The 115,343-nt window shown below is 58.4% G+C and carries 105 protein-coding genes, 2 tRNA genes and 2 pseudogenes (1 of these 109 running past the window's edge); 42 read left to right on the forward strand and 67 right to left on the reverse strand.

The genetic code is table 11. The annotated features are described in order from the left end of the window. Nucleotides 1–589 (reverse strand): annotated as a pseudogene (locus AR306_RS13715) (hypothetical protein); the annotation flags it as partial. A gap of 211 nt (nt 590–800) precedes the next feature. On the opposite strand from AR306_RS13715, the gene AR306_RS05255 reads away from it, so the two are divergent. The 3 genes from AR306_RS05255 to AR306_RS05265 all read left to right on the forward strand — a co-directional run bounded on the left by AR306_RS05255 (nt 801) and on the right by AR306_RS05265 (nt 4,265). Beyond that, a complete protein-coding gene (locus AR306_RS05255) occupies nt 801–1,253 on the forward strand; it encodes a hypothetical protein (protein WP_101496520.1) in 453 nt (150 codons plus the stop codon). A 498-nt stretch (nt 1,254–1,751) separates the two neighbouring features. Next, the gene (locus AR306_RS05260; RefSeq protein WP_101496521.1) at nt 1,752–3,179 is read left to right on the forward strand and encodes an MBL fold metallo-hydrolase RNA specificity domain-containing protein; all 1,428 of its coding nucleotides are present in this window, start codon (nt 1,752–1,754) and stop codon (nt 3,177–3,179) included. 9 nt (nt 3,180–3,188) lie between these two features. Continuing rightward, complete coding sequence (locus AR306_RS05265) at nt 3,189–4,265, forward strand: LOG family protein (RefSeq protein ID WP_101496522.1); 1,077 nt, start codon at nt 3,189–3,191, stop codon at nt 4,263–4,265. 112 nt (nt 4,266–4,377) lie between these two features. On the opposite strand, the gene AR306_RS05270 is transcribed toward AR306_RS05265, so the two are convergent. From AR306_RS05270 to tusA, 11 genes are all read right to left on the reverse strand, one after another. Then, entirely contained in the window at nt 4,378–6,756 is a 2,379-nt protein-coding gene (locus tag AR306_RS05270) for an efflux RND transporter permease subunit (protein ID WP_407071181.1), read from the reverse strand. 24 nt (nt 6,757–6,780) lie between these two features. Next, nucleotides 6,781–7,803, reverse strand: a complete 1,023-nt coding sequence (locus AR306_RS05275) for a WD40/YVTN/BNR-like repeat-containing protein (RefSeq protein WP_240622489.1) — start codon at nt 7,801–7,803, stop codon at nt 6,781–6,783. 323 nt (nt 7,804–8,126) lie between these two features. Continuing rightward, entirely contained in the window at nt 8,127–10,748 is a 2,622-nt protein-coding gene (gene pepN, locus AR306_RS05280) for an aminopeptidase N (RefSeq protein WP_101496523.1), read from the reverse strand. Between the two features lie 27 nt (nt 10,749–10,775). Next, nucleotides 10,776–11,249: a hypothetical protein gene (locus tag AR306_RS05285; protein WP_101496524.1), complete on the reverse strand. Its 474-nt coding sequence runs from the start codon at nt 11,247–11,249 to the stop codon at nt 10,776–10,778. Nucleotides 11,250–11,701: 452 nt separating this feature from the next. Further along, nucleotides 11,702–12,262: a hypothetical protein gene (locus tag AR306_RS05290; protein ID WP_133539566.1), complete on the reverse strand. Its 561-nt coding sequence runs from the start codon at nt 12,260–12,262 to the stop codon at nt 11,702–11,704. Between the two features lie 288 nt (nt 12,263–12,550). After that, on the reverse strand, nt 12,551–13,381 hold the full coding sequence (locus tag AR306_RS05295; protein ID WP_101496526.1) for a DUF2797 domain-containing protein: 831 nt from the start codon (nt 13,379–13,381) through the stop codon (nt 12,551–12,553). Then, nucleotides 13,381–13,656: a YeaC family protein gene (locus AR306_RS05300; RefSeq protein ID WP_101496527.1), complete on the reverse strand. Its 276-nt coding sequence runs from the start codon at nt 13,654–13,656 to the stop codon at nt 13,381–13,383. Before AR306_RS05300 ends, AR306_RS05295 begins: the two co-directional genes overlap by 1 nt. A 142-nt stretch (nt 13,657–13,798) precedes the next feature. Beyond that, a complete protein-coding gene (locus tag AR306_RS05305; protein WP_101496528.1) occupies nt 13,799–14,674 on the reverse strand; it encodes a rhomboid family intramembrane serine protease in 876 nt (291 codons plus the stop codon). Beyond that, complete coding sequence (locus tag AR306_RS05310) at nt 14,671–15,636, reverse strand: metallophosphoesterase (protein WP_101496529.1); 966 nt, start codon at nt 15,634–15,636, stop codon at nt 14,671–14,673. The genes AR306_RS05305 and AR306_RS05310 overlap by 4 nt, the downstream gene beginning before the upstream one ends. Beyond that, nucleotides 15,636–16,526, reverse strand: coding sequence for an NAD(+) kinase (locus tag AR306_RS05315; RefSeq protein ID WP_101496530.1), 891 nt, complete (start codon nt 16,524–16,526; stop codon nt 15,636–15,638). Before AR306_RS05315 ends, AR306_RS05310 begins: the two co-directional genes overlap by 1 nt. A 4-nt stretch (nt 16,527–16,530) precedes the next feature. Next, the gene (tusA, locus tag AR306_RS05320) at nt 16,531–16,767 is read right to left on the reverse strand and encodes a sulfurtransferase TusA (protein WP_101496531.1); all 237 of its coding nucleotides are present in this window, start codon (nt 16,765–16,767) and stop codon (nt 16,531–16,533) included. Nucleotides 16,768–16,960: 193 nt separating this feature from the next. Here tusA and AR306_RS05325 point away from each other — a divergent pair, with 193 nt between their 5' ends. Beyond that, complete coding sequence (locus tag AR306_RS05325) at nt 16,961–17,653, forward strand: crotonase/enoyl-CoA hydratase family protein (RefSeq protein ID WP_101496532.1); 693 nt, start codon at nt 16,961–16,963, stop codon at nt 17,651–17,653. A gap of 84 nt (nt 17,654–17,737) precedes the next feature. Here the strand turns inward: AR306_RS05325 and AR306_RS05330 are convergent, their stop codons facing one another. Further along, nucleotides 17,738–18,502, reverse strand: coding sequence for a spermidine synthase (locus tag AR306_RS05330; protein ID WP_101496629.1), 765 nt, complete (start codon nt 18,500–18,502; stop codon nt 17,738–17,740). A gap of 158 nt (nt 18,503–18,660) precedes the next feature. On the opposite strand from AR306_RS05330, the gene AR306_RS05335 reads away from it, so the two are divergent. Continuing rightward, nucleotides 18,661–18,750 (forward strand) — tRNA-Ser (locus AR306_RS05335). Between the two features lie 144 nt (nt 18,751–18,894). Here the strand turns inward: AR306_RS05335 and AR306_RS05340 are convergent. The 5 genes from AR306_RS05340 to recC all read right to left on the reverse strand — a co-directional run bounded on the left by AR306_RS05340 (nt 18,895) and on the right by recC (nt 29,344). Continuing rightward, nucleotides 18,895–19,476, reverse strand: coding sequence for a hypothetical protein (locus tag AR306_RS05340; RefSeq protein WP_101496533.1), 582 nt, complete (start codon nt 19,474–19,476; stop codon nt 18,895–18,897). Between the two features lie 133 nt (nt 19,477–19,609). Continuing rightward, a complete protein-coding gene (locus AR306_RS05345) occupies nt 19,610–20,743 on the reverse strand; it encodes a cation diffusion facilitator family transporter (protein ID WP_101496534.1) in 1,134 nt (377 codons plus the stop codon). A gap of 68 nt (nt 20,744–20,811) precedes the next feature. After that, nucleotides 20,812–22,083 (reverse strand): aromatic amino acid transporter, encoded by a 1,272-nt coding sequence (locus tag AR306_RS05350; protein ID WP_101496630.1) that lies wholly within the window; start codon nt 22,081–22,083, stop codon nt 20,812–20,814. Nucleotides 22,084–22,220: 137 nt separating this feature from the next. Next, entirely contained in the window at nt 22,221–25,826 is a 3,606-nt protein-coding gene (gene recB, locus AR306_RS05355; RefSeq protein ID WP_101496535.1) for an exodeoxyribonuclease V subunit beta, read from the reverse strand. After that, nucleotides 25,823–29,344: an exodeoxyribonuclease V subunit gamma gene (gene recC / locus AR306_RS05360; protein ID WP_101496536.1), complete on the reverse strand. Its 3,522-nt coding sequence runs from the start codon at nt 29,342–29,344 to the stop codon at nt 25,823–25,825. Before recC ends, recB begins: the two co-directional genes overlap by 4 nt. Before the next feature lie 404 nt (nt 29,345–29,748). On the opposite strand from recC, the gene AR306_RS05365 reads away from it, so the two are divergent. The 3 genes from AR306_RS05365 to AR306_RS05375 all read left to right on the forward strand — a co-directional run bounded on the left by AR306_RS05365 (nt 29,749) and on the right by AR306_RS05375 (nt 34,072). Beyond that, on the forward strand, nt 29,749–31,041 hold the full coding sequence (locus AR306_RS05365) for an OprD family porin (protein WP_101496537.1): 1,293 nt from the start codon (nt 29,749–29,751) through the stop codon (nt 31,039–31,041). Between the two features lie 249 nt (nt 31,042–31,290). Next, on the forward strand, nt 31,291–32,580 hold the full coding sequence (locus AR306_RS05370) for an OprD family porin (RefSeq protein ID WP_101496538.1): 1,290 nt from the start codon (nt 31,291–31,293) through the stop codon (nt 32,578–32,580). A 160-nt stretch (nt 32,581–32,740) separates the two neighbouring features. After that, nucleotides 32,741–34,072: a deoxyguanosinetriphosphate triphosphohydrolase gene (locus AR306_RS05375; protein WP_101496539.1), complete on the forward strand. Its 1,332-nt coding sequence runs from the start codon at nt 32,741–32,743 to the stop codon at nt 34,070–34,072. 100 nt (nt 34,073–34,172) lie between these two features. Here AR306_RS05375 and AR306_RS05380 read toward each other — a convergent pair whose 3' ends face one another. The 3 genes from AR306_RS05380 to nfuA all read right to left on the reverse strand — a co-directional run bounded on the left by AR306_RS05380 (nt 34,173) and on the right by nfuA (nt 35,517). Continuing rightward, nucleotides 34,173–34,511 (reverse strand): lipopolysaccharide assembly protein LapA domain-containing protein, encoded by a 339-nt coding sequence (locus AR306_RS05380; RefSeq protein ID WP_101496540.1) that lies wholly within the window; start codon nt 34,509–34,511, stop codon nt 34,173–34,175. A gap of 37 nt (nt 34,512–34,548) precedes the next feature. After that, nucleotides 34,549–34,833, reverse strand: a complete 285-nt coding sequence (locus AR306_RS05385) for an integration host factor subunit beta (protein ID WP_101496541.1) — start codon at nt 34,831–34,833, stop codon at nt 34,549–34,551. Nucleotides 34,834–34,932: 99 nt separating this feature from the next. Beyond that, nucleotides 34,933–35,517: a Fe-S biogenesis protein NfuA gene (gene nfuA, locus AR306_RS05390; RefSeq protein ID WP_101496542.1), complete on the reverse strand. Its 585-nt coding sequence runs from the start codon at nt 35,515–35,517 to the stop codon at nt 34,933–34,935. Between the two features lie 218 nt (nt 35,518–35,735). Between nfuA and AR306_RS05395 the strand changes: the two are divergent. Then, nucleotides 35,736–36,245 (forward strand): annotated as a pseudogene (locus AR306_RS05395) (Mpo1 family 2-hydroxy fatty acid dioxygenase). Here the strand turns inward: AR306_RS05395 and AR306_RS05400 are convergent. The 3 genes from AR306_RS05400 to aroC form a co-directional block, all read right to left on the reverse strand. Beyond that, on the reverse strand, nt 36,239–36,790 hold the full coding sequence (locus AR306_RS05400; RefSeq protein ID WP_101496543.1) for an acireductone dioxygenase: 552 nt from the start codon (nt 36,788–36,790) through the stop codon (nt 36,239–36,241). The pseudogene AR306_RS05395 and the gene AR306_RS05400 sit on opposite strands and share 7 nt — an antisense overlap. After that, entirely contained in the window at nt 36,765–37,937 is a 1,173-nt protein-coding gene (locus tag AR306_RS05405) for an MFS transporter (protein WP_101496544.1), read from the reverse strand. The genes AR306_RS05400 and AR306_RS05405 overlap by 26 nt, the downstream gene beginning before the upstream one ends. Nucleotides 37,938–38,039: 102 nt before the next feature. Further along, entirely contained in the window at nt 38,040–39,131 is a 1,092-nt protein-coding gene (aroC, locus tag AR306_RS05410; protein ID WP_101496545.1) for a chorismate synthase, read from the reverse strand. Between the two features lie 195 nt (nt 39,132–39,326). Here aroC and purB point away from each other — a divergent pair, with 195 nt between their 5' ends. From purB to AR306_RS05440, 6 genes are all read left to right on the forward strand, one after another. Further along, the gene (gene purB / locus AR306_RS05415; protein ID WP_101496546.1) at nt 39,327–40,697 is read left to right on the forward strand and encodes an adenylosuccinate lyase; all 1,371 of its coding nucleotides are present in this window, start codon (nt 39,327–39,329) and stop codon (nt 40,695–40,697) included. 234 nt (nt 40,698–40,931) lie between these two features. Beyond that, a complete protein-coding gene (locus AR306_RS05420; RefSeq protein ID WP_101496631.1) occupies nt 40,932–42,098 on the forward strand; it encodes a ribosomal protein uL16 3-hydroxylase in 1,167 nt (388 codons plus the stop codon). Then, nucleotides 42,091–42,516 (forward strand): GNAT family N-acetyltransferase, encoded by a 426-nt coding sequence (locus tag AR306_RS05425; protein ID WP_101496547.1) that lies wholly within the window; start codon nt 42,091–42,093, stop codon nt 42,514–42,516. Before AR306_RS05420 ends, AR306_RS05425 begins: the two co-directional genes overlap by 8 nt. 2 nt (nt 42,517–42,518) lie before the next feature. Then, entirely contained in the window at nt 42,519–43,121 is a 603-nt protein-coding gene (locus AR306_RS05430) for a DUF7931 domain-containing protein (RefSeq protein ID WP_101496548.1), read from the forward strand. Continuing rightward, nucleotides 43,118–43,930: a hypothetical protein gene (locus AR306_RS05435; RefSeq protein ID WP_101496549.1), complete on the forward strand. Its 813-nt coding sequence runs from the start codon at nt 43,118–43,120 to the stop codon at nt 43,928–43,930. The genes AR306_RS05430 and AR306_RS05435 overlap by 4 nt, the downstream gene beginning before the upstream one ends. A 412-nt stretch (nt 43,931–44,342) precedes the next feature. Then, nucleotides 44,343–45,944, forward strand: coding sequence for an isocitrate lyase (locus AR306_RS05440; RefSeq protein WP_101496550.1), 1,602 nt, complete (start codon nt 44,343–44,345; stop codon nt 45,942–45,944). Nucleotides 45,945–46,809: 865 nt separating this feature from the next. Here AR306_RS05440 and AR306_RS05445 read toward each other — a convergent pair. From AR306_RS05445 to AR306_RS05475, 7 genes are all read right to left on the reverse strand, one after another. Beyond that, nucleotides 46,810–47,901 carry a tetratricopeptide repeat protein gene (locus AR306_RS05445; protein ID WP_101496551.1) on the reverse strand — a complete coding sequence of 364 codons (1,092 nt, stop codon included), beginning with the start codon at nt 47,899–47,901 and terminating at the stop codon, nt 46,810–46,812. A 3-nt stretch (nt 47,902–47,904) separates the two neighbouring features. Next, nucleotides 47,905–48,600 (reverse strand): energy transducer TonB, encoded by a 696-nt coding sequence (locus tag AR306_RS05450; RefSeq protein WP_101496552.1) that lies wholly within the window; start codon nt 48,598–48,600, stop codon nt 47,905–47,907. Next, a complete protein-coding gene (locus tag AR306_RS05455; RefSeq protein ID WP_101496553.1) occupies nt 48,600–49,013 on the reverse strand; it encodes an ExbD/TolR family protein in 414 nt (137 codons plus the stop codon). Before AR306_RS05455 ends, AR306_RS05450 begins: the two co-directional genes overlap by 1 nt. 14 nt (nt 49,014–49,027) lie before the next feature. Beyond that, nucleotides 49,028–49,516: a MotA/TolQ/ExbB proton channel family protein gene (locus tag AR306_RS05460; protein ID WP_407071182.1), complete on the reverse strand. Its 489-nt coding sequence runs from the start codon at nt 49,514–49,516 to the stop codon at nt 49,028–49,030. Between the two features lie 55 nt (nt 49,517–49,571). Next, nucleotides 49,572–50,897, reverse strand: coding sequence for a MotA/TolQ/ExbB proton channel family protein (locus tag AR306_RS05465; RefSeq protein ID WP_101496555.1), 1,326 nt, complete (start codon nt 50,895–50,897; stop codon nt 49,572–49,574). A gap of 17 nt (nt 50,898–50,914) precedes the next feature. Further along, on the reverse strand, nt 50,915–51,685 hold the full coding sequence (locus AR306_RS05470; RefSeq protein ID WP_101496556.1) for a DUF3450 domain-containing protein: 771 nt from the start codon (nt 51,683–51,685) through the stop codon (nt 50,915–50,917). 114 nt (nt 51,686–51,799) lie between these two features. Further along, entirely contained in the window at nt 51,800–52,054 is a 255-nt protein-coding gene (locus AR306_RS05475) for a DUF1289 domain-containing protein (RefSeq protein WP_101496557.1), read from the reverse strand. A 335-nt stretch (nt 52,055–52,389) separates the two neighbouring features. Between AR306_RS05475 and nrdA the strand changes: the two genes are divergently transcribed. From nrdA to yfaE, 3 genes are read left to right on the forward strand one after another with little or no spacing between them, the layout of a single operon-like run. Continuing rightward, nucleotides 52,390–54,666, forward strand: coding sequence for a class 1a ribonucleoside-diphosphate reductase subunit alpha (gene nrdA, locus AR306_RS05480; RefSeq protein WP_101496558.1), 2,277 nt, complete (start codon nt 52,390–52,392; stop codon nt 54,664–54,666). 11 nt (nt 54,667–54,677) lie between these two features. Next, nucleotides 54,678–55,811, forward strand: coding sequence for a class Ia ribonucleoside-diphosphate reductase subunit beta (nrdB, locus tag AR306_RS05485; protein WP_101496559.1), 1,134 nt, complete (start codon nt 54,678–54,680; stop codon nt 55,809–55,811). A gap of 17 nt (nt 55,812–55,828) precedes the next feature. Beyond that, on the forward strand, nt 55,829–56,086 hold the full coding sequence (gene yfaE, locus AR306_RS05490; protein WP_101496632.1) for a class I ribonucleotide reductase maintenance protein YfaE: 258 nt from the start codon (nt 55,829–55,831) through the stop codon (nt 56,084–56,086). 688 nt (nt 56,087–56,774) lie between these two features. On the opposite strand, the gene AR306_RS05500 is transcribed toward yfaE, so the two are convergent. The 8 genes from AR306_RS05500 to AR306_RS05540 form a co-directional block, all read right to left on the reverse strand. Then, nucleotides 56,775–57,305, reverse strand: coding sequence for a hypothetical protein (locus AR306_RS05500; RefSeq protein ID WP_101496561.1), 531 nt, complete (start codon nt 57,303–57,305; stop codon nt 56,775–56,777). Nucleotides 57,306–57,387: 82 nt separating this feature from the next. After that, nucleotides 57,388–57,768 (reverse strand): hypothetical protein, encoded by a 381-nt coding sequence (locus AR306_RS05505; protein WP_101496562.1) that lies wholly within the window; start codon nt 57,766–57,768, stop codon nt 57,388–57,390. Between the two features lie 98 nt (nt 57,769–57,866). Continuing rightward, nucleotides 57,867–58,910, reverse strand: a complete 1,044-nt coding sequence (locus tag AR306_RS05510) for an LPO_1073/Vpar_1526 family protein (RefSeq protein WP_101496563.1) — start codon at nt 58,908–58,910, stop codon at nt 57,867–57,869. Between the two features lie 290 nt (nt 58,911–59,200). Beyond that, entirely contained in the window at nt 59,201–59,869 is a 669-nt protein-coding gene (locus AR306_RS05520; RefSeq protein ID WP_101496564.1) for a hypothetical protein, read from the reverse strand. Between the two features lie 108 nt (nt 59,870–59,977). Further along, nucleotides 59,978–60,460 (reverse strand): hypothetical protein, encoded by a 483-nt coding sequence (locus AR306_RS05525; protein ID WP_101496565.1) that lies wholly within the window; start codon nt 60,458–60,460, stop codon nt 59,978–59,980. Nucleotides 60,461–60,589: 129 nt separating this feature from the next. Continuing rightward, nucleotides 60,590–62,917: a P-loop ATPase, Sll1717 family gene (locus AR306_RS05530; RefSeq protein WP_101496566.1), complete on the reverse strand. Its 2,328-nt coding sequence runs from the start codon at nt 62,915–62,917 to the stop codon at nt 60,590–60,592. Between the two features lie 430 nt (nt 62,918–63,347). Further along, nucleotides 63,348–63,722 (reverse strand): hypothetical protein, encoded by a 375-nt coding sequence (locus AR306_RS05535; RefSeq protein ID WP_101496567.1) that lies wholly within the window; start codon nt 63,720–63,722, stop codon nt 63,348–63,350. Between the two features lie 443 nt (nt 63,723–64,165). Continuing rightward, complete coding sequence (locus AR306_RS05540) at nt 64,166–66,004, reverse strand: putative nucleotidyltransferase substrate binding domain-containing protein (protein ID WP_101496568.1); 1,839 nt, start codon at nt 66,002–66,004, stop codon at nt 64,166–64,168. 239 nt (nt 66,005–66,243) lie between these two features. Here AR306_RS05540 and gabD point away from each other — a divergent pair, with 239 nt between their 5' ends. The 5 genes from gabD (at nt 66,244) to AR306_RS05565 (ending at nt 69,565) form a co-directional block, all read left to right on the forward strand. Further along, nucleotides 66,244–67,695, forward strand: coding sequence for an NADP-dependent succinate-semialdehyde dehydrogenase (gene gabD / locus AR306_RS05545; protein WP_407071183.1), 1,452 nt, complete (start codon nt 66,244–66,246; stop codon nt 67,693–67,695). Between the two features lie 133 nt (nt 67,696–67,828). Continuing rightward, the gene (greB, locus tag AR306_RS05550) at nt 67,829–68,311 is read left to right on the forward strand and encodes a transcription elongation factor GreB (RefSeq protein ID WP_101496570.1); all 483 of its coding nucleotides are present in this window, start codon (nt 67,829–67,831) and stop codon (nt 68,309–68,311) included. 210 nt (nt 68,312–68,521) lie between these two features. Beyond that, the gene (locus AR306_RS05555; protein WP_240622490.1) at nt 68,522–68,806 is read left to right on the forward strand and encodes a hexameric tyrosine-coordinated heme protein; all 285 of its coding nucleotides are present in this window, start codon (nt 68,522–68,524) and stop codon (nt 68,804–68,806) included. A 115-nt stretch (nt 68,807–68,921) separates the two neighbouring features. Further along, nucleotides 68,922–69,221, forward strand: coding sequence for a monooxygenase (locus tag AR306_RS05560; RefSeq protein ID WP_101496571.1), 300 nt, complete (start codon nt 68,922–68,924; stop codon nt 69,219–69,221). Continuing rightward, complete coding sequence (locus AR306_RS05565; protein ID WP_101496572.1) at nt 69,218–69,565, forward strand: YajD family HNH nuclease; 348 nt, start codon at nt 69,218–69,220, stop codon at nt 69,563–69,565. Before AR306_RS05560 ends, AR306_RS05565 begins: the two co-directional genes overlap by 4 nt. A gap of 64 nt (nt 69,566–69,629) precedes the next feature. Here AR306_RS05565 and AR306_RS05570 read toward each other — a convergent pair whose 3' ends face one another. From AR306_RS05570 to AR306_RS05635, 14 genes are all read right to left on the reverse strand, one after another. Continuing rightward, complete coding sequence (locus AR306_RS05570) at nt 69,630–70,091, reverse strand: multidrug transporter (RefSeq protein WP_101496573.1); 462 nt, start codon at nt 70,089–70,091, stop codon at nt 69,630–69,632. A 2-nt stretch (nt 70,092–70,093) separates the two neighbouring features. Then, nucleotides 70,094–70,873 (reverse strand): peroxide stress protein YaaA, encoded by a 780-nt coding sequence (yaaA, locus tag AR306_RS05575; RefSeq protein WP_101496574.1) that lies wholly within the window; start codon nt 70,871–70,873, stop codon nt 70,094–70,096. A 102-nt stretch (nt 70,874–70,975) separates the two neighbouring features. Next, nucleotides 70,976–71,746: a sulfite exporter TauE/SafE family protein gene (locus AR306_RS05580; protein ID WP_101496575.1), complete on the reverse strand. Its 771-nt coding sequence runs from the start codon at nt 71,744–71,746 to the stop codon at nt 70,976–70,978. A 137-nt stretch (nt 71,747–71,883) separates the two neighbouring features. Further along, the gene (gltX, locus tag AR306_RS05585; protein ID WP_101496576.1) at nt 71,884–73,365 is read right to left on the reverse strand and encodes a glutamate--tRNA ligase; all 1,482 of its coding nucleotides are present in this window, start codon (nt 73,363–73,365) and stop codon (nt 71,884–71,886) included. A gap of 755 nt (nt 73,366–74,120) precedes the next feature. Then, nucleotides 74,121–75,047 (reverse strand): tRNA glutamyl-Q(34) synthetase GluQRS, encoded by a 927-nt coding sequence (gluQRS, locus tag AR306_RS05590; RefSeq protein WP_101496577.1) that lies wholly within the window; start codon nt 75,045–75,047, stop codon nt 74,121–74,123. Nucleotides 75,048–75,075: 28 nt separating this feature from the next. Further along, nucleotides 75,076–76,842 (reverse strand): SLC13 family permease, encoded by a 1,767-nt coding sequence (locus AR306_RS05595; RefSeq protein ID WP_101496578.1) that lies wholly within the window; start codon nt 76,840–76,842, stop codon nt 75,076–75,078. A gap of 97 nt (nt 76,843–76,939) precedes the next feature. Then, entirely contained in the window at nt 76,940–77,317 is a 378-nt protein-coding gene (locus AR306_RS05600) for a DUF4168 domain-containing protein (protein ID WP_166627830.1), read from the reverse strand. 169 nt (nt 77,318–77,486) lie between these two features. Beyond that, nucleotides 77,487–77,879 carry an ectoine synthase gene (locus AR306_RS05605; RefSeq protein ID WP_101496580.1) on the reverse strand — a complete coding sequence of 131 codons (393 nt, stop codon included), beginning with the start codon at nt 77,877–77,879 and terminating at the stop codon, nt 77,487–77,489. A gap of 112 nt (nt 77,880–77,991) precedes the next feature. Continuing rightward, entirely contained in the window at nt 77,992–79,272 is a 1,281-nt protein-coding gene (gene ectB, locus AR306_RS05610; protein ID WP_101496581.1) for a diaminobutyrate--2-oxoglutarate transaminase, read from the reverse strand. A 78-nt stretch (nt 79,273–79,350) separates the two neighbouring features. Next, complete coding sequence (ectA, locus tag AR306_RS05615) at nt 79,351–79,854, reverse strand: diaminobutyrate acetyltransferase (RefSeq protein ID WP_101496582.1); 504 nt, start codon at nt 79,852–79,854, stop codon at nt 79,351–79,353. 271 nt (nt 79,855–80,125) lie between these two features. Beyond that, the gene (yedF, locus tag AR306_RS05620; protein WP_206167967.1) at nt 80,126–80,365 is read right to left on the reverse strand and encodes a sulfurtransferase-like selenium metabolism protein YedF; all 240 of its coding nucleotides are present in this window, start codon (nt 80,363–80,365) and stop codon (nt 80,126–80,128) included. Nucleotides 80,366–80,468: 103 nt separating this feature from the next. Then, nucleotides 80,469–81,662, reverse strand: coding sequence for a selenium metabolism membrane protein YedE/FdhT (gene yedE, locus AR306_RS05625; protein WP_101496583.1), 1,194 nt, complete (start codon nt 81,660–81,662; stop codon nt 80,469–80,471). 217 nt (nt 81,663–81,879) lie between these two features. Further along, nucleotides 81,880–82,770 carry a dihydrodipicolinate synthase family protein gene (locus AR306_RS05630; RefSeq protein WP_101496636.1) on the reverse strand — a complete coding sequence of 297 codons (891 nt, stop codon included), beginning with the start codon at nt 82,768–82,770 and terminating at the stop codon, nt 81,880–81,882. A gap of 46 nt (nt 82,771–82,816) precedes the next feature. Further along, nucleotides 82,817–83,680 carry a DMT family transporter gene (locus tag AR306_RS05635; protein WP_101496584.1) on the reverse strand — a complete coding sequence of 288 codons (864 nt, stop codon included), beginning with the start codon at nt 83,678–83,680 and terminating at the stop codon, nt 82,817–82,819. A 112-nt stretch (nt 83,681–83,792) separates the two neighbouring features. On the opposite strand from AR306_RS05635, the gene AR306_RS05640 reads away from it, so the two are divergent. Together AR306_RS05640 and AR306_RS05645 are read left to right on the forward strand one after the other, a co-directional pair. Next, entirely contained in the window at nt 83,793–84,620 is an 828-nt protein-coding gene (locus tag AR306_RS05640) for a DODA-type extradiol aromatic ring-opening family dioxygenase (protein ID WP_101496585.1), read from the forward strand. An 88-nt stretch (nt 84,621–84,708) separates the two neighbouring features. Further along, the gene (locus AR306_RS05645; protein WP_101496586.1) at nt 84,709–85,053 is read left to right on the forward strand and encodes a 4a-hydroxytetrahydrobiopterin dehydratase; all 345 of its coding nucleotides are present in this window, start codon (nt 84,709–84,711) and stop codon (nt 85,051–85,053) included. Nucleotides 85,054–85,232: 179 nt separating this feature from the next. On the opposite strand, the gene dsdA is transcribed toward AR306_RS05645, so the two are convergent. Further along, nucleotides 85,233–86,588 carry a D-serine ammonia-lyase gene (dsdA, locus tag AR306_RS05650; protein ID WP_101496587.1) on the reverse strand — a complete coding sequence of 452 codons (1,356 nt, stop codon included), beginning with the start codon at nt 86,586–86,588 and terminating at the stop codon, nt 85,233–85,235. 282 nt (nt 86,589–86,870) lie between these two features. On the opposite strand from dsdA, the gene AR306_RS05655 reads away from it, so the two are divergent. Then, the gene (locus AR306_RS05655) at nt 86,871–87,077 is read left to right on the forward strand and encodes a TA system antitoxin ParD family protein (protein WP_101496588.1); all 207 of its coding nucleotides are present in this window, start codon (nt 86,871–86,873) and stop codon (nt 87,075–87,077) included. 2 nt (nt 87,078–87,079) lie between these two features. Further along, nucleotides 87,080–87,358 (forward strand): type II toxin-antitoxin system RelE/ParE family toxin, encoded by a 279-nt coding sequence (locus AR306_RS05660; protein WP_101496589.1) that lies wholly within the window; start codon nt 87,080–87,082, stop codon nt 87,356–87,358. A 62-nt stretch (nt 87,359–87,420) separates the two neighbouring features. On the opposite strand, the gene AR306_RS05665 is transcribed toward AR306_RS05660, so the two are convergent. The 4 genes from AR306_RS05665 to AR306_RS05680 are packed head-to-tail and all read right to left on the reverse strand — an operon-like array spanning nt 87,421 to nt 90,808. Continuing rightward, entirely contained in the window at nt 87,421–88,185 is a 765-nt protein-coding gene (locus AR306_RS05665; protein WP_240622495.1) for an ABC transporter ATP-binding protein, read from the reverse strand. A 47-nt stretch (nt 88,186–88,232) separates the two neighbouring features. Then, the gene (locus AR306_RS05670) at nt 88,233–89,231 is read right to left on the reverse strand and encodes a FecCD family ABC transporter permease (RefSeq protein WP_101496591.1); all 999 of its coding nucleotides are present in this window, start codon (nt 89,229–89,231) and stop codon (nt 88,233–88,235) included. Between the two features lie 10 nt (nt 89,232–89,241). Further along, nucleotides 89,242–90,252: a FecCD family ABC transporter permease gene (locus AR306_RS05675; protein WP_240622491.1), complete on the reverse strand. Its 1,011-nt coding sequence runs from the start codon at nt 90,250–90,252 to the stop codon at nt 89,242–89,244. Then, nucleotides 90,236–90,808, reverse strand: a complete 573-nt coding sequence (locus tag AR306_RS05680; RefSeq protein WP_101496593.1) for an ABC transporter substrate-binding protein — start codon at nt 90,806–90,808, stop codon at nt 90,236–90,238. Before AR306_RS05680 ends, AR306_RS05675 begins: the two co-directional genes overlap by 17 nt. Nucleotides 90,809–91,226: 418 nt before the next feature. Here AR306_RS05680 and AR306_RS05685 point away from each other — a divergent pair, with 418 nt between their 5' ends. The 7 genes from AR306_RS05685 to AR306_RS05720 all read left to right on the forward strand — a co-directional run bounded on the left by AR306_RS05685 (nt 91,227) and on the right by AR306_RS05720 (nt 98,012). Further along, entirely contained in the window at nt 91,227–91,766 is a 540-nt protein-coding gene (locus tag AR306_RS05685; protein WP_101496594.1) for a YaeQ family protein, read from the forward strand. Nucleotides 91,767–91,895: 129 nt separating this feature from the next. Beyond that, nucleotides 91,896–93,233: a substrate-binding domain-containing protein gene (locus AR306_RS05690; protein WP_101496595.1), complete on the forward strand. Its 1,338-nt coding sequence runs from the start codon at nt 91,896–91,898 to the stop codon at nt 93,231–93,233. 445 nt (nt 93,234–93,678) lie between these two features. Beyond that, nucleotides 93,679–95,139, forward strand: coding sequence for a methylenetetrahydrofolate reductase C-terminal domain-containing protein (locus AR306_RS05695; RefSeq protein ID WP_206167968.1), 1,461 nt, complete (start codon nt 93,679–93,681; stop codon nt 95,137–95,139). Nucleotides 95,140–95,421: 282 nt separating this feature from the next. Continuing rightward, the gene (locus AR306_RS05705; protein ID WP_101496596.1) at nt 95,422–95,916 is read left to right on the forward strand and encodes an arsenate reductase ArsC; all 495 of its coding nucleotides are present in this window, start codon (nt 95,422–95,424) and stop codon (nt 95,914–95,916) included. Nucleotides 95,917–95,937: 21 nt separating this feature from the next. Beyond that, nucleotides 95,938–96,519: a sigma-70 family RNA polymerase sigma factor gene (locus AR306_RS05710; protein ID WP_240622492.1), complete on the forward strand. Its 582-nt coding sequence runs from the start codon at nt 95,938–95,940 to the stop codon at nt 96,517–96,519. 81 nt (nt 96,520–96,600) lie between these two features. Further along, nucleotides 96,601–97,737 (forward strand): permease, encoded by a 1,137-nt coding sequence (locus AR306_RS05715; protein WP_101496597.1) that lies wholly within the window; start codon nt 96,601–96,603, stop codon nt 97,735–97,737. Nucleotides 97,738–97,778: 41 nt separating this feature from the next. After that, nucleotides 97,779–98,012: a thioredoxin family protein gene (locus tag AR306_RS05720; RefSeq protein WP_101496598.1), complete on the forward strand. Its 234-nt coding sequence runs from the start codon at nt 97,779–97,781 to the stop codon at nt 98,010–98,012. 284 nt (nt 98,013–98,296) lie between these two features. On the opposite strand, the gene AR306_RS05725 is transcribed toward AR306_RS05720, so the two are convergent. From AR306_RS05725 to AR306_RS05735, 3 genes are all read right to left on the reverse strand, one after another. Further along, nucleotides 98,297–98,373: transfer RNA gene (locus tag AR306_RS05725), tRNA-Arg, on the reverse strand. 185 nt (nt 98,374–98,558) lie between these two features. Continuing rightward, a complete protein-coding gene (locus AR306_RS05730; protein WP_101496599.1) occupies nt 98,559–99,146 on the reverse strand; it encodes a c-type cytochrome in 588 nt (195 codons plus the stop codon). Nucleotides 99,147–99,215: 69 nt separating this feature from the next. After that, on the reverse strand, nt 99,216–99,869 hold the full coding sequence (locus AR306_RS05735) for a hypothetical protein (RefSeq protein ID WP_101496600.1): 654 nt from the start codon (nt 99,867–99,869) through the stop codon (nt 99,216–99,218). Between the two features lie 96 nt (nt 99,870–99,965). Between AR306_RS05735 and AR306_RS05740 the strand changes: the two genes are divergently transcribed. Continuing rightward, entirely contained in the window at nt 99,966–100,751 is a 786-nt protein-coding gene (locus AR306_RS05740; RefSeq protein WP_101496601.1) for a TSUP family transporter, read from the forward strand. On the opposite strand, the gene nudC is transcribed toward AR306_RS05740, so the two are convergent. From nudC to AR306_RS05770, 6 genes are all read right to left on the reverse strand, one after another. Further along, nucleotides 100,719–101,561, reverse strand: a complete 843-nt coding sequence (gene nudC, locus AR306_RS05745) for an NAD(+) diphosphatase (protein ID WP_101496602.1) — start codon at nt 101,559–101,561, stop codon at nt 100,719–100,721. The genes AR306_RS05740 and nudC overlap by 33 nt on opposite strands. Further along, nucleotides 101,545–103,245, reverse strand: a complete 1,701-nt coding sequence (locus AR306_RS05750) for a ferrous iron transporter B (RefSeq protein ID WP_101496603.1) — start codon at nt 103,243–103,245, stop codon at nt 101,545–101,547. The genes nudC and AR306_RS05750 overlap by 17 nt, the downstream gene beginning before the upstream one ends. 309 nt (nt 103,246–103,554) lie before the next feature. Further along, nucleotides 103,555–104,367, reverse strand: a complete 813-nt coding sequence (locus tag AR306_RS05755) for a crotonase/enoyl-CoA hydratase family protein (RefSeq protein ID WP_101496604.1) — start codon at nt 104,365–104,367, stop codon at nt 103,555–103,557. Between the two features lie 61 nt (nt 104,368–104,428). Further along, entirely contained in the window at nt 104,429–105,094 is a 666-nt protein-coding gene (dnaQ, locus tag AR306_RS05760; RefSeq protein ID WP_240622496.1) for a DNA polymerase III subunit epsilon, read from the reverse strand. Between the two features lie 32 nt (nt 105,095–105,126). After that, nucleotides 105,127–105,567: a ribonuclease HI gene (gene rnhA, locus AR306_RS05765; RefSeq protein ID WP_101496606.1), complete on the reverse strand. Its 441-nt coding sequence runs from the start codon at nt 105,565–105,567 to the stop codon at nt 105,127–105,129. Further along, nucleotides 105,560–106,303, reverse strand: a complete 744-nt coding sequence (locus tag AR306_RS05770) for a methyltransferase domain-containing protein (RefSeq protein WP_166627829.1) — start codon at nt 106,301–106,303, stop codon at nt 105,560–105,562. Before AR306_RS05770 ends, rnhA begins: the two co-directional genes overlap by 8 nt. An 87-nt stretch (nt 106,304–106,390) precedes the next feature. Here AR306_RS05770 and gloB point away from each other — a divergent pair, with 87 nt between their 5' ends. From gloB to AR306_RS05805, 7 genes are all read left to right on the forward strand, one after another. Beyond that, on the forward strand, nt 106,391–107,167 hold the full coding sequence (gloB, locus tag AR306_RS05775; RefSeq protein ID WP_101496608.1) for a hydroxyacylglutathione hydrolase: 777 nt from the start codon (nt 106,391–106,393) through the stop codon (nt 107,165–107,167). A 315-nt stretch (nt 107,168–107,482) separates the two neighbouring features. After that, the gene (locus AR306_RS05780) at nt 107,483–108,895 is read left to right on the forward strand and encodes a LysM peptidoglycan-binding domain-containing protein (protein ID WP_407071184.1); all 1,413 of its coding nucleotides are present in this window, start codon (nt 107,483–107,485) and stop codon (nt 108,893–108,895) included. A 177-nt stretch (nt 108,896–109,072) separates the two neighbouring features. Next, on the forward strand, nt 109,073–110,929 hold the full coding sequence (locus AR306_RS05785; protein ID WP_101496610.1) for an extracellular solute-binding protein: 1,857 nt from the start codon (nt 109,073–109,075) through the stop codon (nt 110,927–110,929). Next, nucleotides 110,929–112,740 carry an extracellular solute-binding protein gene (locus AR306_RS05790; RefSeq protein WP_101496611.1) on the forward strand — a complete coding sequence of 604 codons (1,812 nt, stop codon included), beginning with the start codon at nt 110,929–110,931 and terminating at the stop codon, nt 112,738–112,740. The genes AR306_RS05785 and AR306_RS05790 overlap by 1 nt, the downstream gene beginning before the upstream one ends. Beyond that, on the forward strand, nt 112,741–113,823 hold the full coding sequence (locus tag AR306_RS05795) for a microcin C ABC transporter permease YejB (RefSeq protein ID WP_101496612.1): 1,083 nt from the start codon (nt 112,741–112,743) through the stop codon (nt 113,821–113,823). Nucleotides 113,824–113,827: 4 nt separating this feature from the next. After that, nucleotides 113,828–114,847: an ABC transporter permease gene (locus AR306_RS05800; RefSeq protein ID WP_101496613.1), complete on the forward strand. Its 1,020-nt coding sequence runs from the start codon at nt 113,828–113,830 to the stop codon at nt 114,845–114,847. Further along, nucleotides 114,825–115,343: the beginning of an ABC transporter ATP-binding protein gene (locus AR306_RS05805; RefSeq protein WP_101496614.1), read on the forward strand. Its footprint extends 1,107 nt past the window's final position; only the first 519 of its 1,626 coding nucleotides appear in the window; its start codon is at nt 114,825–114,827; its stop codon lies beyond the right edge, outside the window. The genes AR306_RS05800 and AR306_RS05805 overlap by 23 nt, the downstream gene beginning before the upstream one ends.

Raw genomic sequence — 115,343 nt, forward strand, 5'->3', positions numbered from 1 at the left:
GCTCGTTGCCCGTACCGGACAGGTTTTTATGCCCCAGCAATGTCAAGTTTTCGACGTTGTCGCCCAGGGTGTAGCTGACGTTGCTTTCAACCGTATCAATCCCTTCATCGGCGTGTTCGATCACCACATCGTCAACTGAATCAACCACGTAGGTATCGTCGCCCTTGCCGCCCTGCATGATGTCGTTGTTGCTACCGCCATCCAGCCAGTCGTCGCCGTCACCGCCTAGTATCAGGTCATTGCCACCCATACCTTGCAGAACGCCACCACTGTCATCACTGATGAAGACATAATTGCCCTTGCCGCCTTCGCCCTGTAAACGAATACCGGAATACCCGAAATCAGCAAGTGCAGCCAGCACCAACGCTTCGTTGGGGCCACCCTGGGCATCATTTAGCCATTGATTGAGTTGACCCAAGCCTTCCCAGCCCAATGCAGAAAGTTCAATACCACGCACGCGCTGCAAATCCAGCAGGTCACGAACCGCTTCAGCCGGAGCGTTTTCATAGCCTGCCTGGAACAGGGCATCAACCTGTGAGAAACCAAAACCAACGCCCTCATCGCTCAGGGTCAGCTCAATTGCTTCCATATAAGGCTTAAGGCGGGTCTGCAACAGCAGTTCTTAGACTTGGGCAGCCTGCAATATCAGCCGGTGCGGTACCTGATAAACGTTTGCCATCTGACAGAAAATTCTTTGCATTCAGAAGGTTTTTTGTATAAAACGACTCAAACGAAACCTGTTTGCATAATACCAGCCCGCACATGGTGTGCAGGCATCAGCCATCAACAAGGAAGTTGCCATGAAGCCCCTGTCCCTATTCTGTCCACTTGTTTTCAGCTTGCTCCTGGCGCCTGCCCTGATCTGCGCAGAACCGGCCGGCAAGCAGCGCGTTTTCAATGACGACAATTACCAGCCACGCGGCGCACATAACAGCTTGCCGCCGCCAGCGGAGAGCCTTTATTGCCGTACGTCAACTGCCGGAAAGCAGACTGCCAGCAAGGCATTCAAGGTCAACTGGAGCTGGAGCAGCCATGCCTTCAGCAACCAGCGCAAGACCAGAAAACCAGCCAGCAAAGGCGTATTTCATTACCGGCTGGTGAACAACCGAATCGACACCAGCAGCGTCTGCAACAACTATCCAACCGGTTCTTTGCTGTATCGCGATTGTCGCAAGGCTGCCAAAAAACACTTCAACGAACAATGCTCCAGCCGCTTTGCTGCCGCCTGCGTGGCGGCCGGCATGACGCCCTGAAGGGTGTGGTTTTTTTTACGATTGCTGATGATAAATCGGTGATGGCTGATATGGGTTGTAGTTACGCAAAGACGCCGTGAATACATCCATGTAGGCTCCCTGCCGCCATCCCTGGCGGCAGAGGCTTTGCTCCACTACAACCCATATCAGCAGCAGGCATTGTGCAAGCCGCAATCTTTTGGGGTGGGTGGAGAAAAGCGAAAGCAGCTAGACATTGTGCAGATCGCAGGGTGGAAAGAAGCGACAGCAGCCCGGCGCAGCCGGGCCTTTCCTCCTCTCCAACACCTCGGTGTATCGACGGGGCGGGCATGGCCGTAGCAAAGCATCAGCACCAGTGTCGAAGCTTTGCTTCGGCGCTGATAGCGTCAGCTTTGCGAAGTGCCATGCCCGCCCCGCAACACCACTGGCAAAAAACAACTACATCCCATTGCGTTATGATAGCCTGCAAATAATTTCTTCAACCCATTCACAGGGATACCCCTGTTTAGCGAGGCAGCCATGGCATTACTGAGTTTTCTCGGCGCGGCCCGTCAGGTAACCGGCTCCTGTTACCTGCTTGAAACCCACGACAAGCAGCTGATCCTGCTGGAGTGCGGCATGCAGCAGGGTGGCCACCACAACGATAATAATGATGACGACAACGGTAATGGCAACCGCAGCCCCTTTGCCTTCAACCCGGAGCACCTGTCGGCAGTGATCATCTCCCACGCCCACATCGACCACAGTGGCCTGCTGCCACGCCTGGTGGCCGAAGGTTACCGTGGCCCGGTGTACGCCACCGAAGCGACCAGCGACCTGTTGGAAGTCATGCTGATGGATGCCGCCCACATCCAGGAAAAGGATACCGAATGGGAAAACCGCTGGCGTGCCCGGCGCGGCAAGCGGGCCATCGCACCGATTTACGTCAGCAATGATGCCGAGCGTGTGCTCAAACAGCGCCGCCCGGTGGCCTACGGCGAGTGTGTGCAGATCGTGCCCGGCGTCGAGCTGAAGTACCATGACGCTGGCCACATCATAGGTTCGGCGATTGTCGAACTGACCTTCAAGGAGCCCAGCAACAGCACCCGCAAGCTGGTGTTCTCCGGCGATCTGGGCAGCACCTGCTCGCCCCTGATGCGGGCACCCACGATTCTGAAAGAGGCCGATGTACTGCTGATGGAATCGACTTATGGTGATCGCGATCACCGTTGCAACGAAGACACCCTTGACCAGCTGGCTGCCATCTTGCAGCAGGCCCACGAGGATGGCGGCAACGTGATGATTCCCGCGTTCTCGGTCGGGCGTACCCAGGACATCCTGTTTCACCTCGGCCGCTTCTACCAGGAGGGCCGCTTGCCACAGCAGGTGGTGTTTCTCGACAGCCCGATGGCCATCCGCGCCAACCAGATCTACTTCAACCACCATGAACAGTTCGATGCCGAAAACCTGGCCATGCTGCGCGAGCGCAACATTTCCCGGCTGGAAGACTGGCTACCAATCGTGCGCCTGACGCCCAGCCCGGACGAATCGATGGCGATCAACCGCATCAAGAGTGGCGCCATCATCATTGCCGGCAGCGGCATGTGCAACGGCGGGCGTATCGTGCATCACTTCAAGCACAACCTGTGGCGCTCCGACTGCCATCTGGTGTTCACCGGCTTCCAGGCCCGTGGCACCACCGGACGGGCCATCGTCGATGGCGCAGAGTCGGTCAAGGTGTTGCGTGAACAAATCGTGGTACGGGCCAAGGTGCATACCCTGGGTGGCTTTTCCGCCCACGCCGGCCAGTCACAGCTGGTTGACTGGGCCAGCCGGTTTGAAACAAACCCTGAGCTTTATCTGGTCCACGGAGAGCTGGAAAAAATGGAAATTCTGCAGGACATTCTGCAGAAAAAACTGGGCCGCACGGTACAGATCCCGGAGCACGGCGATCGTATCGCCATTTAAGGAGTAAAAATGTCAAACCATACCGACGAATACCTGGAGCGCCAGTACCTGGTTAGCTCCTTTGATGTAGCCGAGCGCATTGATGCACTGCTGGAAGCGGCGGTGCCGCCGAATAGTCCAAACGCGGCATTGTACCGGGAAATGATGCTGACTGTGGCACGCATGGCCGAAGCCGACCGCAGCCGCTGGGACGCCAAGATCATGATGCAGACCTTGCGCGAGCTGGAGGCATCCTTCGACCTGCTCGAACGTTTCAAGCGCCGCCGCAAAGTGACCGTGTTCGGCTCGGCCCGCACCCCGGCCGACAACCCGCTGTACCTGCAAGCCAAGGAACTGGGAGAGATTCTGGCCCGCCATAACCTGATGGTGATTACCGGTGCCGGTGGCGGCATCATGGCTGCTGCCCACGAAGGGGCCGGCCCCGATAGCAGCCTGGGCCTGAACATCGTGCTGCCCTTCGAACAGGGTGCCAACGCCACCATGCAGGCACGCAACAGCCACCTGTTGACCTTCCACTTCTTCTTCCTGCGCAAGCTGTTCTTCGTCAAGGAAGCCGATGCCCTGGTACTTTGCCCCGGCGGCTTCGGCACCCTGGACGAGGCCTGGGAAGTACTGACCCTGGTTCAAACCGGCAAGAGCCCGCTGGTACCCATTGTGCTGCTGGATGTGGAAGGAGGCACCTACTGGGACCAGTGCCTGGAGTTCATGCGTGAGGAGATGGTCGACAAGGGCTACATCCTGCCGGAAGACATGGACCTGATGCGGCTGGTGCGCTCGCCGCAGGAGGCCGGCCAGGAAATCGCCCGCTTCTATGCCAACTATCACTCGACCCGCTGGTATGGCGGCAACTTTGTTATCCGCACCAATCACCGTCTCACTGCCAGTGCCCTGCAGCACCTGAACGACAACTTCCGCGGCATCTGCCTTGCCGGCGGTTTCAGTCAGGTACAGTATTGCCCGGAAACCCACAAGGAACCGGAATTCTGCAATCTGCAGCGGCTCGAGTTTGCCTTCAATGCCCGTGATCTGGGCCGTTTGCGTCAGCTGGTGGACTTCATCAATCTTGAGGAAAACTGGGAAAAATAAGTCCGGCTGCAATATGAAAAAGCCTCTGTCATGATGACAGAGGCTTTTTTGTCAGTGTCTGAAACAGGCCTTGCAGCAGAGCCGCCACCCGGTGGTGACGGCTCTGCTGCAGTCAGTCAGTGGCCTGTTGCTGGCTGTTTGCGGCGTACAACTTTTCCGGCTTGATCAGGAAATGCGCCAGCGCCGGCAGCAGCCAGATCGCGCCAAACATGTTCCACAAGAACATGAAGGTCAGCATCAGGCCCATGTCGGCCTGGAACTTGATGGCGGAGAAAATCCAGGTCGCCACGCCAATCGCCAGGCAGATACCGGTAAAGAAAACCGCCTTGCCCGTTGATTTCAGCGTCTCGTAGTAGGCCTGTTGCAACGGCATGCCCATGCGCAGGAAAGCTTCCAGACGGCTGTAGATATAGATGCCGTAGTCGACCCCCACACCCACACCCAGCGCGATGACCGGCAGGGTGGCCACCTTGACGCCAATGCCGAGGAAGGCCATCAGCGCATTGCCCAGCACCGAGGTCAGTACCAGCGGCAGGATCACGCAGGCAGTGGCCGCTACAGAGCGGAAGGTCAGCAGGCACATGAACATCACGGCGGCATAGACCGCGATCAGCATCTTGGTTTCAGACAGGGCGATGACTTCGTTGGTCGCCGCTTCGATACCCGCGTTACCGGATGCCAGCAGGAACTGGTAATCATCGGTGTTGCGCTCGGCGGCAAAGTCTTCGACGGCCGCAATGGCGGTGCTCAGGGTTTGTGCCTTGTGGTCCTCAAGGAACACCAGCACCGGTGCCAGCGAACAGTCGGAGTTGTACAGCGAGTCGGCACGGGCAATCGAGTTGTTGAGGATATCGGCATTGCGCGACAGTGCTTCCCACTTCAGGTTGCCCTCGTTCATGCCCTTGATCACCTGCTTGGACACCGTGACCATGGAGATCACCGACTGCACGCCAGGCGTGTTTTCCATTTTCCAGGTCAGGTCGTCCATGGCTTCCATCACCGGATAGCGTGAACAGGACTCACTGGCGGTCTTGACCATCACCACCAGTACATCCGAGCTGGTCGAGTAGTTGTGGATGATGAAGTCGTTGTCCAGATTGTAGCGTGAGTCCGGACGCAGTTCCGGCGCTCCCTGGTCCAGGTCGCCGATCTGCAGGTTTTGTCCGTACCAGAGGCCAAAGCCGGCTGCGGCAAGAGCCAGCACCACGGACACCGGTGCCACTCTGGCGCTGGCAAAGGCGGAAAACCTGCGGGCCAGCCTGCTTTCCCGTGTTTCGCTGCCACGGCTGTATTCTAGCGCCTTTTTACCCAGCCCCAGATAGGAAACCACCACCGGCAGGAAAATCAGGTTGGTCAGGATGATCACCGCCACACCCACCGAGGCACCAATGGCCAGCTCGCGGATCACACCGATGTCGATCAGCATCAGGGTGATGAAACCCACAGCATCCGACGACAAGGCGACCATGCCCGGCACAAACAGCTGACGGAACGCCATGCGTGCGGCACTGAGCGGGTTGACCGAAGTGCTGGAGGAAATCGCGATACCGTTGACCACCTGCACGCCATGGGAAATACCGATGGCAAACACCAGGAAAGGAACCAGCATGGAATACGGGTCGATACCGAACCCCAGCAAGTTGAGCAGCCCCAGCTGCCAGCCCACGGCAATCAGCGTGGTGAACAGCACTGCAAGGGTGCTGCGAATGCAACGGGTGAAACGCAGCAACAAAACAAAAGTGATGCCCAGTGCGACGATGAAGAACATCGCCACGTCGATCAGGCCATCGATCAGGTCACCCACTTTCTTGGCAAAACCGATGATGTGAATTTTCACATTGGGGTTTTGCTGTTCGTATTTGTCGCGGATGTGTTCTTCCAGCTGGTGGGAAAACTGGCGGTAGTCCAGCTGCAACAGGCGGCTGTTGTCCTCCGGATCGGGAAACACTTCCAGTAGCGGAATCTCGACGATGCTGGACTTGAAGTTGTTGGCCACCAGCCGGCCGACCTGCCCCGATTTGAGGATGTTGCTGCGCAGTTCTTCCAGGCTCTCAGCCGAACCGTCGTAGGTTTGCGGAATCACCTCACCGCCATCAAAGCCCTCTTCGGTGACTTCGGTCCAGCGCACGTTGGGGCTCCACAGCGAGCGCACACCCGAGCGGTCAACCCCCGGAATATAAAAAGCCTCATCGCTGATCTGATGCAGGGTGGCCATGTATTCGGCATTGAAAATATCACCGTCCACCGCTTCTACCGAAATACGCACGCTGTTGCCAAGGTTGGCCAGATCGTCACGGAATTCGAGCATCTTCTCGATATAGGGATGCTTGAGCGGGATCATCTTCTCGAAACTGGTGGCCGGACGCACCTGCGCCGCCTGCCAGAACAGGAACAGACTGACCAGCAGAGTGAGCAGGATCACCGCCGGCCGATTGTTGAACACCAGGCGCTCCATGACGGCTGCCGGGTTGCTTTTGGACTTGGAAATCATGCGTATCTCATCCTTTTATCGTTCTTATGGAGTCGCCATGGAGCCTTCAATATGCACTCCGCCCTGCCCGACCAGTATCAGCCGGCCATCGGGCCGCATGGCAACACCGGCATAGGAAAAGCGGTCCTCACGCAGGCTGACAGAAAAACTCTGACCGTTATCGTTGCTGACCAGAACCGCTCCGCCATGGCCTACAACCAGCAGGCGGCCATCGTCAAGCAGCGCGCCATCGGCCAGGCCGAACTGCAGGGTGCCGCCCTGCGGAGTTTGCAGGCTGATGTCCTGCCAGCTGTCACCAAAGTCGTCCGAGCGATACAGGTGTCCGCGCAATCCGTAAACCACCAGCGTGTCCGCCTGTTGCGTCGGCAACACGCCAAACAGGGAACCCTCATAGGGGCTGGCAACTTCTTCCCAGGTCTGCCCCTCATCGGCCGAGCGCAGCATCAGGCCCATTTCCCCGACCACAAACAACCCGGCATCCTTGATACGGGTAATGGCATTCAGGTGGTAGCCGTCCTCGTTGTTCAGTTCGCCGCCAATATCTTCCCAGCTGGCGCCAGCATCATCGGTGCGCAGCATGGTGCCATAGGCACCTACGGCAAAACCGTGCCGTTCATCGGCAAACCAGACGTCCAGCAGGGGTGCTTCCAGCCCGGTATCACGGTATTGCTCGCTCCAGCTCTCGCCACCATCAGCACTGTGCAGAATCAGGGCATCATGCCCCACTGCCCAGCCGTTCTTTTCGTCGGCAAAGAACACCGCAGTGAGCATTTGACGGGTTGGCACCCGGCCCTGTTGCCAACTGTCTCCGGCATCATCCGAGTACAGGATATGGCCACGTTCGCCTACGGCAACAAGCCGTTTGCCAGCCTGTGTAATGCCCAGCAAAAGGGTTTCACTGGCTCGTGCCGACTGGATGGAATGGGCGCTGGCAGACTCTGTGGCCGCAACAGCTGCGAGCGGCGCCACCAAAAGCGGCAACGCCATGGACAGTGCCAGCACACTGCGTTTGCAGATGGAACGGGCTGACATCACGGATTCATGCATGGGGAACGCTCCCTCATTGTAATTTTTGTGCAAGTGCAAGGTATGTAACGGGAAAATCGTTGCATCACCATAGTGGGAAAAAGTGTCTTAAACAAGTGTTTGATACGCGATTTTAGTTGCCTTTCTGGTCATGCCGTGACCAGCTGGTACCAATCAATTTGCCAGGCAAGGCTGTTTCAGCCAAACCCGCATGACAGCTGGGCTTTAGGCGTCTGAAACACTTTTTTACAGGTATATTTGCAGGAAAATGAGCCTCTTCGACTTTTGTAGTGGTTGCCTGCCCGAAACAGCAGCAGGCACCACCGCTTTGCATCACCGGCATATCAGCCGAGTGATTTTTCCAGCACTTCGAACAGGTCCCTGGAGATCTTCGGCAACTGCTGCAGTTTTTCCAGCTCGGCGCGCATCTGCTGCTGTTGTCGGGGCTGGTAGCGCTGCCAGCGCGTCAGCGGGTTGACCATGCGCGCCGATATTTGCGGATTGAGACCATCCAGCACGGCCACCTGTTCGGCCAGCAGTGCATAACCACTGCCGTCAGCAGCATGGAACTGCGGCAGGTTGTGCTGGCTGAAAGCACCGAGCACCGCCCTCACCTTGTTCGGATTCTTGATGCTGAAGGCTGGATGCTGCATCAGCTGGCGGATTTGTGCTGTATCGCTAAACAGTGGACTGGATGCCTGCACGCTGAACCACTGGTCCATAACCAGCGGATCGACGGCGAACTCCTGCTCGAAGGCGGCCAATGCCTGCTCTGCCTGTTCACGGACGGGATTGTTGACCAGATTAGCCAGCGCGGCCATGCGCTCGGTCATGTTGTCGGCCTGCTCGAACTGTGCAATGCAGGCAGCGAGGATGTCATCCTGCTCCAGCAGCATCAGATAGCTGAGAGTCATGTTCTGCAGGCGGCGACGGCCAATCTGCCCGGCTTCGGGGCGGTAATCAGTGGCGCGTGCTTGCTCGCGTAGTTGCTGGTAGATTTCCCGCAGTGGTTGTTCCAGCTGTTGGGCAAGACTCAGACGCAGTGCCTCGCGTACCACATGGCTGTTGGCAACATCAGCTTCTGTTTGCAGCTCAAGCAGATAGGCCAGACTGGGCAGGCTGATGATTTCGGCCTTGAGTGCTTCATCCAGCTGTGTATCAGCTAACACTTTGCTCAAAGCCTGCGCCAGTTGTGGGTCAAACGCTGGAGTCTGGCCGTTTTGCTGTTGTGTCAATGCTTCGCTGAACACCTGGATGGCCAGCTGCTGGCCGGCTTCCCAGCGGTTGAAGCCGTCGCTGTCGTGGGCCAGCAAAAATGCCAGCTGTTCGCGGCTGTAGGCGTATTCCAGCCTGACCGGCGCGGAGAAGCCGCGCAGCAGGGATGGCAGTGGCTGGCTGGCAATACCGGTAAAGATAAACTCCTGGCTGGCTTCGGTGAGTTCCAGCACTTGTGTGCCACGGACTTCCTCACCCGTTACCGCATCCAGCAGCCCCGTGGCCAGCGGAATGACCATCGGTTCCTTGACCGGCTGGCCTGGAGTCGGCGGGCAATTCTGCCGTACTTGCAGGCGATATTCCTGTTTTTCGGCATCGTAGCTGTCGCTGACCTGCAGCACGGGCGTGCCGGCCTGGCTGTACCAAAGCTTGAACCGGGTCAGGTCGCGGCCACTGACGCTTTCCATAGCCGCAACAAAGTCGTCACAGGTCACAGCCTGGCCGTCATGGCGCTCGAAGTACAGGTCCGAACCCTTGCGGAACAGCTCCGCGCCCAGCAAGGTGTGCAGCATACGCACCACTTCCGCGCCTTTTTCGTAGATGGTCAGGGTGTAGAAGTTGGAAATTTCCATGTATTCGGCTGGGCGCACCGGATGCGCCAGCGGGCCTGCATCCTCGGCAAACTGGTGGGTACGCAGGTAGGCAACATCCTCGATGCGTTTGACGGTGCGCGAGTTCATGTCGGCAGAAAACTCGGCATCACGGAATACGGTAAAGCCTTCTTTCAGCGAAAGCTGGAACCAGTCGCGGCAAGTGACGCGGTTGCCGGACCAGTTGTGGAAATACTCGTGGGCGACAATGCTTTCAATGCGCTGGAAGGCGGCATCGGTGGAATTTTCCGGCTTGGCCAGCACGCAACTGGAGTTGAAGATATTCAGCCCCTTGTTCTCCATCGCGCCCATATTGAAATCATCGACGGCGACAATCATGAAGATATCCAGATCGTACTCGCGGCCATAGACTTCCTCATCCCAGCGCATGGACTTTTTCAGGCTGTCCATGCCGTGCTGACACTTGTCGGCATTCTGTGGTTCGACAAACATGCGCAAAGTAACTTCGCGCCCGCTCATGGTGGTAAAGCTGTCCTCGACACACCAGAGATCCCCAGCCACCAACGCAAACAGGTAAGCCGGCTTTTTGTGCGGATCTTCCCAGCTCGCCCAGTGGCGCTCGCCCTCCTCGCCTTCGTCAATCTTGTTGCCGTTGGACAGCAGCACCGGATACTGCTGCTTGTCGGCGCTGAGCGTGGTGGTAAAGCTGCTCATCACATCCGGACGGTCGAGGTAATAGGTAATCTTGCGGAAGCCCTCCGCCTCGCACTGGGTACAAAACATGCCGCCGGAGCGGTACAGCCCTTCCAGCTCGGTATTATTCTGCGGCTCGATACGTACCGTGGTATCCAGCGTAAAGCTGTTTTTCTCGGGTTGCAGACGCAAGCTTTCCTCATCCACTTGATACTCGCCCGCGCCCAGCACACGGTCATCCAGCGCAATGTGCTTCAGTTCCAGCTTGACCCCATCCAGCACCAGCGGCGGCAAGCTGTCGTCCAGCTGCGGATTGCGCTCCAGCACCAGATGGGCATGCACCAGCGCATGGTCGTCATACAGCTCGAAATGCAAGTGGGTTTCGTGAATCAAATAATCCGGCGCGCGGTAATCGGCCAGACGGATGGTTTTTGGGGTATGGGTCATTTTCTTTTAACTCTAAATAATGCTGTATTAGTGGTGAAAAAAAGAGGATTTGGTTACTTTTTCTGCCGGCACTAGGCTTTCAAGAGCATCAGCCAATGCGTCCATATCTTTATAACCTTCAAACCTAAGCGTTTCTCCAGCGGCTGTTTTCAGGATGATTGACACCAAACTGCCAGACTTGCTTTGTAAACGCAGACCTTCAATCTGCGTCAAATCGACATTAACAACAATGTCTTTATAACGAACGGTAATTTGCCGATTTTCCTGCTCCAGCACAAGAACGGGGTAAGTGGCTGCACCATGCTTGATTTTTCGATAGCTGGAAAGAAATATGGGAGTAAAAATTATTATTCCAAGAATGGGATAAAACAGTTCAGTGGCGGCTTTAACATTCACTGCCTTTAATAACAAAAAAACGCAAACAAATAGTAAAAAAACCACTAAATATATAAGTTTTCGTCGATCTTTGCTTACTTGTTGCTCAGAAACAAAAAACTGCATCCTTAACCTGTTCCTTTTATTCTTAGGAAGCCCTGAATTAAGCTACAACGCGCCACTCTGCGCGAGCTTAGGGAGTCGTAGAGTCCATAGATGCCGTGACTACGCACAGCATGACATGCCTAATCGACGGCTTGCTTGTCGAACTAATCAATTCATTCAGCACGCTCTTTACTATCAACCAACCCGTTACTTTAAAACGAACTATGGATCCTGCGATTTTGCTGCGCAAAACGCAGGATGACAGGGTCGAACCAACAAACCAACTGCAACCGAAACACCGCGACAGCAGCCCGGCAAAGCCGGGCCACTCTCTCCCAAACGCCAAGATGTTGCCGCAGGCCGGTCGGGGCCGGAGCAAAGCATCAGCAACAGGATCGAAACGTGTTTCGAGACTGGCAGCGTAGCTTTGCGCAGCGTCCCGACCGGCCTGCCAACACCAAAGGCAAACAACCTTACTGATGTAAAAAAGCCGTCCTGCTTACCCTGTCCGCCGGCACCAGCCGCTCCAGCGTAGCAATCAGTACATCCATGTTCTCAAAACCAACCAGCTTGAAAATTTGGCCGCTATCTGCCTTGAGAATAATGGATTTAACCCGCCCAAACCGGGTTTGAAAGCGCAGGTTTTTGACCTGCAACAAATCCACCTGCACGACAACGCTATTGTAACTAACCGCTGCCTGATGCTTTTCCTCATCCAGCATCAGCGAAGGATAAGCAGCCGCGCCCTGCTGGATGTGGCGGAACGTGACAAAAATGGTCAGGGCAAGAATCACCAGCCCGGCAATGGGCAGCATCAGATCGGACGCAGCCTCAACCCGTACTGCCTTGAACAGCAAGGCCACACAGCAAAGCCCTAGCACCAGGATCAAGCCCGTCGCCCAGCGCCGGTCTTTGCGGACTTTTTGTGCAGAAACATGAAATTGCATTTTTGCTCCTTTTCGCGTTTGAAGCAGCTTGGTTATGCGAATAAATTCGCACGGGTGCACAGCAAAACATTGAACAGGCGGATACATAGGCCGTGGGTCCGAACTTATTCGGACAACCCAGTGCACATTGACTGGCGTGCGAATAAATTCGCACTTACGGGTGCTGGTTCAACTCTACTGAGCTCCCGGACACAGCGACAGCAGCCCGGCACAGCCGGGCCACCCGCCCTCCACCGACCCGGTGTTTACGCGGGCAGGGTGGGACCGGAGCAAGCCTCAGCAACAGGGACGAAGCGTGCTTCGGCACTGGCAGCGTCAGCTTGCGGAGCGTCCCGCCCTGCCTGCCCACACCGAAACACACCCCACATCCAAAACTCAAAGCCTCCGCAAGACCAACTGATACCCGGTGTACTTGCGGATATTGATCACCCCGGTATCAAAAATCAGATACTGCCCCTTGATACCCAGCAACGTGCCTTCAGCCAGCGGCTCCTTGTCCAGGTTGAAGCTCTTGACCTTTTTCGGATACTCCAGCACCGGATAACGGATGTCCGTCACTTCGGCATCTTCCAGCGGCTGGATGGCCTGCAAACCGAAACGCTGATGCAGGGCATCCAGCCCGGCAGCACACAGCTTCAGCAAACGGTCGCGCTGCGCCGGCAGATCAACCGGCTCGGGATCGCCCTTGAGCATGGCCTGCCAACTGGTGCGGTCAGAAACATTGGCACGCAACGCATCCTCGACAAAGCCCGATTGCTGGCGGGTTTTCACCCGAAAAATCGGCAGCGCCTGCGAGGCTCCCTGGTCCAGCCAGCGGGTCGGCAGCTGGGTACCACGGGTGATGCCGACCTTGACCGAGCTGGAGTTGGCCAGATAGACGAAGTGGTCAACCATGCAGTTGGCCTCGCCCCACTCCGGCTCGCGGCAGGTGCCGGCGTCAAAGTGGCATTTTTCCGGGCTCATGATGCAGCTGTCGCACTGCGCCAGCTTGCCAAAGCACGGCCAGCAATAGCCCTGGGCAAAACTCTTGTTGGTCTTGCGCTGGCAGTGGATGCAGTTGATTCCGCCGAGATACTCCAGCTGCAGTGATTGTCCCAGCAGCTCGTTGAGTGGCAACTCCTCTTCGCCCAGCCGCATTCCGTAACGGGCCGGTTCCTGCAGCTCGATGCGCATCTTGACCGCCGCGCCACGGGCCAGCTCGCTCATCAATGCAGCGTCCCGGCAGCCGGAGCAAACAGGCTGGGGTCAATGTTCAGCTCCTTGTTTTTCTGGGAGGCGCATTTGTCTTCCCCCAGATAGCCGGTGCGCTGTTCTTCGGGCAGGTTCTTCTGTTCCCAGGCGATGATCGCCATCATGGTCAGTTCCTTCTGCTCACGGGTCAGCTTGTTGCCGTCCGGCCATTTGCCCAGCTCCAGCGCCTGCCTCAGGCTGGCGTAGGTTTCCGGGTTGATGTCGTCAATCATCTTGATAAAATCTGTCATCATTCGATCCTAATACTTTGAATCAATTATCATGCGCTCGGAAACCTCAAGTGATTTACGAGCTATTTCATTGCGTATCCATACGTTTTTGCCTGATGCCTGCCTGCATGGTTTGGTCGGCCGGCAGGCCATCAAAAAACCGTCAAGCCCGCGCACGAGCGAGCAAACCGGCCAGCAGGCCGGCGGCACAGCCAACCAGCAGGCCGCTGACATGCGCGGCGTTGGCTATCTGCCCAAAGCCCAGCGCGCTGACAATGCCCAGCAGGCACACCACCAGCCAGACCAGCATCATGCCGACCACGCCTCTGGGCAGCGCATAGGCCGCCACCGGACAGAGCCGCTGGTAAATCCAGCAGAAGCCGAGCAAGGCATAGAGCACACCGGACAAGCCGCCAAAAAAGGCCGGACCGGAAAAAAAGAACTGGCTGACATTCGAGATCACGCCTGCCAACAGGGTCAGGCCAAGCAGAAACAGGCTGCCCTGGTGCTGCTCGATGCGCCGTCCCAGCTCCCAGAACCACATGCAGTTCATGGCCAGATGTAGCCAGCCGAAGTGTATCAGTACCGGCGTCACCAGTCGCCACCACTGCCCGCTGGCCAGGGTCTGGTCGAGCGGCACGAACCAGGCCCGGTCGCCCTCGATCAATACCGCGTTGAAAGTCAGCTTGGCGACGTTTTCGACCACATCACCCACGCCGGTCCAGACGGCCACCAGCAAGGTCAGCAGCAACACCAGTGCGGTCAGCGGATAACGGCGCAGCTGTTGTTTCCAGCTCATGCCCCTGCCTGCTGCTGCATCAGCTGGCGCAGCAGCAAATTCGAGATTGTCGGCCGGCATCTGCAGCCAGGCTTCGTACAGCTGGCGCACATGCTCGGCGGTGACGGTATCCGCCACCCAGAGCTGTTGCTGTCCCGCCGCTTCGCTGATGCGGTGGCCGATATGCCGTGCCTGCAACAGGTGCCGGAAGCCGGACAGGTCCTGCTCCAGCGGTGCTTGCAATGCCAGCTGCCAGCTCATGCGTTGTTCTCCACCCAGACGAATTTTTCCGGCAACAGCCGGGTTTCATCATCCAGCCGGTAGGCGACCAGCCGGCCACCGTTGACCGCACTGTAGTCCAGGCAGGCCAGGTTGGGGCTGATCAGTGCCGGCTCGCCATCACGCCAGTAATGACCAACAAACAGCATCGGGTCACTGGCCTGGTGTTGTACCAGCTGCTGATAAAAACCTTTTGGCAGGCGCTGGCTGGCGATGTTCTCCGGCATCGGGTCGGGCTGAAAGGCCAGCTCGGCGTAGGTGCGTGGCGCCTGTTCTTCCTGCCAGAACCGGGCCCGGTAGGTGCTGCGGGTCAGACCGTCCTGGCCGGCCATTTTCTGGCCGCCGGGCAGCATGAGGTTGATGCCGCGCAGCAACCGGTTGCACACCCGGTGCTCGAAGCTGCCGTGCTCGGCCGAAGCCTGGATGAAGGCCTGGTCCACTTCGCCACCGCCAAAGCGCTGGCGCACGCCCTCGATCAGCTCTTTGTCCCAGCAGGCGTGCACCACGCGAAAACTGGTGCCATCAAGAAACAGCGGTCGCCGGGCGAACCAGCCAAGATAGTCCTGCCATTCGTGTGGATGCTCGGCGAAGGCGCGCGCGGTAGCTTGCCAGATGCCGGCATGACGCGGACTATGCTCACGAACAAATGGCTGTCGGCTGCCGACCGGCGCGGCGGTATGCCAGGCCAGTGCATAGTATTCGTGGTTGCCCATGATGCAGTGGGCATACCCGCCCTCGACCATCAGGCGCACGATCTCCAGGCTCTCCCGGATCTGCGGTCCACGGTCGATGATGTCCCCCAGGAAAATCGCCATCCGTTGCCGGTGCTGCCAGACACCACCGGTTTTGCGATAGCCGAGCTGTTCCAGCAGGCGTTCCAGCGCACTGGCGCAACCATGGACGTCGCCAATGATGTCGTAGCCGCGCTGCGGATCAATAAGCATCAGGGGCTTCTCTGGTCAAGGCGGCTTTCCCAGCCGAGCTTGTCGCGGCAGACTGCATAGAAGTTGTGCTCCAGCGGGTGCAGCAAATGCAGGCGCTGGGGCTTGCGACGAATGTGAATGACATCGCCCGGCGCACAGTTGGCATGGTTTTGTCCGTCACAGGACACCAGCGGGTAGATGCTCATGTCATGGGAAATGACGATTTTCAGCTCGCTGTCGGCACCCACCACAATTGGCCGGCTCGACAGCGTATGCGGATACATGGGAACTATCACGATGGCATCGATTTTCGGATGCATGATCGGCCCGCCCGCCGACAGGGCATAGGCGGTGGAACCGGTCGGTGTGGCGATGATCAGTCCGTCGGCCTTCAGGCTGTAAACGAACTGACCGTCGATATACAGCTCGAAGGCGATCATCCGTGTCGATTTGCCCGGATGCAACACCACGTCGTTGAGTGCGTCGCCGCCGCCCACCAGGCTGTCCTCGCGCATGACCTCGGTTTCCAGCAGGAAGCGTTCTTCCACCTCGTAGTCGCCGGCCAGAACGGCACCGACCTGCTCTTCCATGTGTTCGGGGGTGATATCGGTCAGAAACCCCAGGTTGCCGCGGTTGATGCCCAGCACCGGAATGTTGTGACTGACCAGTGCCCGCGCGGCACCCAGCATGCTGCCGTCGCCGCCAACCACGATCACCAGGTCGCAGACCTCGCCCAGCTGTTTGCGCGAGCTGACCTGTACGCTGTGACCAGGCAGCATTTCGGCAATGTCCTCGTCAAGAATGACATTCAGTTCCTGCTGCTGCAGCCAGGTTTTCAGGCGACGAATGGTATCCAGTGCCTTGACGCTGCCAAGACGACCGACCACACCAATGTTATAGAACGTGCTCAAGCTGTCAGTCCTTCTTCCGTATCCAGTAGCTGTATTGGCCTTCTGTTTCCTCTGTTTGCAGCAGGCTATGCCCAAGGAAGGTGCAAAACCTGGGGATGTCTCGACAGGTCGAGGGGTCGCTGGCCAGTACCTGCAATACCTGGCCGCCCTGCAAGTGGCGCACGGCCTGGTGCAGCATCATCACCGGTTCCGGACAAAAAAGTCCGCGCGCGTCGAGAATTTCATCTGCCATCGGGTTCATGCTGTCTCTGTGTTCCGCTGTTGGTCAATTAGGGTTCGCCCGGGCATTGTGCTTTGGCACGGGCCCTGTACCCGGCAAAGCGCTGGAGCGGCCGCTACGGCGTGACCGCAAGGTCAGTAATTTCGCTTTACCCGGTACTGCTGGCTGGCTACTGTATTTGTTCTTAATCAAAAAAAACAAGGAACAAATGCGCATGAACACCCAGGTCAGCTATCAACTGGACAATGGCATTGCCATCGTGCAAATCAATAATGGCAAGGTCAACGCCCTGTCCCCCGAGGTCATACAGCAACTCGGCTCCGCACTGGACCGGGCCGAGGCCGACAAGGCGGTGGTCATCCTGACCGGCCAGCCAGGCATCCTGTCCGGCGGCTATGACCTGAAAGTGATGATGTCCGGCCCGCAAAATGCGCTGGACCTGGTTGCCCAGGGCTCAGCATTAACGCGGCGTATGTTAGCACATCCCTATCCGGTGATTGTCGCCTGCTCCGGGCATGCCGTTGCCAAGGGCGCGTTCCTGATGCTGGCTGCCGACTACCGCATCGCCATCGACGGCGAGTTCAAGATCGGCCTCAACGAAGTGCAGATCGGCATGACCATGCATGATGCCGGCATCATTCTCGCCCGCGACCGCCTGACGCCCGCCGCTTTCCAGCGTTCCGTGATCAATGCCGAAATGTTCTCTCCGGAAGAAGCCCGCGTGGCCGGCTTTGTTGACCGGGTGGTGCCTGCCGAACAGCTGCTTGAAAGCGCCATGGCAATCGCGGAACAGTTCAAGCAACTGAACATGCCGGCCCATGCCAAGACCAAGCTCAAGGTGCGTGCCGGCCTGCTCGCCGCGCTGGATGCCGCCATCGAGCATGATCGGGTACACGGCCTGGGCTGAGCCGGGCACCGTTTCAAGGCATGAAAAGCCCGCATACGCCCGGCACATGCGGGTTTTTTCTTGACCGGTCGCACATCCTGGCATCTACCGGCTGGCCAGCCGGATATTGTTTACCAGCGACAACAGGTCATGCCCCTGCCGCTTGCCAACCGCAGCTGCTCGCGTGCGCAATTGCTCAACCGGCAGATTCTGCTCCGTGCTGGCCGGTATCAACAGAATCACGTTGCCCTCGGTAACCGGCACTTCCCAGTAATGTCCGGCAAACAGGCCTTGCAACAATGGAGTGGCCAGCGGTTTACTATCCAGCAAGGCCCACTGATTGATGACCAGCCAGCCGCCGGGCGACAGCCTGGCCTGGCAACCGGCCAGAAAGTCCCATGCCATGTGGGCCCGTGAAGGTCCCTGCTCGTTGTACAGGTCAAGAAAGACCAGGTCGGCCTGCTCCGCGCTTTCCAGCAGTTCGAGTGCATCCCCCACGCGCAGGGTGAGGCGTTCATCATCCTTGAAGCCCATGTATTGTTGTGCCAGCCGTACCACCTCCGGGCGCAGCTCAATCACTTCCGCGTCAAACAGCCCCGGCAGCGCATCCAGACAGCTGCGTACCAGCGCCCCGGCTCCCAGCCCCATGAACAACGCCGTTTCCGGTGCATCATGACACAGCGCTCCGAGCAGCATGGCCCTGGAATATTCATATTGCAGGCGCAGCGGAAAGCGCATGCACACCGCACTCTGTTCCGAGTCTTCGCCAAACACCAGATAACGCATGGAGCCTTTTTGCTCGACCAGAATGCGCCCGTGGGCATCTTCCGCTTCGGCAATGCTCTTTTTTCTTGACCAGAAAAACTGCAATTTATTGTTTCCCCAAACCCCAAACTGGCCGATCAATATGACACAAAACCCGCTGGCACTTTTGCACCTGCGACAAAACCCGTTTGCGGGCTTGCATTTGAAAAACGTCTCCAGTATAGTGCGCCACCTGAACGGGAACAAAGCCCGCTCAGATTTGCGGTGAAGTGTCCGAGTGGCTGAAGGAGCTCGCCTGGAAAGCGGGTATACGGGAGACCGTATCGAGAGTTCGAATCTCTCCTTCACCGCCATATTTTACTTTAAATCCCTGATTATTCAGGGATTTTTTTTGCCTGTTTTTCGTGATATCGAAGAAGTGTCGAACAAGGGGGCAGGTCTGCCTGGCCGTTCAAAATGGATCTGCCCCTTGTATCAGGCCGCCCCTTTCCTCCGGGTTAGCCCGGATGCCAGAACTGTGGCGGATACTGACACTTCAGCACTCCACGCAGCCAACGGTTATCCAACTTCAGCTGCTTGCCGCGCTGCAACTCGCGGCCCGTTGCTGCCAGCACGGCACAGTCCCTGCCACCGCCATCACACAGCTGGACACTGAGCCGTTCGAAGCGGATCCGGGCCGCCCGCTGCTGATAGCTTTTATCACTGCGTTCCAGCACGATATCCATGCTTTCGCCCTGCAACAGCTCGACCGCCACCGGGTTGGCCGCACGCCATTTGTTCTTGCGCAGGTTGATCTGTATCCCATCCAGGGTGCATTGCAAGACATCACCGGGCACCGCCTGGCGCAAACGCTGTTCGCGCTCGCTACGCTCCTTTTGCTCCTGTTCATGCTGGCGCTGCAGGCGGGCTTCGTAACGCACCCGGGCAGCTTCGTCCTGGCGTGCCTGCTCCATGCGCGCTTCGTGCTGCTGCTCCGGTGTCATGCGCAGCCACTGGTCTTCCGGTATGCCCAGCGGATACAGGGTGCAACCCGACAACACTAGAAATGCCAGCACAAGCGGGCGGCAGATTTCCTTCACTGTGCAACACCTCCCTGTTTCCGTTTCAGCATCATCGGCAGCAGCTGCGCCAGGACACAAAGCCGTCCAGCCATGTTATGTTGATTGGCGCGGGCCCGCGCAGCCATGCCCCGTGCGCACCGGGTTGCCAACATCAGACCGGGCTATACAGGTTTATGTCGCCTGTATACCCTAGCGCTTCAGCTTTTTCGATCAGTCTCCCCCCCAGATCATGCGGCTGGTCCCGGCTGCAGAACACCTCGACATGCACCTGCCCGTCAAGATAGTGCAACACAACCTTTTCCATATCCACGTACTTCAGTTCCTCTGCCCATACCCGGCGCAAATCCTGCATCACCTGCGCCCGCATCGGCAGCCGGTTGCTCGGATCTTCGTTCTCGTCATCCTCGGGGTCGATGTGAATCGCCACATCCACGATATTCTTGTTCGACTCCAGCAAAATATGGCGCACATGCTCGGAGATGCGATGGCCTTCCGACACACTGAGGAATTCGTCCACCTGGATGTGCACATCAACAATCGAGCTTCCGCCCATGCGCCTGGTACGCAACATGTGCACACCGTTGACGCCTTCGATATTGTTGATCAGCTCCTTGATGGCTTTGAGCTGCTTGGGTTCAAGCCCGGTATCGATCAGTTCGCGCACCGACATCCAGGCCTGGTCCCAGCCGATCTTGGCAATCATGAACGCCACCACGACAGAAGCAAAGGCATCCAGATAGGCCACGCCCATCAGGCTGCCCGCCACGCCCAGCAACACCACCACCGAAGAAATGGCATCCGAGCGATGATGCCAGGCATTGGCCTTGAGCAGTCCGGAACGATGTTTGCGCGCAGCCACCATGGTGTACTGGTACAGCCCCTCATTGGCAACAATCGAAATGAATGCAACCAGCAGGACAATGGCTGACGGATGCATCAGGGTATCCGGATTGATCAGGCGCTCGGTCGCATCCCAGACAATGCCGCCGGCAGTAAGGATCAGCACCACCCCCAGCCCCACGGTAAACATGGTCTCAATGCGTGCATGACCATAGGGGTGTTGCTCGTCCGCCGGCTGGGTGCTGTACTTGGCCGCGACCCAGACCATCAGGTCGGTGCTCAGGTCGGCAAGCGAGTGAATTCCGTCGGCAATCAGCGCATGGGACTGTCCGACCACCCCAAAAAAGACCTTGCCTGCGGTCAGTACCAGATTGACCAGCGCGCCGACAATGCTGGTATTGCGCATCGCGCGCTGGCGCTCAACAGCCCGTTGACGTGAATTCATGTTTCACCCTCTCCTTATCCTTTGCTGTCTATCATAATCCAGTTTGCGCATCCGGCACATGCGGCCGCTCAGCCCTGATAAACCGGCAACCTTCCGGCCAACAGCAGCAACTGGGTGGCAAACACCAGAACCGCAAACAGGATGACAAAGCCGATCATCCACTGCCCGCCCGGGACCACGCGGGCCCGTGCGGGGTTGCGGCGACGGCTGGCGCGCAGCAACAGTGCCGGTACCAGCACCGCCCAGATCGCCGCCATCAGCCCGACATAGCCCATGACGCGGACAAAGCCGGTCGGCATGACAAGATACGCCAGCAACGGTGGCGCAAAGGTCAGCAATGCGGTCTTGATACGTCCGGCCAGGCTATCCGGCCAGCCGCACAGGTCACGCAGATAATCAAACAGCCCCAGCGTCACGCCCAGAAAAGAACTGGCAATCGCCATGTAGGCAAATGCGGCCAGAAAACCGCCGGCGTGCAGCGTCCCGACATGGGCCGACAACGCCTGCAGCAGAACGGCAACATCACCGTCAGCCGCGATCACCGGCGCAAACTCGCTGCGCGGCAGGTTGCCCTGTACCGCAACCTGCCATATTACATACAGCACCAGCGCCAGCAGCGAACCCTGCACGATGCTGCGCGCGACCCGCCGTCCGTCCTGCTGGTAATGGCTGACCAGGCTGGGCACATTGCCATGAAAACCGAACGAAGCCAGGCAGACCGGCAAGGCAAACAGGGCGAACTGCCAGTAAATGCTTGCCTGCCCGTCTCCCCTGTTCAGCAGGATAGCCAGTTCGCACTGTTCCAGCAGGCTGCCAGTAGCGAGAAAGAAACTGCCAAGCATGCCGCCAATCAGCAAGGTGGACAGATAACCGACCCAACGGGTCGAGCTGGCCACACAAAACGCCAGCGCGCACAGAAACAGGATGGCCGCCAGTGTGCGTGAAGGCACCGGCCCGGCCCAGCCGGCCCAGTCGGCCAGCACCTGCATGCCCTCTCGCGTCAGCCCGCCACCGACATAGATATAGGCATAGGTCAGCGAATACAGGACAAACACGATGGACAGGCCGCTGACCAGGTTCCAGCCGCGCCCCAGCAGCTGGCTCACCATGCTGTGGAAGCTGGCACCGGGCGCAAAGCCCAGATTGACCTCAAGCAGCATCAGCCCCGACATGCACATGCAAAACCAGACATAAAGCAGCACCAGCACCGAACCGGCAAACCAGATGCCCGACGTCGCGGTGGGGTTGGCCAGCATGCCGGCCCCGATGGCGGTACCGGCAATGATCATGCTGCCGGCCAGGGTGCCGGCCGCTTTGGAAAGCCCTTGTTGTTGCGTCATGAATACAGCCTGAAAAGCGGAAAAATGGCCGGGCAGCGCCCGAAACGGCACAGGATACCCCAGCGGGGCCACAACATCAGAACAAATGCCGGATTTGTCCATCCTCGTGCCGGCTGCCGAACCGCACAACCCGCCCCTTATCCTGCGGTAGCAACACTGCCGGCCGGACAAAACAGGTCATCAAGCCGCTCAATCAGCTCCAGTGGCGGCTTGACAAAGTGCAGCCCCTGCTCGCGCCCTTCCACGCCGCGCAGAAACAGATAGGCCACCCCGCCAACATCCCTCTCGTAGCTGTAGCCCGGCAGACGGCTGCGCAGCAAACGATGCAGCGCCAGGCTGTACAGGGCGTATTGCAAGTCATAACGGTGCTTGAGCACGCAGGCATCCATGGCCGCTGCGGTATAGGCCGCCGCCGTGTTGCCCAGCCAGTTGGACTTGTAATCCGCCAGGTAATAACGGCCATCCTGCACAAACAGCAAGTCGATGAAGCCCTTGAACATGCCGTTGACCTGCGTTGGCAACAACGCCGGCCGCGGCAGGCCCGGCAAGACATGCTCCTGCACCAGCTCATCCAGCTGCCGGCTGGACACATGATGACTGGCAAACCAGAACTCCATCTCATTTTGCCAGCCGTCCAGCGCACCCAGGCAGAACGCTTCCCGGCCCTCGACCCGGAAGCCGGTTGCCAGAAAAGTCTCCAGCCAGCCGACCAGCATCTCCGCATCCCCCGGATAGCCGCGCTGGCGGCACAGGTTCTCCACCATGCGGCTGCGCAAGGCTGCCGACTCCAGACAATCGGTCTGCATGGCTTTTTCCAGCAAGACATGCAAAAAGGTGCCTGGCCGTGCGCCCCGCGCAAAGGCATGAATGCCCTCCAGCGCAGCGGACGCCTGATCCGGCGCAGGATCGTCCCGCTCGTCATCCTGCAGGACCTGCGCGGTTTGCGACTCGGGCGCCCGCACATGTACGCCCCGCGCATCCAGCGCACTGTAAGAGGCGATCCACCAGGGCTCATGCCGCAACGACGGGGCCGGGCGACACTGCGGCACAAAGCCGTCCGCCGGAGCCTGCCAGCTGTCGTCCGATGGCAGCGGTGCCGCCATGCCGGCAATCTGGCCGTCCACCAGCTGTGCAATGCCGCCATCCAGATCGCCACCCAGCACATGGCCGATCGCACTGGCGGCAAAAGCCTGATTCAGGTTGGCCACACCGAGCCAGCACGCATGCCGGGAACGGGTCAGCGCGACGTAGAGCAGGCGCAGATCCTCGGCCAGCCGTTCACGCTCCAGCGCTTCCTGCAGGCCGGGCTCGTCCGGTGTCTGGCACATGCGTCGCTCCCCGCCGACACTGACCAGATCGCCCTTTTGCGCTTTGGCTTCGCGGTAGCTGCAAATGAACGGCAAAAACACCAGCGGATATTCCAGCCCCTTCGACTTGTGAATGGTCACCACCCGCACCAGTGCCGCATCACTTTCCAGACGCAATACCTGCTCCTCGGCCACACCGGAAGGATCGGCATGGGCCTGCTGCAGGAACTCCAGCAGCGCCGCCTGGCCGTCCAGCTCGCGAGCGGCCTGCTGCAACACCTCGGACAGGTGCAGCAGGTTGGTCAGCGCACGCTCGCCCTGCAGCGCCTGATGCAGCCGTTGTGGCAGGTTGTAGTCGTGCAGCAGCTGGCGCAGCATCGGCAGCACACCCTGTTGCTGCCACAGCTGCTGGTAATGCTTGAAGCGCAGCACACTCTGCTCCCACAACAGCTCGTCCTGCTGCAGGGCATCCAGCTCGGCCAGGCTCAGGCCCAGGGTGCTACTGGCCAGTGCAGCCTTGAGCGCGCGCTCGTCTTCCGGCTGCAAACAGGCCGCCAGCCAGAACTGTACATCCTGCGCTTCCCGGCTGGCATATACCGAATCCTTGTCGGACAGATAGACCGAGCGCACTTGCCGCTGCAGCAGCGCCTCGCGCACTGCCCGCGCCTCGTTGCGGTCACGCACCAGCACGGCAATGTCGCCGGGTGCCAGCCGCTGCAGACTGCCGTCTGCAGCATAGCCGGCACCCGGATCATTGAGCAGGCGCACGATCTCGCTGGCACACACCTGAGCCATTTGTTGCCGGTAATCCTCTTTGCTCCAGCCTTTGTCATCATCCCGGTCAGCCATGCGCCAGAAGGTCAATGCCGGCAGCGGCTGACCAGCCGCCTGCCACGCCTCCTTGCGGCCATTGGCCCGCACCGGCACAAACGGCAGCGGATTGTCACCATCAGCCTGGCGGAACAGGAAGGCACCGCTGCCACTGTTGTCCTCGGCCTGCAGAAACACCCGGTTGACCGCATCAACCATGCCCTGGCTCGAACGGAAGTTGGTGTCCAGACTGTAGTGCCGGCCGCTGGTATGCGCCCGCGCTTTCAGATAGGTATGAATGTCGGCACCACGAAAGCTGTAAATCGCCTGTTTGGGGTCGCCGATCAGGAACAGGCCGGTATGTGCGTCGTTTTCTTCCAGCCGGTACACCCGGTCGAAAATATCGTATTGCACCGGGTCTGTGTCCTGGAACTCGTCAATCAGCGCCACCGGAAACTGCTGCCGGATGATTGCCGCCAGTGCCGCGCCCCTGGGCGAGTGCAAGGCAGCCTGCAGGTTCAGCAGCATGTCGTTGAAGCCGATCTCGGCCCGTTGCTGCTTCTCCTCGGCGAAACGCTGGCGCACCCAGCGGGCGGCATGCCAGAGCGCCCGGTCCGGCACCAGTGAAGCCAGAGCGGCCAGCCGTGCCGGCAGGGTCTGCATGTCATCCAGCGCCGGATGCTGCGGCGGCAGGTGTGGCGCTTTCCAGCACTCGCTCCAGCCGTCCGGCGTCAGGCGGTTGATCGCCGGGTCGCTGAGGCCGATATCCAGTTCGCCGGGGTTCTGGCACCAGTTGCGCAGTTTTTGCAGCCATTCCTGCACCCGGCCGGCCTGCAGCTTGCGCCCATCGACCTGTTTGGCGGTGATCGCCGCCATTGCCAGCTGCTCCAGCTCATCTACCCAGCCCAGCCAGGGTTGCTTGATGGCGGCAAGCTGTGCGGCCATCTCCTCCCCTCCCTGCTGCAACAGCAGCTGCAGGCTGCCATCACCCGCTGCCGGCAGCTCCACTTCGGTGGCCTGCACCGGGCGCGCCAGCTGTTGCCACAAGAGCTGTGGCGTCCCCCAGTGCTTGCGCACCCACTCCACCTGCGGCGCGGCCAGCGGATAGCACTGCTGACGCCAGTAATCCCTGACCACCTGCAGATACAACCGGCCCTGGCTGCCCTGCACTTCCTGGTCAAACAGGCTGCCACTGGCAAAGGCATGCTCGCGCAACATGCGCTGGCACCAGGCGTGGATGGTCTGAATCGCCGCTTCATCCATCCACTGCGCGGCATTGTCCAGCCGGTAGGCACAGGCCGGCCATTGCTCCGCCGGATAATCCGCCTGCAACCGGGCCAAAAAGGCATCCGGCTGTTGCTGGCCGCGAAACACCCGTGCCGCCTCCACCAGACGCGCCCGGATACGGTCACGCAGCTCGCGCGTGGCCGCTTCGGTAAAGGTCACCACCAGGATTTCCGGTGGCATCAGGAAACGGTGAAACGCATGCTCACCGCCATGCTGCAGCACCAGTCGCACATAGAGCGCAGCGATGGTATAGGTCTTGCCGGTACCGGCACTGGCTTCAATCAGCCGGCTGCCGGACAGGGGAAACTCGGGCGGCGACAAGGGCTGTGGCGCACTCATGCCAGATACTCCTCTTGTGGATAGGCAATAAATTCGGGCTCCAGCTGCACCAGCCAGCTATACAATTGTTGCGCCAGGCTGACAAACTCGCCACCGGCATGCAGGGCGGCAAAATCGGCAAACTGGCGCTGCAGGACCGCTTCGCGATCACGCTCGCCAACCGACTGGAAGCCGCCCTCATAGGCCGCTTGCGCCGCCTGCAGGCACTGTTCCGGGCTTTTGCCGGCAGCATCCTGCACCAGCCAGGCCATGGCGCTGGCAAAGGCCACCGGCAACGGCCGGCACATGCCCTCGTGATAAACCGCCAGCCAGCTGTCCAGCTGCCGGCATGCCTGTTCCCGCGTCATCGGCTTCAGCCGTGACTGGCCGTCCTCGCCATAAATGTCCGTGGTGACACTCAGGCCGGCCGCGTGCAGCAGCACATGATCGAACGCGGGTCGCAACAGGCGGCTCCAGCGCCACTGCTTTTTGCTGTCACGCAGCGCACCGGTGACCAGCACCGGTACTGCCGCCTGCCCCGTATCGCCCGCCAGCCGGAATACCCCGCCCAGCCAGCTTTGCAGCCTCAATGAAGGCCCGCCGGCCTCCAGCAACAGTGGCGTTTCGTCTGCCACCAGTGTCTGCAGGCGCTGACGGTACTGTTCAAGCTGCACGGTCAGCGGCTCGACCAGTTGCTCGACCAGCTGCCGGCCAAAATCCAGCATGGGCAGCTCGCCACTGCGCTGCATGCGCGCCGCTTCTTCCTGCATGCCGGCCAGCAGCGTCCCCCCCGTACCGGCCGCCTGTAACAGCCGGCTTTTCACCGCATAGCTGTCCAGCGCGTCCAGCGCAAAGGGCTCATCGTCCTGCATTTCTTCCGCTTCGTGACGCAAATAGACTTTGAAGCGCTGGGCAAAAAACTGCTGCACCGGCCGCCGCACAAAACGGAACAGGGCATCGCCCGACAGCGGCTCGTCCTGCTGCAGCGCCGGCAAGGGGCCGTTCTCAGCCGTTGCCGTCAGTGGCTCATGCAGCACCTGCCATTCGGCCGCATGGGTGAACAGCCGTGCATCCTGTCCGGAGAAATACGCCGCACTGAACGGTTGCAGCCCATGCTCCGTGGTCAGGGCCTCGTCCAGCGGGGAGCCGTCGACACTTTGCCAGCCCTGCGCCAGATGGTCACGCAACTGCGCCACCAGCACCGACGGCGTGCACTCGCTGTTGTCCTGCACGTTGCGCCCGACCCAGCTGATGTACAGCATCTGGCGGGCGGCCAGCAGTGCTTCGAGCATCAGGTAACGGTCGTCCTCGCGTCGCGAACGGTCGCCCGGGCGGTAACTGCCGGCCATCAGGTCAAAGTCCAGTGGCGGCTGGATGCGCGGATAGTCGCCATCATTCATGCCCAGCAAACACAACATGCGAAACGGAATACTGCGCATCGGCATCAGCGTGCAGAAATTGATCGCCCCGGCCAGAAAACGCTGGCTGTCACGCCCGTTATCGAGTTCGCCAAGCCAGGCTTCACGCACCACATCCAGCGGTAGAGTGCCAGTGGCTTCGTGCCCGTCACCCTCGCCGGTACCAAAACGGGCATCACGGCAGGCCTGCAGCCAGCTGTCCAGTGCATTCTGCAACTGGTCAACCAGCAACTGTTCGTCCTGCGTGTCCGGCGCGAAAAAATCATCCAGCAAACGATACAGCACCCGGCCCCATTGTTCCGGCAGACGGGGCGTACGCAACTCGTGCTCCACTCGGCACAGCGCCTGGAACAGCAGATACAGAGGCCCCAGCGCTGCCGCTTCCAGCCCGGCGACCTCGCCATAAGGCTCGATTCCCTCCAGCGTGCCGGCCGGGCCCATGGCATAACCGGCCAGCATGCGCTGCAGACCAAATAGCCAGGTGTTCTGTTGCAGCCCGTGCGGCAGACCGAAAGATGCACGCTGAGCGGCATCCAGCCCCCAGCGCACGCCGGCGCCATCCAGCCAGCGCTGCAGCAAGGGCAGATCATCCGCCCGCACGCCAAAACGGCTGCGCACCGCCGGCACATCCAGCAAGGTCAGCACATGGCTGCGCGTGACACGCAGTTGCGGCAGCTGCAACAGCAATTCCAGCGCAATCAGCAGCGGTTCCTGCCCGCGCTGGCCCTGATCGGATACGGCAAACGGCAAATGACGTGGCTGCCCCGGCCGGAACTGGCCAAACACCGCCTGGATATGGGGGGCATAACGGTCAATGTCCGGCACCATGACTATCACGTCCCTGGGCTGCAGATCGGGATACCGGGCAAAACGGTCCAGCAGCTGGTCATGCAGCACTTCCACTTCGCGCTGCGGGCTGTGTGCACTATGAAAACGGATCGACTCGTCCTGCTCCACATCGACTGGCGGCCACAGCTCGCGGGTTTCCCGTAGCGGGCGCAAGTTGAGAATGTCACTGTGCAACCGGGTCAGCAGGCTGTCCGGCCGTTCTTCGTGAAACAGGTCAACCTGCTGGCGGTGCTCGGCAAAATGGGCAGCATAGCTATCGCGGTTGTCATGCTCTTGCAGCAGGGCAATATAATCCCGCCCCTGCTTGCCCCAGGCCGCCAGCAGCGGATGCGCATGCTGATGCAGCTCTTCGGCAGCCAGTTCCGCCGGCATGCCGCTGCGCCGCTGGTGACGGGCCAGGCTGCCGCGCAGCAGGTCCCGGTCGGCCACGATATCGCCCCAGTAATACTGGCAAGGGTTATGCACACACAGGATCACCTGGCTGAAACGCGCCATGGCTGCCAGTGCCTCCAGCGTTTGCGCCGGCAACGAGGAAATACCGAATACGATCACCCGTCGCGGCAGCCCCGCCGGCCGTTCGTCGCAGCTTTTCAGCGCCTGCACAAAGCGCGGATGCACACTGGCCCGGCTGCCGTTGAGCGCCTCATGGCCGATATCCTGCAACAGGCTGCGCCACAATTGAGCCTGCCAGGCCAGTGTCTGCAGACGGATCTGCTCATCCGTAGCGACGGTGCCGGGCGTCAGCTGCAGCAGCCCGTCCCGCCCGTCTATCCGGTCAATGCCGGCGGCCCAGTCCGTGAGCCAGTCGGCCCGGTATACCTGGTACTGGTCAAAGATGTCGGCAATGCGCTGGCACAACTGGTACAGCTTGCGCTGGCCGGTATCCTGCGCCAGAAAACGCCGTAGCGGCACAAAGTGCGGCTCGGCAAGCAAGGCCGGCAGCAACCGCATCAACCGCCAGACCAGGTTGGCCTTGTCCAGTGGCGAATTGTCGGCAACCCCCTCATCGGTCAGCACACTGCGGTAGCAGTGCCAGAGAAAACGCGCCGGCAAACTGACGCCAATCGACGCGGCAATGCCCAGCCCGTTCTCCCCGGCCAGCGCATGCTTGAGCCACTGCGCCATGCCATTGCTTTGAACCAGGATGACTTCCTGCTCCAGCGGCTGCAGCGGATGCTCCTTCATCCAGTACACCAGCACATCGCGCAATTGTTCCATCTGGTTGGCGTGAATCACCATGAAACCCGGAGTCAGGCAAGCCTGTTCCTGCATATATAAATGTCCCTGAAAAAATATTTAAACAACATCATGCCAAGTTGATTTTTTTGCCTCGGGCGCGGCCGCAACAGCAAATCGTTCAGCATGTAAAAATGATACCCGCCCGCTACATCGGCAAACACGGACGGACCGCCACAAGCGGCTGCACACGGCACCTGCAAAACCGGAGGGGCCGGGGATTCTGCAACTTATTCAGCATCCATTAAGCTGGCGGAATTGATTAAAGGCAACTATTACATAATAATTTGTTCCGGCTGGCAAAAGCGGCGCTTACCAGCTTGACCTTTTACCGTGAATCGACCAATGTCTAAATGACTCGTGCCGCGTGTGCGTGTTCTAGTACAACCGCTTGATTTCAGCAACAACTTAACTGTGTTTCCCCCCGGAGATAATAACTAATGAAACTGAAAGCAATCGCTCAAACCGTGAGCCTCAGCGCACTGGGTCTGGCTCTGGCCGTTCCAGCGCAGGCTGCCTTCATCGAAGACAGCAAAGCCAGCCTGGAGCTGCGCAACTTTTACATGAATCGTGATTTCCGTCATGACACTGCAACCCAAAGCAAAGCTGAAGAGTGGGCGCAAGGCTTCCTGTTCCGCTTTGAATCCGGCTACACCGAAGGCACCGTGGGTGTAGGTGTTGATGCCATGGGCTTTGCTGGCTTCAAACTGGACAGCGGCAAAGGTACTTCTAATACCGCCTTGCTGCCACGTCATGACGATGGCCGCGCACCAAGCAGCTATGGCGAACTAGGCGCCACCTTCAAGGCCAAGCTGTCCAACAGCACGCTGAAAGCAGGCACTCTGATGCCGAAGCTGCCAACCGTATCTGCTGGCGACTCCCGCCTGCTGCCACAAACCTTCACCGGCGTGCACGTCAACAGCCAAGAAATCAACAATCTGACCGTTGATCTGGGTCGCCTGAACCGTGTCAACCAGCGCAACTCCACCGATCGTCAGCATATCTATGCGACAATCGGGCAAGGCACTGCTGTTGACAAAAATGCAGGAAAAGCTGGAAAGGCTGTTAATCTGAGCAAAAACGCAACCAGCAAGTTCGACTTTGGTAGCATTAGCTACAATTGGGGTGATACTGGCCTGAAAACCGCTTATCACTACGGCAACCTAAACAATGTCTACAAACAGCACATTCTGAACGGTGTCTACACTCTGCCGATCACTGACGGCCAGTCTCTGACCGCCGATGTACGTTACGCCAAAACTAACGATGACGGCAAAAGCAACATTGATAACAAAGCAATTTCTGGCCTGCTAAGCTACAAACTTGGCCATAGCAATTTTGCTCTGGGTTATCAGAAAATGTCCGGCGATACTGGCTATGCCTACATTGCTGAAACTGACCCGTTCCTGGCTAACTACGTTCAGATTCGTGACTTTGCCGCCACCGATGAGAAGTCCTGGCAGGCTCGCTTCATCCACGACTTTGCAAGTGTAGGCGTACCAGGTTTGACTCTGATGACTCGCTACATACGTGGTACCAACATCTACATGGGCGCTAACAAATCACGCGGAAGCGAATGGGAGCGTGATACCGATATCGGCTACGTCTTCCAAGACGGCACCCTGAAAGGTCTGGGTATCAAGTGGCGCAACGCTACTCTTCGTTCTGACGTTGCTCCCAGAAAAATCGACGAAAACCGTCTGATCGTTAGCTACACCATTCCCCTGATGTAATCCCTACATCTCTGGAACCACAAACCCGCCTTCTGGCGGGTTTGTGCATTTTGGCCTATATATTTTTATATACAGCGACATATTTCCTGCCAGCAGCCAGTGCTGACATCTTTTTTACTGCAGACAAATCCTTCGCACCCTACAGCCTGGCGGCAGTATCCGCGGGAACTCCGGTGGTTTGCCACACGCCAACCTATACTATAGTATGCCCATCATTAGTAAGGCTTATGACCCCAAGGAGACTGCCGAATGAAGACCACCCCACTGGCCAAAGCCATTGCCTGCGCAAGCCTGACCAGCCTGTTTGCGGCCGTTCCATCCATGGCGTCTGCCGCTTTTCTTGAAGACAGCAAAGCCAGCCTGGAATTTCGCAACTTCTACATGAATCAGGACACCCGTCATAACGACGGTGCGGGCAAGCTCGGCGGCAACAAGACCAAACAGGAATGGGGCCAGGGCATCATCCTGCGCTACCAGTCCGGCTACACCGAAGGCACCGTTGGTGTTGGTGTTGATGTATTCGGCGCCCTGGCCTTGCGCCTCGATGGCGGCCATAACCGTAGTCCGGACATGTTTCCCCAGCGAAAAAATGGCACCCACTCTGACCGTGAATTCACCAAGCTGGCAGCCACGGCCAAATTCAAGGCCTCGGAAACCGAACTGAAAATCGGCGGCCTGATGCCGCGCTTCCCGGCCATCCAGGCCAACCTGGAAGGTCGCCTGCTACCACAAACCTTTACCGGCGGCCTGCTGACCAGCAAGGAAATTGCCGGATTGACCCTCAACCTGATGCATCTGGACAAGGTCAACAACCGCGCATCCACCAATCATGAACGCATGGGTCTGGACCAGCGTGGAGGGCAAAGCAAAGGTATCACCATCAAGGGCAAAACCACCTCTAACGCCTTTGACATGGCCCACCTGAACTACCAGTTCACCGACAGCCTGTCCGCCGGTTACTCTTTCTCCCGTCTGGATAACCTGTACAAGCAGCATCTGATCAACGGCGTACACAACTGGAACCTGGGCGACAAGCGCTCGTTGCGTACCGACCTGCGTGCTGCCCGCTCCAGGGACGATGGTCGTACCAACATAGACAACAAGGCTTTCTCCGGCATGGTTACCTATAGCTTCGGTTTCAACAAGCTGGGCCTGGGCTACCAGAAAATGACCGGTGATACCGGTTACGCCTTTGTTGCCGGCACCGACCCGTTCCTGGCCAACTATGTTGCCAACCGCGACTTTGCCGCCAAGGACGAAAAGTCCTGGCAGATCCGTCATGACTACAACTTTGCCGGCCTGGGCATTCCCGGCCTGACCATGTTCAACCGCTATGTCAAGGGTACCGGTGCCGATCTGGGTGCCAACAAATCCGAAGGCCGCGAGTGGGAGCGTGACCTGGACGTGACCTATGCATTCCAGGAAGGCGCACTGAAAAACTTCAGCGTACGCTGGAGAAACTCCACCATCCGCTCCAACGTGACCAAGAGCACGGATGAAAACCGCCTGATCCTGACCTACACCCTGCCGCTGATTTGATTCGCGGCCTGCAATAACAGACAAACCCGCTCCGGCGGGTTTGTCTATTTTGGCCCCCTGCTGCTGCCCCGTGAAAGCATAATCGCTCATGTCTGGTAGTCACGGGCCGGTTTCGCGCTAGAATGCCTTCTTACCTGCACCTCACACCACAGGAAGCATCATGGACTGGAACCAGCTACTCACCCGCGAACGCCTGGGCAAAATCGCCACCAGCCCGGACGAGATCGGCCGCAGCCCCTTTCACAAGGATCATGACCGGGTGATTTTCTCCGGTGCCTTTCGCCGGCTGGGTCGCAAGACCCAGGTACACCCGGTATCCAGCAACGACCTGATCCATACCCGCCTGACCCACTCACTGGAAGTCAGCTGTGTTGGCCGTTCGCTGGGCATGATCGTGGCCGAGATGCTGCGTGACGAGCTGCCGGCCTGGAGCGAAACCAGCGACCTGGGCATGATCGTGCAGTCGGCCTGTCTGGCCCACGACATCGGCAACCCGCCCTTTGGCCATTCCGGCGAGGACGCCATCTGCCACTGGTTCCGCCAGGCCCGCGACAAGGGCTGGCTGGACGGCATGGATGAAGCGCAGCAAGCGGATTTTCTCAATTTCGAAGGCAACGCCCAGGGCTTTCGGGTGCTGACCCAGCTGGAATACCACCAGTTTGACGGCGGCATGCGCCTGACTCACGCCACGCTCGGTGCTTTCCTCAAGTACCCCTGGACAGCCCAATACGCCAGCCAGGGCCTGTTCAAGCTGAACAAGTTCGGCTGTTACCAGAACGAACTGCACCTGCTGGAAAGCATCACCGAAAAACTCGGCCTGCCACAGCTTGACCGCCAGCGCTGGGCGCGTCATCCGCTGGTGTATCTGGTCGAGGCTGCTGATGACATCTGTTACGGGCTGATCGACCTGGAAGACGGCGTGGAAATGGATCTGCTGGATTACAGTGAAGTTGAACAGCTGCTGCTTGACCTGGTCGGCGATGACTTGCCCGAAACCTATCGCCAGCTCGGGCCAAATGACTCGCGCCGGCGCAAGCTGGCCATTCTGCGCGGCAAGGCAATCGAGCACCTGACCTTTGCCGCCGCCCATGCCTTTGTCGAGCAACAGGAGCTGCTGCTGGCCGGCAGCCTGCCCGGAGACCTGGTGCACCACATGCGCGACCCGGCCCGCTCCTGCATTCTCAAGGCCAAACAGCTGGCGCGGGAGAAAATCTTTCAAGACAAGCGCAAGACCCTGCACGAGATCGGCGCCTATACCACGCTGGAAATCCTGCTCAATGCCTTCTGCGGCGCGGTACTGGAGTTCCACAGTGGCCAGCCGCTGTCATTCAAGAACCAGCGCATTTTCGATCTGCTCGGCAACAGCGCACCACAAAAAGGCTGGACGCTGTATCAGTCATTTTTGCGGGTGATCGACTACATTGGCGGCATGACGGACAACTACGCCACCCAGATGGCCAGGGAAATGACCGGTCGCTCCAGCCCGACCTGAGCCGCCTGAACGCAAAAGCGGATTGATCTGCAGCCTAGCCTGTTCAGGCCGTGACGACACATCAATCCGCTTCTGCTTGAAGACTGTACCCTGCCGGCAATCAGGCGGCGCTGTCGGCCACCACCACTCCGGTGGTTTTTTCCTTTTCAGCCTGTACTGCTTGCGCCTGTTCCAGCTGCTCCTGCAGCTGCATCAGCTTTTTCGCCTGTTTTGCCGTTTTGCGCTTGTAGTGGCCCAGCGGCAGCCAGAAGGTCAGGCCGGCAAAGAAGGCGCCGGCAACAAAGCCGGCGAGAATGGTAAAGGCCAGTGGCAAGGCCGGGCTGCTGTAGCCGAGAAAGCCCAGCTCGACCTGTTGCTTGTTCTCCAGGGTGAACAATAACACCACCACCGCCAGCAACAGGCAGACCAAGGCTATAAAGGCACGTCTGACTTTTCGCATTACAATCCCCTTGATTCAGAACTGACTGAGAAACCGGCTAACTTTCACCATTGACCCTGTCACGCAATTCCTTGCCGGGCTTGAAGTGCGGTACGTACTTGGCCTCCAGCTCGACCGGCTCGCCGGTTTTAGGGTTGCGACCCATGCGTGGCGCACGGTAATTCAGGGTAAAGCTGCCAAACCCCCTGACCTCGATCCGGCCTCCTTCGGCCAGGGTCTCGGTCATCTGCTCCAGCAGGGTTTTCACCGCCAGCTCGATATCACGCACCGGCAGCTGATCATAGCGGCTGGCGATGCGTTCGACGAGTTCTGATTTTGTCATTAAATGCCCCTTGTCTCCGGGTGATCAGATATGGACCCGCAAATCCTTGCACAGTTTGCGCTCAAGGTAAACACTTATTTATAAAAGGAAAAGCCCGATTTATTGGTAATAGGCGTTATCCCGGAAACTGTGGTCGGTGACATCACGTACGCCTTTTATTTCGGGAATCCGCTCGCACAGGGTGCGCTCGATTCCTTCCTTCAGCGTCAGGTCGGCCTGGCCGCAGCCCTGACAGCCACCACCAAAGCGCAAAATGGCAATGCCGTTATCGATATCCACCAGGCTGACCTGACCACCATGACTGGCCAGACCGGGGTTGATTTCGGTCTGGATGTAGTAGTTGACCTTGTCTTCCAGCGGGCTGTCCTCGTTGACCATCGGCAGCTTGGCGTTGGGTGCCTTGATGGTCAGCTGGCCACCCATGCGGTCGGTCGAGAAATCAACCACGGCCTCAGCCAAAAAGGGAATGCTCGGCCGATCGATCCAGGCCGTGAACTCGGCATAACCGATGACTTCGTCCTCGGGGTTCTGATCATCGGGCTTGCAGTAGGCCAGGCAGGTTTCCGCGTAAGGAGTGCCGGGCTGGGTGATAAAAATACGCACGCCAATGCCGGGGGTGTTCTGTTTGCTCAGCAAGTCGGCCAGGTATGTTTGTGCTGCTTCGGTAATGGTGATAACGCTCATGATTGCTCCTCGCAAGAATGCGGGCAGTGTACGCAACTTTACGGAAAAAATAAAGACCAAGCCCACAGCTCGGGTATTACAAATAAAAGGGGCCAGGTCCATTTAATTGCCCAGCCAAATCGCCCTGAGCCTTTAGCTCCTTGGTCTAGCTTGCATGACCGCCGGGTCGCTGTTTGAATCCGGCAACCAATCCCGGAGAGTTCACAAGGACAACAATAATGAAAACCCTGGAACAACAACTGGCCGGCTACGCTGCCTATCACCGTGACCGGCGCAACATCCTCACGCACTTCGTCGGCATTCCCATGATCGTGCTGGCGGTGGCCATCCTGCTGTCACGTCCGGGCATGCAGAGCGGCGGCCTGTGACTGTCTCCTGCCCTGCTGACGGGCATGATCGCGGCGGTATATTACCTGTTGCTGGATCTGCGTTACGGAGTGCTTATGGCTGTCACCCTGGCTGTAACCCTGTGGCTCGCTGCACAGGCCGCCCAGTTATCGACATCCGGCTGGCTGGGCTGGGGTCTGGCGTTGTTTGTCATCGGCTGGGTGATCCAGTTCATCGGCCATCATTACGAGGGGCGCAAGCCGGCGTTTCTCGATGACATCATGGGGCTGGCCATCGGCCCGCTGTTTGTCGCCGCCGAGCTGGGCTTTCTGCTCGGCTGGCGCAAGGATCTGGCGGACCGGATCGACCGCCACTTCAAGGTTGAAACTCTTCCTCAGTAATCATCAAAGGCCGGATACTGGCTGGCGGGATCATCACCGGTTTTCCCGTCAGCCATGTCGTTTTCATCAGCCCGCAGGCGGATCGCCGTGATGCGCGGACGCTCGCCGGCATCAAACCAGTGGCGGATACCGGCCGGCAACGCCAGCAGGTCGCCCTTTTCGCACATCAACGCGTATACCTGTTCATCCACCCGCAGATGGAACAGACCGCGCCCGGCCACCAGCAGCCAGGCCTGCGCTTCCCCGGTGCGCTCGGCAAGCAGGGCGGCGCGCTGCGCATCCCGCACTTTCTGTGGCTGGCTTTCGTCCTGCCGGAACACATCAGCCAGCACGTAGCCGTGCAGCTCGCGCAACCGCCCGATTTCACCCTGGCAGGCAGTCAGCACCTGGTCAACGGGTGTCTCCGCAGTCACCGACGGGGCCGGCTCACGACGTTCGAAAGCGACGCCGATGGCGGCCAGCTCACGGGCAATATCCTCGTGATGGTTCAGCAGCTTCGTCGGCTGCCGGGTGTTGCTGCTATGAAATACACACAGATGACTCATGCTGTTCCCTTCTCAGACCAAAAAACAGGATAACGCCGGCCAGTGCTGCCGCCGCACTGGCCACGGTAAAGGTGGTGGCCGGCCCCGCCGGCTGCCACAGGTAACCGGCATAGAGGGCACCCACCGCCGCGCCGACACCGGACAGGGAGACATACAGCGCCTGTCCCATGCCCTGCCGGCCGACCGGAAACTGCTGCTGCACAAACTGCATGGCACCGGTATGGAAGCTGCCAAAGGTAGCCGCATGCAGCAGCTGGATCAAGAGCAGCCAGATGATCTGGTCGGCCAGATGGCCCAGCATCAGCCAGCGTAGCGCCGCCAGGGCAAAGCTGGCCAGCAGCACCTGGCGCACGCTGAAGCGCAGCAGGATACGCGGCATCAGCAAAAACAGCACGATTTCCGCCAACACGCCCAGCGACCACAGCCAGCCGGTGACCGTACGGCTATAGCCCAGCTCGCCCAGGTAGATCGACAAAAAGCTGTAGTAAGGACCGTGAGATACCTGCATGAGCATCACGCCCAGATAAAAAATCCAGACCGGCCGGCGTTGCAGGATGGTCCTGATGCCGTCTCCTGCGGCATGGGTGCGCCGGCTGTACTCTCCTGCTGTTGCCGGCACCAGCATGCTGCTGGCCAATATGCCGAGCATGATCAGGCACACCAGCAGCGGGTAGCCGCCCAGCCCGTAAAGGTCGAAGCTCCAGCCCATCAGCACCACGGTGACGATGAAGCCGACCGAGCCCCAGACGCGAATCTTGCTGTAGCGCTCCGGCTGGTGCCTGAGATGGGTGAAGGTCAGCACCTCGAACTGCGGCAGGATGGCATGCCAGAAAAATGCGTGCAGCAGCATGACCAGCACCAGCCAGCCATAGTCCTGACGAATGAAGATCAGCGCGAAACCGGCCAGCGTCAGCAGCGCGCCCCAGCGCACGATCAGCAGCCGCCGGCCGGTACGGTCGCCCAGCCAGCCCCACAGATTGGGTGCCAGGCAGCGCATCAGCATCGGCAGCGCCAGCAATTCGCCGATCCGGGCCGGTGAAAAGCCCAGGTATTCCAGATACAGCGGCATGAAGGGTGCCACCGCACCCAGCAAAGCAAAGTAGAAGAAATAGAAATTGGATAGTCGCCAGTACGGCATGGTGCTCAATGTCCGATTAAAGCGATTAAAGGGGTCAGGTACATTTAGTCCGCGGATTAAATGTACCTGACCCCTCTAATTGATACCGATTTTGTTCGAATAAATTCGAACCTACAACTGCGGCAGCACCGGCGTGGACACCTGCACATCGGCATTCTGCGCACGGTGACGCAAGCAGTGATCCATCAGCACCAGCGCCATCATCGCCTCGGCAATCGGCGTGGCGCGGATGCCGACACAGGGGTCATGACGGCCCTTGGTGATCATCTCGACCGGTTCGCCATCCACGGTGATGGTGCGGCCCGGTACGGTGATGCTGGAGGTGGGTTTGAGGGCAATATGCGCGACAATCGGCTGGCCGGAGGAAATGCCGCCGAGGATACCGCCGGCATGGTTGCTCAAAAAACCTTCCGGGGTCATCTCGTCACGGTGCTCGGTACCGCGCTGGGTCACGCTGGCAAAGCCGTCGCCGATCTCAACACCCTTGACCGCGTTGATGCTCATCAGCGCATGGGCCAGCTCGGCATCCAGGCGATCAAAGACCGGCTCACCCAGCCCGGGCATCACCCCTTCGGCGACCACGGTGATTTTCGCTCCGACCGAGTCCTGATCACGGCGCAGCTGGTCCATATAGGCTTCCAGCTCGGGTACCTTGCCTGCGCAAGGGCTGAAGAAGGCGTTATTGTGTACTTCGTCCCAGCTTTCGAAGGGAATCCCGATCGGGCCCAGCTGGCTCATGTAACCGCGCACCTGGATACCCTGCGTGGCCAGCCACTTCTTGGCAATGGCACCGGCCGCGACACGCATGGCGGTTTCCCGCGCCGAACTGCGGCCGCCACCACGATAGTCGCGCAGGCCGTATTTATGGTGATAGCCATAGTCGGCATGGGCCGGACGGAACAGGTCCTTGATCGCGGAATAGTCCTTGGAGCGCTGATCGGTGTTGCGAATCAGCAGGCCGATCGGGCAGCCGGTGGTGATACCTTCGAACACGCCGGACAGGATTTCCACCTCGTCCGCTTCCTGGCGCTGGGTGGTGTGGCGGCTGGTGCCGGGTTTGCGCCGGTCCAGATCCTGCTGCAGGTCTTCAGCAGCCAAAGGCAGGCCGGGCGGGCAACCGTCAACAATCGCCATCAGCCCCGGGCCATGGCTTTCGCCTGCAGTGGTCACGGTAAAAAGTTTGCCAAAGGTATTGCCCGACATTGCCCTGCTCCGCTTACGACTGTAAAAGCGCAGAGTATAACGGCAAAGGACCGCACGGGTAAGCGGCTCAACCCGCAGGCGGGGATTAAATCATCCCGACGGGAGCAAGCGCTGTCCACTCAGGCCATTATCCGCGCTTTCTTTCGTGTATAATCTGCCGCATTTATTTTTGGTCACTGTCATAAGAGAGCATCCATGCAACTTTCCGCCCTTACTGCTGTTTCCCCTGTCGATGGCCGCTACGGCAGCCGTACCGTTTCCCTGCGCAATATTTTCAGCGAATACGGCCTGATCCGTAACCGCGTGCATGTCGAAGTGCGCTGGCTGCAGCGCCTGGCACAACACGAGCAGATCGGCGAGGTTGCACCCTTCTCGGCCGAAGCCAATGCCCTGCTCAACGAGCTGGCCGAAGACTTCAAAATCGAACATGCCGAGCGCGTCAAGGAGTTCGAACGCACCACCAACCACGACGTGAAAGCAGTGGAATATCTGCTCAAGGAACAGGCGCAAAAGCTGCCCGAGCTGGCCAAGGTCAGCGAATTCATCCACTTTGCCTGTACCTCCGAAGATATCAACAACCTGTCCCATGCCCTGATGCTGCGCGAAGGCCGCGACAGCGTGCTGCTGCCACTGATGCGCCAGATTGCCGACAGCATCCGCAAGCTGGCGGTTGATCTGGCCGAAGTGCCGATGCTGTCCCGCACCCACGGCCAGCCCGCCTCCCCCACCACGCTGGGCAAGGAAATGGCCAACGTGGTCTACCGTCTGGAGCGCCAGATCAGGCAGGTAGAAAGCGTTGAACTGCTGGGCAAGATCAACGGTGCGGTCGGCAACTACAACGCCCACCTGTCCGCCTATCCGGACGTGGACTGGGAAGCCAACGCCCGCGCCTTTATCGAGGGCGATCTGGGCCTGACCTTCAACCCCTACACCACCCAGATCGAGCCGCACGACTACATTGCCGAGCTGTTTGATGCCATTGCCCGCTTCAACACCATCCTGCTCGACTTCGACCGCGATGTGTGGGGCTACATTTCCCTGGGCTACTTCAAGCAGAAGACCGTGGCCGGCGAGATCGGCTCATCCACCATGCCGCACAAGGTCAACCCGATTGATTTTGAAAACTCCGAAGGCAACCTGGGCATTGCCAACGCCATTTTCCAGCATCTGGCCAGCAAACTGCCGATCTCCCGCTGGCAGCGTGACCTGACCGACTCCACCGTACTGCGCAACCTGGGCGTGGGTTTTGCCCACAGTGTGATTGCCTACGAAGCCAGCCTGAAAGGCATCGGCAAGCTGGAAGTTAACATAGCGCCACTGGCCGCCGATCTGGACAACTGCTGGGAAGTGCTGGCCGAACCGGTGCAGACCGTAATGCGCCGCTACGGCATCGAGAACCCCTATGAAAAGCTCAAGGACCTGACCCGCGGCAAGGGTATCAGCGCTGCCGCCCTGCAAGAGTTCATCGATACCCTCGACATGCCGGAAGCGGCCAAGGCCGAGCTGCGCCAGCTGACGCCGGCCAACTATATTGGTAATGCCGTGGAGCAAGCCAAACGCGTTTGATGTTTTTGCCTTGCGGTGGGGGATTGTGGTCCGGCTTTGCCGGACTGCTGCCGTCCTGCTTCTCCGTAGGTTCGAATTTATTCGAACAAAAACGCCACCGTCTTGCGTAAAACGTGCGAATAAATTCGCACCTACAGGATACTTGCTGTGTGAATGAATTCGCACCTACAGCTGTGCGAATTCATTCGCAGGATGCTTCCTGCCATCCCCACCCATTTCAAAAACCGGTCCAATATGAACATCCCGATTCTCGGTAACATCAGTGTAGAAGAATTTCTGCGCGATTACTGGCAGAAAAAGCCCCTGCTGATCCGCCAGGCGATTCCGGACTTTGTCAGCCCCGTTGACGGTGACGAGCTGGCCGGGCTATCGCTGGAGAGCGAAGTCGAGTCCCGCATCATTCTCGAGCACGGCGACGAGCCCTGGGAGCTGCATCATGGTCCGTTCACCGAGCAGACCTATGCCGAGCTGCCGGAAAGCCACTGGACCCTGCTGGTGCAGGCGGTCGACCAGTTCGTGCCGGAAGTGGCCGACTACCTGAAAGACTTCGAGTTTCTGCCGCGCTGGCGCATTGATGACCTGATGATCAGCTATGCAACACCCGGCGGCGGTGTCGGTCCGCATTTCGACAACTATGATGTGTTCCTGCTGCAGGCCGAGGGCCGCCGTGAATGGAAGGTCGGCCAGCTGTGCGACAGCAACAGCCCGCTGCTGCCCCACCCCGACCTGCGCATTCTCGACGGCTTCGATACCAGCGACAGCTGGGTACTGGAACCCGGCGACATGCTCTACCTGCCGCCACGGCTGGCCCACTGGGGTACCGCGCTGGATAACTGCATGACCTGGTCGATCGGCTTTCGTGCGCCGTCTACCGCTGAAGTGATCACCCACTACACCGATTTTGTCGCCCGCTTTCTGACCAGCGAAGACCGCTATGGCGATGCCGGCATGACGCCGCTGCAGGACCCGAACGAGATCCGCCGCGAGGACATCGAGCGCGTACGCCAGCTGCTGCGCGAACAGCTGGACGACGACAACCTGCTGTTGAGCTGGTTCGGCCAGCACATGACCGAGCCGCGCTATCCCGAGTTTCTGCAAGGTCATGAACTGGGCGAATCCACGCTGGTCGAATTCCTCCAGGACGGCGGTGCCCTCGTGCGCAGTCCGGCAGCCCGACTGGCCTGGAGCCAGCTGGAGCTGGACGGCGAGCCGGCCATTCTGCTGTTTTCCTGTGGTAGCAGTCGGCCATTCCCTGAACATTTAGTCGGATTTATCCAGTACCTTTGTAGCCAGGACCTTCTGACTATGGATAATCTACAACCCTGGCTGGATCGTGACGAAGCCGTCACCCTCCTGTGTGAACTGGTCAAACAAGGCAGTCTGGAGTGTATGGATGAGTAACATCGAAGTGCGTATTGCCGACTGGCACAAAGACAATGCTGATCTGCGCCGCATCCGTGAACGGGTCTTCATCGACGAGCAGGGGGTCACTCCCGAGCAGGAATGGGACAGCCAGGATGCCGGTGCCATCCATTTCCTCGCCGAAGAAGACGACTTTGCCATGGGTACCGCCCGCCTGCTGCCGGACGGCTGCATTGGCCGGGTATCGGTACTCAAGGAGTGGCGCGGCCTCAACGTGGGCGAGGCGCTGATGCAGGCGGCAATTGCCGAGGCGGAGCGCCGTGGCCTGCAACAGCAAACCCTGACCGCCCAGGTACATGCCGCCCGTTTTTATGAGCGTCTGGGCTTCAGGGCGGTCAGCGACGAGTTCATCGAAGCCGGCATCCCCCACATCGATATGCTCAGAACCAGCGAATAACCATGAAACGGCCGGATCGAGAGGTCAACCCGCACGATGACGCCGATACGGCCATCGAGTTTGTCTCGCCCGGCAAATACAGCATCAACAACCCGCAGGCCAGGACTCGCGGCGCAGAGGGGCCACCAGCCACTACCCGGATGCTGCACAGTCAGGACGAAATCCGCCAGCATAGCCAGCAGTTGCTGCAACAGGCCCGTCATGTGGTGCGCATCTACTCGCCCGACCTGGAACCCTGGCTCTACAGCAACGACCCGATGGTTGAACAATGCAAGGATTTCCTGCTGCGCCAGGAATCCGGCCGCTTGCTCATCCTGCTGCATGACAGCCGCCGCCTGCTGGCTGAAAGCCACAGGCTGCTACCGCTGATCGAGCGTCTGAGCAGCCGCGCACAGATACGCCTGATCCATCCCGAGCACGAAGTGCATCCCGATCGATGGCTGTCGGCTGACGAACACAGCCTGCTGTTACGTAAAACTTCCGCTCCTTTTCAGGGTCAGTTGTTTTGTGGCCAGCCCGCCAGGGTCCGCCCCCACATCGAACAGTTCGAAGCCATGTGGGCCGTATCACGTACCGATATCAACCTGCGCCGGATGACGTTATGACCACCCTGCTCCGTTTTTTCCTGTGTGCACTACTGCTGACCAGCCCGCTGGTACATGCCGACATGCGCGTTATCCAGCTGCAACACCGCATGGACAGTGAAATGATCCAGCTGCTGCAACCCATGCTCAACCCATGGGAAGGGATTGCCGGCAACGGCCAGCAGCTGATCCTGCGTGCCGAAAGTGAGCGCCTGGACGAGTTGGAGCAGCTGATTGCCAGTCTCGATACGCCGCTGCGGCGCGTACTGATCACTCTCGACGACAGTGGCGGACACATCAGCAGCGAGCGCGGCATCGATATCAGTGCCCGCGCCAGTGGCCGACACGGAGAGGTGGTAATCGGTGATGACGGTAACCGGGGCAACCGTGTCGATATCCGCCATTACAGCACCACCGGCAACAACAGTGGCCTGCGCAGCATACAGACCCTGGAAGGCAGCGCCGCCTTCATCCAGACCGGCCAGCAGATACCGCAGCAGCAATGGAGCCGCGACCAGTACGGCCGGCCGCTAATGCAGACCGTGCAACGCCAGCTGACCCAGGGCTTCTATGTCACGCCCAGCATTCAGGGCAACCGTGTCACCCTCGAACTGAGCACGCAAAATGACCGCCTTTCCCGCCAGGACTCACGCATTGTCGAACAAAACAGCCTGTCCACCCGCATCGGCGGCCAGCTGGGCGAGTGGATCGAGATCGGCGGCCTCAGTCAGAGCAGCCAGCATGACAGCTCCGGCATTCTGTCCGGCAGTAAATCATACTCTACTGAAAACAATAGCTTGCGCATCAAAGTACAGCTGCTGGATGAATAAGCCTCCCCGCGCCGGGGTCTTTTTTGTAGTGCCATAAAAAAAACACTACAAATAAATTTGACGAACGCTCCACGAAGGCGCATCATACGACCCGCTCCCGCTAGCCAGAGGTGTCGAACCTCCGGGTTTTTCAGGCGAACGTCCCCGAAAACCCGTGCTGCAGGCATCCACAAGATGATTTGCACGAGGTTACGACTGGAACGTTGTTGTCCTGAGGGACGGGGAAGCGCCTGCATACGTCCGGCTTTACAAAGCCATCGACCGGTTGTCCTACAGACGGCCGCCCGCCTCCGCAACAACTTTTCCGTCGTCACTTTTCTGCCATAGCGGCGCGAGCATACCCATTTACATCCAGTGATAGCAGGTTGTGTGGGCCACGGCCCGACGCACCATACTCTATGAAGGATTGACCATGTCATATCAGAACGAAATCAAGGCCATTGCTGCCGTAGTTAACAATGCCGGCAGCAGCTGGAGCGCAATCAACCCTGAGTTTGCCGCGCGCATGCGCTACCAGAACCGCTTCAAGACCGGTCTGGATATCGCCAAGTACACCGCAGACATCATGCGCAAGGACATGGCCGAGTACGACGCTGATCCATCCAAGTACACCCAGTCCCTGGGTTGCTGGCACGGTTTCATCGGCCAGCAGAAGCTGATCGCCATCAAAAAGCACCTGAAGACCACCAACAAGCGCTACCTGTACCTGTCCGGCTGGATGGTTGCCGCCCTGCGCTCCGAGTTCGGTCCTCTGCCCGACCAGTCCATGCACGAGAAGAACTCCGTTGCCGCCCTGATCGAAGAGCTGTACACCTTCCTGCGCCAGGCCGACACCCGCGAACTGGACCTGCTGTTCACCGCTCTGGACAAGGCCCGCAAGGCCGGCGACAAGGCTGAAGAAGCCAAGCTGCTGGACCAGATCGAAAACTTCGAAACCCACGTTGTGCCCATCATTGCCGACATCGACGCCGGTTTCGGTAACGAAGAGGCCACCTACCTGATGGCCAAGCAGATGATCGAAGCCGGTGCCTGTGCCCTGCAGATCGAGAACCAGGTTTCCGACGAGAAGCAGTGTGGCCACCAGGACGGTAAAGTGACCGTTCCTCACGCCGACTTCATCGCCAAGCTGAACGCCCTGCGTTACGCTTTCCTGGAGCTGGGTGTTGACAACGGCATCATCGTTGCCCGTACCGACTCCCTGGGTGCCGGCCTGACCAAGCAGATCGCCGTAACCAACGAGCCGGGCGACCTGGGCGACCAGTACAACAGCTTCCTGGCTGGTGAGTACATCAACAGCGCCGACGACATTGCCAACGGTGACGTGGTCATCAAGGCCAACGGCAAACTGCTCAAGCCTGCCCGTCTGGCCAGCGGCCTGTTCCAGTTCCGCGAAGGCACCGGTATCGACCGCGTTGTCCTGGACTGCGTAACTTCCCTGAAAAACGGTGCCGACCTGCTGTGGATCGAAACCGAGAAGCCACACGTTGGCCAGATCAAGGAAATGGTTGACGCCATCCGCAAGGAAGTTCCAGACGCCAAGCTGGTGTACAACAACAGCCCAAGCTTCAACTGGACCCTGAACTTCCGTCAGCAAGTGTTCGACGACTGGGCAGCAGCCGGCAAGGACGTATCCAAATACAACCGCGACCGCCTGATGAGCGCCGACTACGACGACACCGAGCTGTGTGACGAAGCCGACGCACGCATCCAGAGCTTCCAGAAGGATGCCTCTCGCGAAGCCGGTATCTTCCACCACCTGATCACTCTGCCGACCTACCACACTGCCGCACTGTCTACCGACAACCTGGCAAAAGGCTACTTCGGCGAGCAAGGCATGCTGGCTTACGTTGCTGGCGTGCAGCGCAAAGAGATCCGCGAAGGTATCGCTTGCGTACGTCACCAGAACATGGCCGGTTCCGACATCGGTGATACTCACAAAGAGTACTTCTCCGGTGACGCTGCCCTGAAGGCCAGCGGTGAGGACAACACCATGAACCAGTTCGACAACGTCTAAGTTGTTGACGGTTCCTGAGTGACCCGAAAAACCCCGGCTCCGGCCGGGGTTTTTTATTGTCTGTCGAAAGCCGGGCCACCAAGCCCTGCATGCCGGATCAAGGCGGCGATGCTGAATTAACCCGAACACCTGTAGGTGCGAATTTATTCGCACAAAAGATTCTCGGTCACACGTCATGCAAGAAAGCCTTGCACAGACTCTTTGCGTGAGGGGTCTCGCCCCGGACAGGTGTTGATGTTTTTCTCAGGGGCAAGCCCCTTCGTACAGGAGCTGCCATAGTGGTGGGCCCGGCTGAAGCTACAAATACACGTACGGACGTGATTGTGGTCACATATTGTGCGAATAAATTCGCCCCTACAACACACGAATTTATTCAGGCAACCCGACCAAGCCGGGCATGCGAATCAATCGCTGGTTGAATTCCGGGTCAGCGTTTTTGTAGTGCGAAGTGCTCGCCCACGTGTGCGAATAAATTCGCACCTACAACCCACGAATTTATTCAGACAACCCGACCAAGCCGGGCATGCGAATCAATCGCTGGTTGAATTCCGGGTCAGCGTTTTTGTAGTGCGAAGTGCTCGCCCACGTGTGCGAATAAATTCGCACCTACAACACACGAATTTATTCAGACAACCCGACCAAGCCGGGCATGCCAATCAATCGCTGGTTGAATTCCGGGTTAGCGTTTTTGTAGTGCGAAGTGCTCGCCCACGTGTGCGAATAAATTCGCACCTACGATAAGCCCTCATTTATTCGGACTGGTGCGTTTTGTAGGTCCGAATTTATTCGGACAAGCGTGTTTTGTAGGTCCGAATTTATTCGGACAAACCCGGCAAGGACAGACAGCCAGAATAGCAAGCCGTGATCACAGTTTTGCCGTGAGACCCTCGCGGGCCATGCGCTCGGCTTCCTTGCTGCTTTCCAGCCAGTCACGCCACGACTGCACACGCTTGCGCGAGGCCCCGGCACGCTGGGCCGAATCCAGCGCTTGCCCGGACAGTGTCCAGTCCTGCTGCTGCATGGCCAGCTGAGCCAGGATCAGCCAGTGTTCCGCTTTGCCACCACGCTCGGCCAGCTGACGGAACAGCTCGATGGCCTTGTTGCGCTCACGTGCCTGCCAGTACAGCCGGGCCAGGGTTTCCTGCTGCTGCACATCGTTCTTCAGCTTGCCGCTGGCCACCAGCTGCTGCAGCAGCCGCGCGCCCTGCCATGGCTGATCGGCGGCTATTGCAAAGGACAGCATCTGCTGCAAGTCCTGCGCGTTCATGTCAAGGCCCTTGCTGTAGGCAGTACGCAGGGTGGCAAAGGCCACCGCATTGTTGCCTGCCAGCCGCTGCAGAATGGCCAGCCGCTTCCACTGCTCCAGATTGTCCGGATCCATGGCCAGCAAACGGCGCTGCCATTCTGCCGACTTTCCATAATTCTTGCTGCCATGGTGTAGGCTGACCATCAGTTCGGTCCACTGCCGGTTTACCGATGACTTGCCCGCAAGGTATTTTTCCGCCAGAGGCAATGCACGGTCGTAGCGTTTTTGCTGATACCAGGCCTGAATACCCAACTGAAGCACTTCATCGGTCTGGGGTTGGCCTTCCAGATAGACCACTGTCTGTTGTGGCCGGCCGGCCGCCAGCGTCAGCCGGGCCAGGCCAAGACGATCTTTTTGCCGGTCTTCAGCTCCCATCTGCTCATGCTTTTCTGCTTTCTGCAGAAAATCGATGGCCGCATCCAGCCGGTCTTGTTGCCAGGCCAGATAGCCCAGATTGCGCAAAACCATCAGTTCCGCATAACTGCCCTTTTCGAAGCTCAAACCCTCAAGCAAACGCGCAGCCTTGCCCGGATCACCCGCCGCCTGCGCCGCCTGGGCCTGCTGCAGCGCCTTCAAGACCGCGGGCTCGACGGTCTGGGCAGAAAGTACACCGCAATAGATGCAGCCCAGCAAAAAGATCCAGCGTTTCATGGCTTATCTCCCGTTCGTCAAACGAAACTCAAGGGTTTTTACCGCTTCCCGCTCGACCGCCAGGCCATTCTCCGTGCGCGGTGCAAAACGCCAGCGGGCCGCTGCCCGACGGGCAGAACGGTCAAAGATATTCGGCGGTGAGGACTCGACCACCCGGATATTTTCCACCCGGCCCTGGGTGGTAATGGTAAAGGCCAGCCGGACATGTCCTTCAATACCACGACGACGGGCCTGGTCTGGATATTCCGGCAACACCTCATTCAGCGGAACCACTTCCGAGTCCACACCGGACGGTCCCGGTGCCGAAGCGGCAGGTGCTGCCGGCGCTGCCGGTGCCGCAGTTGCCTTGGCCGCCGTGACACCGGCCAGACTGGGCATGGCAGCCGCCTGGATGCTGACCGCACCCGGCAGGCTGGGCAGGCTGACATCCAGCTTGACCGTTGCTGCCTGCATTTGTTGCGGCGGCTGGGGTGTCTGCTGGCTAGGCGGCTGCACCTGGTCAGGCGGCGGTTCCGGCGCCTTGAGACGGCTGCGTGAACGGCTTTCCGAAGTGTCCCTGCTCATCGGCACAAAGTGGCCGACCTGTACCGGCTTGTTCTCCACCCGCGCCTTGGGCGGCAACACCATCCACAGGATCAGGACAAAGCTGGCCAGTGCTGCAAGCAGTGCAGCCAGCAAGGACACCAGCCAGCGCGCCATCAGTTCGACTCCGTCGATGCGGCCAGAGCCACGTCAGGCACACCGGCCAACCGGGCCTGATCCATCACCTGTACCACCAGCCCGGTACGTGCATCCTGATCGGCCTGCACCACGACAATGCCGTCCGGCTGTTCCTGGCGCAAACGCTCGACATGGGCACGTACGGTGCGCACGTCCACTGCCTGTTTGTCCAGCCAGACCTGACCGTCAGCAGTGACCGCAATCAGGATATTGCCCTTGTCCTGGCTGCTGGCGGTATCGGCCTGCGGGCGGTTGACCTCAACGCCGGATTCCTTGATAAAAGAACTGGTGACAATGAAAAAAATCAGCATGATGAACACCACATCAAGCATCGGAGTCAGGTCAATGCCCGGCTCTTCTTCACCACTGTGGCTGTAACGACGCATTCTCATCCGGGTTTTATCCTTTAATCATGCCGCAGCTGGTCGGCCAGCCGGGCCAGTGCGCGACGCGCGTTGCGTTCCAGGTGGGCAAGGCTGAACAGCCCGCCAATCGCCAGCACCATGCCGGCCAGCGTGGGCAGGGTTGCCTGCCAGACGCCTGCAGCCATCGCCCTCGGGTTGCCGGTACCACTCATGGCCAGCACATCAAATACCGCCACCATGCCGGTCACCGTGCCCAGCAGGCCCAACAGGGGGAACAGAGCCACCAGCGCCTTGATCACACCCAGCGGGATCAACAGCTGCTCGCCCGCCTGCGCCATCCAGGCGGCGCGCACGGTGCGCGGCCAGTCCCGGCTGCAGACATTGCAGCAGATCGTTTTCCAGGCCGCAGTACGTTCGCTGACCCAGGCCGGAAACTGGCGCTGCATGTACCAGAAGCGCTCCAGCACCAGCGTCCAGAACAGCACGCTGAGCACGGCCAGCATCCACATGACCATGCCGCCGGTCGACATCAGGTCCAGCAGGGCGTAGCTGCTGTCAACCAGCCAGATCCAGGTTGTCTTCCAGTCACTCACTCTCACAAGGGTCCTTGGCCGACATGTGCAGGGCCAGCAGGCCCACGCATTGCTGTTCCAGCAGCTGGATCACGCCCTTGCTGCGTGCCAACACGATGCTGTGCAGAAACAGCATCGGAATCGCCACCACAAGGCCCTGAACGGTGGTGACCAGCGCCTGTGAAATGCCATCGGCCATCAACCGCGAGTCACCACCACCGCTCTGGGTAATGGCCTGGAAGGTGATGATCATGCCGGTCACCGTACCCAGCAACCCAAGCAATGGTGCCACCGCAGCGATCAGCTTGAGCAGGCCCTGTCCCCGCTCCAGGCGCGGCACTTCCTGCATCACGGCCTCGTCCAGTTTCAGCTCCAGGGTTTCCAGGTCAGTCACTTGCGGGTTCGGGCCCAATACGCCAAGCACACGTCCCAGCGGGTTGTTGCCCTGCGGGCTGGACAGGTTGCGCATCTGCTTGCCGATACTGCCGATCACCAGCTGCAGCTCGGCCATGCGCCAGACCGCCAGCAACAGGCCAAGCACACCCAGCACCATGATCACGTAACCGACCAGTCCACCCTGATGCACCCGGTCAATGAAGGTCGGATGACGCTGCAGCTGGTCCAGCAGACCACCACGGGTCGGGTCGATCAGGGTATAAGCCAGATCGGCCTGGCTGTTCTTCCATTCCTGTACCTTGCTCAGGCCGCCCGGCTGGCGTGGCAGCTCGCGCAGGCTGCTCTCGCCGGCGTGGTAGACCAGAAACGACTGCTCGGCAGCCACGGAAAACGGCCCGACACGGGTCACGTCCAGCTCTTGCGACTCGCCACCCACACGGATGACCGGCGCGCGGAAGGTTTTCACCTGGCCCGTCGCGGACATGTCGTCAAGGATGTGCAGCCACAATTGTTCGATGTTTTCGGCGGTCGGCAACCGGCGGCTGTTGGCAAAACGTTCCAGCTGCTCGACGCGACCGGCTTTCTCGACGTTCAGCATCGAGCCTTGCCACTGACCGGCAATGTCACCAGCACTCTGGCGCAGCACGGCAAAGAGCTCGCCCAGCTCGCCCATGCGTTCCTTCAATTGCTGCTCCTGTTCGGCCAGCAATTTTTCCTGTTCTTCAAATTGCGCCTTGAGCTGCGCGGACTCTGCTTCCGCCTTGCGCAATGCGGCGCGTGCGGCATCATGACGCCCCTGTTGCTGTGCCTTGTCCTGCACAAACTGGCGTTCACGCTCCTGCATCAATTGCTGTTCGCTGGCTTTTTCCTGCCGGATGCGCTCCAGCAACTCGCTTGGCGACACCGGAGCAGCCATTGCCATACCGGCCCACAATGCTGCCATCAATCCTGCCCAGTACTTCACTGTTTTGCCTCCAGAGCCAGGGTTTTCACCGGCAGTTGCAGCCAGTCGGCCGATTTTTGCTGACGCGCCACCTCGATGGCCCGGGTCACCGGACGGCGGGCACTGCCCTCCAGCACCTGCCACTCACGCGCATGCGGGTTCCACCAGCCGGTCTCATGGCCGTCCGGAGTCTGGTAATACAGCATGACGCGCCCGATCCGCAGGAAATCCACGTTCAATGTCTTGCCGTCACGCTGCAGGCTGTCACGCCAGGCTTCCAGCGTATAGCCGTAATCGCTCTCGATCTGGTAAGCCTCCAGGACGCGACGGTATTTCTCGGCCAGGCTGACATCGGCCCGGGGCAGCAGCTCCTGCAGGGTTTCCAGCCGCTCGTTGCGCTCGTAGGGCAAAAATGGCAAGTCGGCGGCAATGAACTCGCCCAGTACATCCAGCATGCGCTGCATCTGTGGCGCCACGCTGGCCTCGGTCTGCTCCAGATCCCTCAGCTGTTGTTCATAGCCGTCCAGTTCCTTGCCCTGGGCCTGCACCAGCTCGCGCATCTGTGCGTTGTAACGCTCAAGGTTGGCTGTCTGGATGATTGCTGCACGATAGCTGTCCAGCATCTGCTGGGTGCTGTCGTCCAGTCCTTCGATCTTGTGCTGTGATTCTTGTGCCGCCCGGCTCAGCCCGGCGCTTTCGGAGAGTGCCTGATCCAGTGGATCGGCCAGAACGAAGCTGCTGCCCAGGGCCAATGCAATGGCCGTGTAGCGCGCTGCATGTAGTGTCATGATGTGGGGTCCAGTTTATTCAGGGCTAAAATGATAACGATTATCATCTGAGACAGGGTCCGAGTCAAGTTGTCAGATCAAGGATTTGCTCCTTTCCACTGCCTCTCCACCGCCTCAGAACAGCGTGCCCTGTCCGCTTTCCAGCCCCGCCTGCTGTTCCTGCGCCAGCGCCTCCGCCCTGGCCTTGAGAATGCGCTGCCTGCGTTGCTGGCACAGGCGGATGACATCACGCTTTTGTGTCGGGCTCAACTGAAGCCAGTACAGGCGCTCATCACGCGAACGCAGGCAGCCTTTGCAATAGCCGCGATTGTTCGACTCGCATACACCCACGCAAGGGCTTGGAATGTCAAAAAACTCTAGCTGGCTCATGATTGCATCCACGCGGTACTGTACCGGACCCCGATACAGGTTCCGACCAATGGTTATTGTAGCCCAGTGCAAGACTGGTGCGGGTTTGCCCGATGTCAAGGCAAAACCTTGAAATTTTAAGGTTGAAAAGCCTGCTGGTTTTACCCTATATTGCGCGCCAGCTTGCAAACAAACACAGCATATTGTGTTCAAGCAAAAGCTTATCTCTATTTACTTTTATCATTCTTTGCGCTAGGCCCGTGCTCTTTGCAACCCTGGTGCGCTGGCAATGCCGATGACGACCCCGCCAAGGCTGCCTTCATACATACCCAATCTTGCCCAAGGACCTATTTGTGATGACAGACCCAAGCACCATTCTGGTCAACAAACGTGATGGCCGCCAGGAACCCATTAATCTGGACAAGATCCACCGCGTGCTCGACTGGGCCGCGCTGGGCCTGAACAACGTCTCGGTATCCCAGGTGGAGCTGAAATCCCATATTCAGTTCTACAACGGTATCCGCACCAAGGATATCCACGAAACCATCATCAAGGCCGCCGCCGACCTGATTTCTGCCGACACCCCGGACTATCAGTACATGGCCGCCCGCCTGGCGATTTTTCACCTGCGCAAGATTGCCTACGGCGAATTCGAGCCGCCACACCTGTACGATCACGTAGTACGCCAGACTGAAGGCAAACGCTACGACGAGCACATCCTCAAGGACTACAGCCGCGAAGAGTTTGACGCGCTCAACGAGGCCATCGACCATGGCCGCGACATGAACTTCTCCTACGCGGCGGTCAAGCAGCTGGAAGGCAAGTACCTGGTGCAAAACCGCGTCACCGGCGAAGTCTACGAGAGCCCACAGATGCTCTACATGCTGATTGGCATGTGCCTGTTCGCCAACTACCCGAAAGCAACGCGGCTGGATTACATCGTACGTTTTTACGATGCCATTTCGCTGTTCAAGATTTCCCTGCCCACGCCGATCATGGCCGGCGTGCGCACGCCCTCACGCCAGTTCAGTTCCTGCGTGCTGATCGAGTGTGGCGACAGCCTGGATTCCATCAACACCACCACCAACGCCATCGTCAAATACGTATCGCTGCGTGCCGGTATCGGCATCAACGCCGGCCGCATCCGCGCAGTCGGCAGTCCGATCCGTGGTGGCGAGGCGCAGCACACCGGTTGCATTCCCTTCTTCAAGCTGTTCCAGGCAGCGGTCAAGTCCTGCTCGCAGGGCGGCGTGCGCGGCGGCGCGGCAACATTGTTCTACCCGCTGTGGCACCTTGAGGTGGAATCCCTGCTGGTGCTGAAAAACAACCGTGGCGTAGAAGAAAACCGCGTGCGCCACATGGACTACGGCGTGCAGCTGAACAAGCTGATGTACCAGCGCCTGATCAAGAGCGAAAACATCACCCTGTTCTCGCCCCACGAAGTCCCCGGCCTGTACGAAGCCTTCTTCGCCGACCAGGACGAGTTCGAGCGCCTGTATGTGCAGTACGAACAGGATGAAAGCATCCGCAAGCGCACCCTGCCGGCGGTCGAACTGTTCTCGCTGATGATGCAGGAGCGCGCCAGCACCGGTCGCATCTACATCCAGAACGTCGACCACTGCAATACCCACAGCCCGTTCGACCCGGCGGTCGCTCCCGTGCGCCAGTCCAACCTGTGCCTGGAAATCGCCCTGCCGACCAGCCCGCTGGAAGACATCCACGATGCCGACAGGGAAATCGCCCTGTGCACCCTGTCCGCCTTCAACCTGGGCGCGATTGAAGATCTGGGCGAACTGGAAGAAATGGCCGAACTGGCGGTACGTGCGCTGGACTCGCTGCTCGACTACCAGGACTACCCGATTGCCGCCGCGAAAAACGCATCCATGAAGCGCCGCACACTGGGCATTGGCGTGATCAACTACGCCTACTATCTGGCCAAGAATGGCGTGCGCTACTCTGACGGCTCAGCCAACGGCCTGACCCACCGTACCTTCGAGGCCATCCAGTACTATCTGCTGAAGGCTTCCAGCAAGCTGGCCCGCGAGTTCGGCGCCTGCCCGGGCTTCAATGAAACCACCTATGCCCAGGGCATCCTGCCGATTGACACCTACAAGAAGGATCTGGACAGTATCGTGCAGGAACCACTGCACCTGGACTGGGAAGCCCTGCGTCAGGAGATTGTCGAGCACGGCCTGCGCAACTCGACCCTGAGCTCACTGATGCCGTCCGAGACCTCCAGCCAGATCTCCAACGCCACCAACGGCATCGAGCCGCCACGCGGCCTGGTTTCAGTCAAGCAGTCCAAGGACGGCATCCTCAAACAGGTCGTGCCCGACTACGAGAACCTGAAAAACCAGTACGAACTGCTGTGGAACATGCCCAACAACGAAGGCTACCTGCATCTGGTCGGCATCATGCAGAAGTTCGTGGACCAGGCCATTTCCGCCAACACCAACTACGACCCGCAGCGCTTTGAAGGCGGCCGCGTGCCCATGAAACAACTGCTCAAGGACCTGCTGACCGCCTATAAATTCGGCCTGAAGACCCTTTACTACCAGAACACCCGCGATGGCGCCGAAGACGACCAGAGCGACCTCGACGACGGCTGTGCCGGCGGCGCTTGCAAGATTTAAGGAGAGCCAGCGTGAAGTACAGTACTTTTTGCCAGACCGACAACGACCAGCTGAAGGAGCCGATGTTTTTCGGCCAGCCGGTCAACGTTGCCCGCTATGACCAGCAGAAATTCCCGATTTTCGAAAAGCTGATCGAGAAGCAGCTGTCGTTCTTCTGGCGTCCCGAGGAAGTGGACGTCACCCAGGACCGCATCGACTACCAGAACCTGCCCGAGCATGAAAAACACATTTTCATCAGCAACCTGAAGTACCAGACACTGCTCGACTCCATCCAGGGCCGCAGCCCCAACGTGGCGTTTTTGCCGCTGGTGTCGATTCCCGAGCTGGAAACCTGGATCGAGACCTGGTCGTTCTCCGAGACCATTCACTCGCGCTCCTACACCCACATCATCCGCAACATCGTGAATGATCCGTCCGTGGTGTTTGACGATATCGTGCGCAACGAGCACATCATCGAGCGCGCCGGCGACATCTCCAAATACTACGATGCGCTGATCCACGACAGCCTGATCTACCTGAAGCTGGGTGAAGGCAGGCACGAGCTGGGCGGCAAGACATACGAGATTTCGCTGTTCGAACTGAAGCGCAAGATGTACCTGTGCATGATGAGCGTCAACGTGCTGGAAGCGATCCGCTTCTATGTCAGCTTTGCCTGCTCGTTCGCCTTCGCCGAGCGCCGCCTGATGGAAGGCAACGCCAAGATCATCCGTCTGATTGCCCGTGACGAGGCGCTGCACCTGACCGGTACCCAGCACATCCTCAACATCATGCAGAACGGCCAGGACGACCCTGAGATGGCCGAGGTGGCCAAATCCTGCTACGACGAGAGCGTGGAGATTTTCCGCCATGCCGCGCAACAGGAAAAGGAATGGGCCCGCTACCTGTTCAAGGACGGCTCGATGATCGGCCTGAACTACGACATCCTCAGCCAGTATGTCGAGTACATCACCAACCTGCGCATGATCGCGGTGGGACTGGAGCCGATCTTCAAGAACGCCTCGCAGAACCCCATCCCCTGGATCAACGCCTGGCTGGTATCCGACAACGTGCAGGTGGCCCCGCAGGAAGTGGAAGTCAGCTCCTACCTGGTCGGCCAGATCGACTCATCCGTATCCGTTGACGATCTGGGTGAATTCGAGCTGTGACCGCCGGCGTGCAGATCATGACCGAAGACATGGTGTTCGAGCTGGAGGGTAATGAAACCCTGCTCGATGCGCTGGAACGCACCGGCCACCATGTCGAATATCAATGCCGCAGCGGCTACTGCGGCGCCTGCCGCATTCCGCTCAAGGCCGGCAGCGTCGAGTACGCCAAACCACCGCTGGCCCTGCTGCGCCGTGGCGAGATCCTGCCCTGCTGCTGCACCGTCAACGAACCGCTCAAGCTGAAGGTGCACTTGCGCAGCAAGCTGGCGGGTTAGACTTATAATGACCCAGCATGCGTTTGCCATTGATTAAACTGGCATCATCATAACAGTAGATTAGTGCCCTGGTGCTTGCATCAACCGTGACGGGGCCGCGATTGATCCAGGTTTCTGGCTTATAGCCTACACAACCAGCAAGTAGCAAAGTGGTTGCTAACGTTTGAGTTGAGGGGCAGCCGGAGCAAAGAGGAGGGTTCGGCAGATGGCTCATGACCCAGTGTGCAGTGTACTAAAGAAATCCAGAAGACGGGAAAGTAGTGCTAGCAACACCAACACGGGAATGCTGTATCCGATCAGCCGACTCTGCCATCCAGGGTATTTCTTACGGTAGCTTTTTAGCAGCGCCCAAGCGCTATTTCCTTCACCTGGAACTAACGGAGGCGGTGGATATCTTTAAAAGAACAGCCCGACAGCCCCAAGAAACGCGACTATTGCAGAGACGACAAAATATGAAGCGCTCTGTTGTGCTGCTCCGCTGAAAATTAGCGCGCCAATCCCTGAGACAGAAAAGAGCACTGCGATGCTAACTACAAGAATTTTGGTGAAATTGCTCATTTCCTGCCTAACGATTGAATTAAGCCACGCCGCAATGGGGCGTGCAAGCCCATAAACAGACGACATAAACACGTACCATAGCTATATTTCTTCTACTAGTATGAAGTCTCGGATGAGAATATTTTGCTGGCTAACGTTTGAATTCACCGGCCTGCGCGGCTTTTTGCGCAGGCCCGGAGGAATGAATTGTTAGGGCGGCGGCTGATATGGGGCGCAATTTCAGCCAATCCTCGCCCAGCGAATTTTTACCTTCAACCGAGACAGAGAAAACCGCTGTTTGTGGGGTAAGCGGCTCCTCCGGTACTGGCGTGAAATCACCGTGCCAACGAATGTGCATTTCCGAATGCACAACTTTTCTTTTAAGGCGAAAGACCATCAACATCTCACCATCATCAGTTGACTCAGCCGTGACAACCGACTTGCAGTCCCCAGTCGAAAGCGCAAGTCGTTTACAAACTTCGCTGGTGAGCTGATACGGGCCGAACAGGAAAAACTCATCCCATTCAAACTTTGTGATCTTGGCAAGCTCGATCCTTGAAGTCTTTCTATCTCGGAGTTCTTTTTTCAACTCCCAGCCCACCTCACCGCTCTTGAGATAGCGGTAGGCATCGCCACAGCCCGGCAGGTATAGAGCTAGGAGGATCGCAAGGACTGTTCGCATAGTGTCCTAACGCTTGCAGCATGCGCGCCTACGAAATGAAGCCGAAGGCGCAATGTAGTAGGCGTCGCCGTGCCTGCACTTGTTATGTATAAATGACTCTAGCGCCGGAGATGGTTAAGACCCCATCTTTCTCAAGCCGTCTAATAATCGTATCGATTTTACTTTCCTCTATGCCGCCTTGAAACTGGAACATCGCGGCAATGAAGTTTATTAAAGATTGCTTCTTTGAGGGCTTTGACTTGACTAGCCTCTCCTTAACGTACGAAATAACATCCAAATCGCTAGGCGTTTCAGCCTTGCTTCTCGGTTCCGATTTCTCAATTTTCGGCGCTGATATATTTCTCGCGGTAGGATTCAGATCTTCCTCCTCCTTTATTGCCGCTTGAATCAAATATTGGGAAAGCTTCAATTTTTCCCGATAAGTGAGCTTGTCAGCTGCAAGCCTTATAACGTCATAACTCATCTAGAATTCCCTCATAAGAAATTACCGTTCGATTTTATACATAACGCTGCCTTCAGCGGAGCAGGCGCGTTAGCGACTGCGTCCGCTGGAAGGCCTTGTTAAATCCAGATTGATAAATCCGCATCAAACCCCACCTTTTTTCTCGAATGCGCATGAGCTATTGCAATGCCTACACTAGTCAGGTCAAGATTGTTAAATGAAGATTTCGCGATATCTTCAAGAAATCTTTCGAACTTTGGGCATATTGACTTTAGATAGTCTGTTGCCTCATTCTTATTCATCATTTGGCTGTTATTTATCTGTATTAGCTTATTGGCATTCTCTTCTGAGATAGCCTGCTGCTTACACAGAGTTCGAATTACGTCATCATCCATCCCTTTCGCCTGAACAAGATTGACATTGTGCTGACATGGAATAATGACATTCCAGATATTAGGGCTTTCCTCGGCGATATCGTTTAGTTGCTCTCTCTCAAAGCCTTTGCAAAATATTGCCTTATAGGTTTGCATTAATATATTTACAATATCTCTAGAGCCGGCCCTGATAGCAGCGCAACCAACATACTCTAGATGTTTGTAGTTCGAGTCCTTTTCGCCTACAGCATCTGCAAATACAAGTACTGCATCATTCAAGTAATCAGCAAACATCTGCAGGCTTGTGATATTGAGTCTTCTTGTGTACCCGAGATTAAAACAACAAGCCAATATATCAAGCTGCGTGCCATTCAATTTTGGTGCAATTGATAAGGACTCATTCAAAACCACCTGAAGCAGGCTTCTTTCTTCTTCTTTCGAACGATCAACCAAAATATCAACCAGAATATCCCCTAGTTCCTTATCACCTGAGCGTGCATATTCCTTTTGTGCTTGAAAAAGTGAATGTTGAAAATCTGGGTCTTCTGATGCTTTTAATCCACCTGGATTTTTTTCTGAGAGCTCTTCTAAAAACTGCTCAGTGATCTCTTTTGCTCGCTGATCAGCGGTTTCTTTAGCCACTCCAGCGAGTTTATAGAAGTTACCCTCGAATACCTCTAAAGCTATTTCTTTTACGTGTGCAATCGATAAGCCTGTGTTTACCGTTATATTTTCGGCTTGTAGATTTACAGAATTATCTCCTGACTCTTGTGTTTTCTTACTTATCATCTTTATCCCTGTTTTTATTCGAGACGTTGATGCTTCCGCCAACTTGGATGTTGGTGGAATTGTCACCGCTTTTCTGTGACATATTATTGTTCGATGACTTTCGGAAGAAAATCCACGATATAACAGCAACCCCGATACCGCTGAAGACCCATTCCTTATTGGCAATTATGTAATCCAGCACTTGATTCTCCATTAGAGGATTTAACGCCTCATATCAGCCGACCACATAAGCAGAGCGACGAAGGAGCGGCGCTTTTGTGGGTCGGCTGCATGTGATTGTTAGAGCGCATTTACTTTGGCTCTGAAATAAACCTGAGAAACGCATCACCCATTCCGGTTGTACGTTTCTGCCCCAAACCATTTCCACTCATCGTAGTATGCATGCCGTCGGTATTTATTAGGCCTCGCGTGTATAAGTCTTTCCAAAGCTGGTCATACAAATCTCGGCGACCACGCATTTCCGGCATATTATATTCCAATACGCTACTCAAGCCGCCCATGCTCATGTTGGGCGGTGGTGTTGGTGACTGAAACAGCTTCAATATTTGAATGTGTAACTCTGTTAGGGAATCTACGAAATTCAAAAACAGGTGTTGCATTGCTTCTTCTGGCGCTTGCCCAGTAGCAATATTCGCAACGGCATTGCGAAGGGCTGATAGCTTTTCCTCTTTGTGTGTTCTCAAAGCGAGCTGTGATGCATACATTGCCGCAGAAATAAACTGTTCATTTTCTTGAAGCGTTTCTAGGTTTAGCCCTTTTTCTTCCAATTCTTGGAGCTTCTCTCCAACTTGGGCCATCCATGCCACCCGGCGCTTTTCGAGAGGCGGTTGCACAACGTTTTGGAATAGCTCCACAGCCGCACCACCAACAATTGGAATTGCTGACAATCCCGCCTTAGTGATCGAATGCGCTACATCCCTTTTAGATGGTTCTGGCACTTCTAGCTTTTCTTTATCCATGATTATTTCCTACTGCGCTCTAACGTTTGGTTAAGGGGCGGGCTTTAGCCCGTCCCAGTGAGCGAGGCGAACGGTTTGAACCACTAGTTAGAGCTGCCGAACTGATACCTAGCCTCTCTTTCCAGAACCAAAGCTACCAGGGAATCTTGCCCAAGAATCCAGCATGTCAATTTTCTTAGGGGACTTCTTGGTTTTTTTAACAGTGATTTTTGCTTTAGCCAATGCTGGCTTGGGAGCTGGTTTTGACGCTCCTTGTATTTTGCTGGGCTTGGCATTGATAAAATTACGAAGCTGGACATCTACGTTTGGTGGCGATGAAGACCTGATAAAAATAGGACTCCCTTCATCCAGCTTGCATTCTAAACCGCAGCGAAAGCAGAACCACTTGATTATTTGATGCATGTATTTTGTATCTTTGAATATGGTTACTATTTTTTCTATATGTATGCGGTCGCCATGTTTTATTGCATGAGCTGCCGCGAATTCAGAGGCTTTAATTAGCGCTTGTGAATTTGCAAGCTTTTTAATGTCGATAAATTCTTTTACTGCTGGATTTGATAGTGCGGCTAACAGCTTCTCTTCTTCACTCATTCGTCAACCATTTCTACTGTGATTTGCGAGGAGTATTGGCTTGTGCAGCAGTGCTGCCAAAGGCTCTAACGCCTGCATTTGCGGCTGGTTTGGAGCGCAGCGGAAAACCAGTCCGACAACATGCACTTGTTATGTATTGATCATTAGCGCCGGCCAAAACGCTTGGTTTATACAAATAACGCAGTGGTTCGATTTTTTCTTAACGCCATCCATTAACGTTTTGTTATAACTAAAATCGTAGATAAATTTTGGGTCATCTGAATTAATCTTAATGCCAAGAAACCCATACCAAAGTAAAAGCTGGAAAATCTTCTTTGTAATCTCTCCTGGCTCAGAACCTTCAGCGATTAAAGCTAAGACATCAGATTCATTTAGCTCTGATTTGCATCCAATAAATGAATAAAGAACATTCTCAGATTCAGGCGCAATATCTCTCAATTCGTAACCAATATCCCTAAGAAGATCCGATGCGTATGCCGACAATCCCTTTTCAATATCAGATTCAGATATAATTTCATGATTTAAATTTATAGCAAAGCTTTTGCAGTGGTTGATCAAGTTTAATAAGAACCTGGGTCTCATTAACGACCTATCTATAAAGTACTGAGATGACTCTTCACCTTTATAGTGACTTACAATAATCTTCAACCAGGCTTCGACGAATTCAGTGTTCTCATCCAATCCATTGGCAACAATTCGCAATCTAACCAGCTCCCTAAGTAAATCAGGGTCTGTCCAATCTAATAAAACACTTGCTTCTTTCCCTCTATCAGCCGTTTCTTTTACAAGGAGTTCATACACATCATTTCTCAAGAAAACTGCTGTCTTTATGTCAAGTTCTTTTTTTCCAAATACTCTTTCAATTTTTCTTGTCGCATCAATTAAAGCCCGAATTATTAATAGATCGTTATGCTCCAACCCCGACGTAGGCCATCCGTTGTCAATATTGTCAAACAAAAGCCATAGCGTGCCTTTGTTCTCCATGTAATTCAGCAACTCTTGACGCAAAGCCTTTACATCATGTTTATAGAGTAATTGTGTAAGATCAGAGGACGAAAGGCTGACCTTTTCTTTTCCAGAATGGATCGACTCATATTCAGAATATACTTTTTCCATAAGCTGCGACATACGCTCAGAAAAATCACCATCTGAATCATAGTCGTCAACGTTATATATATTTGCTAGAGCTCTATAACCATCATAAAGCACATGATCATGAATATGTCTTTTCTTATCTTTCTCCAATATTTTGTAGCAAATCTCAAGAAGTAAAACGTATTCCCAAAAGGCCGTTATCGTATGTAAATAGGTTCCTTCTTCTAGAAAATTAAGAATTCTCTCTTTAAACTTTATTAATTTATAGCCATCAGGCTTTAAATCTAAAACTATATTCTTGCTTCGATTTCTATCTCTCTCAATATCTCTTATTTGTAGAAAAATCGCTGATTTTCCAGAACCCTTTCTTCCAATAACAAGATGAGCTTCCCCTCGTAACGCTTTAAGATACTGATCAGTTTCCAAATAATAAGAGCTCAAATCCCGCATTTCGTTTTCCGCTGAGGAAGATCCTAAGTTTAATTTTTTAAGAAAGGATCGTTCAGTTAGCTTTTGCTCTTCCGTTTTCTCTTGAAACGCCCTAGCGACATCACTAGCAAAGTCAGCAATATGATCATTCACATCATCGGGATGATAAGTTACGTTAACAAAATCTCTATAGTCTAGGGGAACAGGATCGTCGCCATTTTGTAGTATTCGAAATGCCTTGCCCATACCCTCAGACAACCCTGCTATAAATGCGGCGCGTAGATTATGAATGGCATTCCCAGATGAATCTTTTGATAACAGTGGCACTAAGACTCCATAGGAAGACGAAACTTGATTTATCGCATCATACGCCGAAAGACGTGGTTGTTCATTTGGATCAAAGTTTCGGAAAATATAGCCAGACTTTTTTATACGAGAAACTATTCGACCAGACCAGTCCGTTTTATATGGCGTTTCTAACAAGTAAACTGGCGCTTGGCGGTTGACTCGTGATGAAATCTCTAAAGGTGATTTTTTCGACGCTTCTAAAATAAAAGATTTTAGTTCCTGAGAGTTCTGATACTCGCGATAACCAAGAGTATCGAATATACCAACCTTGTCTGCTATTAAGTCTTGATTTTCGATACTTTTATTCTTGGTTAACAAGACTCTCTTTGATCTTCCAATCGCGTAACCAATTTCATAAACCACATTGAAGTTAAGCTTCGTTATATCTGCGATAAGAAAATCAGCTTCGTCTATGCCCTTCAGAACCTCAGTTGAAATAAAATGGCCAATTATGTCTAGTTGCACCCATGTATTGACGCAAGTACCTGACTGAGACCGATTGTACTCATCAACCGCCTTTTCTATACATTGTCCTATTTCATTTGGCTGTGATGGGTACGCATAAAATCCCGTCAATTCACTCATTTTCATTTATCCTTTTAGTTTCGCAATGTTCCACATGCATGGCTTGCATAACGCCTCAATAACCGGCGCAGCTTTGCTGCGTCCGGCGCCGTAGGCGCGCAGTTGATTGACTTGTTATGTGTTGAAGCCTACGTACCTTTGCTTAACCCTAAATATGCAATGTATAAGCCTAGTAGCGAGACACCGAACCCCCACAGCCACTTCCAATGAGCCAAATAAAATTCAACGACCGAATGAGCAATATCCGAAGTCCAGTGCCTATCGGTGTAAATTCCAACAATATGCGGATCGTCGTACGTTTTAATCTCTCCGTCGTACCAGTCTTTTATCCTCTTTAACATGACAACCCTTTATATCGCCGCAGACACATAACGCCAAGCACACCGGCGCCACGCCAGTGGCGTCCGGTGCTGTGACTTGTTAAGTGTGTTTAATCCATTTCCCACTGTTCGAGATCCGTCACGGGATTGGGTAGCCGACCCTCAAGCCAGTCAGCACAAGTCCCAGGTTTAAACTGAGGATCGTGACATTCAATAACCCAAGACAAAAACGCATCAGGCCCACCATTCATATACGGAGGCGGCGATACCGGATGGAAAGACGTTGGCAATCTCTCATCTATCGAAAGGTAATTGAGTACGTGACCGAGTTCTTGAACCGTTTGCCACGACAACAAATGGCCAATATCGATAGTGAACTTCACCCACCATCGACCATCATCGTCAGCGCCGTGCCCTATTGCTCCTTTAACTGACGGAACCTGTTTCAGGAAATCAATAAGCTTTGTAAATTCTCGATTATTCATTGGATACACTTAACATGTATTAGACCGCCTTCTACATAACCCAATCATCGTGAAGGCCGTATAACACGATGGGATATTTTTAAAATCAAGATTAAAGCACAGGGATCAACAGGTTACAAGGCTCTACATTTTGATAATATTTTCTGCTTGATCCGACTGTTTTTACTGGCAGACTACTGGGCAACTTATCCAGAGACAGCCTGTCAAGAAGAGTCCGGCCAGACACTGAATGCCGGCAATTTGCACAGCGACAGCAGCCGGTTATCCCTGATAACCGGCCAACAGCCCTCCCCCGCACAAGGCAGATTCGGGTGTGGTGACGTTGGGAACAGGTCTTTAGCGGTTTGGGCCGCAGGACCGAACCAGCGGCAGCCTGCTCCCAACGTCACCATACCCAGCCGCCACAGTGCAAAACCCCCAACACCACAGCACAAAACAGCCCGCTACATGGTTATGTGAAACCTGTGCGTCAGCGACTTCTTGAAGTCCTTGACCACCGCCAGCGAATCCCGCAACAGCTCGCGCTCGAACTTGTTAAGCAGCTTGAAGTCGATCTCGTTGGGGGTTTCGTCATGGGTCTGGCCGCTATCGGTCACCCGCTGGATCTGCTGCTGCAGACGCAACTGGATGAAAAAGCTCAGCGCCTCGGCCAGGTTGGCCGCCATTTCCCGCTCGACGATTCTGCATTCGGCCAGCAGCTCAAGCCGCTTGAAGGTGTTGGTCTCGATGATCTTGTTTTGCAGCGCCATGGTGCGCACGCCATGCACGATCGGAAACACCCCGGCCTTCTTGATATCCAGCCCGTGACTGGTCTTCAGCTGGCCAAAGAAGGTCAGCGGTGTCTCGAAGTCCAGCGCGGCCCGGGCAAAGAACGAAAAAAACACCTGATCAGTGAAGATCTCGCGCATGAAGGCATTGCGCGACACCTTGAACAGCGCCGTGTTGCCTGCCACCGGCTTGCCATCGGCGGCGATCGCCAGATTCATCATGTCGGTGGTATTGCTGCTGCGGCTCCATTTGCCCAGCTTGCCGGTCCACTCGCGTACCGAGTTCACCCACTCCGGATTGGATACCATGATGTTGCCCGGGCAGGGCGGAAAACCGAAGGAAATCAGCGTGTCGCTGAACTGCTGCATGACCTTGTGCATGTCAGGCCAGTCCAGCCCGTCGCGATAGATCAGGCCGTTGTCCTGATCGGTCTTCATGATCTGCTCGCCCCGCCCCTCGGAGCCCATGACGATCAGGCAGACGTGCGGGTGTACTTCCTTGGGTACGATCAGGTCAAACAGCTTGCCCAGGATGCGACTGTTGACCGCTGCCAGCAGCTCCATGGTGAAGCGGATTTTCACCCCGGACGAAAGCAGTGCCTTGATCAGGTCGAACAGGCCGAACGACGCCTCGCGCAACTCCTCTACCGTCTGCGCCCGCTCCACCCGCAGGCCGATCACATGGGAGTGGCTGGAGAAGTGGCTCAGCACATCGGTCAGCTCGATGATGCCGGTCAGACCGCCCTGCTCGTCGGTCACCACCACACGCTCGATATGTTGGCGGGTCATGATGATCAGTGCGTTGAACAGATAATCATCGGGCTGGATGCTGATCAGCCGGTAGCTGGCAATCTCCGCCACCGGCGTATCCAGCGGCAGCTTGTCGAGAATCACCGCATCCAGCAGGTCGGTGCCGGTCACCATGCCATAGCGATTGCCCTTGCGTGCCAGCAGACAGTCGGATTTTTCCTCGCGCATCAGGCGGGTGGCTTCCTCGATGCTGACGCCTTCGGACACGATCAGCGGCTCGCGGATGGTGCTGTCCTTGATGCGGGCCAGCATGAACTCTGCCATGTCCTGGTTGGGTGCATGCTGGGCGACGATTTCGCGCTTGGCTCCCAGATTTTGCTGGAAATACTCGCCAAACTGCGGGTTGCTGTCGATCAGTTCGAACAGCGTCTGGGTCGGTATCAGGTGGGCGCAGGTCTGTTCCACGGCATAAAAGCGGTGAATCGCCTGCCCGTTGAAGATCGACCAGCCGCCAAAATACTCTTCCGCCTCGTAATACATGAATACGTTGGTGGCCGGCTCGCCGTCAGCGCTTTCAATCCGGTGGTCGGCTTCCGCCACCTTGCCGCCGCAGATCACAAAAACACCCCGGGGTGGTCCGCCGGCTTCGATCAGGACATCTCCCGGAGCGAATTGCATGTACTCCACAGCAGCCAGCAGCCTTTCCTGTTCATCCTCGTCCAGCAAGCTGAAAGGTACGACGTGCAAATTGAAGGGTACCGACATGCGCATCTCCTTGTTGTATTTTTGCGCCCGGAGGCCAGCTGTCGACAGTCCGGCATGTAAGCCGAAACGCCGCTGCATTGCATGACAGGCAAGAGTATATTTTTTTGTCACAAATTAAATCACGCCTTTGGTCAAAAAGACCATTAGCCTGCGCATAAAACCGGCCAGATCCGATATCAGCCCGACCGTCATGTGCCTGCCGGCCGGATCAGGTATTCTGGGCCTGGCAACCTCTGGAGATCAGCATGAATACAACACCATTATTCAAACAGCTCGCCTGGATCAACGGCCAGTGGCGCGAAGCACTGAATGGTGCCACCACCGATATTTTTGATCCGGCGACCGGCACGCAGCTAGGCCAGGTTCCCTGCATGGGTGCCACGGAAACACGCCAGGCCATTGACGCCGCTGCCGGGGCTTTGCCGCAGTGGCGTGCCCTGCCCGCCAAAGAACGCGCCACACTGCTGCGCAACTGGTTTGAGCTGATCCTGGATAACCGGGACGAGCTGGCCCGCATCATGACCCTTGAGCAGGGCAAGCCGCTGGCCGAAGCCCGTGGCGAAATCCTCTATGGTGCGTCCTTTGTCGAATGGTTTGCCGAAGAGGCCAAACGTGTCTATGGCGACCTGCTGCCGGCACCGGTAGCCGGCCAGCGCCTGCTGGTGATGAAGCAGCCGGTCGGTGTGGTGGCTGCCATCACGCCCTGGAACTTCCCGTCTTCGATGATTACCCGCAAGACCGCTCCGGCACTGGCCGCCGGCTGTACAGTGGTGCTCAAGCCGGCCCCGCAAACACCGTTTTCCGCGCTGGCACTAGCCGAGCTGGCCCGGCAGGCCGGCATTCCGCCCGGGGTATTCAACGTGGTCACCGGTGATGCCCGGGCCATTGGCGGCGAGCTGACCGGCAACCCGCAGGTGCGCAAGCTCAGCTTCACCGGCTCCACCGCCACCGGCCGACTGCTGCTGCAACAGTGCGCCCATGACATCAAGAAAGTATCCCTGGAGCTGGGTGGCAACGCGCCCTTCATCGTATTCGGGGATGCCGACCTGGACCAGGCCGTGGCCGGCGCACTGGCCGCCAAATACCGCAACAACGGCCAGACCTGTGTCTGCACCAACCGTTTCTATGTACATGACAGCATCTACCAGCAATTTGCCGACAAGCTGCAACAGGCCGTGGCCGGGCTGCGCGTGGGCAACGGGCTGGACACTGACACCACGCTCGGCCCGCTGATCAATCCGGCCGCCATGGACAAGGTGCAGTCTCACATTGACGACGCGCTGCAACGGGGCGCACGACTGACACTGGGCGGTCAGCCCCATGCACTGGGCGGCACCTTCTTCGAGCCAACCATCCTGCTTGACGTACCTCATGATGCACTGGTGGCCCGTGAAGAAACCTTCGGTCCGCTGGCTCCACTGTTCCGTTTCAGCGACGAGAACGAAGTGATCCGGTTGGCCAACGACACCGAATACGGCCTGGCGGCTTATGTCTACACGCAGAACCTGTCACGCATCTTCCGCCTGTCCGAAGCGCTGGAATACGGCATGGTCGGCATCAATACCGGGCTGATCTCCAATGAAGTCGCACCTTTTGGCGGCATCAAGTCCTCGGGCCTCGGGCGCGAAGGCTCACGCTACGGCATCGAGGAATACCTGGAAATCAAATACATCAACATCAACTTGACCTAGCCGCTATCACGGTCATGCCCCGCCTATGCACGAGGTTGACAGCATTGGCGGGGCACGGGTGAAGCAAAACCCATACTTTCAGGTTAAACTCCCCTCCCCGCTTTTCCCGCTTTGACACAGGAACCCACCGGCCATGACCCGAAAACTTCTGACCGCAGGCGGCTACGACGCGCTCAAGAAGGAACTCAACTACCTGCTGCGCGAACACCGCCCGGAAATCACCGCCGTCGTCAGCTGGGCCGCCAGCCTCGGCGACCGCTCGGAAAACGCCGACTACACCGAGAACAAGCGCAAGCTGCGCCAGATCGACCGCCGCATCCGCTACCTGACCAAGCTGTTTGATGTTGCCGAGCGCATCGAATACAACCCGGCCCAGGAAGGCAAGATCTACTTTGGCGCCTGGTGCGAACTGGAAAACGACAACGGTGACACGCTGCATTTTCGCATTGTCGGCGACGAAGAGGTCTATGCCGCAAAAGGCCATATCTCGCTGAAATCCCCCGTGGCCCGCGCCTGTCTCGGCAAGGCTCTGGACGACGAGGTGGTGGTGCGTACTCCCGAAGGTGAAAGGCACTGGTATGTGACGGCTATCAGCTACAGCGGACCCGCCGGGTGATAACCGCTACAGCATGGTATCCACAGGCCGCGCATGGATACCACCGGCCGGCCCCAGCGGCCAAAACCGGCACCATTGTCGTACTTCACAGCCGTCCGTTTTGTCCTACACTGGCCGTGCATGCTCCGTGCTGACACAGCACATCCCGATGCCGCGCCAGCCAGACGTACCTACACCGTTGTTTCGTCTAAAAAGAAGAAGGAATATCACATGAAAAAGTTTCTCCTGATCCCTGCCATGTTCAGCCTGATGATCGGCTTTGCCCAGGCTGCTGACAGCTGGCTGCCAACCCTGAAGACCGACACCCCGGAACAGGGCTTCCAGCTGGCCATCAAGATGTCCCGCATGGGCGTGAAGACGGCCCAGCCCAACATGGACGTGCTGAAAAAAGGCCGTGCCGAGTACTCCAATGACGCCGAAGACCTGATCCAGGTATCCCACGTTGTAGCAACCAACTTTGCCACCGTCGCGGCTGCCAACAACTACTGGAAGTAATCCCTCCCCCGGATGTTTCCGCGGCCATGGACGGCCCCGGTCCGGAAGATTACCGCGCTGTTTCCTGCTATGCTCCGGCTATCTGTTGACTGTCAGCCATGGAGCATTTTCTTCGATGTATATCCTGCAAATCGACTTTCCCTTCGATGGCCCCTTCGCTGCCGAAATGGCACAGGCCATGCGCCCGCTGGCCGAAGATATCGCCACGGAAAACGACCTGCTGTGGAAAATCTGGACAGAAGATGCCGGCAATCACGAAGCCGGCGGCATCTACCTGTTTGCCGGGCGCGAAGCGGCCGAGGCCTATCTGGCCAGGCACAGCCAGCGGCTGCAGGCTGCCGGTGTCAGCGGCATCCGCAGCCGCATTTTTTCCGTCAACCAACCCCTGAGCCACATCAACCGGGCCCCGCTATGAGCAAACTCGACGAAATCCTTGCACAGAACCGCCGCGACAGCGAACGCGGTTACCGTGACAAAGCCCTGCGCATGTACCCGCATCACTGCGGACGCTGCGCCCGTGAATTCAGCGGCAAGCGCCTGAGCGAGCTGACCGTGCATCACCGCGACCACAACCACGACAATAACCCGCCGGACGGCTCCAATTGGGAGCTGTTGTGCCTGTATTGCCATGACAACGAGCACCAGCGCCAGGTAGACCTGCACTATCAGAAAGAGGAAGCCGCCGGCCAGAAAGGCCCGCAGCAAACCTACAAGGGACTGGCTGGGCTGGCCGATCTGCTCAAATCCAGACAGGAATAGCCTGCTCGTCTGGCTTTACCCGGCCTCGACCGGGAAACCCCATCTGGCAGGCACTGCCTGGCGGCTACAAAAACCGCCCCTTGCGGTTTTCGATGCGAAACTCCAGCGTGGCAGCGCGATAACCGCTGCGCAGCTGGGGCAGCGGCAGGCAATGTTGCCAGTGCTGGCCGGCCGCCAGCGGATTGTCTCCGCCATACGAAGGGCTGTTGTAGCGCTCCTCGACCAGATTGGTGCGCTCTCCCGGCCGGTAGGCGGCAATGCGCCAGCTCAGGCTCTCCAGCGCCCGCCCACTGGTATTATTGACGCGCACCAGTAACGGCATGTCCGCCGGGCACTCGTCGGGGGCGTATTCAAGCGTCATCTGCAACTGTGCCAGTAGCCGCTCATTGCTCTTTTCCTGCCACTGCACCCACACCGCCAGGGTCAGAAGCACAGTCAACAGCGGTATGGCCACCGCCAGCGTGCGTTGCGGGTATTTGACCAGCAGCGTGAACCAGGTCAGGACAGGAATCAGTGGCGGCAACATGCTCAGCCTTCCGGATGATCGCGCAAGAAGATCAGGTGATTGGGACTGGACTGCTCCGCGCTAAAGTAATAGCCGTCCACATCGAAGCTGCACAACCCGGCGACCGATTCGATCCGGTTCCGAATCACGTAGCGTGCCATCATGCCCCGCGCTTTCTTTGCATAAAAGCTGATGATCTTGTACTCGCCATTTTTCTGGTCCTTGAAGTCCACATTGACCAGGTTGGCCTTCAGCCGCGACGGCTGCACCGCCTTGAAATACTCGTTGGACGCAAGATTGAGCAAGGTGCTCTGCCCCTGCTCGTCCATATAGGCATTCAGCGTGTCGGTCAGGGTATTGCCCCAGAACTGGTACAGATCCTTGCCGCGCCGGTTGGCCACCCTGGTGCCCATCTCCAGCCGGTAGGGCTGCATCAGGTCGAGCGGGCGCAACAACCCGTACAGGCCGGACAGCATGCGCAGGTGCAGCTGGGCGTAATCCAGCTCGTCAGCGCTCAGGCTGTCGGCGTCCAGCCCGGTATAGACATCGCCCTTGAACGCCAGCAGCGCCTGCTTCGAGTTGTCTGTGTTGAACTCCGGCTGCCATTCGGCATAGCGGGCCACGTTGAGGCCGGCCAGCTTGTCGGAGATTTTCATCAGCGCCGACAACTCCAGCGGACTGAATTCGCGCATCACGCCGATCAGCTCCTGCGCCTGCCCGACAAACTGCGGCAGCGTGTATTTGTCAGTGACCGGTGGCGTATCGTAATCCAGCGTTTTCGCCGGAGAAATGACCATCAACATAGGCTGTCCCTTGTAAATACTCCGGGCCATTGCCCGGTTTGCAGCCTACAAGTATACGCAGACCGGCATGATTTTGCAGGGCCGGATGACGCCTGTCCGCCGTCACAGCAGCCCGTTTGTTGCCTGCCACAGCAGACGCAGGCACAACAGCGTCAGCACCGTGTTGAACAGCAGGGTGAAACGCCGGTCGGTCAGCCTGGCCAGTTGCAGTAGTCCCAGCTTGGTGCCCAGCGCACCGGCCGCAATCATCAGCAGCACCAGCAGCAGCCACTCTCTGAAAACGAAACCGGCAGCACCGTATACCACCGCCTTGGGGCCATGCTGCAGTACCATGGTGGCGGCAAAGGTGGCAACTGAAGTCTGGCGGTCGTCTGCATGTTTTTGTTTGATGAAAGCCGCCACCAGCGGGCCGGTAGCGCCCACAAAGTGACTGAGAAAGGTGGTCAGCCCGCCGGCCACCAGCGTGCCCCAGTCGCCCAGCATCAACCTGGGCAACTTCGGCCCCCACACCAGATAGAGAATGAACGAGGCAATCGCCAGTTGCAGCACCGGCAATGGCAACTGCACCAGAAATAGCGCGGCCAGGGCGGCCCCCAACAGCGCACCCGGCATGAAGAACAGCACGCAGCGCCAGCTGATATGCCGCCACAGCATCAGCGCCCTGTTGGCATTGGAGCCGAACTGTACCAACCCGTGCACCGGAATGATCGCCGCCACCGGCATGGTCAGGCTCAGCACTGCCAGCAGAAAGACGCCGCCGCCCACGCCCACACTGGCCGTCAGGTAGGACGTGAATGCTGCCGTGACCACCAGCAATACCACTTGCCAGCCGTTCAGCGCATCGGGCAACCCGCTCAAGAAGAAATCCAGCATCGTCACTCATCCGCTTAACCAGCGGGCAGGATGCCATGCAGCCTGTCCCCCGCCTACCCTACGAAGGATTGTGCTGGCTGCTAGAAAATGGCGACCACTCGGGCCGCCATTTTCATTCACTAGCTTAAAAGCTGCAGTCAGACATCCCTGAACTGCTTTTCCCAGTCCTTGGCTTCCTTCTTGGAGGCACCGCCCAGCACTTCCAGCGCCTGACGCAGGCGGTAACGGGTCAGGTCGGGGCCGAGAATCACCATGGCATCCAGCACTGACACCGAGCTGGCCTGGCCGGTGATGGCAACGAACATCAACGGCATGATGTCACGCAGCTTGATATCCAGCGCGGCACCGACGCGGTTGATGCAGTCGGTGATGCCATCCTTGTCCCAGCTACGCTGGGCTTCCAGCGCCCAGAGGACAAACTGGATGGTCTGGCGCACCTGTTTCTCGTCCAGTTTCTTGTGCGCCAGTGCCTCGGCGGTCACCTGCACCGTACCGGAGAAGAAGAACGCCGCCAGCGGGGCGATCTGGCTGAAATTCTCCACCCGGCCCTGTACATGCGGTGCAATCTGCATCAGGTATTCCGGATTGAATGCCCACTTCTGTACCCGTGCAGCAAACTCCTCGACCGGCAGCTCGCGCAGCCACTGGCCGTTGAGCCAGGAGAGTTTTTCCACGTCAAAAATCGGTCCGCCCAGCGAGATGCGGTTGATGTCGAAATTCTCGATCATCTCGGCCAGCGAGAACTTTTCGCTCTCGTCCGGCATCGACCAGCCCATGCGGCCCAGGTAGTTGAGCATCGCCTCGGGCAGGTAGCCCATGCGTTCGTAGAAGGTGATGGAGGTCGGGTTCTTGCGCTTGGACAGCTTGCTCTTGTCCGGGTTACGCAGCAGCGGCATGTAGCACAGCTGCGGAAGTTCCCAGCCAAAATATTCGTACAGCTTGATCAGCTTGGGTGCGGATGGCAGCCACTCTTCACCGCGCAGCACATGGGTGATGCCCATCAGGTGATCATCGACCACGTTGGCAAGGAAGTAAGTGGGCAGGCCGTCGGCCTTCATCAGTACCTGCTCGTCCATGCGGTCCCAGCCGATTTCCACATCGCCGCGTAGCATGTCCTTGACCACGCAAACGCCCTCGGCCGGTACCCGCATGCGGATGACATGGGATTCACCGGCATCGACCCGGGCCTGTGCTTCAGCCTTGTCCAGGTGGGCGCAATGGCCGTCGTAGCCAGGCGTTTGCTTGTTGGCCATCTGTTCGGCACGCACGGCGTCCAGTCGCTCCGGCGAGCAGAAGCAATGGAAGGCATGATCCTTTTCTACCAGCTCGTTGGCGTATTTTTGGTAGATTTCGCTACGCTCGGACTGGCGATAAGGGCCGTGCGGGCCACCTACATCCGGACCTTCGTCCCACTCGATGCCGAGCCAGCGCAGGGCATCGAAAATCTGCTGTTCGGACTCGCGGCTGGAACGTAGCTGGTCGGTGTCCTCGATGCGCAAAATGAACTGACCGCCGTGCTGGCGGGCAAACACCATGTTGAACAGGGCTATGTAAGCCGTGCCGACGTGAGGGTCACCGGTGGGAGAAGGCGCAACGCGGGTACGAACAACTTGGGTCATGAATGCCATCCAGAATCAAAGGGTGAAAACAAAGGCGGCCATTCTAGCAAAAAGTATGAATGTGCGAATGAATTCGCACCTACGGCTTGCTACTGGCACTTTGTAGGTCCGAATTCATTCGGACAAACCCGGCAAAGCCGGGCTGTGTGTGGGGCCATGTGCGAATAAATTCGCACCTACGGCTTGCTTTCGGCACTTTGCAGGTCCGAATTCATTCGGACAAACCCGGCAAAGCCGGGCTGTGTGTGGGGCCATGTGCGAATAAATTCGCCCCTACGGCTTGCTTTCGGCACTTTGCAGGTCCGAATTCATTCGGTCAAACCCGGAAGAACCGGGTTGTGTGTGGGGCCATGCGCGAATGAATTCGCACCTACGGCTTGCTTCTGGGACTTTGTAAGTCCGAATTCATTCGGACAAACCCGGCAAAGCCGGGCTGTGTGTGGGGCCATGTGCGAATAAATTCGCCCCTACGGCTTGCTTTCGGCACTTTGCAGGTCCGAATTCATTCGGACAAACCCGGAAGAACCGGGTTGTGTGTGGGGCCATGTGCGAATGAATTCGCACCTACGGCTTGCTTCTGGCACTTTGTAGGTCCGAATTCATTCGGACAAACCCGGCAAAGCCGGGCTGTGTGTGGGGGCCAGATTATTCCAGTTCCAGGGTGCGTAAAACCTGCAATGGCAAAATGGGCAAAATCATGCCCCCCCAGAAGCAAGGCCACGACGAAACAGCTTCCGATTTGACCATGCGGCAGCTCAGGCCAGAACATCCGGCGTGCGCAGACTGATGCAGTGCGGCACCCGCTCCAGCACCCAGTGGGCCAGCGCCCAGCTCCAGATGTCAGGCAGCGGCGCTGTTGCCAGCTCGTCCGGTGCCGGCTGACCAAGAAAGCGCAAGGCATGCCACAGCAGGTTGCTGGCTTCGCCCGGTTGCAGTGCCGGTGCCAGCCGTTGCTTGGACCATTTTCGGCCATAGGCATCAGTTGCCAGCGGCAGATGGGCATAGGACGGCTGCGGATAGCCCAGACACTGTTGCAGGTAGATCTGCCGTGCGGTGGAACCCAGCAGGTCCGAACCGCGCACCACCGCGTTGACACCCTGCTCCGCATCATCCACCACCACCGCCAGCTGATAGGCAAACAGGCCATCGGCCCGGCGCAGGACAAAATCCCCGCAGTCACGGCCCAGCAGCTCCTCCCGCGTGCCCTGCAACAGATCATCAAAACACACCTGCTGCTCATCCCGTACCCGCAGCCGCCAGGCGGCCGGAGCCAGCTCGTCCAGACGGAGCGGCGCCGCCGATTCCGGACGACAGGTACCGGGATAGACCAGGCTACCGTCGCTAGCGGTATGCACTGCCCGCTCGGCAATCTGGCTGCGTGAGCAGTGACAGGCGTACAACAGGCCCTGCCCGGCCAGCCGTTCCAGCGCCGCCAGGTAGGCCTCGTCACGCCGGCTCTGCACCCATACTAGCCCGTCCCAGGCAAAGCCGAATGCCTCCAGCGTGCGCAGGATCTGGTCACTGGCACCGGGTACAGTGCGGGTCTTGTCCACGTCCTCGATGCGCACCAGCCACTGGCCGTTATTGGCCCGCGCATCCAGGTAACTGGCGGTGGCGGTGACCAGTGAGCCAAAGTGCAGATCGCCGGTGGGTGATGGAGCAAAACGTCCTCGATACGTCATCGGGTTGCCTTATTGTTGCGATACGGATTCAGAACGGCCAGAAAACCGGAATGAATAATACACCGAGCACCCAGAAAATCGCATTCAGCGGCAGGCCGACCTTGATGAAATCGGTGAAACGGTAGCCGCCGGCGTTATACACCATCATGTTGGTCTGGTAGCCGACCGGTGTCAGGAAACTGGTGGAGGCGGAAAAGGTCACGGCAATCAGAAAGGGCGTGGCGTCCACCCCCAGCATCTGCGCGGTGGAAAAGCCCACCGGCGTCAACAGCACGGCAGCCGCCGAGTTGCTCATCAACTCGCCAAACAGCAGGGCCATCAGGTAGACCACCGCCAGCACCACATGCGGGCCCATGTCGCTGACCAGTCCCACAGTGTGTTGCACAATGAACTCGGCTGCACCGCTGCTGCTCATGGCAATACCCAGCGGCAACAAGCCGGCCATCATGATCACGATCGACCAGTCGGTGGAGTCATAGACATCATCGACCTGCACACAGCCGGCCAGCGCCATGGCAGCCGCGCCGGTCATGGCAGTAATGGCGATCGGCAACCAGCCGACGGCGGCCACACCGACCACCAGTACCATCACCAGCAAGGCAAAGGGCGCACGCCAGCCCGGCTGTTCACTGCTCTGGCGCTGCGACAGCACCAGCACGCTCTTGTCCCGGCGCAGGCTGGACATGTCCTCCTCTGGCAGTGCCATCAGCAGGATGTCGCCCACCTGCAAACGCAGGCTGTTGAGCTTTTCGCGAATCACCTGCCCGCGCCTCTGCACGCCCAAAACCGAGGCGTTATAACGCCAGCCACGGTTCAGCGCCGCCAGCAAGCGGCCAGCCATGCGTGACTGTGGCGCAATCATCACTTCGGCGACGACGGTCTTGCCGGCTTTCTTGCCCTTGATCTGAAAATCGATCTGGCTGTTGAACTCCAGCTTGTGCTCCTGCTGCAGCCGCTCCAGGTCAGGCCAGGTACCGCGTATCAGCAGTACATCCCCGACCTGCAGCTGTTCGGAGCGTGGCGACCAGTATTTCTCGCCATCGCGCAGCAGCTCCAGCACATACACCGCATATTCCTTGCCAAGGTGCGCCTGCTCCACGCTGCTGCCAAGCAGACTGGAGTCTTCGGCCACCTTCAGCTCGGTAATGTAATGGCCAAAGTCATAGAGGTTATCCAGGTCGGAACTGCGTACCTCCGGCAACAACCAGCGGCCCAGGGTCAGCAGGTACAGACTGCCGGCGACAAAGCAGATGGCACCCAGCGGCAAGAACTGGAACATGCTGAACCCCGGATGGCCAAGGTCCCGCGCCACCGAGTTGACGATCAGGTTGGTCGAGGTGCCGATCAGCGTGCACACGCCGACCATCTGCGACACATAGGACAGCGGAATCAGCGCCTTGGACGGTGCCAGGCCGATTTTCAGGCTGGCGGCAATCACGATCGGGATGAACACGGCCACCACCGCCGTGTTGTTGACGAAAGGAGCGATCAGCGCCAGCAGGCCAAACAGCATCAGCAAGAATTGCAACGGCGAACGCGCCTTGCCCAGCAAGGTACTCAGGCCCGACAGGGCCCCGCTGTTCTGCAACCCGGCAGCAAGAATGAACATCGAGGCCACGGCAATGGTGGCCTGGTTGCCGAAACCGCTCAGCGCCTCACCGGGGCTGACCAGCCCGAGCAGCGTCAGGCTAACCAGTACCAGCACCGCAATGGCATCGGCACGCAGAGCCTCGGTGACGAACAGCACCATGGCACCTGCGGCAATGGTCAGCACCAGTGCAATTTCCAGTGTCATGCCGGCATTCCTGTAGTGTGCTACCTGGCTCCATGGTGCAGAATCCGCGAGCACAAAAAAAGCCCTGCAGGGCTTTTTTTGCAGCTTCCAGCTCGGGTTACTGCAATTTCCCCATCACCCGCTGCACCAGTTCCGGGTCAGTCTGCAGGCTTTGGGCGATTTCGTTGTATTTTTCTACACTGAGACCATAACGGCCAACCAGATTGCTGATCTCCTCATTGGCCCTGGCAATCAGCTGACGGCTTTTCTCTTCATCGTCAACGGCCTCCAGTTCGGCGGCGTATTTTTCACGCACTTCCATGATTGCCTGATACGAGGAGGCGAACATGTCCAGCTCCTGGTCAGTGTATTGACTCTGCTGCACCGATGGTGCCGTTTCAGGTTGCGCCGCCGGTTCCTGCGCCACGACATGCGTGGCAAACGTCAGACCGCCGGCCAGAGCCAGTGCAACAAGTTTCGGGGTTGTAAAATGCATAATCATTCTCCTGTAGCTGCGTCGTGGGTGCCGTGCCAGGCACGGCGCTTGGGTGTAGAACAGGTCTCGATAGTGCTTGGCATTACAGCCTGTACCGGATCGGCAGCGCAGGTAACGGGCGAAATGCCGCTCGATACGCTGCGTCCCCTGTGCGATACGGGCGCGGAGATCAAAGCGGCTCGCCGTCTACCGGATACACGCCGTTTTCATCATGGGTTTCCTTGCCACTCAGTGGCGGGTTGAATACGCAGGCCATCTTCATTTCGGAAAAGCCGCGCAGCAGATGCTCGTCGTGCTGGTCCAGCACATAGAGCGTGCCGGGCTTGATGGGATAGACCTTGCCGTCGGCCAGGGTTTCGATTTCGCCCTCGCCGCTGATGCAATACACGGATTCCAGATGATTCTGGTACCAGATATGGGTTTCGGTATTGGCATAAATGGTGGTGATATGGAAGGAGAAGCCCATGTTGTCGTCTTTGAGCAACATGCGGGTGCTCTCCCAGTTTTGCGCCACTATGCGGCGCGGGCTGTTTTCACAGTCTTCCAGTGTACGAACGATCATGTTGTTTCCTTGGTTGATTGTTTTTACTCAAATACATGCGCAGCCGCTGTACGAAGGACCCTGGCCCTGAGAGAACACCTCTCACGGGCAAGCCCTTTTGCACAAAGCGGCTTCAAGACGCCTTGCGCGTACTGCCGGCGTCGTCAAACACCTCGGCAAAGGCCTCGTCCAGAATGTCCATGGCGCGGTCAATCTGCTCTTCGCTGATCACCAGCGGGCACAGGCACTTCACCACCTGGCTGTGATTGCCGCTGGTCTCGATCACCAGGCCCTTGCCAAAAGCCAGCTCGCAAATGCGGCCGGCCGACTCGCCATCCGGGCAGCTGATGCCCAGCATCATGCCGCGACCTTTCACAAACAATTTGCTACCTGCGTGACGACGGGCAATCTGCTCCATGCGGATACGGATACGCTGGCCCTTCTCGCGCACGCTCAGGGCAAAGTCCTCGCTTTGCCAAAAGTGCTCAAACGCGGCTGCGGCAGTAACGAAGGCATGGTTGTTGCCACGGAAGGTGCCGTTGTGCTCGCCGGGCTTCCACTGATCCAGCTCGTTTTTCAGCAGCACCACGGCAAATGGCAGGCCATAACCGCTCAGCGACTTGGACAGCGTGACAATATCCGGCTGCACACCCATGTCCTCGAAGCTGAAGAAGCTGCCGGTACGGCCACAACCGGCCTGGATGTCATCGACAATCAGCAGCATGCCGTGCTGGCGGCACAGCTTTTCCAGCTGGCGCAGCCAGTCGGCCGATGCGGTATTCAGGCCACCCTCACCCTGCACCACCTCGACAATCACCGCTGCCGGCGTGTCGACACCGCTGGACGGGTCTTCCAGCAGCTTTTTCATCATGGCAATGGTGCTGACTTCCTTGCCGAAATAGTTGGCATAGGGCATGCGGCTGACATCATTCAGCGCGGTACCGGCGCCGCCACGATGATGCTCGTTACCAGTAGCAGCCAGTGCCGCCAGCGAGCAACCATGAAAGCCATTGGTAAAGCTGATGACATTGCTGCGTCCGGTTACCTTGCGTGCCAGTTTCAGCGCTGCCTCGACCGCGTTGGTGCCGGTCGGGCCGGTGAACTGCACCAGATAATCCTGCATGCCGCGCGGCTTCAGGATGATGCGGTTGAAGGTTTCCAGAAAGCGCTCCTTGGCCTTGGAATACATGTCCAGACCATGGGTCAGGCCGTCGTTTTCGATGTAATCCAGCAAGGCCTGCTTCAGCACCGGGTGGTTGTGCCCGTAATTCAGCGTGCCGGCACCGGCCAGAAAGTCGATGTAACGGGTGCCGTCCGCGCTGAACAGTTCGGCGCCCAGCGCCTTGTTGAACACGACGGGAAAGGAGCGGCAGTAACTGCGTACGCCAGATTCGTTTTGCTTGAAGATTTCCATGATTAACCTTTTGTTTTGTCGTTATGGTTCGGTACATAAAGGGGTCAGGTACATTTAAATTAAATGTACCTGACCCCTTTATGAGTCTTTGAACGGGCCGGCGCGATACAGCACTTCATCCTCGTGCCGGCCGGCAAAATGCCGCTCGCGACTGAACAGCGTGCGCGTCTGGTGCTGGATGCCCAGCGTCGCAAATGCCTTGAGAAACAACGCCTGCGAGGCAGCGTTGTCGGGAGAGATGGTGGTTTCCAGGTAGCGCACACCCTGCCCGGCTGCCACACGCTTGATCAGCGTCAGCAACATGCGCAAGGCCAGGCCCTGGCCGCGCATGCTGCCATCTACCGCCACCTGCCAGACAAACAGCGTGTCGGGCCGTGCAGGAGGGCAATAACCGGAAATGAAGCCGACCAGTTCGCCCTGTGCGTTTTCGGCGGCAATGGCGGTATCGGCAAAGTCGGTGCACTGCAGCAGGTTGCAATAAACCGAATTGGTATCGAGGGGCTGGCAACGTGATACCAGCTGATGCAGGGAGTAGCCGTCCTGGTCAGCGGGTTGACGCAGGGTGACTGTGGCAATACTCACAATAAATTCCGTTGGTTGTGAAAAACGGTTTTTACCCTAAAGACATGGAAAAACCATTACAACCACGAATTTTGTCAGCGGAAGGGGCTTGGCAGACTTTCGCCCGGGGTCACCGGGAAGGCTGTCATCATTCGCTAGATATCTGTTTCCACTGGCATTATTGAAAACAAGAAAAGCAGGTAAGAACACCCGCCAAGGCTGCGGATATCCGGCAGGCAATTTTCTGACGAACGGTCATTTCTGTATAAAAAACGACCACTCGTCTAGTCACTCAAGCGTAAATGTAGAACAGGAACTCCTGCCCGTTCTTCACCGGATCACAGGCGAAGCGGTAACCATGGGCCGTCGCCTCTTCCGGGACGTTGCGGAAGGAGCCCGGACAGTCGGTAATCACCTGCAGCAGCTCACCCTTGTTCATGCCCTCCAGCGCTTCCAGCGTATAGATCACCGGGTAAGGACAGGACTCGCCACGCAGGTCGAGGGTGAAGTCGGGGTTCAAATCGGTATTCATGGTTTGTTGCTCTTTGTAAAAAATGGTTTGAAACATGGCTGATAAAGGGGTCAGGTACATTTAACACGTTAAAATGTACCTGACCCCTTATCCAATGGCCGCTTTATGCGGTTCTCTTCAAGGCGAAATTACGGTGATAGCGTTTTTCAGTGTGCAGCGTCAGGGCGTATAGCGTGCCCAGCATGACCAGCGTCGCGATCAGCGCACCAACAGGGCCAGCCAGCTCCAGCAGGCTGACTTTCGCGCCCGGCTCAACCAGCATGCCATACACACCCAAATGGTCCCAGGCATAGGCCAGCAGGGTCGCGCCGATGATGTTGCCGACAAACACCGGCAAAAACAGCACCTGCCCTTCCATCAGCCGGTACATCATGCCGGTTTCACAGCCCGAGGCCATGACAATGCCCAGGCCGAACAGGATGCCGCCGACCAGCGTGCTGGGTGCAGCCACCTGGGTGACCGGCGTCAGGTCGTAAGCATAAATGGCCAGCAGGGTTGCCACCGAACTGATCGCCATGCCGATGATGATCGCCCGCGCCATCAGGCTGCGACCGACCAGAAACAAATCGCGGAAAGCTGAGGTAAAACAGATCTGGCCACGCTCGATCAGCACGCCAAACGCCAGGCCGAACAGCGCACCCAGCGCCAGCATCCGGTAGCCGGCAGCAAACAACCCGGCAACCAGCAACAGCCAGGCAATGGCCAGCGCGCCGCCCACCCAGGGCTGCACCACTCTGTTCTTCACCTTTGAAGGCCTGGCTGCACCTGCCATCAGCGAAGGCCGTCCCTTCCACCAGCGCTGCCTGGTGAGCTTTGCTCCCCAGAAGGTACCAATGCCGGTGGCAACGATGAAGATCCACGAGTGCAGGGAAAACTGCGGCACTCCGGTAAAGAACGCCGCCAGGTTGCAGCCCAGCGCCATCCGCGCACCAAAGCCGGCAATGATGCCGCCGACAAAACCCTGCACATAACGACGTCTTTGCTGCGGCAGGCGGATCTTGAAGCTGTTGCTCAGCAACACCATGATCAGCGCACCAATGAACATGCCCCAGACAATCCAGCCGTCGGAGCGGCTCCAGGTGGCATCTTGCAGCTTGACCAGCTGAAAATACTGCCAGCCGGTCACATCCACACCCAGCAGCAACAGCAGATCACCGCCCAGACGGGTGAACTCGCCGGTAACCGCCCAGACGGTATGGGTCAGCGCAAAATACAGGGCACTGAGAACGCCGGCCAGTGCCAGCACGAGATAGGGGTTCCAGTACTGCTGGAACAGAAAACGGAAAGCGGATTTCACGGGTTATCCATGGCGGGAGAGGAACATAACACAACGTGGCCTGACAGGCGGCCGGGCCGGGCAGAGCTGCCAAAGCTACAAATCGGTGCGAAGAATACCACGCCGTTGCGGCCCTGCTCCACTTCCCTCTCCACACCCTGTGTGCGCTCCTTCTTTACAGTAGCCGCCACTGAATGAAGCAGAATGATGAAATTTTGCCAGCCTTTTCACGGCCACTTCAGGCCAGCTCCAGCTCATCAAGAATGGCAGCAAGACGCTGCCGCACCTCCCCTTGTAGCGACTTGACCGGCAAAGGCAGGCAAGGCGTTGCAACCAGGCCGCGAAGCTCGGCGGCCGTGGCGATGACACGCAGGCTGCCATACTGAAGGAACAGCGCCCACAATGGCGCGAGCCGCCCGGAGAGGCCTGTAGCCTCCCGCGCATTGCCCGCCTGCGCATTTCGCGTGATCGCCAGGGCAATTTGCGGGAACAGGCCGGCAATCACCGAGTACCAGGCCTCGCATCCCGCATTCAAACCGGTGGCGGCGAAGGCGTCACCGCTGACACCGATCGTCACATGCCGGGGAATCAGCGCACGCAGCAAGTCAACACGAGCCCGTGCCGCCTCCGGGTCGGCCGGTACACCAGGAATCTTGATCGAGGCGACATTGGGCAGCTGCGCTATCCGGCCATGCAGTTCATCGCTGAACTCGAAATGCGTGGTCGCCGGGTTGTCATACACACAGAGCGGCACGGACAGGGAGCGGGTCACGGCGTCAAACAGGCCGAAAACCTCGTCGTCGGAAAGCTTCTGATAGGACACGGGAGCCAGCAGCACGCCACCAGCTCCAGCCTTTTGTGCATCCTGCGCCAGTTCCAGAACGTCGCGTGTGCGCAAAGCACCAATACCGGCGATCACCGGAACATCGCCCGCATGCTGGACAGCGAGCTGTGCGACACGCAGGCGCTCGTGTCGCGTGAGATAGGCATAGCTGCCGGTCGACCCCAGGGCGCAGACGGAGTCGACGCCGGCAGCATTCAGGCGCTCGATCAGCCGCACGAACACAGCCTCGTCGATACCCTTCTCATTCAAAGGAGTCAGTGGAAAAGCGCTCAAACCGGAAAACATGGTTTCATTCTCCAAAACAGTTCTATAAAGCATGGCGCATGGCGGCTCATTTGGCGTATTTCTTTGCCCCTGCCACGCAGATAACCGCAGCCACCGTCACCACCAGCATCGTCCAGCTCACCTTTTCGTGCAGCAGCAGTGCAGCCAGACCCAGTCCCATGAAGGGCTGGAGCAACTGGAGCTGCCCGACCGCTGCTATGCCGCCCTGCGCCAGACCGCGATACCAAAACACGAAACCGAGCAGCATGCTGAACAGCGAAACGTAGGCGAGGCCAACCCACGCCGGAATACCCACATGCCCGAATGAAGCAGGCAAGGTCAGCAAGGCAATCGGCAGCATGATCGGCAGAGACAACACCAGTGACCAGCTAATAACCTGCCAGCCTCCCAACCGGCGCGACAGGCTTGCGCCTTCCGCATAGCCCAGGCCGCAGACGACAACGGCACCCAGCATCAGCAGATCACCTTGCAGCGAAGCCTCGCCATCGCCCATTAGCGCATAGCCGACGACGAAGGCGGCGCCGATGACCGAGAACAGCCAGAAAGGCGGACGGGGACGCTCGCCGCCACGAATCACTGCGAAGACTGCCGTGCACAGCGGCAACAGCCCCAGAAAAACGATCGAATGCGCGGAGGTAACGTACTGCAATGCCAGCGCAGTCAGCAGCGGGAAGCCGACCACTACACCCAGCGCACTCAAGGCAAGTGAAGGCGTATCCGCCATTTTCGGGCGTGGCTGTCGCAGCAGAAGCAACAGCGCAAGACCCAGCACGGCGGCAATGCTTGCACGCACGCAGGTCAGAAAGGTCGGGCTGAAGTCGGTAACGGCTACACGGGTTGCCGGCAATGATCCCGCAAAAATCGCCACGCCGATAAACCCGTTGATCCAGCCGCTCGTTGTTTTTTCCATCGGAAACTCCCTGGTTGACGGGCTCCATTAGAACACCGGCAGAGCGGCCAGGGGTTATCAGGCTGTCATTATCAATCCATACTGGCAACCAACAGCTACGGAGGAAACACAGATGCCCAACCAGAACACCGCTACAGCGCAGATGAAAATGCCGGCAGTGTACATTCCCCATGGCGCCGGCCCCTGCTTTTTCATGGACTGGCAACCGGCCAATACCTGGCGCGGGATGGAAGCCTATCTCAAGGGAATTGCTGCCACCCTGCCGCAGCAGCCCAGGGCCATTGTCATGGTGTCGGCCCACTGGCTGGATGACAGCTTTGCCGTCACCGGCCAAGCCCGGCCCGAACTGATTTATGACTACTACGGCTTCCCGCCGCATACCTACGAGCTGACCTATCCGGCAACCGGCGCACCCGAACTGGCGGCCAGGGTACAGCAACTGCTGGAGGATGCCGGCATGCCAGCCCGCACCGATGCGCAACGCAGTTTTGACCACGGCATGTTCATCCCGCTGAAGCTGATGTTTCCCGACGCAAACATTCCGGTTATCCAGCTTGCCCTGCAACGCAGCCTGGACCCGCAACTGCACCTGCAGGCCGGAGCAGCACTGGCCAGCCTGCGTGACGAAGGCGTGCTCATCGTTGGCAGCGGCATGAGCTTCCACAACATGCGCGGCTATGGCGACAGCACCTTTACTCCGCTGTCGGAAGAATTTGACCAGTGGCTGACCAAGGCCGTCACCAGCGCACCAAATGAGCGCAACCGGCTGCTGGCCGACTGGACCCGGGCACCACAGGCCCGCGCCTGTCACCCGGCGGGTGCCGAGGAACACCTGCTGCCACTGATGGTGGTCGCCGGGGCTGCCGGTGAATCCACCGGGCGCTGCGTGTATAGGGAACAGGTATTGAAAGTCGCCATTTCGGCCTATCACTTTGGTTAAACCCGCAACCTGCTGCTGGCGACTGACAGCATGGCTAAGGTATAGACTTGGAAGGCGAATCAATAATCGCAGTCAATGGAGTACAACCATGAATACACAGACATTGAATCAGCAACAATGCGACGCCTGCCGTGCGGATGCGCCCAGGGTAACGGAGCAGGAAGCCAATGAATTGCAGCAACAGATTCCCGACTGGGAGCGGGTTGAGCTGGATGGCGTGCTGCAGCTGCGGCGGGTATTCAGGATGAAAGACTTTGTCGAAGCGCTGGCGTTTGCCAACCGGGTCGGTGAGCTGGCAGAGCAGCAGGGGCATCACCCTGCGCTTCTGGTGGAATATGGCCAGGTCACGGTACGCTGGTGGACGCACAAGATCGGCGGCCTGCACCGCAACGATTTCATCATGGCGGCGCGGACTGATCAGCTACAACAATGACACATGCCGGAGCTGCGCAGGCAGTTACCTACGCGCTCCGGTTTTCACACCAGCGCGAGGTGGATAACTCGGCATGACAATCCTGCCATACCGAAACACGACACCGCCTGTCTCGCTACCATCTATCGCATATTTGCAGCAGTGACAACAAAACGGACGGTTTACTCAGCGACCCGATATCAGTCTTGCAGCAACTCGCGCCCCCTGGCCAGATAGGCTTCCATCTCGTCTGGCGGCACCATACCACCGCCGGTGGCCCATACCAGATGCGTGGCCCGGGCCTGGCGTTCGGCGCTCAGGCCGATGCGGGCATGATAGCCCTGCCGCTCGCTCAGCACCCGTACCATGCCCGGCACGCCGGCCAGTGCCGAGGGCTCCAGACGGATACCTTCGGTACGCTCCATGAGCGCCAGCAGACGGAACAGTTCCTCGTCGCTAACCGTGTAGTAGCCGTCCAGCAAGCGCTGCATGGCGCGACCGACAAAGCCGGACGCACGTCCCACAGCCAGCCCGTCGGCGGCAGTGATGTTGTCGATGCCGAAGTCCTGCACCGACAGAGCGTCGTGCTCATCGGTATAGACCCCCAGCAGCATGCACGGCGAGTGGGTGGGTTCGGCAAAGATGCAGTGCACGGCGTCGCCGAAGATCAGTTTCAGCCCGAAAGCCACACCGCCCGGGCCACCACCCACACCGCAGGGCAGGTAGACAAACAGCGGATGTTCGACATCCACCCGGATATCGGCGGCAGCTAGCTGGCCTTTCAGCCGCTGCGCCGCGACCGCATAGCCGAGGAACAGGTTGATCGAGTTTTCGTCATCGACACAGTGGCAGCTCGGGTCGGACTCGGCCTGTTTGCGACCCTCTTCCACCGCCACGCTATAGTCAGACGCATACTCCACCACGGTGACACCGTGTGAGCGCAGCTTGTCCTTCTTCCACTGGCGTGCGTCGGCCGACATGTGCACGGTCACCTGGAAACCCAGGCTCGCACTCATGATGCCGATCGACAGCCCCAGGTTGCCGGTGGAGCCGACGGCAATCTTGTATTGGCCAAAGAAGGCGCGGGCCTCGTCGCTGTCGAGCACGGCATAATCGTCATCGAGCTGCAGCAATCCACCGGCCAGCGCCAGATCTTCCGCGTGCTTGAGTATTTCATAAATGCCGCCACGCGCCTTGATCGAGCCGGAAATCGGCAGGTGGCAGTCGGCCTTGAGCCACAGGGTACCGCCCTGTTCCGGCAGGCTATGGCGCTGGCCCAGAAGTGCCTGCAGGACCGGCAGGGGCCGGATGCCGGATTCGATGATGCCGCCGCTGGCCGCCGTCTCGGGAAACACCCGCATGATATAAGGCGCAAAGCGCGACAAACGGGCGCTGGCGTCAGCCACGTCGGCCGCGGTGAGGCCCACATCGCCCAGCGCCTCTGCCACAGGAGCGATCGCCGGGTTGAACCAGCTGATTTCTTTCAGCGCCACCAGATCACGTATCAAAGGGTGACTGGCGTACCATTGTTCTTGTGATTTACCCAAAATCGTCATGTTCAACTCCCTGGTTGATCCGAATCCATTGATGACATGCACGGCCCTGCTACACTCGCATCCATGGTAATGACCATGTTTGCCGGTTCGCCCGGGGCGGACACTGTGCATCGACAACGCCATGCTGGCAGCCATGTCAGGTTTTCAGCATGGTACTTAAAACAGCGGTCGACTTGATCACCCGTCAGTCTGGCGACGAAGGTGCGCTTTTCCGCTACATGGATTTGACGCCCGATCTTACCGCTACTACACTTGTGGCATATTGCATCAGGGGATTCAATCATGAGTGTTTCAATCCGAATTGATAACGTTCTTTACGAAAGCGCAAAGATCCGGGCAAAAGCGGAAATGCGCTCCATTCCACAGCAAGTGGCCTACTGGGCCAAGGTTGGCCGCGCTGCGCTTGATAACCCTGACCTACCAATCGAGTTTGTTCGAGACACCTTGGTGGGTATGGAAGAAGAATCCGAGCCCTTTGAGTTTTCGTGAGTATGGCCATAACGTTAAATCAGCGGCCTGCCTTCAAACGCGTGTACAAAAAACTGTTCGGTAATCAGCGAGAGGATGTTCACGCTGCACTGCGCCAAGTGATTGCAGACCCGCTGATCGGAGAAGAGAAAAAAGGAGACCTGTCAGGTGTCTGGGTCTACAAGTTTGACTGCGTAAACCAGCTGTACCTTCTTGCTTATCAATGGACCGATACGTCACGCACCTGGCTTGCCCTTGGCCCTCACGAAAACTTTTACCGCGAACTCAAACGCCAGTTCTAATCCGACTATAACTCTGTAACTATCGATAAGGTAGGCGGAAAAAGTACCTCTCCATCACCACCTTACAAAACATGTCCCGTCCTATTCACCCCCGCCAGCAACAGGCTGCCACTGACCGGATCACGCATGATCTGGCAGTTCACGCCGTATAGCTGCTGCATCAGCCGTTCGGTGACAACGGCATCCGGCGTGCCGCTGGCCAGCACCTGGCCGTTCTTCATGGCGATCATGTGGTCGGCGTAGCGACAGGCGGCAATGATGTCGTGGACCACCATGACAATGGTCTTGCCCTGGCGCACCAGCTGACGGATCACTTCGAACACTTCCAGCTGATGGCCCAGGTCCAGCGCCGAAGTGGGTTCGTCCAGCAGCAGCAGCGGTGTATCCTGCGCCACCACCATGGCCAGCCAGGCACGCTGGCGCTGGCCACCGGACACTTCATCCAGCGGCTGGCCGGCCAGCGCGCTGACCCGGGTCAGCTCCATCGCCTGCTCCACATGCCGAGCGTCGGTATCGCTCCAGCGCTGCAGCATGCCCTGGTGCGGCTGGCGGCCAAAGCGTACCAGTTCGGCCACGGTCAGGCCGTCCGGTGCCAGCATCTGCTGCGGCAACAGCGCCAGCTGACGGGCCACGCTGCGCCCCTGTTGCTGGTGAATGCAGCGGCCATTGAGCAGCACCCGGCCCGCTTTGGGCTTCATCAGCCGCGCCAGTCCAGCCAGCAAAGTGGATTTGCCGCAGCCGTTGGGCCCGATGATGGCCGTGATCTGCCCGGCCGGAATTTCCAGCGAGAGCTGGTCGACAATGGTTTTGCCGCCGTAGCCCAGCATCAGATTTTCAGCCGACAGCAGCGCAGGTTTCTTGCCCAAGCTGGTGTCTAGAGCGTTTTTCCGCCCGGTTGTCGCAAGAGTATCCATAGCAAATAGGGTCCGCCCACCAGCGCTGTCACCAGCCCGACAGGGATTTCAATGGGAGAAAAGGCATGCTGCCCGATACCGTCGGCCAGCAGCATCAGGCAGCTGCCGGTCAGTGCCGCCTCGGGCACCGGCACATGCCCGGAGGCGATCAGCCGCCGGGCGATTTCCGGTGCGGCCAGGGCAATCATGCCGACCGGTCCTGCCAGCGCCACGGCAAAACCGGTCAGTACCACCGTCACGGTCAGGGTCAGCCAGCGGGTACGACGGATATGCACGCCAAGACCGGTGGCCACCGCATCCGACAGGCGCATGACATTCAGGCTGCGGGCCAGATACAGCGCCAGCGGCAGACAGAACAGCAACGCCAGCCCCAGCCAGACAATCACCTCCTCGGAGCGTGCATTCAGGCTGCCGACTGTCCAGGGATAGGCGACGTTGGCGCTGTCCATGTCGGCACGCGCCAGCATGAAGTTGGTCAGTGCGCCAAACACCGCGCCCACCCCTACACCCATGACGATAAAGCGGTAGCCCTGCGTGCCCGGTCCGCCACTCAGGCCAAAGGCCAGCGCTGCCGCCGTGGCCGCCCCGACCAGCGCCAGCGCCGGTGTGGCCAGACTGACCGGTACCGCCACCACCGAGGCCACGGCAAAGGCGGTGGCACCGTTGTCCAGCCCGATGATGTTGGGCGTCGCCAGCCGGTTGCGTGCCAGCGTCTGCAGCAGACAACCGGCCACGCCCAGTGCCATGCCGCTGAATACGGCGGTGAGAATGCGCGGCAGGCGCAATTCCTGGATCAGGAATACGCTATAGAGGTTGCCCTTGCCGACCAGCGCTGACAGGGTTTCGCCCAGGGTCAAGTCGCTGGCGTAATGCAGGCTGGCCAGCACCAGCAGCAGCAAAAGGCCGCTCAACAGCAATAAAACCGGCCAGCGGGTGGTAATGATGATGTTGGTTTTCATGCCGTCCCCGTTACAGCGTCGGCATGCGCTGGCGGCGTACCACCGCCAGCAGTACCGGCGCGCCAATGAATGCCGTGACCACCCCGACCGGCAACTCATAGGGAATCACCACCAGCCGGGAAATGATGTCGGCGGCCAGCAGAATGCAGGAGCCCAGCAGCAGGCTGGGCCAAAAACTGTTGCGGATGTCGGGGCCCACCCAGGCCCTGGCGGCAAAGGGCGCCACCAGCCCGATAAAGGCAATCGGTCCCGCCGCAGCGGTGGCCGCCCCCACCAGCAGCGCCACCACCAGCAAGGCAGTGAGCTGCACCTGCCAGGGACGATGCCCCAGCCCGACCGCCACTGCGTGCCCCAGCGACAACGCCGACAATGCCGGCAACCTGAACAGCAGCACACAGATGCCAGCCAGTGTCACCAGTCCGCTAAAGCGCACCGCCTCAAAGGGTCTGCCGGCCAGCGCACCAATCAGCCAGAAACGCATTTCGTCGGCAGTACGCTGATCGAGCAGCAGCAACACGCTGGAGATCGCCAGCAGCAGGCCCGACAGTGCCGCACCGGCCAGGATCAGCCGTACCGGGTCCTGGCGTGTGCCGGATACCTGGCTGGCCGCCAGCACCAGCAGGCATCCGGCCAGCGCACCGGCCATCGCCGCCTGCAGATTGAGCGCGGAAGCGCTGGCACCCCAGTAGATCGCCATGACAATGGCAAAGGAGGCTCCGGCGCTGACACCCAGCAAACCCGGTTCGGCCAGCGTGTTGCGGGTGACGGTTTGCAGCACCACACCGGATGCGCCCAACCCCGCGCCAACAATGATCGCCAGCAGCGTGCGCGGCAGGCGCAGCTCGAACAGGGTGAAATGCACCTGCTCGCCCAGTCCCTCGCCGTGACCGGTCAGCAGCCACAGGCTGTCCTGCCAGCCGACTGGCCCGGCTCCAAACAACAAGCTGACAAAAAACAATAGCGCCAGTGCAGTCAGCACCAGCGCCATGCGATAAACCGTACGGTTAGTTTGCAGAGTCATTGCCAAGCATATGCTTCAGGTCGTCCAGCAACACCCGCGCGGCCAGCGGGCCGGCACCACTGCTCCACACCTGGCCGTCCACCACCTTGACGTGGCCGTTCTGCACCGCCTTGAGGCGCTGGAACACCGGCTGCGCCATGGCTTCATCCATGGATTTCTTGCCGTCGGCATTCAGGCTGGCCAGCACCAGCCAGTCGGCATCGACCAGGGGCAGGTTTTCCAGACTCAGGGTGTCACTGTGTGGCCGGTCCACAAGCTGTCTGGCCAGTTCGGTAGAGTCCAGCCCCAGCTGTGTCAGCAGCTGGCCGGCAAACAGCTGGCTGGACATGGCAATCGGACCCTGCGGGTTCCAGCGCACCACGGAAACCGTCTGTGACTGGCCATCCAGCAGCACATCCAGCGCAATCTCGTCCAGAGTCACCACCCGCTGCGGCTGACCTTTCAGCTCGATCGTGCCTTGTTTGGTCTCGATTTTTCGGGTTTCTTGAGCGACTGCCGCCGATATGAGCACCAGGGCCAGCAAACCGGTAATGAGCCGGCCGGGTTTGCACCACATATATACACCCTCATATGAAAATGATTCGCGTTAGTATACATAAAACCAGCCCTTAAGTTGCCAAGCTAACGTTTTTTGTTACACCCATCTGGCTCAGGAAACATCAGAAATGCCACCAGGCAAGCTGTTCGCCCGCCACGGTTAATGGAAAGGAATTCTATAACCGGTTGCAGGTGGGAGAAACAAACAAGCCGTTTCTTCATTGGAAACAACTTGTTTTCAATAAGCCGATTTCAGAGCTGCTACCACATCAATTTGCATAGATTACCAAGGTGTGATCTGGCTCTTGGGTGGCCGCGCAAGCCTTGTGTAACACCGTTTGCCTGTCTGACAATGCCGTAGGGCCGCGCACCGGGACGGCGCACCGGTAGTTTTTAAGCTACACTGCCGCTCCCTCATCCTCCCGGCTCCCGATACCATGGCACTGAAATCCACTCCCTACAAATTCCGGCTCAACCTCACCGACATCGACCGGGCCATCTATGAGAACCTGAATCTGACCGTTGCCCGTCACCCCTCCGAAACGGAACAGCGGCTGACCACCCGGGTGCTGGCTCACGCCCTCTGGTATCACGAACAGCTGACGTTCGGCCGTGGATTGTCCGATGTGGACGAGCCTGCACTGTGGCAGAAATCGCTCGATGGGCGCATCGAACACTGGATTGATGTCGGCCAGCCCGATGCCGAACGGCTGATCGCCGCATCACGTCGCAGCGAGCGCTGCTCGCTGCTGGTGTATGACCAGAACCGGGTCTGGGCCGGCAAAACCCTGCCCGCCGTTGCGCAGCAGAAAAACCTGCATGTTGCCGCCCTGCCCCAGGAGCCGTTGGACGCGCTCGCCAGTGATTTGCCCCGCAGTGTTGACTGGGGCGTCATGATCAGTGACGGCGTGCTCTACGTCAGTGACGAAAACACCCAGCACGAGTTTGTTCTGGAATGGCTGCAGGGGGAGCGCTGAGCTCAGCTGCCTGACGCCACACGTCTGCAGCAAATGACATCAAACTGTAACATTCCTCGTCCATGATCGCGCCCGAACTGGCCTGGCGTTACCCCGAAAATGACGCTGCCCGCTGATCAAGGAAAAGAAATGCAGACACTTTTGACGGGGGTTCGCCCCCTCTTTCATCATTTTATACTCACCGCCCTGCTGGCTCTTCCCCTCACGCTACATGCCCAGGGGCTCGAACTGACCATCAACGGTTCCAACACCATAGGTGCGCGCCTTGCCCCCCTGTTGGCGGAAGGCATGCTCAAGGAATCCGGCGCGCGCGAGATCGAGGTGCAGCTCAACCCGGACAGCCGTGAGCACCTGATCACCGCCGTCAGCACCGACAACGAGCCCATTGTCATACGCATCAACGCTCACGGCTCAAGTACCGGCTTTCGCGGGCTGATTGACCAAAGCGGCCAGATTGCTGCCGCTTCACGCCCGATCCGCTCCGGCGAAGTGCAAGCCCTGTCCACCGCCGGCGAAATGCGCAGCCAACAGGCCGAGCAGATCATTGGCCTGGACGGTCTGGCCGTAATCGTTCACCCGGACAACCCGCTCAACACACTCAGCATGGAACAGCTGGCAGCCGTGTTTTCCGGACAAATCAGCCGTTGGGAACAGCTGGGCGGACATGCAGGAGCCATTCACCTGTATGCGCGTGACAGCAATTCCGGCACTTGGGAAACCTTTCAGGACCTGGTGCTCAACCCGGTGCAGCTTGAACTGCACGAAACGGCTCACCGCTATCAGTCCAACGCCGACCTGTCCGCCAGCATCAGCCTTGACGTCAATGGCATCGGCTTTGTCGGGCTCGACAGTATCGGCAAGGCACGCGCGCTGGCCCTGTCCGCCGGCCAGTCCCGGCCCATGCTGCCAAACCAGAAACTGGTGGCCACCGAGGACTACCCCCTGGCCCGCCGCCTGTATCTGTATCTGCGCCCTGACGAGCAAAACCCGCTGGCGCTGGCCATGATCAACTTCACCCAGAGCCGTGCCGGCCAGGAGCTGGTCAACCAGGTGGGCTTTGTCGGCCAGAATATCGAGGCCGGGCGTGAGGACGTCCATGACGATATGCCTGACGCATACCGCACCCTGGCGCAGGAGGCTCAGCGCCTGTCAGTCAACTTCCGCTTTGAGGAAGGCCTGGCCCAGCTGGATAACAAGGCCATGCAGGACATCAAGCGTCTGGTTGCCTACCTGCGCGAGCATGACAAGACCGAGAGCAACGTAGTGCTGGTGGGTTTCAGCGACCCCAGGCGACGAAATGCCAGCCTGCTATCCCGGCTGCGCGCCATGGTCGTGCGCACACAACTGATCATGAACAACGTTGTAATCAAGGATCTGATCGGCGTCGGTGACCAGCTTCCGGTCGCTGCCAACTCGGACACGGAAGGACGCTTCAAGAACCGCCGGGTAGAGGTATGGGTGTATTGACCGGCTAAAATCGGCAAACGCGCCATCCCCGCCCGCAGGTGCAGGTCATGCGGGCCGGGTGGTCCACACGCAAGCATCCCTGCATCTGGCACGGGTATCACCCGGCCGGCCCGCATCAAACAGACTCTGATCTGCGCTCAGCACGCTGCCCGGCAATGCGACTGATCAGCATGGCGAGAAATTCGGTTGGCGGTTAGAATCACCCGTTTTTCCCTTTAGTCCGCTCGCCTCACGGCACCGGCACACCCCGTTGTGGCCATAAAAACCGGTCGGGTTTACAGATATAAGGAGTGGCCATGAGCCCTGCCCATCGTCCCAAACTGTCCCTGCCCAGCGGGGCCGGCCGGCTACTGCATTTCTGCTGTGCGCCCTGCTCCGGTAAAGTGATCCGCAGCGGCGTGAAGCACTGCGGCGACGCCGAGAATGAACAAGGCAAAGAACACTCTTGAACAGATTGCAACAGGCACTGGACGCAGGCCGCTTCGTCTGCGTGCTGGAAGCCAGCCCCAGGTTTTCCCCGACACAACGGGCCGCACTGGAACAGATTCTGCAACACGGCCAGCTGGCCGGCTGGCCATTGCTGCCGGCATTTTCCGACCGTGTCGGCCTGCAGCCCGGCCCTGGTCCGCTGGAGGCAGCCGGAACCCTGAACAACCCGACACCGGCCCTGCTACATTTTTCCGGCAAGGATCGCGAGCAATCCGACCTGCTGCAGCAAATCCGGGCCATGCGGGCCTTGGGGCTGAAGCAGTTACTGCTGCTCAGTGGTGACCGCTTGCCGGGCCACCAGCCCGACCAAACGCCCGTGCGCTATCTGGAGTCGGTTCCTGCCTTGCAGATCACCCGCCGGCACTGCCCCGACTGGCTGCTGGGTGCGGCACTCAACCCGTTCAAATACTGCGAAGAGGAGAGCCAGGCCCAGTATTTGAAAGGGCAGAAAAAACTGCTGGCCGGGGCGGACTTTCTGACTCTGCAACTGGGCTTTGATGCCGACAAACACCTGGAAGCTCACGCCTGGATGCGCAGGCAACCAGCCAGCAAACCGGTGCTGGCCTGCGTTATGCGGCTGACCGTCAAGCGCGCAGCGGTATTGCAGTCGGTGCCCGGCATTCTGATTACCGACTCCATGCGCAGTTTTTTGCAGCACGAACAAAAGCTGTCTGAAACTGCAGCCAGCGAGCGCAGCCTGGAGCGGCTGGCACTACAGATTATCGGTTTGCAATTAATGGGTTATGCCGGCATTCACCTGTCCGGTGTCCATTCGCTGGAGGAACTGCTGGCACTGGAGCAGGCAATCATCCGGCTGCGCGACAGCCTGACCTCGCTGGAACAGTGGCAACTACGCTGGCAGGCAAGCTGGCAGCTGCCAGGTACAGCGGCGGTATGTTTTACCCCACCGGCAACTGCCCGCTGGACGCCGGGGCAACCCGGGGTTACAGCCAGCAGAAAGGAGCTTTTGCGCTACCGGTTTTTCTACGCAGTCCATGAACAGCTGTTCGACCGCAACGGCTGGCCGGGCCGTGCTTTTGGCTGGTGCATGGCACAGCCGGTGTGGAAAAAGCCCTGGCCGGCACGCACCCTGCATGCGGTCGAGCGGGCCATCAAGCGCCCCTTGCTGGGCTGTGATACCTGCGGAACCTGCCGTTTACAGGACACCCTCTACGTCTGCCCGGAAACATGCCCTAAGGGGCTGGCAAACGGCCCCTGTGGCGGTACCCGGCAGAATCGCTGCGAGTTTGGTGACCGCGAGTGCATACACAGTATCAAGTACCGGATTGCCAAGTCGGCCGACCAGTTGCCGGTGCTGGCACACAACCTGATTCCCTGCATTCAGGCCGATGAGCGACACCGCAGCTCATGGCCCGGATGGTTCGAAGCGGACCAACCAGGACAGAACGACCCATAACCATTTTTGCAGGCAGGCGGCCTGGCCAGTAGACACAAGAAAACTTTAAATAATTCAATTATAGTTGTACTATTGAAGCATAAAAAATAGTACAGCTACTACGATCTTTGAGTCCAGGAAGGGCGCTTTCAGCGCTATCGCGCCAACATCTGCTGATGCTGGATCTGTGACCGAAGAGTGTTGCTAAGGCCATCCGGAGCAATGCGTTGACCTACGCTTTGCCTCCAGGTGTCCTGACGCTGTGTTGCCGCCACTTTCTACAATTCAAGAGACTCCCGAACGATGAACGTCCTGTTTCTTTGCACTGGCAACTCATGCCGCTCGATCCTTGGCGAAGCCGCTTTCAATCACCTGGCTCCGGCTGGATGGAAAGCCATGAGCGCAGGCAGTCAGCCGACCGGCCAGGTTCACCCGCGCTCGCTGGCCCTGCTAGCACGCGAAGGTATCTCGACCGAAGGCCACCACAGCAAATCGTGGGACAACCTGCCTGCCACCCCGGACATTGTGATCACGGTGTGTTCCAGCGCAGCTGGTGAAACCTGCCCGGCCTATCTGGGGCCTGTCCTGCGTACCCACTGGGGCGTCGAAGACCCGGCACACGCCACTGGCACCGACGAAGAGATTGATGCTGCCTTCATGGCTGCCTATCGCGTTCTTCGCTCGCGCATCGAGGCTTTTCTCGCGCTGCCGCTGGACGACTTGCAGCACGACCAGGACAGGCTCAAAGCAGAGCTGGACCGCATCGGTAGCCATACACAAGCAGGCTTTGCCGGCTGATTTGAAAACCGTCACGACATTATGATGATAAAAAATGATGCTTCGGCACGCCGCTTCGACAGCAGTGCCTTTGATTGCGTCTCACGTGCGTGGCAGGCACACGAAAACGAGCTGCGCGCTTTTCTGGTTCACCGTGCCGGTGACCGGGATATGGCGGAAGACCTGCTACAGGAGATCTTCTTGAGGTCGATGCGTCAGGGGCGGCGCTTTTGTGAGCTGACCAGTCCGCGCGCCTGGCTTTTTGAGGTGGCGCGCAACGCATTGATTGACTCTGTGCGCCTGAGCAAGGCGTTCGAGGAGTTGCCTGAGCATTTGCAGGCCGAGACTGAAAACGGGCGCGAGCCCGTTGACGAGCTGGATATCTGTATTGAGCGTGTCTTGCCGGAGCTGGCAGCAGAGGATCGCTCCATCATCCAGAGCTGTGATCTTCAGGGGCAGACGGTGCGTGCATACGCTCAAGAGCACGGGTTCACACTGGCAGCCGCCAAGTCACGCATCCTGAGAGCCAGAAAACGGCTGCGTGACAGTCTCGTTGAGCGTTGCCAGGTGGGCTTTGATGAGACAGGCCGGGTTTGCTGTCATGTGCCACGCGTTCCTGGCTGAATCCTTTTGCACTCTTGTTCGTCTTCTTGATGAACAGGTCGCATCATGCGACATCGTCATCCAAATATAGAGAGCGGAAACATGACAGTCTCACCCGGCACACAGGAAAGCTGCTGCAACCAGTCAACCCCGATTTCGGCGGATGCAAAGCCCGATTCAAAGACGTGGAACCGCAGGTATTTTTTCAGCATTGCCATCCTGGCGGTACTCTGGTGGGTGGCTTATTCCTACATTCTGCCTGCCTCAAGCTGGATCGTATTTGATTTGTTTGGAGTTTCTGCCGATTCTCACGCAGGGGCTTCGCTGGAGTTCTTCATTTATGACACAGTGAAGATCCTTTTGCTTTTGACGCTGTTGATTTACGCCATCGCCTGGCTTCGTGCCTCCATGAATACAGAGCGGGTGAGAGATTATCTCGTCGGCAAGCGACGCGGACTTGGCTATTTTTTAGGGGCTTCGTTCGGTGCGGCAACGCCTTTTTGTTCCTGCTCCAGCATCCCGCTGTTTTTGGGCTTCACTACGGCCCGCATCCCCATCGGCATCACCATGTCGTTTTTGATCACCTCACCGCTCATCAACGAAATTGCGGTTGTGTTGCTGTGGGGGTTGCTAGGCTGGAAATTCACGCTCATTTATCTGGCAGTTGGCATGGGGGCGGGCATCCTGGGCGGGTTCTTGATGGACGGCCTGAAAGCGGAGCGCTGGTTGCAACCATTTGTCATCGAAGCCATGGAAAAGTCACCGCTTGCCATGCAGCACGCAAGCGACACGGGCAAGGCCGAAAAGCTCTCTGTGCGCCAACGCCACGATTTCGCTTATACGGAAATGAGCTCGATTTTCAAGAAGGTCTGGAAGTGGGTTGTCATTGGCGTCGGTATCGGCGCTGCATTGCATGGTTTTGTGCCTGACAACTGGTTTGCTGACAACCTGGGCACCGGTCAGTGGTGGACTGTACCTTCAGCGGTTTTGGTGGGCATACCCCTGTATTCCAACGTCACCGGCATTATCCCGATCATGGAAAGCCTGCTTCTGAAAGGTCTGCCCATCGGCACCACACTGGCTTTCTGCATGAGCTCTGTGGCTGCCAGCATTCCTGAATTCATGATGCTGCGTCAGATCATGACCATCAAACTGCAAGCGACCTTTATTCTCTATCTGTGGGTGGTCTTCACCCTGGTAGGGTGGCTACTCAATGCGATGCAGCCACTTATAGTGTGACTTTCATTCCCCTGTCCCCAGGTTTTATCAAAGGAGAAAATATGGATATCAAAGTGCTCGGCACGGGCTGTGCCAATTGCAGAAACACCATTGCGCTTATCAATCAGGTTGCCCAGGACAAGGGCCTGCAGGTCGAAGTAACCAAGGTTGAGGATCTGCGCGAGATCATGACTTACGGGGTGATGAGTACGCCCGGCGTCGTGATCAATGGACAGGTCGTACATGCAGGCGGCATCCCGTCGCGCGAAAAAATAGAGCAATGGCTGGGTGCATAAAGACGTCCACCACAATCCGCAACTTTAGACGCTGGTTTCAATAGTTGATAGCAGCAGCCTCGTGGTGCAGGCGTCCATGAAGCCGGCCGCATGCCTGGGGGTCAGGTGTTGTGAATACTCACATACGAAACTAGCAGCTGTGCAGCTAGACATAGGGCCACGTCCACGGTTCGTCTTTTTCCTTTTAGATTGTAACAGGCTACTGAACGCTACTTTTTCGGGGCCGAGGATTTGCAAATTTGGCAGAAGACAAGGCTCAGAACAAACCTTGTATTTCAAGAAGATGGCGCGCCCAGGTGGATTCGAACCACCGGCCTCACCCTTAGGAGGGGTGCGCTCTATCCAGCTGAGCTATGGGCGCGTTGCAGTGCGGGCGTGAATGATACCGGCTTGCCGGGAAAAAATCAGCCCCTTTTTATGGGTTGTCTGTCGGCATTGCGGGTCCTGCCCTTTCGCTGCACTGCACGCAGGATGTCGCAGTAATGTATCGCTGTTTGCCTGTTTTGCTTCCAGGCGTATCTGGTTGAGAGCACCCGGGTACCGGAATCAGATCCCGCTCAGGTAGCGGGCCACCGCTTCGATTTCCATCGGGGTCAGCTTGGTGGCAATGGAGCTCATGATGGCGTTTTCGTCAGTGCGCTCACGTTCGTTGAATTCACGCAACTGGCTGATCAGGTAGCGCATGTGCTGGCCGGCGATGCGCGGCAGCTCATCGGTGCCGGCGCCGTCTTCACCGTGGCAGCTTGAGCAGGCGGCAACGCCGGACCACTGGTTGCCGTTGTGATAGATGTATTTGCCGACTGCGGTGAAATCCGGGTCGCTGGCACGGTGTGCCTTGACCGGTTTGCCACTGAAATATTTGCCCAGAGCGACCATTTCGTCAGATTCGAGGTTGACGGCAATGTCATTCATGGTGCCCTTGCGCCGGCCTGCCTTGAAGTCTTCCAGCTGTTTGCTGATGTAGGCCGCGTTCTGGCCAGCCAGGCGCGGGTAAATGGCGCTGGAGCTTTCGCCATCGACGCCATGGCATACCTTGCATACCGAGTTGACAATGGCCGCAGCACGCTCGTCGTCGGCGGCCTGAACCTGGGCAACGACCAGTAAAGCGATCGGTAAAATGAGTTTGCGCAGCATTGGAAACACCCTCTTCAAAACACGGATAGCAACTTTTATTGTTTCAATTGATGCCGCAACCGGCCGCACTCACTCGACCCAGTTGCGCAGCGCCTGCCGCGCCTGCTCATTCAGCGGCTTGGCCTGCAGCCCGGTTGGCAGCCATTCGATGCCATACTCGGCATTGTCTGCCAGCGGAATGAAGCTGAGCCGGACCAGTTTCGCTTCGACAAACGGCAGGCTGCCGCCGGCCAGCTGCATGCCCTGCCAGACATCCAGCCCCCACCAGCTCCGTGCCAGTGGCTGCTCGGGGTATTGCGCGGCATTTTGCTGTTCAATACCCAGAAAGCGGGCGTTGATCCCGGACAGCCGGTATCCGGGCTGCAAGCCGATCAGGCTGGCCAGGCCGTGCCAATCCAGCAGTTGCACGTCCATGCCCCACAGTTCGCCATCAAGCAGGAACTGCCAGCTGTTGCGTCCGTCATCAAGGGTGACGCGATAACGGTCATTGTCGCCGCTGCCAACCTTCAGCACGGCAATGCGCTTGCCTTGCTGCTGTTGCTGGTAGCTATGAATATCATAGGCAAGCCCGCCGGCCAGCAGCGCCAGCAGAATCACGGTCAGTCCGAGGCTTCCGCGCAACCAGGCCAGGAACCAGTGGCCACGCCACAGAATCCGCACGCCCAGCCACAAAACCAGCAACGCCAGTGCGCCAACGCCCACTGCCAGACCTGTAAATTGCATGCGGAAAACTCCAGTCAGTAAAATTTGGTTATTATGCTTGCTGCCATCCCTTTCGTCCAAGCCGTTTTGTGACCCGTTTCCGGGTTAAGGAATTTCATGAGCTTTTTCCCCGAGCTGTCGATCAGCCTGCCCTTGTTGCTGTTGCTGATTGCTGTCGCCTTTACTGCCGGCTTTGTCGATGCCATTGCCGGCGGTGGCGGCTTGCTGACCATTCCGGCTCTGATGCTGTCAGGAATTCCGCCGCACCTGGTACTGGGCACCAACAAGCTGTGCGCAACCTTTGGCTCGGCGACCGCCAGCTATACCTTTTATCGGCGCGGCTATTTTCAGCCCGGGTTCTGGCGTCCCGCCCTGCTGGCTACGGCCGTTGGTGCGGCGCTCGGCGCCATTCTGGCGCAGAACATGCCGGCGCAGTGGCTCAACCAGTTCCTGCCGATTGTGGTGTTCCTGTGTGGTTTGTACATGCTGTTCAGCAAGATTCCGGAGCATGCAGAAGAGCATAGCCAGCCCGTTGCACAAAAGCGCCAGCTGCCGCAAGGGCTGCTGCTGGGCTTTTATGATGGTGTGGCCGGCCCCGGTACCGGCGCGTTCTGGACAGTCAGCACGCTGGTGCTCTACCCACTCGATTTGCTGCGCACCACCGGTGTGGCACGCACCATGAACTTTGTCAGCAATGGTGTGGCGCTGGCGATGTTTGTCATCGGCGGTCAGGTGATGTGGTCGCTGGGCATTGCCATGGGGCTGGCGCTGATGCTGGGCGCGGTGGCCGGGGCACGTCTGGCGATTGGCGGCGGCAGCCGGCTGATCCGTCCGCTGTTCATCCTGATGGTGATGGCGCTAACCATCAAGTTAGCGTGGCAGCACTGGCTTGGCGGTGCCTAGACGCTGGTGCAGGTATAGATCAATCAGATAACGGGCAATCGAGCCCGGCAGGGGCAGCAATGGCAACTCGTGGATGCTGAACCAGCGTGCATCCTCGATTTCCCCTTCCTCCGGAATGATGTCGCCATCCAGGTATTCGGCGTGATAGCCCATCATTATGGAGTGCGGGAAGGGCCAATTCTGGCTGGCGATATAGCGCAGGTTGTGCACCCGCACACGGGTTTCCTCGTAGACCTCCCGGTGCACGCAGCCTTCCATGGTCTCGCCCGGTTCGGCATAGCCGGCCAGGCAGCTGTACATGCCGTCGACAAAGCGCGGCGAGCGGGCCAGCAACAACTCGTCACCCTTGGTAATGAGCACGATCATGCAAGGCGACAGCCGCGGGTACTGCTCCAGCCGGCAGCTCAGGCAAAAGCGCATGCGGTGCTCGGCGGAGGATTGCATGCGTTCGCCGCAACTGCCGCAAAAGCGGTGCTCGCGCGCCCAGGTGCCAATCTGGCTGGCGTATGACAGCATGTGAAACCAGCTGGCACTGTCGTGGGCCAGTTGCGAGCGCAATGAAGTCCATTGCCAGTCCGGCTCGTCAGGCCGGTGGCTCAGTTCATACAGGAAGACCGGCGCGTCATTCAGGTAACCGATGCCCTGGATGTCCAGCAACCAGGGGGCAAAACGCCCGGCCAGGTCAGCCAGCGGCCAGAGCAGCTCGCCGTTACCCTGTTGCAAAAATGCTTGCCGGCAATGAATCAGCGCCTGCCCGTGCTGCCCGTCATGCACCGGCAGGCTGATGCGCCAGTCAGTCTGTAACGGCATTGGCAACCTGTGCCTGTGCTGCCGGCACCTGCATGCCAAGAAGCGCCAGGCTGCTCTGTGCGGCGTCGAGCGGGTCCTGCATGCTGCCATCCTGCAGGGTGCGGCCGCCTTCCAGGTAATACTCAAGGCTGGTGAGTACGTCAGCCAGGGTTTCCAGCGCGGACTGTTCGGGTATCCGGCCCGAGTTGATCATGTTCTGCCCGATATAATCGGCACACAACTGCACCAGCGAGGCAATGCGGTTTTCACCCATGAACCAGAGGCCGCCGCGCACCTGGGTCAGCACCACGGGTACGTTTTCCAGGTGATTGGTGTCGCCACCGGCTTCAAAGTAGGCAGTAATCGCTCGCTTGGCCAGCAGCAGCCCGTTGCTGGCTTCGCCCCTGATCACGATCTGCGCTTCCGTCAGCTGGTGACGGGCGAACACCTCGGCCTCGGACAACTCAGATACCCGGGCCGCATGCCGCTGCCCCAGCTCCAGGCTGGCCACCAGCCCTTCAATGTAGATGACCGAATCAGCCAGTTGCAGGAGTTCTTCCGGGGATACGTCTTCCGGCTGCTTCCAGTTGGCCAGTACCTTCAACTGGCGCTTGAGTGACATGCTGGCACCCGTCAGACCAACCATGATCAGGGTTTTTTCCAGCTTGCCGATGACCAGCGACAGATTTTCAAAGGCTTCGTTCGAGACGGTGCCGCGACCAATCAGGTCGACGGTGTCCTTGACGATGCTCAGCTCTTCCTGGATCGCAGTCGACAGTGAGCGCAGTACATTGGCACCCGGCCCGGACATGCGCCGGTATTCATCCGCCAGCATCTGGTCGGTAAACGGCAGGCTCGGCAGGTTGGCGGCAGCCTGTACCTCACGGGCCAGCGGGCCGGATGTCTGTGCCAGGGCAACTAGGTACAGCATGTCCTTGATCAGCCCGCGCGAAGGCGTGTAGCTGGCATTGGTCAAGTGCTGTCTGATTTCGCGGTCCAGACGGGAGAACAGCAGCTTGCGCTCGGTATTCAGCAGCAGTTTGCCTTCGATGAACGACTCCAGAGCAGCAGCCGAAACCCAGTAAAGTATGGTGTCGGCAGCGGCGGGATCGGTGCTGTCCATCTGCTGGACCAGACGCTTCATGGCATCCAGCGCCGGCGCAACATTCTTTTCCTTGATGACGGACAACAGTGCCAGCTGGTACAGGTGGCGCTGGCGTGTCAGGGCCACCGCCGGATCAGACAGCTGGCGGGTTTGTGGCTGCCCGGGACGCTCCACACTAAGCCGGGCCGAGAAGAAGTAGCTTTCCGGCAAGCGTGACTGACCGGCCGCCAGACGCAGCTTGTTGATGGCCGGCAGCAACAGCTCGGGCATCTCGACCCAGTTGGCCTCCAGCTGCTCCAGGTAGCTGTGCAGTACATGCAGGCCATTGTTGATGGCCGACAATTGCTCGTTGCACTGTTCATTGGCGCCGGCCGGAATGGCCGTGGCCAGCGTTTGCATCTCCTGCGCCAGCATCTCGGCACCCGTCAGCCCGATCAGGGACAAAATGCCTTTCACCTGCTGCAGGTTGTGCACCGAGCGCTGCAACAGGGTGCCGCTGTCCCGCTCTTCCAGAAAGCGTTCAAGGTTCTGCTGCGTTTCCGTCATGGTGGCAAATAACTCTTCGCGCACTACGCCCAGTGAAGATGCTCCTGTTGCCATGCCTTATTTCCTGTTCCTTTATCTGTCAAAACCCGGGTTGTCGCGGATATCACCCGGCCACGGACGGCTGTTTGCAGGTGTCCGGCCTGCTTTTGCCCGATTCCGGGTACAGCTGCGGCCCGGTCTAGTGGCAATATAATCGCTGACAGTCTCTTGTCAATCGCCGGAGCCGTCAAGCAAACCACTCATTTTTATCATATTTTGCGGTCATCTTAACAGCACGGCAAAGATTCGCTTGCATATCTTTTATCTGCTGTCCGGCGGTCCTGCCGGTTGCCGGCGCAAGCACCCGCCTGTCCGTCAAACAGCTCAGCAGTCCTTGAACTCTGCCGTTTTCTTGCTCATCTGCGCGGCGACGGCAACACGCAGATCTTCCGACTGCAGCATGGCGGCATTCCAGGTGGCCACATAATTTAGCCCGTCATCCACATCATGGTCGCGCATATAGCGGATCATTTCCTTGGTGCCGCGAATGGCCAGCGGTGACTTGCCGGCGATCTCCCCTGCCAGTTGCGTGACTTCCTGCAGCAGGCTGTCACGGTCGCTGTAGACGCGATTGACCAGCCCGATTTGCCGCGCCTCATCCGCCTCGACAAAGCGCCCGGTATAAGCCAGCTCGCGCATGACGCCATCGCCGATGATGCGTGGCAGGCGCTGCAGCGTGCCGACATCCGCCGCCATGCCGACATCGATTTCCTTGATCGAGAAACGCGCATCGGCACTGCAATAACGCATGTCGCAGGCGCTGATCAGGTCAACCGCTCCGCCAATGCAATAACCCTGGATGGCCGCCAGCACAGGCTTGCCACAGCGGTCCACTGCTTCAAGGGCCGCCTGCAGACGCTTGATGTGATCACGCAGGATGAGCGCGTTGCGTCCCGGGTCCTGGCCCAGCTGGCCGGCCAGCGAAGCCAGGTACATCAGGTCGATACCGCTGCAAAAATGTTCGCCAGCACCGCTGAGCACCACGGCACGGACACCGGGGTCACGATCCAGCCGGGCGAAGATTTGCGGAATCTCCAGCCAGAAATCCTCGCCCATGGCATTGAGCTTGGCCGGGCGGTTCATCTGTACCTGTGCCACCTTGTCGGTGATCTCGACGGTGAAGAAATTGTAGTTCATGCGTACTCCGTTTTTTATTGGAATGATTGGTGTAACGATTTTTACCGGTTTTCTGCTGCTGTTACCAGTCCAGTTCCCGGCCGCTGGCCTTGGTCAAGTCCTGCAGGAAAGCGCGGTGCGCCTCCAGTTCGGCCGTGGTTGGTGCCAGCACTGGTGCCGGCACGCGGCCGGCGGCCAGCCGGCGGATCGCACCCGCTCCCAGCCCGTTGCCATCACCATCGCCAGACAGCAGCAAGCTGCTCTGGCCACCGGTCATGTGCAGAAAAACATCCGCGAGGATTTCCGCGTCAAGCAGGGCGCCGTGCAGCTCGCGCCTGGAGTTGTCGACATGGTAGCGGGTACACAGGGCGTCCAGGGTGTTGCGCTGCCCGGGGTGACGCTCCCGCGCCATCACCAGGGTATCCAGAACCGTGCAGTACTGGCTGATGTCTGCCCGCTCACTCTGGCCCAGCAGGGCAAATTCGTTTTCAATGAAGCCGACGTCAAAGGGAGCGTTGTGAATGACCAGCTCGGCGCCCTTGATGAACTCGAAAAACTCGTCGGCCACCTCCCGGAAGCGCGGCTTGTCACGCAGGAATGCATCGGTAATGCCGTGTACCGCAATTGCGCCCTCGTCCACTTCCCGGTCCGGCTGGATGTAGACATGGTAGTGCCGGCCGGTTAGGCGACGTTCTATCACCTCGACACAACCAATCTCGATAATGCGGTGGCCTTCGGTGACCGGCATGCCGGTGGTTTCAGTATCCAGAACTACATATCTCACTTGCGTACCTCGTCAACACCCTTGTTGGCCAGTTGGTCGGCCCTTTCATTGCCGGGATGGCCGGTATGGCCTGCCACCCATTGCCACTGCACGTCATGTTGCTGAACCAGGGCATCGAGCTGCTGCCACAGGTCCTGATTCTTCACCGGCTGCTTGCTGGCGGTCTTCCAGCCACGTTTTTTCCAGTTGGCCAGCCACTGCTGCATGCCCTGCATGACGTATTTGGAGTCTGTCACCAGCAATACGTTGCTGCGTCTTTTCAGCGCCGCCAGCCCTTCAATCACCGCCTGCAGTTCCATGCGGTTGTTGGTGGTGTTGTCTTCGCCACCAAACAGCTCCAGCGACCGGCCCTTGTATTGCAGCAGGGCACCCCAGCCTCCCGGCCCCGGATTGCCCTTACAGGCGCCGTCGGTATAGATGTGTATCTGATCAGTCATGTCTGCGTTGTTCTTCTACTATTTCTGGTTTTGCCGTCTGCTGTGCCACCGGCAAGGGCAACAGCCCTTTCAAGCGCCGGATGCGCTGGCGCTGCGCCGGCGCGGCATGTACCTGTTTGCGGGCCGCTATCATATAGCATGCACCCAGCGGCCACTGCCTTTTTGCCAGAAAAGCTTCCAGACGGCCACCTGCCCGCTGCCAGCCGGCAGGCAAATAATGGGCAAATACCGGCGCTTCCAGTGCAAAGCCAAGCACCGCCAGCCATTCCGATACTCGCGCCGCCGACAGTTTGTGGCTACGCTGCCACAGGCTGTCACCAACAAAGCCCTGCCACCAGGGATTGCGCCCCGTCAGCAACAGATAACCACCGGGGCGCACCGCCCGGGCAGCCTCGCGCAGCAGATCATGGGGTGAGCGTGAAAATTCCAGGCTGTGTTGCAGCACGACTGCATCGGCACCATCCGGCTGAACCGGCCACTGGCTTTCGGAGCAATAAATGTCCTGCTCCTGCTCATCACTGCCAAGCCGTATCCGGCAACGGATGTCGCTGTGCCACTGTGCCCCGGTCACTGCGTTATACAGCAGCAGGTAGCTGCCAAAGCAGCGCTCCAGGCGTCGCTCCAGCCACTGCTGCTCCGCTTGCAGCAGCAAAGCGGACTGCGGCAGCGCCAGCCAGTGTCGCACTTCCAGCGGGGATACCGGCCCCCTCGCTTTCAACCGTGCCATTTCAAGCATATGTTTCTCCATATCCTGCCGGGATCGACAGCAGTTTTGACGGTCTGTTATGGTTCTGCAACCGTTGATTTTTTTACAGGACATTCCATGTTGACCATCACTGCCCTGCCCGCGTTTAACGACAACTATATCTGGCTGCTGCAAAACCCGGTCACACACTGCTGCGCAGTGGTTGACCCGGGCGACGCCGGCCCAGTCATCCGCTGGCTGGAAGACAACCCGCAGTGGCAGCTGACCGACATCCTGATCACCCATCATCATCGTGACCATACCGGTGGCATCGCGGCGTTGAAGCAGCTGACCGGCGCTACAGTATATGGCCCGCAGCTGGAAACCATCGAGGGTGTTGACCATCCCCTGTCCGACGGCCAGCAGGTGCAGGTACTGGGGCGCACGCTCAGTGTCCTGCATGTCCCGGGACATACCCTGGGCCATATTGCCTACTACCTGGACGGACAACAGCCATGGTTGTTTAGCGGCGATACATTGTTTCTGGCCGGCTGTGGCCGCCTGTTCGAAGGAACGCCGGAGCAAATGTACCATTCCCTGCAACGCCTGGCTGCACTGCCGGCCCACACCCTGGTGTATTGCACTCACGAATACAGCCTGTCCAACCTGAAATTTGCCGCTGCCGTGGAGCCGGACAATACAGTCATCAGCGCCCGCATGCAGGAAATCGATGCGCTGCGCAAGCAGGACCGGATCAGTCTGCCCAGCACCCTGGCCGACGAGCTGGCCACCAATCCCTTCCTGCGTTGCAACGAGCAGCAGGTGATTACCAGCGCAGCCCGCGAAAGCGGACAGCCGCCGGCAAGTCCGGTGGAGGTGTTTGCCGCCATCCGTGTCTGGAAAGACAACTTCTGACATCTGGTCATGTCACAGCTGATGGCTTTCTGCAGAAGCGGGCTTGTCCTTCGACAAGTTTAGCCCGCTGACATGCAGCTTCGGCCGGTTCCGCTTGACCACCCTGCCCGTCGTCCATAGAATTTGCAGAATTTTATTTTTTCCAGTTATTCCATGCCAAACGCAGCTTTTCATCCTCACGGGCAGATCACCCGGATGCTGTGCAGCGGGCTGCTTGCCTGCACCGCACTGCTATTTGCCGGTTGCCAGCAATCAGGCTTGCAGCCACAAATCCAGGATGAACAGGCCCTCAAAGAACGCCTGGCACCACTGGACATGCCAAATCGCAACTGGTCCGAACAGGCTCTGCGGCAAAGCCGGGCCACTACTGCGACCGCTGCTTCTGCCCAGGTGGTTGATGATGAAAACACCCCGGCCATCAGCGACATCTGGCAACGTATCCGCCACGGTTTCCAGCTGCTGGACGAAGACCTGGACAACCCCCGCATCGACCAGCAACGCCTGTGGTTCGCCAGCCGTACCGGCTCGCTGGAAACCATTGCCAAGCGCAGCAGCCCCTACATCCACTATATTGTCGAAGCACTGGACAACCGCGACATGCCGCTGGAGCTGGCTCTGCTGCCGGTGATTGAAAGTGCGTACAACCCTCTGGCCTACTCGCCGTCCCAGGCCGCCGGACTGTGGCAGTTCATTCCCTCGACCGGCCGCAACTTCAAGCTCAAGCAGACACGCTGGTATGACGGCCGTCGTGATATCGTCGCCTCGACCGAGGCTGCCCTGGACTATCTGACCTACCTGAATCAGATGTTCGACGGTGACTGGTTGCTGACCCTGGCCGCTTACAATGCCGGCGAGGGCACTGTCAGCCGCGCCATCAAGCGCAACAACGGGCTTGGCCTGCCGACCGACTACTGGAACCTGCAGCTCCCCAAACAGACCCAGGCCTATGTGCCCAAGCTGCTGGGCCTGGCCCAGCTCATCGCCAGCCCGCAAGCCTACGCCCTGAACCTGCCCGAGGTGCCGGACGAACCCTACTTCGCCCGCGTCCCTCTGGAACACCAGCTGGACCTGCAACGCATCGCGTCTCTGGCCAAGGTGCCGGCAGAACATATCCGTGCACTGAATCCGGCCTTCAAGGAAGGCATCACCCTCGACGGGCCGCAACACGTGCTGGTACCGGCGGAGCAGGCCGAGCGTCTAGAGCGCAAACTGGCCACGCTAGACCCTGACGAGCTGCTGCAGGTACAGCCCTACATTGTGCGCTCCGGCGACACCCTGTCCGGCATTGCCCAGCGCCACGGCACCTCGGTGGCCAGCATCCGTCAGCTGAACAAGCTGAAAAACAACCAGTTGCGTATTGGCCAGCACCTCAAGCTGGCCGGGGCCGCACCACAGGTTGCCCAGCAGACAACCACCAGCACCACTTCCAAAGCGCCCGCTGCCAGCAAATACCAGGTACGCAAGGGCGATACCCTGGGCGCCATTGCCGCCCGTCATGGCACCAGCGTGAAACAGCTGCGCCAGCTGAACAACCTGCAGCATGACCGGCTCAAGATCGGCCAGACCCTGCTGATCAAGCCCGGCAGCACCCGCTATGTGGTCCGTGCCGGCGATACATTCACGGGCATTGCCCAGCGTCATAAAGTCAGTGTCCGCCAGCTGCAAAGCTGGAATCCGTCACAAAGCAAACTGCTCAAACCGGGCCAGACGCTGACGCTGCATCTGTAGGTCCGGATTTATCCGGACAAACCTGGTCAAATCTGGCAATAGCGAGACTATGTGCGAATGAATTCGCACCTACATGATCATCTGTAGGTTCGAATTTATTCGAACAATCCCGACATGCGTACGCCAGCACAGCAGACTGCCGGCATTTCACGTTAGACTAGGCGGTCATCCACACTCATGCCTGCTTCCGGGAGAACATCTTTGCTTTATTTGTTACGTTTTCTCGTTATTGCCACTTTGCTGCATGCCGGTCTGGTGCAGGCTGCGGTCACCCTGAGTCACGGTTTTGCCCGTTTCGGCCAGCCGCAATACCCCGCCAGCTTCAGTCACTTCGACTGGGTCAACCCGGCAGCGCCCAAGGGCGGTCACCTGCGCCTGATGGCCCTGGGCACCTTTGACAGCCTGAACCCCTACATCCTGAAAGGCACCAGCCCGATTGGCACCGGCGATTTCTATCAATACGGCATCAGCGAGCTAAACGCGCCTTTGATGGTCGGGCATGGCAGCTTCGACCCGTCCGGTGACGAGACCGCCAGCGCCTACGGGCTGGTCGCCGAAAGCATCCAGTACGCCGACGACCTGCGCTGGGTGGTGTTCAACCTGCGCAAGCAGGCCCGCTTCCATGATGACCGGCCGATCACCGCCAGCGATGTCGAATTTTCCTGGCGCACCCTGAAAAAACACGGACACCCGCAATACCGCAATTATCTGAAGGATGTAGCCCGCGTCGAGATTCTTGCGCCGCTCAAGGTGCGCTTTGTGTTCAAGCAACCGGCTACTCGTCAGCAGATCCTTGATCTGGGTGATTTGCCGGTGCTGCCCAAGCACTACTGGAGCAAACGCGACTTCACCCAGACCAGCTTCGAGCCGCCGCTGGGCAGCGGTCCCTACCGCATCACCGAGGTCAAGCCCGGGCGCAGCCTGCGCTTCGAACGGGTGAAAAACTGGTGGGGCAAGGATTTGCCGGTAAACGTCGGCAAGTACAACATCGATCGTATCGATGTGGACTTCTATCGCGACCGTCATGTTGCCTTCGAGGCGTTCAAGGCCGGCAGCTTCGACCTGTACATCGAGCATCAGGCCAAGAACTGGGCCAGCAACTACCGCTTTCCTGCCCTGTTGCGCGGTGACGTGCTTCGTGCCGAAATCCCGCACCAGATTCCGACCCCGACCCAGGCGCTGTTCATCAACACCCGTCGCGCACCCTTTGACGATGTGCGGGTGCGCGAAGCCCTGTCGCTGCTGTTCGACTTCGAATGGGCCAACCGCACGTTATTCAACAGCGTCTATCAGCGTACCACCAGTTTTTTCCCCAACAGCCCCTTTGCCGCCCGCGACATTCCATTGGGTGCCGAATGGCTGCTACTCAAACCCTGGCAAGAGCAATTGCCCGACGGCCTGCTTGAACAACCCTTCCAGGTACCGGTCACCGACGGCCGTGGCATTCCCCGCGAACAGCTGGCCCGGGCGCTGGCACTGTTCCAGCAGGCGGGCTGGAAAGCCGGCCGCAACGGATTGAAAAACAGCCAGGGCAAGCTGCTGCAACTGGAAATCCTGCTGGTCAATCCGGGGCTGGAGCGCATCCTGCAGTCCTATGTCCAGACCCTGCGCCGCATCGGCATCGAGGCTCGCCTGCGTACCGTCGACCGTGCCCAGTTCAAGCACCGGCTGGACGCGTTCGACTATGACATGACATTGCTGGTGCTGCCGCAAAGCCTGAATCCCGGCCCGGAACAATGGCTGTATTTCCACTCCAGTCAGGCCGGCATACGGGGCGGCAAGAATTACGCCGGCATCCAGAATCCGGTGGTGGACGCCATGCTGGAAGCCGTCATGCAGGCCCGCACCCGCAACGAACTGGAATCGGCAATGCAAGCGCTCGACCGTGTATTGTTGTGGCAACATTATGTTGTGCCGAACTGGTATATTAGCCAGCACCGCATCGCTTACAGCAAGCGGCTGCAACATCCCCAGATACCCCCCTACACCCTTGGCCTGCGTGCCTGGTGGCTCGACCCGGCGGAGACCCCCTGATGACCGGACACCTGACAACAAGGCTGCTGGCCCTGCTGTTACTGCTGACATGCGCCACCGGCAGCCATGCCGAACACGCGCTGACCCTCTATGGCGAAGCGCCAAAGTACCCGGCAGATTTCCGTCATTTCGACTACGTCAATCCGGATGCACCCAAGGGCGGCACCCTGCGCCTGTCCGGCCTGAACGGCTTCGACAGCCTCAACCCCTTCATTCCCAAGGGCAATGCCGCCGACCATATCGGCCTGATCTACGACACCCTGACCTACCACTCGCCGGACGAGCCCTTTACCGAATACGGCCTGCTGGCCGAACGCATCGAGCGTGATCCGGACAACCTTTTCGTACGCTTCCAGCTGCGTCCCGAAGCCCGCTTCCATGATGGCCAGCCGGTCACCGCCGAAGACGTTGCCCACACCTTCGAGCTGCTCACCACCCAGGGCCACCCGCTGTACCGCCAGTACTATGCCGACGTAGCCGAGGTGGTGGTCGAGAGCCAGCACAGCGTGCGTTTCGACTTCAAGCACGGGCACAACCGCGAGCTGCCGCTGATTCTCGGCCAGCTGCAGGTGCTGCCCAAACACTGGTGGCAAGGCAACGACTTCAGCAAGACCTCGTTGCAGCCGCCACTGGGCAGCGGCCCCTACCGCATCGGCAGGGTATCTGCCGGACGCAGCATCATCTACGAGCGGGTAGCCGACTGGTGGGGCAAGGATTTGCCGGTCAGCCGTGGCCAGTACAACTTCGACCGGGTACACATCGACTACTACCAGGACATGTCGGTAGCGCTGGAAGCCTTCAAGGCCGGCCAGTTCGACTTCAACCTGGAGTATTCCGCCAAGGACTGGGCCACCGGCTACAACTCGCCGGCACTCAAGCGCGGCGACATCCTGCGCGAGGAAATCCACAACCACAACCCGGTCGGCATGCAGGCCTATGTCTTCAACCTGCGCCGCCCGATGTTCCAGGACCGCCGGGTGCGCGAGGCGATCGCCCTGTTGTTCGACTACGAGTGGACCAACAAGCAGCTGTTCTATGGTGCCTACCTGCGCACCAACAGCTTCTTTGCCAATTCCGAACTGGCTTCCAGCGGCCTGCCTGACGAAGCCGAGCTGGAACTGCTGGAGCCGCTACGCGGACAGATTCCCGACGAAGTCTTCACCACGCCCTTCAAGCTGCCGGTCAGTGATGCCAGCGGCATCATCCGTGAGCGCCGTCTGCAAGCATGGCAGCTGCTGCAGGACGCCGGCTACCGCATCGAGAAGGACCGCATGGTGAATGCCGACGGCCAGCCGCTGGCCTTCGAGTTCATCATCGCCCAGACCAACCTTGAGCGCGTGTTGCTGCCGTTCAAGCGCAACCTTGAAGAACTGGGCATCGAGATGACCATCCGCCGTGCCGACGTGTCCCAGTACATCAACCGCATGCGTTCGCGGGATTTCGACATGACCTCGGCGATCTGGTCACAGTCCAGTTCGCCCGGCAATGAACAGCGCGACTTCTGGCACTCCAGCAGCTTCGACAACCCCGGCAGCCGCAACTTCATCGGCCTGCAGGACCCGGCCATCGACAGCCTGGTGGAAGGCCTGATCAACGCCGACAGTCGCGACAGCCTGATCACCCACACCCGCGCACTCGACCGCGTACTGCTGTGGGGCCACTACGTGATCCCCAACTACTACACCGACAGCTGGCGTATCGCCCACTGGAAGCACCTGCAGCGGCCAGCGAAGCCGCCACTATACGACTACGGCCTGTTCACCTGGTGGATCGACGGCCAGCAGCCGCAAGTACAGGAGGCTGCTGAGTAAATGGCCGCCTATATCGTCCGTCGCCTGCTGCTGATCATCCCCACCCTGTTCGGCATCCTGCTGCTCAACTTCGTCATCATCCAGGCTGCCCCCGGCGGCCCGGTCGAGCAGATGATCGCCAAGCTGGAAGGCTTTGACAGTGCCGCCGGTGGTGCCACCGGGCGCATTTCCGGCGGCGGTAGCGAGGTCGGCAGCAGCAGCGGCCAGTATCGTGGCGCCCAGGGACTGGACCCTGAGCTGGTGGCCGAAATCGAGCGCATGTACGGCTTTGACAAGCCGGCACCGGAGCGCTTCTGGATCATGCTGAAAAACTACGCCCGTTTCGATTTCGGCAACAGCTTCTTCCGCGATGCCAAGGTCACCGAGCTGATTGTCGAGAAGATGCCGGTCTCGGTGTCGCTGGGGCTGTGGAGCACCCTGCTGATGTATCTGGTGTCGATACCCCTGGGCATCAGCAAGGCGGTACGCCACGGCAGTACCTTCGACATGTGGACCAGTACCGCCATCGTGCTCGGCTATGCCATTCCCGCGTTCCTGTTTGCCATCCTGCTGGTGGTGGTGTTTGCCGGCGGCAGCTACCTGAGCTGGTTTCCACTGCGCGGTCTGACTTCGCCCAACTTCGAGGACCTGAGCACGCTGGGCAAGATCGGCGATTATTTCTGGCACCTGGCCCTGCCGGTCACAGCCTTAGTGATCGGCAACTTCGCCACCCTGACCCTGCTGACCAAAAACAGCTTTCTTGACGAGATCAACAAGCAGTATGTGGTCACCGCCCGCGCCAAGGGCCTGAGCGAGCGCCGCGTGCTCTATGGTCATGTGTTCCGCAATGCCATGCTGATCATCATTGCCGGCTTCCCCGCCGCCTTCATCGGCATGTTCTTCACCGGCTCGCTGCTGATCGAGGTGATCTTCTCGCTGGACGGCCTGGGCCTGCTCAGTTTCGAGGCGGCCATCAACCGGGACTATCCGGTGGTGTTCGGCACGCTGTTCCTGTTCACCCTGCTGGGTCTGCTGGTCAAACTGATCGGCGACATCACCTACACCCTGGTGGACCCGCGCATCGACTTCTCGGGCAGGGGCTGACGTCATGGCATTGTCTCCGGTCAACCAGCGGCGTTTCGCCCAGTTCAAGGCCCACCGTCGCGGCTGGTATTCGCTGTGGCTGTTTCTTGCGCTGTTTGTGCTCAGCCTGGGAGCCGAGCTGATCGCCAACGACAAGCCGCTGGTGGTGCGCTACGACAGCAGCTGGTATTTCCCGGTGTTCAAGCGCTACGCCGAAACCGAATTCGGCGGCGAGTTTCCGCTGCAGGCCAACTACAAGAGCCCCTACATCCGCGAGCTGATTGCCGAAAAGGACGGCTGGATGCTGTGGCCGCCGATTCCCTTCAGCTACGACAGCATCAACTACGATCTGAACGTGCCGGCCCCTGCTCCGCCATCCAGCGTCAACTGGCTGGGCACCGACGATCAGGGCCGTGACGTGCTGGCACGGGTGATCTACGGCCTGCGCATTTCGGTGCTGTTTGCCCTCACCCTGACGCTGTGCAGCTCGGTGCTGGGTGTGCTGGCCGGTGCCCTGCAGGGCTTCTATGGCGGCTGGGTGGATCTGGCCGGCCAGCGTTTTCTGGAGATCTGGTCCGGGCTGCCGGTGCTTTATCTGCTGATCATCATGGCCAGTTTCATTCAGCCCAATTTCTGGTGGCTGCTGGGCATCATGCTGCTGTTTTCCTGGATGAGCCTGGTCGATCTGGTGCGTGCCGAATTTCTGCGCGGGCGCAACCTTGAATATGTCCGGGCCGCGCGGGCACTGGGCATGCGTGATGCGCCCATCATGTTCCGTCACATCCTGCCCAATGCCATGGTCTCCACCATGACTTACATGCCCTTCATCATCACCGGCGCCATCGGCACACTGACCGCGCTGGATTTTCTCGGCTTCGGCCTGCCACCCGGTTCCCCCTCCCTTGGCGAGCTGGTTGCGCAGGGCAAGGCCAACCTGCAGGCACCCTGGCTGGGCATTACCGCCTTTGCCGTGCTGGCGATTTTGCTGAGTTTGCTGGTATTCATCGGGGAGGCGGCACGCGATGCATTCGACCCCAGAAAATAACCCCTTGCTGGAAGTACGCGAGCTGGCGGTGGACTTTGTCACCGCAGCCGGTCACACCCAGGCAGTACGCTCGGTCAGCTTTCAATTGGAGCCGGGCAAGACCCTGGCGCTGGTCGGCGAAAGCGGCTCGGGCAAGTCGGTGACTGCCCATTCCATCCTGCGCCTGCTGCCAGCCACTGCACGCCACCCGTATGGCAGCATCAGCTACCGTGGCCAGAACCTGCTGCAAGCCAGCGAAAGACAGATGCGCGGCATTCGCGGCAACCGCATCGCGATGATCTTTCAGGAGCCGATGAGCGCCCTCAACCCGCTGCATACCGTGGGCAAGCAGATCGGCGAGATACTGCAGCAGCACAAGGGGCTGCGCAAACAGCAGGCCGCCGAGCGCGCACTGGAGCTGCTGCGGCTGGTCGAGATCCGAGAGCCGGAAAAGCGGCTGGATTCCTACCCGCACGAGCTATCCGGCGGCCAGCGCCAACGGGTGATGATCGCCATG

This window comes from Thiopseudomonas denitrificans, assembly GCF_002866065.1.
GTDB classification, from domain to species: Bacteria; Pseudomonadota; Gammaproteobacteria; order Pseudomonadales; family Pseudomonadaceae; genus Thiopseudomonas; species Thiopseudomonas denitrificans.

Excerpts from the sequence above, each read along its gene's own strand:
- AR306_RS05255 (WP_101496520.1), top strand. The coding sequence starts at position 801 with ATGAAGCCCCTGTCCCTATTCTGTCCACTTGTTTTCAGCTTGCTCCTG.
- AR306_RS05260 (WP_101496521.1), top strand. The coding sequence starts at position 1,752 with ATGGCATTACTGAGTTTTCTCGGCGCGGCCCGTCAGGTAACCGGCTCC.
- AR306_RS05265 (WP_101496522.1), top strand. The coding sequence starts at position 3,189 with ATGTCAAACCATACCGACGAATACCTGGAGCGCCAGTACCTGGTTAGC.
- AR306_RS05270 (WP_407071181.1), bottom strand. The coding sequence starts at position 6,756 with ATGATTTCCAAGTCCAAAAGCAACCCGGCAGCCGTCATGGAGCGCCTG.
- AR306_RS05275 (WP_240622489.1), bottom strand. The coding sequence starts at position 7,803 with ATGCATGAATCCGTGATGTCAGCCCGTTCCATCTGCAAACGCAGTGTG.
- pepN (WP_101496523.1), bottom strand. The coding sequence starts at position 10,748 with ATGACCCATACCCCAAAAACCATCCGTCTGGCCGATTACCGCGCGCCG.
- AR306_RS05285 (WP_101496524.1), bottom strand. The coding sequence starts at position 11,249 with ATGCAGTTTTTTGTTTCTGAGCAACAAGTAAGCAAAGATCGACGAAAA.
- AR306_RS05290 (WP_133539566.1), bottom strand. The coding sequence starts at position 12,262 with ATGTATCCGCCTGTTCAATGTTTTGCTGTGCACCCGTGCGAATTTATT.
- AR306_RS05295 (WP_101496526.1), bottom strand. The coding sequence starts at position 13,381 with ATGAGCGAGCTGGCCCGTGGCGCGGCGGTCAAGATGCGCATCGAGCTG.
- AR306_RS05300 (WP_101496527.1), bottom strand. The coding sequence starts at position 13,656 with ATGACAGATTTTATCAAGATGATTGACGACATCAACCCGGAAACCTAC.
- AR306_RS05305 (WP_101496528.1), bottom strand. The coding sequence starts at position 14,674 with ATGAGCTGGCAGCTGGCATTGCAAGCACCGCTGGAGCAGGACCTGTCC.
- AR306_RS05310 (WP_101496529.1), bottom strand. The coding sequence starts at position 15,636 with ATGCTTATTGATCCGCAGCGCGGCTACGACATCATTGGCGACGTCCAT.
- tusA (WP_101496531.1), bottom strand. The coding sequence starts at position 16,767 with ATGAACCCGATGGCAGATGAAATTCTCGACGCGCGCGGACTTTTTTGT.
- AR306_RS05325 (WP_101496532.1), top strand. The coding sequence starts at position 16,961 with ATGAACACCCAGGTCAGCTATCAACTGGACAATGGCATTGCCATCGTG.
- AR306_RS05345 (WP_101496534.1), bottom strand. The coding sequence starts at position 20,743 with ATGAATTCACGTCAACGGGCTGTTGAGCGCCAGCGCGCGATGCGCAAT.
- AR306_RS05350 (WP_101496630.1), bottom strand. The coding sequence starts at position 22,083 with ATGACGCAACAACAAGGGCTTTCCAAAGCGGCCGGCACCCTGGCCGGC.
- recB (WP_101496535.1), bottom strand. The coding sequence starts at position 25,826 with ATGAGTGCGCCACAGCCCTTGTCGCCGCCCGAGTTTCCCCTGTCCGGC.
- recC (WP_101496536.1), bottom strand. The coding sequence starts at position 29,344 with ATGCAGGAACAGGCTTGCCTGACTCCGGGTTTCATGGTGATTCACGCC.
- AR306_RS05365 (WP_101496537.1), top strand. The coding sequence starts at position 29,749 with ATGAAACTGAAAGCAATCGCTCAAACCGTGAGCCTCAGCGCACTGGGT.
- AR306_RS05370 (WP_101496538.1), top strand. The coding sequence starts at position 31,291 with ATGAAGACCACCCCACTGGCCAAAGCCATTGCCTGCGCAAGCCTGACC.
- AR306_RS05375 (WP_101496539.1), top strand. The coding sequence starts at position 32,741 with ATGGACTGGAACCAGCTACTCACCCGCGAACGCCTGGGCAAAATCGCC.
- AR306_RS05380 (WP_101496540.1), bottom strand. The coding sequence starts at position 34,511 with ATGCGAAAAGTCAGACGTGCCTTTATAGCCTTGGTCTGCCTGTTGCTG.
- AR306_RS05385 (WP_101496541.1), bottom strand. The coding sequence starts at position 34,833 with ATGACAAAATCAGAACTCGTCGAACGCATCGCCAGCCGCTATGATCAG.
- nfuA (WP_101496542.1), bottom strand. The coding sequence starts at position 35,517 with ATGAGCGTTATCACCATTACCGAAGCAGCACAAACATACCTGGCCGAC.
- AR306_RS05400 (WP_101496543.1), bottom strand. The coding sequence starts at position 36,790 with ATGAGTCATCTGTGTGTATTTCATAGCAGCAACACCCGGCAGCCGACG.
- aroC (WP_101496545.1), bottom strand. The coding sequence starts at position 39,131 with ATGTCGGGCAATACCTTTGGCAAACTTTTTACCGTGACCACTGCAGGC.
- purB (WP_101496546.1), top strand. The coding sequence starts at position 39,327 with ATGCAACTTTCCGCCCTTACTGCTGTTTCCCCTGTCGATGGCCGCTAC.
- AR306_RS05420 (WP_101496631.1), top strand. The coding sequence starts at position 40,932 with ATGAACATCCCGATTCTCGGTAACATCAGTGTAGAAGAATTTCTGCGC.
- AR306_RS05425 (WP_101496547.1), top strand. The coding sequence starts at position 42,091 with ATGAGTAACATCGAAGTGCGTATTGCCGACTGGCACAAAGACAATGCT.
- AR306_RS05430 (WP_101496548.1), top strand. The coding sequence starts at position 42,519 with ATGAAACGGCCGGATCGAGAGGTCAACCCGCACGATGACGCCGATACG.
- AR306_RS05435 (WP_101496549.1), top strand. The coding sequence starts at position 43,118 with ATGACCACCCTGCTCCGTTTTTTCCTGTGTGCACTACTGCTGACCAGC.
- AR306_RS05440 (WP_101496550.1), top strand. The coding sequence starts at position 44,343 with ATGTCATATCAGAACGAAATCAAGGCCATTGCTGCCGTAGTTAACAAT.
- AR306_RS05445 (WP_101496551.1), bottom strand. The coding sequence starts at position 47,901 with ATGAAACGCTGGATCTTTTTGCTGGGCTGCATCTATTGCGGTGTACTT.
- AR306_RS05450 (WP_101496552.1), bottom strand. The coding sequence starts at position 48,600 with ATGGCGCGCTGGCTGGTGTCCTTGCTGGCTGCACTGCTTGCAGCACTG.
- AR306_RS05455 (WP_101496553.1), bottom strand. The coding sequence starts at position 49,013 with ATGAGAATGCGTCGTTACAGCCACAGTGGTGAAGAAGAGCCGGGCATT.
- AR306_RS05460 (WP_407071182.1), bottom strand. The coding sequence starts at position 49,516 with ATGTCGACCGGCGGCATGGTCATGTGGATGCTGGCCGTGCTCAGCGTG.
- AR306_RS05465 (WP_101496555.1), bottom strand. The coding sequence starts at position 50,897 with ATGGCAGCATTGTGGGCCGGTATGGCAATGGCTGCTCCGGTGTCGCCA.
- AR306_RS05470 (WP_101496556.1), bottom strand. The coding sequence starts at position 51,685 with ATGACACTACATGCAGCGCGCTACACGGCCATTGCATTGGCCCTGGGC.
- AR306_RS05475 (WP_101496557.1), bottom strand. The coding sequence starts at position 52,054 with ATGAGCCAGCTAGAGTTTTTTGACATTCCAAGCCCTTGCGTGGGTGTA.
- nrdA (WP_101496558.1), top strand. The coding sequence starts at position 52,390 with ATGACAGACCCAAGCACCATTCTGGTCAACAAACGTGATGGCCGCCAG.
- yfaE (WP_101496632.1), top strand. The coding sequence starts at position 55,829 with ATGACCGAAGACATGGTGTTCGAGCTGGAGGGTAATGAAACCCTGCTC.
- AR306_RS05500 (WP_101496561.1), bottom strand. The coding sequence starts at position 57,305 with ATGCGAACAGTCCTTGCGATCCTCCTAGCTCTATACCTGCCGGGCTGT.
- AR306_RS05505 (WP_101496562.1), bottom strand. The coding sequence starts at position 57,768 with ATGAGTTATGACGTTATAAGGCTTGCAGCTGACAAGCTCACTTATCGG.
- AR306_RS05510 (WP_101496563.1), bottom strand. The coding sequence starts at position 58,910 with ATGATAAGTAAGAAAACACAAGAGTCAGGAGATAATTCTGTAAATCTA.
- AR306_RS05520 (WP_101496564.1), bottom strand. The coding sequence starts at position 59,869 with ATGGATAAAGAAAAGCTAGAAGTGCCAGAACCATCTAAAAGGGATGTA.
- AR306_RS05525 (WP_101496565.1), bottom strand. The coding sequence starts at position 60,460 with ATGAGTGAAGAAGAGAAGCTGTTAGCCGCACTATCAAATCCAGCAGTA.
- AR306_RS05530 (WP_101496566.1), bottom strand. The coding sequence starts at position 62,917 with ATGAGTGAATTGACGGGATTTTATGCGTACCCATCACAGCCAAATGAA.
- AR306_RS05535 (WP_101496567.1), bottom strand. The coding sequence starts at position 63,722 with ATGAATAATCGAGAATTTACAAAGCTTATTGATTTCCTGAAACAGGTT.
- AR306_RS05540 (WP_101496568.1), bottom strand. The coding sequence starts at position 66,004 with ATGTCGGTACCCTTCAATTTGCACGTCGTACCTTTCAGCTTGCTGGAC.
- greB (WP_101496570.1), top strand. The coding sequence starts at position 67,829 with ATGACCCGAAAACTTCTGACCGCAGGCGGCTACGACGCGCTCAAGAAG.
- AR306_RS05555 (WP_240622490.1), top strand. The coding sequence starts at position 68,522 with ATGAAAAAGTTTCTCCTGATCCCTGCCATGTTCAGCCTGATGATCGGC.
- AR306_RS05560 (WP_101496571.1), top strand. The coding sequence starts at position 68,922 with ATGTATATCCTGCAAATCGACTTTCCCTTCGATGGCCCCTTCGCTGCC.
- AR306_RS05565 (WP_101496572.1), top strand. The coding sequence starts at position 69,218 with ATGAGCAAACTCGACGAAATCCTTGCACAGAACCGCCGCGACAGCGAA.
- AR306_RS05570 (WP_101496573.1), bottom strand. The coding sequence starts at position 70,091 with ATGTTGCCGCCACTGATTCCTGTCCTGACCTGGTTCACGCTGCTGGTC.
- yaaA (WP_101496574.1), bottom strand. The coding sequence starts at position 70,873 with ATGTTGATGGTCATTTCTCCGGCGAAAACGCTGGATTACGATACGCCA.
- AR306_RS05580 (WP_101496575.1), bottom strand. The coding sequence starts at position 71,746 with ATGCTGGATTTCTTCTTGAGCGGGTTGCCCGATGCGCTGAACGGCTGG.
- gltX (WP_101496576.1), bottom strand. The coding sequence starts at position 73,365 with ATGACCCAAGTTGTTCGTACCCGCGTTGCGCCTTCTCCCACCGGTGAC.
- gluQRS (WP_101496577.1), bottom strand. The coding sequence starts at position 75,047 with ATGACGTATCGAGGACGTTTTGCTCCATCACCCACCGGCGATCTGCAC.
- AR306_RS05595 (WP_101496578.1), bottom strand. The coding sequence starts at position 76,842 with ATGACACTGGAAATTGCACTGGTGCTGACCATTGCCGCAGGTGCCATG.
- AR306_RS05600 (WP_166627830.1), bottom strand. The coding sequence starts at position 77,317 with ATGCATTTTACAACCCCGAAACTTGTTGCACTGGCTCTGGCCGGCGGT.
- AR306_RS05605 (WP_101496580.1), bottom strand. The coding sequence starts at position 77,879 with ATGATCGTTCGTACACTGGAAGACTGTGAAAACAGCCCGCGCCGCATA.
- ectB (WP_101496581.1), bottom strand. The coding sequence starts at position 79,272 with ATGGAAATCTTCAAGCAAAACGAATCTGGCGTACGCAGTTACTGCCGC.
- yedF (WP_206167967.1), bottom strand. The coding sequence starts at position 80,365 with ATGAATACCGATTTGAACCCCGACTTCACCCTCGACCTGCGTGGCGAG.
- AR306_RS05630 (WP_101496636.1), bottom strand. The coding sequence starts at position 82,770 with ATGTTTTCCGGTTTGAGCGCTTTTCCACTGACTCCTTTGAATGAGAAG.
- AR306_RS05635 (WP_101496584.1), bottom strand. The coding sequence starts at position 83,680 with ATGGAAAAAACAACGAGCGGCTGGATCAACGGGTTTATCGGCGTGGCG.
- AR306_RS05640 (WP_101496585.1), top strand. The coding sequence starts at position 83,793 with ATGCCCAACCAGAACACCGCTACAGCGCAGATGAAAATGCCGGCAGTG.
- AR306_RS05645 (WP_101496586.1), top strand. The coding sequence starts at position 84,709 with ATGAATACACAGACATTGAATCAGCAACAATGCGACGCCTGCCGTGCG.
- dsdA (WP_101496587.1), bottom strand. The coding sequence starts at position 86,588 with ATGACGATTTTGGGTAAATCACAAGAACAATGGTACGCCAGTCACCCT.
- AR306_RS05655 (WP_101496588.1), top strand. The coding sequence starts at position 86,871 with ATGAGTGTTTCAATCCGAATTGATAACGTTCTTTACGAAAGCGCAAAG.
- AR306_RS05660 (WP_101496589.1), top strand. The coding sequence starts at position 87,080 with ATGGCCATAACGTTAAATCAGCGGCCTGCCTTCAAACGCGTGTACAAA.
- AR306_RS05665 (WP_240622495.1), bottom strand. The coding sequence starts at position 88,185 with ATGCTGGGCTACGGCGGCAAAACCATTGTCGACCAGCTCTCGCTGGAA.
- AR306_RS05670 (WP_101496591.1), bottom strand. The coding sequence starts at position 89,231 with ATGAAAACCAACATCATCATTACCACCCGCTGGCCGGTTTTATTGCTG.
- AR306_RS05675 (WP_240622491.1), bottom strand. The coding sequence starts at position 90,252 with ATGACTCTGCAAACTAACCGTACGGTTTATCGCATGGCGCTGGTGCTG.
- AR306_RS05680 (WP_101496593.1), bottom strand. The coding sequence starts at position 90,808 with ATGTGGTGCAAACCCGGCCGGCTCATTACCGGTTTGCTGGCCCTGGTG.
- AR306_RS05685 (WP_101496594.1), top strand. The coding sequence starts at position 91,227 with ATGGCACTGAAATCCACTCCCTACAAATTCCGGCTCAACCTCACCGAC.
- AR306_RS05690 (WP_101496595.1), top strand. The coding sequence starts at position 91,896 with ATGCAGACACTTTTGACGGGGGTTCGCCCCCTCTTTCATCATTTTATA.
- AR306_RS05705 (WP_101496596.1), top strand. The coding sequence starts at position 95,422 with ATGAACGTCCTGTTTCTTTGCACTGGCAACTCATGCCGCTCGATCCTT.
- AR306_RS05710 (WP_240622492.1), top strand. The coding sequence starts at position 95,938 with ATGATGATAAAAAATGATGCTTCGGCACGCCGCTTCGACAGCAGTGCC.
- AR306_RS05715 (WP_101496597.1), top strand. The coding sequence starts at position 96,601 with ATGACAGTCTCACCCGGCACACAGGAAAGCTGCTGCAACCAGTCAACC.
- AR306_RS05720 (WP_101496598.1), top strand. The coding sequence starts at position 97,779 with ATGGATATCAAAGTGCTCGGCACGGGCTGTGCCAATTGCAGAAACACC.
- AR306_RS05730 (WP_101496599.1), bottom strand. The coding sequence starts at position 99,146 with ATGCTGCGCAAACTCATTTTACCGATCGCTTTACTGGTCGTTGCCCAG.
- AR306_RS05735 (WP_101496600.1), bottom strand. The coding sequence starts at position 99,869 with ATGCAATTTACAGGTCTGGCAGTGGGCGTTGGCGCACTGGCGTTGCTG.
- AR306_RS05740 (WP_101496601.1), top strand. The coding sequence starts at position 99,966 with ATGAGCTTTTTCCCCGAGCTGTCGATCAGCCTGCCCTTGTTGCTGTTG.
- nudC (WP_101496602.1), bottom strand. The coding sequence starts at position 101,561 with ATGCCGTTACAGACTGACTGGCGCATCAGCCTGCCGGTGCATGACGGG.
- AR306_RS05750 (WP_101496603.1), bottom strand. The coding sequence starts at position 103,245 with ATGGCAACAGGAGCATCTTCACTGGGCGTAGTGCGCGAAGAGTTATTT.
- AR306_RS05755 (WP_101496604.1), bottom strand. The coding sequence starts at position 104,367 with ATGAACTACAATTTCTTCACCGTCGAGATCACCGACAAGGTGGCACAG.
- dnaQ (WP_240622496.1), bottom strand. The coding sequence starts at position 105,094 with ATGCCGGTCACCGAAGGCCACCGCATTATCGAGATTGGTTGTGTCGAG.
- rnhA (WP_101496606.1), bottom strand. The coding sequence starts at position 105,567 with ATGACTGATCAGATACACATCTATACCGACGGCGCCTGTAAGGGCAAT.
- AR306_RS05770 (WP_166627829.1), bottom strand. The coding sequence starts at position 106,303 with ATGCTTGAAATGGCACGGTTGAAAGCGAGGGGGCCGGTATCCCCGCTG.
- gloB (WP_101496608.1), top strand. The coding sequence starts at position 106,391 with ATGTTGACCATCACTGCCCTGCCCGCGTTTAACGACAACTATATCTGG.
- AR306_RS05780 (WP_407071184.1), top strand. The coding sequence starts at position 107,483 with ATGCCAAATCGCAACTGGTCCGAACAGGCTCTGCGGCAAAGCCGGGCC.
- AR306_RS05785 (WP_101496610.1), top strand. The coding sequence starts at position 109,073 with ATGCCTGCTTCCGGGAGAACATCTTTGCTTTATTTGTTACGTTTTCTC.
- AR306_RS05790 (WP_101496611.1), top strand. The coding sequence starts at position 110,929 with ATGACCGGACACCTGACAACAAGGCTGCTGGCCCTGCTGTTACTGCTG.
- AR306_RS05795 (WP_101496612.1), top strand. The coding sequence starts at position 112,741 with ATGGCCGCCTATATCGTCCGTCGCCTGCTGCTGATCATCCCCACCCTG.
- AR306_RS05800 (WP_101496613.1), top strand. The coding sequence starts at position 113,828 with ATGGCATTGTCTCCGGTCAACCAGCGGCGTTTCGCCCAGTTCAAGGCC.